Source organism: Tsukamurella sp. PLM1, from assembly GCF_023168325.1.
Taxonomy (GTDB): Bacteria; Actinomycetota; Actinomycetes; order Mycobacteriales; family Mycobacteriaceae; genus Tsukamurella.
In genome coordinates this window covers 3,074,263-3,187,367 of sequence record NZ_AP025688.1, presented here as the reverse complement: position 1 = coordinate 3,187,367, position 113,105 = coordinate 3,074,263, and the positions used below count along the sequence as shown (strand labels likewise).

Below are 113,105 nucleotides of genomic sequence, written 5' to 3'. Positions count from 1 at the left end.
CGCACGTCTTCGTCCGCGGTGTGGCCGCGCTCGACGACGGCAACCTCACCGGCGAGCTCGCGGGCGGCGCGCTGCGATTGACCGACGAAGGGGTCCTGTAACCGTGACCGAATACTCCGGCCTGCTCGATGATCTGGCCGCCGACCGGGCGCTCACCGTGGTGCGCGCGCCCGAGCTGCCCGATGCCGCGGCGCTCTGCCGCGCCCTCGCCGACGGTGGGATCCGCACCGTCGAGCTCACGTTCACCACGCCCGGCGTGCTCGGGCACCTCGAGCGGGCGGCCGCCGTCGAGGGGACGAACCTGGGCGTGGGCACCGTCCGTACCGCGGCGCAGGCGCGCGACGCGGTGAACGCGGGCGCGCGGTTCCTCGTGACGCCCGACGTGAACGAGGAGGTCGCGCAGGCGGCGCGCGACCTCGGTACCCCGATCTTCCTCGGCGCGCTCACGCCCACCGAGGTGGCGCGCGCCGCGACCCTCGGATCGGTGGCCGTGAAGATCTTCCCCGCCCGTGCGTTCGGTCCCGGGTACCTCAAGGACCTGCACGGCCCCTTCCCCGGTCTGCCGCTGCTGCCGTCGGGCGGCGTCAGCGAGGCCAACGCCAGCGAGTTCCTGGGTGCCGGCGCGATCGCCGTCTGCGCCGGCACGTCCGTCGTGCCCCCGCCACCGTCGCCGCCGGCGACTGGGCCGACATCACCACCCGCGCCGCACGATTCGTCGCCGCGCTCTAGTCCTTCCAGAATCAGGAGAACCACCCATGTCCTCGGCCATCGATTGGCTGCAGCACGACACCGGCGGGTTGTTGACCCTCGCTGCGGTGTCCATCGCCGTGCTGCTACTGCTCATCATCAAGGTCAAGCTCGAGCCCTTCATCGCGCTGATCCTGGTGTCCGTCGGCCTCGCGCTCATCGCGGGTGTCTCGGTGGAGAAGCTCGTCGGCTCGCCGCAGAAGGGGGCCGCCCAATCGATCCTGGAAACAGGGTTCGGCGGCATCCTCGGCCACATCGCGCCGATCATCGGCCTCGGCACGGTGCTCGGCGCCATTCTGGAACGCTCCGGCGGCGCCGACGTGCTCACCAGCTGGCTGCTGCGGATCTTCGGCCCCAAGGGCGCCCCGCTCGCGATGGGCGTCACCGGTCTGATCCTGGGCATCCCGGTGTTCTTCGACATCGGCATCTTCATCCTGGCGCCGCTGGTCTACGTCACGGCCAAGCGCGGAGGCAAGTCGCTGGTGCTGTACGCGATGCCGATGCTCGCCGGCCTGTCCATGACCCACGCGTTCCTCCCGCCCCACCCCGGGCCCGTCGCCGCCGCCGGCCTGCTGCACACCTCGCTCGGCTGGATCATCATCATGGGCCTGATCTGTGGCATCCCGGCCTGGTTCGTCTCCGGCGTGGTCTGGGGCTCGTTCATCGGCAAGCGCGTCCAGGTCGACGTCCCGGAGGAGTTCGTCCCCGAGGAGGCGCACGCGAGCAAGGACCAGCCGTCGCTGGGTCTGATCGCCTTCATCATCGCGGTGCCCATGCTGCTCATCCTGGGCGGCACGTTCGGCTCGGTCACCCTCGATCCGGGCACGAAGCCGTACTCGGTCCTGGTGTTCCTCGGCACGCCCGCGATCGCGCTGACGATCGCCGTGGTGGTCGCCTTCTACCTGCTGGGCATCCGACGCGGGATCACCGCGACGCAGCTCGCGGAGATGACGGGTGCGGCACTCAAGCCGATCGGCATGATCCTGCTGGTGGTCGGCGCGGGCGCCCTGTTCGGCGCGGTGCTCAAGGCCACCGGCGTGGGCACGGCGCTCACGCACTCGATGTCGGACCTCGGTCTGCCTCTGATCGTGTCGGCGTACCTGGTCAGCTGTGCGCTGCGCATCGCCCAGGGCTCGGCGACGGTGGCCATCACCGCGACCGCCGGCATCATCGGCGAGACGGTCGCTGCGGGCGGTTACTCGCAGGCGCAGATCGCGCTGATCGTGATCGCCATCTCGGCCGGCTCGATCATCCTCAGTCACGTCAACGACGGCGGCTTCTGGATCGTCGCGAAGTACTTCAACATGACGGTCAAGCAGACCCTCATGACGTGGTCGGTGCTCGAGACGATCCTCTCGGTGGTGGGCTTCGCGATGGTCCTCATCGTCTGGGCGATCGTCTGACGGTTCCCGCGCGCGCGGGCGGTTCCGGCGATACGTTGGACGCCTGCGCCGCGCGACCCGCGGCGTGCTCCCGGAGTAGATGAGGTGAACGTCAACATGGCTCATGCGCGCGCCGGCCAACCGGCCCTCCCCGAGGACCTGATCGATGTGGAAGCCGTTCGCGCGGCGTACTATTCGACCGTCCCCGACCCCGATGACCCGGACCAGCGGGTCGCGTTCGGCACGTCGGGTCATCGGGGCACCTCGCTGAACGGCAGCTTCAACGAGAACCACATCGCCGCCACCACGCAGGCCATCGTCGAGTACCGCGCGTCCCAGGGCGTGCGGGGCCGCTGTACCTGGCCAAGGACACCCACCTGCTGTCCGGCCCGCGTGGGAGACGGCCGTCGAGGTACTGGCCGCCAACGGCGTCGAGACGCTCATCGACCACGACGACCGGTACACGCCGACCCCGGCGCTGAGTCACGCGATCCTCACCTTCAATCGGGCGCACTCCGGTGTGGAGGCCGACGGGATCGTGGTCACCCCGTCGCACAACCCACCGGCGGACGGCGGCTTCAAGTACAACCCGCCCACCGGCGGCCCCGCGGATACCGACGCGACGAGCGTGATCGCGGCACGGGCCAACGAGATCCTCGAGGGCGGCCTGCGCGACGTGCGGCGCATCCCGGCGCAGGCGCTGGCGTCGGACTCCGTGCAGCGCTTCGACTTCCTCGACTCGTACGTGGGAGACCTGCCGTCGGTGCTGCACCTGGACAAGATCCGCGACGCGGGCGTGCGCATCGGCGCGGATCCGTTGGGCGGCGCGGCCGTCGGCTACTGGGGCGCCATCGGCGACCGGTACAACCTCGACCTCACCGTGGTCAATCCGACGGTGGACCCCCAGTTCGCGTTCATGACGCTGGACACCGACGGCAAGATCCGGATGGACTGCAGCTCCCCGAACGCGATGGCATCGCTCATCGCGAACAAGGACCAGTACGACATCGCGACCGGCAACGACGCGGACTCCGACCGGCACGGCATCGTCACCCCCGACGGCGGGCTGATGAACCCGAACCACTTCCTCGCCGTCGCGATCGACTACCTGTTCGCGTCGCGGAACGGCTGGCGCGACGACGCCGCGGTGGGCAAGACCCTCGTGAGCTCGTCGATGATCGACCGGGTGGTGGCCGAGCAGGGCCGGAAGTTGCTGGAGGTCCCCGTCGGGTTCAAATGGTTCGTGCCCGGCCTGCTGGACGGCAGCGTGGGTTTCGGCGGCGAGGAGTCGGCCGGCGCGTCGTTCCTGCGGCACGACGGGTCGGTGTGGACCACCGACAAGGACGGCATCATCCTGGCGCTGCTGGCCTCGGAGATCCTGGCTGTGACCGGCAAGACGCCGTCGCAGCACTTCGCCGTCCTCGGCGCCGAGTACGGCGTGCCCGCCTACGCCCGCACCGACGCGCCCGCCGGGCGCGAGCAGAAGGCCGTCCTGGCCAAGCTCTCGCCCGAGCAGGTGACCGCCGACGAGCTGGCGGGGGAGCCCATCACCGCCAAGCTCACGCGCGCGCCGGGCAACGGCGCGCCGATCGGCGGGCTCAAGGTGACGACCGAGAGCTCGTGGTTCGCCGCGCGGCCGTCGGGCACCGAGGACGTGTACAAGATCTACGCCGAGTCGTTCAAGGGGGCCGAGCATCTCGCGCGGGTACAGGCGGAGGCCAAGGCCCTCGTCGACGGTGTTCTGGGCGGCTGAGCGCAACCGTCACGCCCTCTGACCTGGGGATCTGCCGGTTCCCGCTATTGTGGTCCGCGTGAGCAAGGGTAAGAGCGCCAAGTACGTTCCCGTGAAGCAGTCCAACACCATGACCTACGTGCTGGGCGGCATCGCCGTCATCGTGGTCATCGTGGTCGTCATCGGCGGCGTGCTGCTGATGAGCAAGAAGGAGGGAACGCCCGCCGATCAGGTGACGACGAAGTTGAACGACGCGACGCCGGCGTTCGTGCTGGGCCGGTCCGACGCGCCGAACACGCTGGACTTCTTCGAGGATCCGATGTGCCCCGCCTGCGGCACCATGGAGCGCACCTATGGCGAGCAGATCACCAAGGGCATCGAGGACGGCAAGATCAAGGTGCGCTACCACCTGGTGTCGTTCCTGAACCGGCAGAGCGCGTCGGGCGACTTCTCCGACCGCGCCGGCGGTGCGCTGCTGGCCATCGCCAAGTCGTCGCTGCCCGACGAGCAGAAGCAGAAGGCGTGGCTGGGCGCCCACACCGCGCTGTTCGCGAACCAGCCCGAGGAGGGCGGCTCGACCGACCACTCCAACGCCGACCTTGCCCGCATCCTGGGTGAGGGCGCCAAGGCCAAGGGCGCCGAGCTCCCCGCCGACACCACCACCGCGATCACCGAGGGTAAGTTCACCGTGGAGTCCGCGCAGAACGCCGGATCGGCGAGCACACTGATGCAGTCGATCGGCGCCACCGGCACGCCGACTGTGGTGCACAACGGCGAGCTGATCACGGTCCAGGGCGACTGGCTGGCCCCGATCCTCGGCTGATTCGGCCCTGACCAGCCGATTTGGCGCGTGCGAGCTGTCTCCTGTAATGTTCTCCGGGCGGGAAACCGCAGGTGAACAACGTGATACGGGGCTATGGCGCAGCTGGTAGCGCACCACACTGGCAGTGTGGGGGTCAGGGTTCGAGTCCCCTTAGCTCCACAACGAAAGCCCAGGTCAGAGTAAGTATCTGACCTGGGTTTCGTCGTATCCAGAACCGCGAAGTGGCCGGCAAGCGAAGTGGCCGGCAAGCGAAGTGGCCGGCAAGCGGCCAAGGGAGGGTGAGGCGCGGCTAGAGCGCGCGCTCCGGATGACCGGGAAGTGTCGCCGCGATCTGCGCCAGACCGTTGTCGTAGACCCGGGAGCGACGTCCGCGTGTGGTGCCGTCACTGAACTACGGGCGTGACAGAAGCGGGAGCGCCTGGCCGTCGGGGAATCGGCTGGGACGATCACGAGCACGTGTGCGCCATGGAGGACGGCGAGCCAGTCCTGCCGCGCACCTACCGTGGTTCCAGGAGCTCGTACACCTCCGAGTCGGGTCTCAACGCGCTCTGGGATACCAGCGGTACCTCCCTTCGCATGGGGACAGGGCCTAGGGTGAAGGGGTGGCCACGACCGATCTGCGCACTGAGATCAAGGAATTCCTGAGGTCGCGGCGCGCGCGGATCACGCCGGAACGTGCCGGACTGCCTGTCTACGGTGGCAACCGCCGGGTCAAAGGTCTGCGCCGCGAAGAGGTAGCGCTACTGGCAGGGGTATCGGTCGATTACTACGCGAGCATGGAACGTGGGGGACTCTCCGGCGCCTCCGACGGGGTGCTCGACGCGTTGGGCTCTGCGCTGCAACTTGACGAAGCAGAGCGCGATCACTTGTTCCGTCTTGCCCGGCGCTCCAGAACACCCCGTGGACCACGTACCCATCCCCGTCGTGGCGCTGCGTCCGGCGCTTCTTCAGGTACTCGACGCCATCACCGATGCACCGGCATGGATTTGCAACGCCCGCTACGACGTGTTGGCCATGAACCACACTGCCCGCGCGTTGTATTCGCCGATGTTGGCTGACACGCGACGGCCCGCGAACACCGCGCGGTTCGTGTATCTAGATCCCGAGGCGGCGAAGGAGTTCTTCGTAGACTACGACCTAGTTGCGCGTGATGTGGCCGCAAAGCTACGCATGGCAGTCGGTCGCAACCCGCACGATGAGGAGCTGATCGCCCTAGTCGGTGAGTTATCAACGCGCAGTGAGCTGTTTCGACAGCGCTGGTCATCTCAGGACGTTCGGCGCCATAGGCCCGGACGCAAACGGCTGCACCATCCGGTAGTCGGCCAGCTCGACTTGGACGTCGAGTCGATGGAGTTGACCGCTGAACCGGGCCTGCTCTTGACGATCTACACCGCGCCCGCTGGAACGACGACCGCGGACGGTCTGGGGCTATTGGCGTCGTGGGCGGCTTGCCAGGAGAGCCTGGCGACCGAGGTGTGAAGCACCCACCGAACTCCACAAGCCATTTCCAGTAGTCGGGGCGCTGAACCGTCGGTGCCGTCGGCCCACCCGGCAATCCCCGTGCCGACGCTAGGTTCCTGTTGCGGTCGTGGCGATCCCGCCGTCGATGGGGATGATGGTGCCCGTCACGTACGACCCGGCCCGGCTAGCGAGGAACACGGCGATACCCGCCATGTCGTCGTCACGGCCGATCCGGCGCAGCGGGGTCTTCTCCGCGATTGTGTCGCCGATGGCGTCAATCGTGGCCGCCATCATCTGCGACGGGAACACTCCTGGGGCTACCGCATTCACCGTGACGTGCTGTGGACCCAGCTCCCTGGCAAGCACCCTGGTGAGTTGATGGATTGCCGCCTTGCTACTGGCGTACGAGTAGTTGGGCGCCTGGGCGACGTGGATGCCCCCGGCAATACTGCCGATGTTGATGATCCGCGCGGGATCATCGGCGGTGCCCGTCCGGCGCAGTGCGGGCAGCAATGCCTGTACCAGCCAGAACGGCGACTTGAGGTTGAGATCGATCACCGTGTCCCACGCCTCGGCGGGGAACGTCTCTAGCGGCTCGCGCCACATCACTCCCGCGTTATTGACGAGGATGTCCAGGCGTTCCGAGTCTGCCGTGACTAGATCGGCGAGGCGCTGACATTCGTCGTACCTGGACAGGTCTGCGGGGATTGCTTGAACGTCGCCGAATTCGGATAGCAGACGCTGTGCCTCCGCGCACGCGTCTGCCGTGCGCGAGCTGACGACGACGCGGGCGCCCGCCTGCAGGAGGCCGCGCGCGATCATCATCCCTATACCCTTGGTGCCGCCGGTGACGAATGCGTACTTTCCGGTCAAGTCGAAAAGATCGGAGCTTGACCCGGTTTCCCGGACAGTTGGTGTGACAGGAGTCAGGCTACGCCTGAGAGACCGTGGAGGGCCTCGTGGTACTCGTTCTCGAAGTCGATCGGCGAGAGGTAGCCGATGCTCGAGTGCCGCCGGCGTGGGTTGTACCAGGCTTCGACCCATTCGAAGATCGCCGACGCGAGTTGCTCGGGCGAGTCCCACTCTTCGGTGTCGAGGAGCTCGCGCTGCATGGTCGACCAGAATGATTCCATCATGGTGTTGTCCACCGATGAGGCGACCCTACCCATCGACCCGAGGAGCCCCGCTCGGCGCAGACGATCACCGAAAACCCATGAGGTGAACTGACTTCCACGATCGGAGTGGACAATCGTCTCACCGTCGGGTTGCCGTCGCCACAGGGCGTACTGCAGGGCGTCGACGACCAGCTCGGTGCGCATGTGATCGGCGATCGACAAACCGACCAGGCGGCGGGAAAAGGTGTCGAGGACGCCGCAGCAGTAGATCTTCCCAGCCCTGGTGGGATGCTCGGTGACGTCCGTGCACCACAGCTCATCCGGTGCGTCGGCGGTGAACTGCCGCTGCACCAGATCTTCGAAGACAGCGGCAGCACGCTTGTGCCGCTTCATTTTCCGTGACCCTCCGATCCCACTGATGCCCAGCAGTCGCATCAGCCGGGCGACCCGCTTACGCCCGACCTTCTCACCACCGGCCAAGCGCAGGTCTGCGTGCACCCGCGGAGAGCCGTAACACCCCCGCGACCGGGCATGGACATCGAGGATCGTGTCCGCCAGGTGTGCATCAGATTCGTCCCGGGCCGAGGCCGGCCGGTCGCGCCACTCGTAGAAGCCGGACCGCGACACCCTGAGCGCCTCGCAAGCCACCGCGACGTCGAAACCGTCTGCGGCCAGTTCGTGGACCAGCGAGAACATCATTTTGGGAGGATGTCCTCCCGCGCGAAGTACGCCGACGCGCGCTTGAGGATCTCCACCTCCTGCTCCGTGCGCTTCTTATCGCGGCGCAGCTGGGCGAGCTCCGCCCGCTCCGTGGTGGACAGGCCTTCCTTGCGGCCGGCATCGACATCGTCGATGCTCATCCACCTGCGCAGACACGACTCGGAGATCCCGAGATCCTTCGCGATCTGGATGACAGACGCCCCCGGCTCACGGGTCAGATCAACCGCGCGGCGGCGGAACTCCTCAGGATGCGGCTTCGGCATGACATGGACTCCTCTCCTGCAGCAGCAACGCTACAGATCAGGTGTCCGGGAAACCGGGTCAAGCTCCATCCGAGTGTGTGCTGGATTGGTTGCCTGCCATTGGTATTCGTCCGTTCTTCGTGGGTGCACGTGATGAAATGGTCACGCGTACGGTGCAACTGAGCAAGATGAGCGAGGCCCTGCGGTCCCACGCGGTTGCTATGAAATGCTGACGACGCCGACCTTCGGGATACCTCGGTCGAACCCTGGCGCACTGTCCGCGCACCTCGTGGATCCACGGATTTCGCCCTCGCTCACCTACGGCAGCCGACTCGAATAGGTTGCCAGGAATCCCTGGACGTCTGGCAGTGCCTGGCGGTACATGTACTGCCAGCCCCTGTCAGGCCCACAATCGAGAAACCCCCTCCGATCCGGAGGGGGTCTCTGCTGCTGTCATCGGCGTGGTGCGCCGGCGTGCGCGGTGTTATCGAGATCGCGACGGATCGCTCAGCAGCGTGTCCCGCAGCTGGCGCTTGAGGATCTTGCCGGACGGGTTGCGAGGGATCGCGGTGGCGACGACCAGCTCGTGCGGAATCTTGTAGCGCGCGATCCGGGGGCGAGGAACTCCTCGAGCGCGTTCAGTGTGAGCGTCCTGCCGTCTGCAACGGTGACGATAGCGACGATGCTCTCGCCGTACTCGTGATGCGGTCGACCGACGACCGCGGCGTCCACGACGTCCGGGTGCGCCGCGATCGCACCTTCGACCTCGACCGAATAGACGTTGCGGCCGCCCGTGATGATCATGTCTTTGAGCCGGTCCACGATGGTCATGTACCCGTCCGCGTCGAGGCGGCAGACGTCACCGGTGTGAAGCCACCCGTCCACGATCGTGTCCGCAGTCGCCTGGGGCTTGCCCCAGTATCGCTTCATGACGGTCTCGCCGCGCAGCAGCAACTCGCCGACTCCCCCGGGGGCGACAGGTTCTCCGTCGATATCGACGAGGCGGCACTCCATGCCCATCATCCCCTGGCGGCCGCTCGCGTCGGGCCGGCTGCGGACCTGGGCACTGTCGCAGAAGATGCCGCTCGGCCCAGCCTCGGTCTGGCCGCACAGCTGGATCAGGTCGACACCGGGAAGGGTCGCGACGAGCTCTTCGACAGCGCTTGGCGGCATCGGTGCCGCGCCGAACATGCCTGTGCGCCATGCGGACAGGTCCCGCCGACGGAGATCGGGCTGCCGGAGGAGGAACTGATACATCGTCGGGACGCCGAAGAACATCGTGATCCTGTGCTGTTCCAGGTCGTCGAGCACTTTGGCAGGGTCGAACCCGGCGTGAACGACATGGGTCGCGCCGACCAGGGTGCCGGGTATCAGCATGAGGCACAGTTCGGCGGCATGGTAGAGCGGCGCGACGTGCAACATGCGGTCCGCGTCGCGGATGCCGCAGGTGCCGAGCATCGTGACCGCCGTCCACATCGCCCGGTGATGGTCGAACAACGCTCCCTTGGGGTTTCCTGTGGTTCCTGAGGTGTACAGGATCTGGGCATCGTCCGACTCGGCTACGTCGTCATCGACGGCTGTGTGCTCTCGGACAGCCGCGGCAGCGATCAGATCGTCGTGGTCCGGGTTCGGACCGAGTGCGACGACCTGCACGTCGTCGGGCAGGCCCCCGTCGACCACTGCGCTGACCACTGAGGCCAGGGCGGGGTCGTGGATCAGCAACCGCGCACCGGAGTCGCGCACGATGTACGCCACCTCGGGTGCCGACGACGCGGGATTGATCGGAACGAAGACGGCGCCGATGCGGTGTACCGCGTAGAAGGCCACGATGAATCGGTCGGAGCTCGGTGCGAGCAGTGCGATCCGGTCTCCTTTCCTCAGTCCGCGCGCCGTCAGCTCTGCGGCGACCTTGTCGACGACGGTGTCGAGTTCCGCATAGGAGTAGCTGGTGTCGCCGAACAACACGGCGATGCGATCCGGCACGCGGGCCGCGGTGTCGCGAAGGGTGGAAGCGATCGTGGGCATCGGGTGTGCCTCCGTAGTGTGATGGACGTCTCTCTTCATCAGATTAAGTGAAGATGTACAAGTGTGCAAGCATCACTTCGATTGCGAAAATCTAGCGAAAACGATCGAGATCTGCTCTACTAAGTGAATCGCCAATAGTTAAGGAGAAGCGATGTCTCATCGTGTCATGGTCGCCGGTGTGGGAATGATCCCGTTCACCACGCCGCGGAACTCCGCGACGTACGACGTCATGGGAGAGCAGGCGGTTACGGCCGCTCTCGCCGATGCCGGAATCGACTTCGGGACGGTCCAGCAGGCCTACGTCGGGTACGTGTACGGCGACTCCACCGCCGGGCAGGCGGCCCTGTATCGGGTCGGTACCAATGGGATTCCGATCGTCAATGTCAACAACAACTGTTCGACGGGGTCGTCGGCTCTGTTCCTGGCGCGCCAGGCGATCGAGCACGGGATCGCCGATGTGGTCCTGGCGCTGGGATTCGAGCAGATGCAGCGCGGGGCCCTCGCGATGACGTATGCGGATCGACCGTCGCCGTTCGATGCGTTCAACGAAGTCGTACACGGGATTCAGGGCGAGAGCGATGCGCCCTTCGCCCCGCAGTTCTTCGGCGGCGCCGGCCGGGAGTACGCCGAACGGTACGGAGTCGATCCGGCTCTGTTCGCCGAGGTTGCGGTCAAGGCTCGCCGGCATGCGGCCAACAACCCCAACGCAGTGTTCCGGGACCCGGTGACCGCCGAGGAGGTTCTTGCGTCGCCGCAGATCTACGGTCCACTGACCCGGTTGCAGTGCTGCCCACCGACGTGCGGCGCCGCAGCCGCGGTACTCGTGAGTGAGGAGTACGCGCGCAAGCACTCGTTGAACAGCGGAGTCGTCGTTGCGGCACAGGCCATGACGACCGACACGGACTCGACCTTCGGCGAAGGTTCGATGATGAAGATCGTCGGCTACGACATGAGCAGAGAGGCCGCACGGCAGGTCTACGAAGCAGCGGGCGTAGGCCCTCGAGACGTCGACGTCGTTGAACTTCACGACTGCTTCACCACGAACGAGGTGCTCGCGTACGAGGCGTTGGGACTGACTGACGAGGGCACCGCCGAGAAGTTCATCGCCGATGGCGACAACACCTATGGGGGGCGCGTCGTCACCAACCCCTCCGGTGGGCTCCTGTCGAAGGGGCATCCGCTCGGCGCGACAGGGTTGGCGCAGTGCGCCGAACTGGTCTGGCAGCTCCGCGGCACAGCTGGCCCTCGTCAGGTCGAGGGCGCGGCGGTCGCCCTCCAGCACAACATCGGTCTCGGCGGTGCAGCCGTCGTCACCCTCTACCAGAAGGAGAACGGAGTCCGATGACCATCGCTCCCGACGTGGTCGGCACCCGGTTGCCGTCCACGGAACTGACGATCGACCCCGGCAGGCTGCGGCTGTTCGCCAAAGCCATCGGCGAGACCGATCCCGTCTTCACCGACCTGGCCACCGCGCGAGCTGCAGGGCATCCCAGCCTCCCCGTGCCCCCGACCTTCCTGTTCGCCATCGAACTCGAACAACCCGAACCGTTCGACTGGCTCGCCGCCATCGGCGTCGATCTTCGGCGCGTTCTGCACGGCGAGCAACGTTTCGAGTACCACTCGGTCGCCCACGCGGGTGACGTTCTCACGGCGCACCCGAGCATCGCCGACGTCTACACGAAGAAGGGCGGCGCGCTCGAGTTCATCGTCAAGCAGACGTCCATTACGCGCGCGAACGGGGAGAACGTTGCGGACCTGACGTCCGTGATCGTCGTCCGCAACCCGGAGGTGGCACGATGATGCGGCTGGAACAGATCAGCGCGGGCACCGACCTGCCCGCCCTCGACATCACCCCGATCACTCGAACCACGCTCGCGCTGTTCGCCGGCGCGTCGGGCGATCACAACCCGATTCACATCGACATCGACTTCGCCAGGTCGGCAGGCAGCGACGACGTCTTCGCGCACGGGATGCTCTCGATGGCGTACCTCGGACGGCTGCTCACGGCGTGGTTCCCCGTCGAATCCATCCGCACCTTCGATGTGCGCTTCGGTGCGATCACCCCAGTTGCGGCCCGGGCCACTGCCTCGGGGACGATCGCGGCGATCGAGGCGGTCGACGGCGAACGCCGTGCGCAACTCGACCTCGCAGTCACCCTGGCAGACGGCACCGTCACCCTCACCGGCCACGCGGTGGTCGCCTTCGGAAAGGACGAATAGACATGGGAAAGCTCGACGGCAAAGTCGCCCTCATCACTGGATCGGGCCGCGGAATCGGTCGTGAGATCGCGCTCAAGCTCGCCGCTGACGGCGCCTCGATCGTGGTGAACGATCTCGACCCCGACCCAGCGGCCGAGACGGTCGCCGCCATCGAGGCCGTCGGCGCCCGGGCGGTCGCCGTTCCCGGCAGCGTGACCGCTGCCGGGTTCGCCGAGGGCTTCGTGGGCGCGGCGGTCGACGAATTCGGCGGTCTGGACATCGTGGTCAACAACGCCGGCTACACCTGGGATTCGGTCATCCAGAAGATGACCGACGAACAGTGGGACGCCATTGTGGACGTGCATCTCACCGCGCCGTTCCGCATCCTGCGCGCCGCGCAACCGATCATCGCGGAACAGGTCAAGCGCGCCCGCGCCGCCGGCGAACCGGTGCCGTGCCGGAAGGTCGTCAACGTCTCATCCATCGCGGGGCTGGGAGGGAACGCGGGGCAGGCGAACTACGCCGCGGCGAAGGCCGGTGTGACGGGCCTGACCAAGACGCTCGCCAAGGAATGGGGGCGCTACAACGTCACCGTGAACACCGTCGCGTTCGGCCTGATCAAGACGCGCCTGACCGAGGCGCCGGCAGGCAGCGGTGGGACGATCGACGTGGCGGGCAACGAGATCAAGGTCGGGGTGAATCCGGACCTGCTCACGACCATGGAGCAGATGATCCCGCTCGGCCGGGGCGGGACACCCGCGGAGGCCGCCGGTGCGGTCTATCTCCTGTGCATTCCCGAGTCCGACTACGTCAGCGCGCAGACCCTCGTCTGTGGCGGAGGGTTCACCATCTGATGGTCACGGTGGACACCGCCGACGGCATCGCGACGATCATCCTCGATCGGCCCGAGCGCCTCAACGCGCTCACGACGGAGTCGATGGACGAGCTGCGCGCGGCGTTCGAACGGGCAGCGACGTCCGACTCGGTCACCGCGGTGGTGCTCACGGGGCGTGGCCGCGGGTTCTGCAGTGGACTCGACCTGGTCGATCTGGACACCACCATCGACGATCTCGGCAAGCACGTCGAGCAACTCATGCACACGAATCTGAATCCTCTCTGCGAGACGATCCTCCACTCGCCCGTACCGGTCGTCGCAGCGGTCAACGGGCCGTGCGTCGGCGGCGGTCTGGGCTTGGCGTTGTCCGCCGATGTCGTCATCGCGGCGGAATCGGCGTACTTCCTGGTCCCGCAGGTCGCGGCCCTCGGCATCGTCCCCGATGCGGGAGCGACGTGGCTCCTACCACGTCTGGTGGGGCGTGCCCGCGCCCTCGGGATGAGCTTGACCGGCGAGCGGATCACCGCTGAAACCGCGGAACGATGGGGCCTTCTGTGGCGGTGCGTTCCCGATGCGGACCTGCTCGCCGAGGCACACGCGCTGGCCGCGCGGATCGCGAGGGCACCCGCCGCCGCGATCGCAACGCGCGCGCTGGTCGATGAAGCCACCTCCGGGACCATCTCGTCATTGCTGCGAGCGGAAGCGAGGACGCAGCGGGCGTTGTTCCGGGAGCCGATCGTGAGGGAGAACATCATGGGGTTCGCCGCGCGGTGAACTAGGCGACGTCTCGGGTGCGGGGCCGGGGCACCGCTCGGGGGTGGATTACCCTGGGGGCCGTCCCGCCTCGCTCCGCGAGGAAGAGGGCAAGGAGGTTCCAGTGAGCGCCCCTGCACCCGGCACACGCCCGGCGAACCGTCGCGAGATCGTGGTGGCCGCGGCGTCCGAGCTGTTCCACGATCGCGGCTACTCCAATGTGTCGATGAAGGACATCGCCGATGCGGTCGCGGTGGGACCATCCTCGCTGTATCGGCATTTCCGTAACAAGAACGACCTCTTGGAGGCCGTGATCGCGGACGATCTGGCGGCGGTGCTGGGCGCCGTCGACGCCGCCTCGGATCGATCCGGCGATCTCATCGTCGCCCGGCCGCGTCACAGCTCGAGCATCGAGCTGTCGGGGTGCTCTGGCACAGGGAGGTACGGCACCTTTCGACGTCCGCCAATCGGACGATCAGGTCCCAGATTCAGTCGATCACCGCAGTGATTGCCGCAGAGCTCGCACGGCGCCGGCCGGAGTTGTCGTCGCAGCAGGTCCGGTTTCTGACCGCTGCACTGCTCGGCGTTGCGACCAGCGTGTCCTTCCACTCCGTCGAGGTGCCGCCGGACCTGCTCGCCGAGCTCCTACGCGCGGCCGTCGAGGTTTCGCTGCCCTCGCTGGAGCGACGCGAACTCAAGGCCGGGGACGAGGCGAGCGCTTGGGCGCCATCGCGCCGAGAGGCGATCGTCGCCGCTGCCACCGGGTTGTTCGCCGACCGTGGCTATGCCGACGTGTCGATCGACGACATCGGCGCTGCCGTGGGGATCGCCGGCCCGAGTGTCTACAACCATTTCGATACGAAGTCGGAGATCCTCATCCTCGCGATGGACCGCGGGAATGAAATGCTCCTAGCCGACATGCACCGGACGTTCCGCCGCTCCGCGAGCGCGGCTGATGCACTGGAGCACCTGGTAGCGGGCTACCGCACCTTCGCGCTCGAGAACAGTGACCTCATCCGCTTACTCAACACCGAGACCGATCAACTCCCTCCAGAAGAGAGAGCGCGAATCCGTGCGACGCAGCGCAGCTACATCGCGGAGTGGACTCGGATCGTCCTTCAGGCGGGCGCCGCCCCCGATGAGGAGCAAGCACGTATTCGGGTTCAAGCTGTTCTCGCCGTGATCAACGATATCGCCAGTACGCCCAGCCTGCGCGCTCTCGACGGCCTGGATTCCGCAACAGACGCCGTTTGCACGGTGCTCCTTCTCGACGGTGAGCGAGCGCGACAGTCACCCGACTAGGGTCCACGACTGCCGCGACGATGAAGATTTCGGCGCCGCCCCGCCCAGCGGGCACGGCGCCGTTCGCACTGTCGGTGTTCGACAACGTGCACAAGGGAGAGGGCGTCGTCGAAGACCTGTGCCGCGCGCCGGCGCCATCCAGGCGCACCGTCAGGCCCCCGCGGCGGAACGCGAACGCGGCGCGTACCCCGAACGGTTCGTGAACGGCACGGGCGTCGTGGTCGCGGCCCGATTGGACGAACCGCACCGGGCCATTCGCCCACGCGCGGGCCCGTTCCCGGCCCACAATACGAGGCACTTGTCGAACGTACGGAGGTCGTCGCCGCATGCAGTCCTGGTCCGAGATCGTCGCCGATCTCAGTCGGAACTGGCCGGTGTACGTCTCCATGCCGATCATCGCCGCGCTCATCGGCTGGGGAACCAAGCTGGTGGCCATCCGGATGATGTTCCGGCCGCAGAGGTTCAGGGAATCGGCAAGCTCGGGTGGCAGGGCATCATCCCGCGCCGCGCACCGCAGATGGTGGAGGTGCTCTGCGAGACGATCACGGGCAGGTTGGTGACGGCTCGGGAGATCGCCGAGAAGATCGACGGTGCCGAGGTCGCGGCCCTGATCGAACGCCCGGTGCGCGCCGAGGTGGGGCGGATCGTGCGCGAAATCATGCCCGAGTACCAGCCCACCCTGTGGCACCTGCTCCCGCCGGTCGCGCAGGACCTGGTGGTCGAACGGGTGCAGGACGCGTCGCCCGACGTGGTGGTGCGGATCACCGAGGCCATCGCCGAGAACATCGACGACCTCTTCGACCTGCAGGAGATGGTGACGGCCGAGTTCCTCGCGGACCCGGACACACTGGAATCGATGTTCCTGGACGTGGGGCGTCGCGAGTTCGCGTTCATCCGGCGCAGCGGGCTGGTCTTCGGCTTCTGCATCGGCCTGGTGCAGCTCGCGGTGTGGGCGCTGTTCCGCAATCCTTACGTGATGCCGCTGTTCGGCCTGTTCACGGGCTGGTTCACCGACTGGGCGGCGCTGCGGCTGATCTTCAACCCCAAGGAGCCGAAGCGCTACCTGGGCGTGATCACCTGGCAGGGGCTGTTCCTCAAGCACCGCATTCCGGTCTCACAGGAGTACGGCACCCTCATCGCGACGCGGGTGCTCACCTCGGACCGGCTGATGCGCGGCGTGTTCACGGCCCGAAGTCGCAGCAAGTGGTGACGGTGGTCGCCGACGTGGTCGAGGACGCCCTGCGTGATCACCTGGGCGACCTGGAGACCTTCACGGGCCTCGACCTGGACTCGCTGCCGATCCTCAAGGAACTCGGGATCGCCGACCTGCCGGGATTGGGCGTCCTCCGGTCGGATACGGGCGAACTGCCCGTCTCGAGCCTGCTTTCGGTGGTGTCGGAAGTGCTCAACGGCCCGGCGCGCGGCGTCAGCGGCCTCGGACTGGACCTTGCGCGGGTCACGCCGATGTGCAACGCCGTGGCCTCCGATCTGGTCGCGGTGCTGCCGGACCTGCTCACCGGCGCCGAGGACTACCTGACCCGCGTCATGGAGATCCAGCCGATCATGGCGGAGAAGATGGCGGCCATGACGCCGGAGGAGTTCGAGAGCGTGCTGCGGCCGGCCTTCCAGGCCGACGAGCGCACGTTGATCATGGTCGGCGCGATTCTTGGCTTCCTGGTGGGCGAGCTCCAGGTGCTGATGGTGGAGCATCTCACGCATTAGGATGTGATTTAGGTCACAACGCATTGCGTAATGATTACGCGGCGCATAATGTCTTTCTTACGCAAACGCGTAACAACGAAATGAAAGAGGAGCACATCATGGCTGACACCAAGAAGAAGAACAAGGCGATCACCGAGCCGTCGATCAGCAACTTCCTGTCGGGCGTCGTGGGCAACACCAAGGACCTCGTCGACAACCTGATCGAGACCGCGTCGGAGGGTGAGAAGAAGGCTCGCAAGGGCGCGCAGAAGATCGCCAAGAAGGACGTCAAGCTGCTGCGCAAGCAGACCGAGGCCCTCAACGACCAGGTGAAGAAGCTCTCGAAGGTCACCAAGGCCAAGTGACCGGAGTTCATCTCCACACTGTCACTCGCGGCTCACCCGGGAAGCGCCACGCGGCGCGTCTCGGGTGATTCTGCGTTGAGCGGGCGAGAAGTAGGCTCGACAACAGCGTCACCCTACGAGGAGGGGTCATGACCGACGACGAACCGTATCTGATTAAGCGGTACTCCAACCGGAAGCTGTACGACTCGGTCCGGCGCCGCTTCACCACGCTCGACGAGATCGCCGCGCTGCTCGATTCCGGTGTGCGCGTGCTGGTCCGCGACCACGAGGTGGGCACCGACCGCACCGACGAGGTGCTCGCCCAGGTGCTGCGGCGGCAGGCGCAGAGCTCGCCGCGCAGCTCGAGCCTCCTGGCCGATCTGCTCCGCGCGCCCGCCGACGTCGCGCAGACGGTGGTCACGGGCATCAAGGAGGGCGCCGGTCAGGAAGCCGACGGTGCCGCCCCCGGCAAGGGCGACAAGCCCAAGTCCGGCAAGTCCGCGAAGTCCAAGGCGACGCCGCACAAGGGCGCGGGCGCGACGAAGAAGGCCGGCGCGAAGAAGCCGAAGGATCCCGACGCCGAGGGCGATCGCCGCGATGAGGAGATCCGCGAACTACGCGAGCAGGTCAGCCAGCTCACCGAGGCCGTGACGCTCCTGCTCAAGGAGAAGACGGGCGAGTAGCCCGCGCGGACGCGAGCATCGCCGCCGCCACCGCGGTCCACACCACCGGGGCGACCCACGCGTCGGCGCGGCCGACGGAGGCCATCCAGTTCAACTCCGCGGCTTCGCCGAGCCGGAGCGTGGCCTGCCCGTACATGCCGATCGGGAACACGATCGACCACAGCGCGAGGCGGAAGAGCGGCACGCCGGAGATCGGCGCCACTGCCAGACGGTGAGCGCCAGCAGCAGGGGTGCCAGCCAGGTGGCGAACGCCCACAGGCACAGGCAGACCGCGAGCACGAACTCCGGTGCGATGATCCGCTGATCGGCGGGCAGCGCGGCCAACTCCGAACCCGCCAGGATCGAGATCGCGGCCGAGCCGAAGAACACCCAGTACGGCGCCACCTCGTGGCCGGGCGGTAGCGGCGAGAGCATCATTCGCGCCGCGACCAGTGCGGCGACGAGCACGAGCTGCGCGAGTCCCAGCCCCCACCACAGGGTGGCGACGGTGTTCAGTCCGTGTCCGGGCGCGAGCGGGGCCAACAGCCCCGCGACCACGGCGACGGACTGCGTCGCGACGCCCCACAGGAACCAGGTGCCGTCGGCGCCGCCCAACGGGTCGGGCGAGGCGGCGGTGCTGTTGTCGATCACCCGTTGCGCCGGTACCAGGTAGCCGAGCGCGAGCCACGTCGCGAGCGCCACCGCCGCGACGGCCGCTGCCGGCACCGTCGCGCCGCGGAGCGCGAGGTACCCCGCCAGCACCGACGCGCCGGCGGGCACCGTCAGCGCCGTGAACCGGGCGGCGGCGATCTCGGCCCGGATGGTCGACGGGGTGTGCACGCGCACGAGTGCCGCGCCCGTCAGCGCGAGGAACGCGGCCGCGGCGATGCCGAAGAGGACGTCCGCGGGTCGCGTCGCGCCGACGGAGTGCAGCAGCGTGGCCACGATCCCGGTGGCCATGACGAACGCGAACCTGCCCAGTGCGTGGCCGGGCGGCGGGTTCAGCAGGCGGGAGACGGGTCCGTTGCGCACCCGATGATTGTCTCCCACCGCCGAACCCGATCGGTGGCAGGATCGAACCATGACAGACGACGCCATCCACGACCGCATCGACGCCCTGATCGCGGAGGAGCGCTCGCTCCGGGAGCGGCTCGGCGCCGGCGAGATCAGCGAGAGCGATGAGCACGCGCGGTTGCGGGTGCTCGAGACCCAGTTGGACCAGGCGTGGGACCTGCTGCGCCAGCGCCGGGCCAAGCGCGAGTTCGGCGAGAACCCCGACGGCGCCGCCACCCGGTCGGCGAGCACCGTCGAGGACTACCGCAACTGACGCTCCGGCCCGTCAGCGGATCGGCGCCGGAATCCGGTGTCGGACGCGCAGCGCGACGCGCACGGGTGCTCACACTCCGGACAGGTGTTCCCGCAGCCGGTCGAGGAACGGCGACTGCGCCTTCACCAGCTTCTCCGCAGCCTCCTCGGGGCCGAACCAGCCGGCACGGTCGATCTCGGGGAAGCTCAGCATCCGGCCCGAACCGCGCGGCCACTCGAGCTCGAACTCGTTGGAGTGGATCGCCGTCGCGTCGAAGTCGCCCTCGCGGGCGAAGACCGCGACCGTCTTCCCGCCGGACTGCCGGACGGAGCCGAGTGGCACCGTCGGGCCGGGAGGCGCGGGGAGCCCAGCTCCTCCGCGAACTCGCGCTCCGCGGCGACCAGCGGTTCCTCGTCGGTGTACAGGCCCTTCGGGATCGACCAGGCGTGGGCGTCCTTGCGGCTCCAGAAGGGGCCGCCCATGTGCCCGAGCAGCACCTCGACGGCGCCGCCGGGGCGGCGGCGGTACAGCAGGAGCCCGGCACTGGTCGTGGTCACGCCTCGGAGCGTAGCGCTGCTGGCAGCGTGAGTGCAGGTCACACATCTGGTCCAACCAGTTGACCAGAGGGGTCTGCCGTGCCATGCTGCTCGCCATGGACATCACCCCCATCGCCAGGACCTCGGTCTCGGACGAGGTGCTCGCGCGCATCGTCGACGAGATCCTGTCCGGGCGGCTCGCGCCGGGCGACGCGTTGCCGGGCGAGCGTGACCTCGCCGAGCGCTTCGGCGTGAACCGGCACGCCGTCCGCGAGGCGCTCAAGGGCGTGCGTCAGGCCGGCCTCGTGCACATCGCGCAGGGCGGGAAGACCCGTGTGCTCAACTGGCGCGAGAGCGCCGGCCTCGACGTGCTCAGCGCGGTGGCCGCGGCGGGTGTGGTTCCGCCGCTCCTGTTGCTCCGCGACGTCACGCAGATGCGGCGCATCGTCGCGGCCGACGCCGCGCGCCTGTGCGCCGAGCGCGCGTCCGATGCCCAGCGAACCGCTGTTTCCGAGCTGGCGCAGGGCTATCCGGACGGCGGGTTCGCCGCCGACACGGCGTTCTGGACCGCCGTCATCGACGGCGCCGGCAACCTCGCCTACCGGCTCGCCCTCAACACGCTCCTCGCCGGCATGCGGGGCGTGGGGGAACAGGTCTTCCGGTCGCTCGGGCTCGACGGTGAGCTGCTGGACCGGCAGGCGCACCTCGATCTCGCCCGGCACATCGCCGACGGTGACGGCGACGCCGCCCACGACCTGACCTCCGCCCTGCTCGGCGGCATCGTCGCCACCCTGGACGGCCTCGCGTCCGACGCCGTCACGAATCCGTAGAAAGACCGGGTACCACCGTGTTCGACCTCATCCAAGCCGCCATCCCGGTGTTCGTGCTCTGCCTCGTGCTCGAGTACCTCTCGTTCCGGTTCCTCCCGGACGACGACGAACTGGGCTACGACCTGCGCGACTCCCGCACGAGCCTCACGATGGGCATCGGGAACGTGATCATCAACCTGGGCTGGAAGCTCGTGGTGCTCGCGGCCCTGGCGGGTGCGTACCTCATGGCACCCGTGCACCTCCCGGCCACGAACCCGCTCACCTGGGTGCTGCTGTTCGTGGCTGACGATCTGGCCTATTACTGGTACCACCGCACGCATCACACGATCCGGGTGCTGTGGGCGAGCCACGTGGTGCACCACTCGAGCCGGTACTACAACCTGTCCACCGCGCTGCGGCAGACCTGGACCCCGTTCACCGCGCTGCCGTACTGGATCCCGTTGGCGCTCATCGGCATCCCGCCGTGGATGATCCTGCTGCAACAGTCGGTGAGCCTGCTCTACCAGTTCTTCATCCACACCGAGCGGGTCGGGACGCTGTGGCGTCCCGTCGAGTTCGTGATGAACACGCCGTCGCACCACCGCGTGCACCACGGTTCCAACGCCGAGTACCTGGACCGCAACTACGGTGGGATCCTCATCGTGTGGGACCGGCTGTTCGGGACGTTCGAGCCCGAGGGAGCGCGGGTGCGGTTCGGGCTGACGAAGAACATCGATACCCACAATCCGCTGAAGGTGGCCACCCACGAGTACGCCGCGATCTGGCGGGACGTGCGCGCCGCCCGCGGCTGGCTTGAGCGCTGGGGCTACGTGGCGAAGGGGCCGGGCTGGTCCCCGGTCCGGCGGGCGTCCCCGCCGAGGCCGTCGCCGACTGACGCCGGGAGAGCACGGCGTTCGCGACACCGGCGCCCAGCACGACGAGGGCGGCGACCAGCGGTGCGCACTGCGCGACCGCGGTGCCGGCGCTCTCGGCCAGCGCGCCGTTCACGGCGGACGCCAGCGACTGGCCCAGGATCAAGCCGCTGCCCAGGATCGTCATGACGGTGGCGGAACGGCCGAGCGGGCTGCGCTCGGCACCGAGGCTGAACTCGGTCACCAGCGTCGGCCCCACGCCGATGCCGGCGATCGCGAGGCCGGCGATGAGCACCGGCAGAGACGGCGCGGCGGCGATCAGGACGGCGCCGAACACGAGCACCGTCGCGAAGCTCACCCACCGCGCGGCGATGCTGAACCGCTCGGGCAGCAGTGCCGAGCCCAGGGCGAGGGCGGCCGAGCCGACGCCCATGACGCCGTAGAACAGGCCGGCCGATTCCGTGTTGCCCGAGTCGCGCATGAAGGCGGTGAGGCCGGTGAGGGTCGAGCCGAAGAACAGGCCCATGCCGAAGACGCCGACGATCACGGTGAACAGCAGGGGATTCGCCAGCTCGCGCGCCGGCGCCTGGACGACGGTGCCGTCGCCGTGCCGCTCGGTGGTGCGCCCGCTGGGGTGCAGGGCGAAGGCCGAGACGAAGAGCGCGGTGAGTACCGCCGCGCCGATCATCGGGGCGGCGGGCGACATCGTGGTCGCCAGCAGGCCGACGATGACGGGCCCGAAGACGAAGATCATCTCGTCGGCGGCCGATTCGTAGGCCATGACCGACAGTAGGGTGCGCACCCGGCGGCCCTCGGGCAGCTTCGTGGTGATCATGGTGACCAGGCGGCTGCGCGACATCGGACCCACCTGCGGTGCGCTCGCGCCGACCAGCGCGGCCGAGGCGAGCACGGCCCAGCCGGGCAGCGGGCTGAACACGACCCACGTCATGAGCAGCAGCGCGAGGCTGTTCGCGATCCCGGCCACGAGCACCGCGCGGCGCTGGCCGAACCGGTCCGCCGCGGCGCCGACGAGCGGACCAACGAGTGCCGAGCCGATTCCGACCATCGCGGAGCTCAGGCCGCCGAAGGCCAACGAATCACGGCCGGCCACCACCAGGGTGAGCACGCCGACCACCATCATGGCGAACGGGAGTCGTGCGACGAAGGCCACCGGGAAGTAGTTGCGCCCCGCGACCGAGAGCAGAGTCGGTGCGGGGAGGAGGATTTACGAGGGTGCGTCTCGTGGGGCATGGTGGCGGTCACCGTCGTAGGGCCTTTCCGCGGCGCTGCGGCCGCCATCGTTTCGACGTGCCGCCTTGGGTGCCCGGAGGGTCGTGCCAGGTAGATACACGGAGCTCGTGCCGCGGGTGCGCGGCCGAATCATCCTATCAATTCAGCGCTCGGATCGCTGCCCGGCGAGACGCGGATCACCTCGAGCGGAACCGTGCTGGTGTGGTGGAACCCCATGGCGTCGTAGAGCCGCTGTGCCGGGTTGTCGTCGGAGGTGTGCAGGAACGGGAGGTCGCCGCGCTCGCGGATGCCGTGGGCGACCGCGCGGATCAGCCGGGACGCGAGGCCCCGCCCCCGGGCCTCGGGCGCGGTGCACACTGCGCTGATCTCGGTCCACCCCTGCGGGTGCATGCGCTCCTCGGCCATGGCGATGAGAGCCCCGTCGGCATCCCGGATGCCCAGGTACGTGCCCAGTTCGACGGTGCGCGGCAGGAACGGCCCGGGCTTCGTCCGCTCGACGAGGGCGGTCATCTCGGGAACGTCGGCGGCGGTGAGGCGCACGGCCTCCGGCTCGGGCGCGGTCTCCACCGTGCTGCCGTCGTACTGCACGAGGCCGATCGTCTCGACCACGGTCCACCCCGCGGGGAGCGGCGTCGCGCGGTCGCGCAGCAGCACGATCCGGTCCGCGCCGGCCAGGCGGGCGACGTCGGCGTAATCCTCGCCGGTGAGCTCGCGCGGGTGTCCGTAGAACACGGAGACGTCCGGGTGGTACCGCTGGATCCTGCCCGCGGACAGCCGGAACCGCGCGTGCGGGCCCGAGAGGGCGGCGTTGACGGGGTCGGCGAGGACGGTGCGCTCGGTCACGAGCCGATCATGGCAGATCCGTGCGAAGTCAGAGCCCGGCGGCGGTGTCCGCGAGGCGTGGCAGGACCACGTCGCGCCAGCCCGGGCTCATGCGGTCGAAGGCGGCTGCCATGCGCTTGTCGTCCAGATCGAACCCGCTGTGCTCCAGGAAGACGCGTGCCGCGCCCTTCGGCGCGCAACGTCCAGGCCAGCGTCCACTCGGTCGTGAAGGTGTAGACGAAGCGTTCCGGGGCTGTCGATTCGAGGACACGGCACGGCTGCGGGCCGAATCCCGGCATGTCCAGGGTGAACTCGTGGCCCACCCCGGGCCCGATGTCGCCCGCGGCCCACCAGCGGGCCACCAGCTCGGGTTCCGTGAGCGCCCGCCACACGGTGGCGGGCGGCGCGGCGACGAACTGATCCAGGGTGATGACGGCCATTCACAACTCCTCTGCGACCACGGCGAGCGCGGACAGTCGTGCGCGCCAGAACTTCTCGAACGGGTGCAACCACTCGCCGAGGTCGGCCAGAGGTTCGGCCGTGAGCCGGTAGATCCGGCGACGGCCGGCCGGGGAGTCGGCGACGAGCCCCGCATCGCGCAACACCTTGAGGTGCTCCGCCACGGCGGGGCGGCTCAGGGTGAACCGCTCGCTGAGCTCGCCCGCGGCGAGCGGACCCGCGGCGAGTATCCGGAGCAGTTCGCGGCGAACAGGATTGGCGAGCGCGAGGAAGACGCGATCGGTGTTCTCCGTCTCGGTGGTCACGCCGTCGAGGATATGTCGGAGATCTCCGACGTGTCAACTTTCTCCGACACGTCCGGGTTCGCGGCCCGCCCCAACCGTCGCTCAATGAGTGGATTCGGCTCTGATCCTCTCACTCCGCCGCCTACGATGGGCGGCTATGGACCTCAAGGGCATCGTCACCACGCCGCTGCGCGTCGCGTTCTCGACCGCTGACGCCGCGATTTCGGCGATCGAGGGCGGCGTGGCCGTCACTCGATTCGCCGTGCAGAACGTGGACTCGGAGGTGAGCAACGCGCTGCACGTGGAGGCGGGTATGTCCTCCGCCACGCCGATGCAGCTGCTGCAGCGGCTCGCCGCCCTGCTCGAGCCCGACCGCCCCGTCGGCATCATCCTCTCGCGCGGCGGGCCGCTCGACCGCGTGCTCAAGCAGGGCGGCGTGGTGGACCGGCTGACCGAGCCCGGCGGCATGCTGGAGAAGCTCACGGCACCCGGCGGCCTGTTGGACCAGGCCACCAAGGAGGACAGCCCGGTCACGCGGCTCACCGAGGAGGGCGGCCCGCTGGACCGGCTGACCCGCCCCGGCGGCGTCGTCGATCAGATCACCGAGTCCGAGGGCGTGCTCGAGCGGCTGACCTCCGAGGGCGGCGTGATCGACAAGCTCACCGCGCCGGACGGCGTGCTCGAGAAGCTCATGTCCAAGGACGGCGTGCTGGACAAGCTCACCGAGAAGGGCGGTGTGCTCGACAAGCTGGCCGCCAAGGACGGTGTGCTCGACAAGCTGACCGGCCAGGACGGCTTGATCGACAAGCTCACCGAGCCCGACGGTGTGATCGACCGCGCCATCGCGCCCGGTGGCCTCGTCGACCAGTTGCTGGGCCAGGAGGGAGCCATCGAGCGGGCCATCGCACCGGGCGGCACGCTGGACGCCGTCTCACAACTGCCGGACGTCGTGGCCGAGCTCAACGAGGCCGTCGCCCTGATGACCGCCGCCGTGAATCCGATGAGCGACCTCGTCAACCGCCTGCCCAAGCGCATCCTCAAGGGCCGTGAGGGTCGGGAGTCCAGGCGCGGTTCCGCCTCGTACGACGGTGCGCCGTCGCCCGGCGTCGCGGCGCCCGAGGCTGACGATCCCGCCACTCCGGCCCAGTAACGCCGAGGCGAACCCGGGGCCACGACGAGGCGAACGCGGGGGTTCACGGCGGGCGCGCTCGTGAATCTCCGCGTAACCCTTGCCCAATTCGGGCGCGCGGCCCTTCCGTGTCGCGCCGGCGCCGACCTATTTTCGGCACATGAAGATCACAGTGCTGGGTACGGGCTACCTGGGAGCCACGCATGCGGCGTGCATGGCGGAGCTGGGCCACGAGGTGCTCGGCGTCGACGTCGACCTCGGCAAGATCGCGGCGCTCTCCGAGGGCAAGGTGCCGTTCCACGAGCCGGGGCTCCCCGCCGTGCTCAAGCGGAACATCGAGGCGGGCCGGCTGCGCTTCACGGACTCGTACGAGGAGGCCGGGGCGTTCGGCGACGTGCACTTCATCGCGGTGGGCACCCCGCAGCGCAAGGGCGAGTTCGCCGCCGACCTCACGTACGTGAACTCCGTGGTCGATTCGCTCGTGCCGCACCTGCGGCGCGACGCCGTGATCCTGGGCAAGTCGACGGTGCCCGTCGGCACCACCGACCTGCTGCGCGCCCGCGCCGCCGAGCTGACGCCGGCCGGCGTCACCGTCGAATTCGCCTGGAACCCCGAGTTCCTGCGCGAGGGCCACGCCGTCAAGGACACCCTCGAGCCCGATCGCCTCGTGATCGGCGTCGAACCCGGCGGCCGCGCCGAGGAGGCCGCCCGCGAGCTGTACGCGGAGATCCTCGCCCGGGACACCTCGTTCTTCATCACCGACACCGCGACCGCGGAGCTGGTGAAGATCTCCGCGAACGCCTTCCTGGCTACCAAGATCTCGTTCATCAACGCGGTCGCGGAGGTGTGCGAGGCGGCGGGCGCCGACGTGGTGGCGCTCGCCGACGCGATCGGCGTGGACTCCCGCATCGGCCGCAAGTTCCTCGGTGCCGGCATCGGCTTCGGCGGCGGCTGCCTGCCCAAGGACATCCGCGCCTTCATGGCCCGCTCGGGCGAGCTGGGCGCCGGCCACATGCACGGCCTGCTGCGCGAGGTGGATGCGATCAACATGAGCCGCCGCACCCGCATGGTGGACCTGGCCCGGGAGGCGTGCGGCGGGTCCCTGCTGGGTGCGAAGGTCGCGGTGCTCGGCGCCGCCTTCAAGCCCGATTCGGACGACGTGCGCGACTCGCCGGCCCTGAACATCGCCGGCCAGATCCAGCTGCAGGGCGCGGCCGTGACGGTCTACGACCCCGAGGCGATGGACAACTCGCGCCGGGTGTTCCCCACGCTGGACTACGCCACCACCGCGCTCGAGGCCTGCGAGGGCGCCGACGTGGTGCTGGTGCTCACCGAGTGGACGCAGTTCCGCGAGCTGGACCCCGCCGTGGTCGGCGCCGTCGTGCGGAATCCGGTGCTGCTCGACGGCCGCAACTGCATGCCCACCGCCGAGTGGGTCGCCGCGGGTTGGGTCTGCTGCGCCTGACCTGCAGCTGGACAGCTTGAGTGCACATGCGTACACTCAAACTTCATGAATGCAGTCGAGGAGCGCCGTCGCGCAGAGGTCCGTGCTCTCGCTGAGCTGGGCTGTAGCGAGATAGCGGGGACCGCCGGTGGGGTGCATCGCGTGCACCGGGCGATCTCCGACCGGGTGTTCCGGTGCGTCGGCCACGGTGTCGGGCCGCTCGCGCTGCCGGTGCAGGCCCTGCACGACGGCATCACCGACGGGGTCTACGCGACGATCGGCACCGTCGCACAGACCGTCGGGCGGGTCGCGTCGGTCGGTGCGGACTGGCCCGGGGACCGGCCACCGTCGGAGACGCCCCGCGGGGCCGCCCTGATCGGCGCGGTCCTCGGGCTGATCGGAGACGACCTCGAGGACCAGGGCTCGCCGCTGGCCGCGGACCCGGTCACCGTCCGGGTCGACGGTGCCGTCGTCCACGTGGGCGAGGGGCCGGTTCCGCCCGGCCGGCTGGATTCGGCCGACGTGTTCGACGGTGCGACCGGCCGGGTCGTCGTGCTCCTGCACGGGCTCACCGAGACCGAGTACGCGTGGGGCGCGGGCGGACTGGAGGCCGACGACTACGGCGTGCGACTCGCGGTGGACCTTGGCGCCACACCGGTGTACGTGCGGTACAACAGCGGCCGGCACATCAGCGACACCGGCCGGGACGTGGCCGAGCTGCTCGAGCGGCTCGCCGCGGTGTGGCCGGTCCCCGTCACCGACCTCACCCTCATCGGGCACTCGATGGGCGGGCTGGTGGCCCGCAGCGCGGCGCATCAGGCGGTGGAGCGCGCGATGGCGTGGCCGGGCGCGGTCACGGCCACCGTCAGCCTGGGCACCCCGCACCTGGGAGCCCCGCTGGAACAGGCCGCGCACTACGGCAGTGCCGCGCTCGTGCGCGTGCCGGAGACCGCGCCGTTCGGGCGGCTGCTGCGGCGCCGCAGCGCGGGGATCCGGACCCTGCGCGGCGGCTCCCTCGTGGACGGGGACTGGCGCGGGCGCGACGCGGACGCGCTGGGACGGGCGGCCGCGGCGGAGGTGCCGTTGCACCCGGGCGCCGACCACTACTTCGTCACGGCCACGTTCACCCGCGACGCCCGGCATCCGCTGGGCCGGCTCCTGGGTGACGGGCTCGTCCTGCCCGCGAGCGCCGCCGGGCGCGGAACGGCGCGCCGAGTCGGCTTCGCGGAGGAGGGCGGGATGCACCTCGGCGGAGCCCATCACTTCACCCTGCTCCGCTCGGACGCCGTCTACGAGCGGATCCTGGGCTGGCTGGATCAGTCTCGCGAGCGCGCCGGGGTCACGGGCGAGTAGTCGGAGGCATCGCCCTTGAGCGCCACGCCCTCCCGGCCGTCGACGCCGACGGGCAGGTCGCCCGCCAGGGTCACGCGGCGCAGCACTCGCGGGTGATCGCCGTAGTCGTTGACGCCGAAGTGCTGCGTGGAACGATTGTCCCAGATCGCCACGTCGCCCGGCCGCCACGCCCAGCGGACGGTGTTGTCCGGGTTCTCGATCCGACGCTGCAGCAGCGCGAGGATCGGCGCCGAGTCCTGCGTGCTCAGGCCGGCGAACGACTTCACGAAGTGGCCCAGCAGTAGGGAGCGGCGTCCCGTTTCGGGGTGGACCCGCACCACCGGATGCTCGGCCTCGAACAGGATGCGGATGAACTCCTCGTGGTACTCGGCACGCTGGTAGGTGGCGTTGTGCCCGGCGTAGTCGTAGTCGTTCGTGTGGATCGCGCGCAGGTTCTCGGCGAGCGCCTTGAGCGGCTCCGGTAGCCGGTCGTAGGCGCGGGTGGTCGACGCCCACACGGTGTTCCCACCGTGCGGCGGCAGTACGACGGGCCGCAGGATCGACGCCTTCGGCACGCGGTCGACGAACGACACGTCGGTGTGCCAGCTGTTGGCCGCGCCCTCGATCGGGAGCAGGTCCGAGTCCGAGCGCACCGTCGGGTGCGGGGCGGTGGGTACGCCCAGGCGCCGCGCGAGGGCGTGCTGGCCGGCGTCGTCGAGGTGGTGCTGGTCGCGGAAGAAGATCACCTCGTGCTCGGCCAGCAGGTCCAGCACCCGGTCGGCGGTCGCGTCGTCGAGGTCGCCGCCCAGCCGGACCCCGTGCACGATCGCGCCGATGTGCTCGCCCAGCTCGGTCACGGTGATCTCGCTGGTGGTGGTGGGCTCGAGTATCGCGGTCATGGGGGCCTTCCTCGTCGGGCGTCGTGCCTCCAGAACACTCCTCGCGGGCCCCGCGCACCAGGGTTGCGCTCAGCGCGGGCGCAATGCGGCGGCGGATAGACTGGCGGCCGTCATGGGCAAGATCGTGCTGTTCTACGTGTTCGCCCCGCTCGCCGATCCGGACGCGATCCGGTTGTGGCAGCGGGCGCTGTGTGAGGCGAACGGCCTCCGCGGCCGGATCCTGGTGTCCCGGCACGGGATCAATGTCACCGTCGGTGGCGAGATCCGCGCGGTCAAGCGGTACCTGCGCGCCACCAGGGAGTACCCGGCGTTCGCCCGCGTCGACGTCAAGTGGTCCGACGGCGCCGCGGAGGACTTCCCGAAGCTGTCGGTGAAGGTGCGCGACGAGATCGTCACGTTCGGCGTCCCCGACGAGATCGAGGTCGACGGTGGCGGCGTGCGCGGGGAGGTGCACCTGACCCCCGACGAGGTGCACGCGCTCGTGGCCGAGAAGCCGGACGCGGTGTTCTTCGACGGGCGGAACGCGATCGAAGCGGAGATCGGCCGGTTCGCCGGCGCGGTGGTGACTCCGGCGAAGACGACCCGTGATTTCGTGACGTTGCTGGATTCGGGGAGTACGACCACCTCAAGGACCGGCCCGTGATCACCTACTGCACGGGCGGCGTGCGCTGCGAGGTGCTCAGCGCGCTGATGCGCCGGCGTGGCTTCGGCGAGGTCTACCAGCTGGACGGCGGGATCGCCCGGTACGGCGAGCGGTTCGGCGACCGCGGGCTCTGGGAGGGCTCGATGTACGTCTTCGACCGCCGGATGAGCGTGGACTTCTCGGGCTCCGCCGCGCGGATCGGGCGGTGCCGCGAGTGCGGTGCACCGACCTCGCGCGTCGCGAACCTCGCGCCGCCGCACGACCGCGACCTCGCGGTGCTGTGTGAGGCGTGCGCGCCGTGAGCCGCCGGGGCCCGGTGCCGGTGGTCGTCGTCGCCGGGTATCTGGGGGCGGGGAAGTCGACGCTGCTCAACCACCTGCTGTCCGGCGCGGATGGAGCGCGGATCGGCGTGGTGGTCAACGACTTCGGCGCGGTGAACATCGACGCGCTGCTGGTGGCCGGGGCCGGCGGGCAAGGGCCGGTGCAGACGGTGTCGCTCAGCAACGGGTGCGTGTGCTGCACCGTCGACGACGACGAACTCGAGGACGTCCTCGGCGCGCTCGCGGCCCGCGACCTCGACCTGATCGTCGTCGAGGCGTCGGGCCTCGCCGAGCCGGCGGCGATGGTGCGGCGCGTGGTGCTCGCGCCCGACCCGGGCTTCGACTACGGCGGCCTGGTGTACGTCGCCGATGCGGCGCATCTCGCCGCAACGATGGAGCGACATCCCTCGTTGCGCCACCACCTCGCCCTCGCGGACCTGGTGGTGCTCAACAAGATCGACCTCAGCGAGGATCCCGACGGGGCCCGGGCGCTGGTGCGGGAGCAGGCACCGTCGGCGCCCGTGATCGCGACCGTCGAGGCGGTCGTGCCCCTGGAACTGCTCATCGACGCCGACGTGCTCGCCCGGCGGGCCGCGGACCGCGCCGGCACGGCCCGGCAGCTCACGCTGGACGAGGCGCTGCGCGAGCACGACCACGACCAGCATCACGCGCACCCGCACCTGCACGACGGCTACGCGGCCGTGGACGTCTCGACGGGGCCGCTCGACGCGCGGGCCGCGGCCGCGCTCCTGACGGATCCGCCCCGCGGCGTGTTCCGCGTCAAGGGCTTCGTGACCGCGGCCGACGGAACGCGCCTGACGGTGCACACGGTGGGCCGGTACGTGCGCACCGCGCCGGAGCGGGCGCGACGGGGCGGTGCCGCCACCGTGCTCGTCTTCCTCGGCGTGGGGATCGACGAGGCCGAGGTCCGGCGCCGCGTCGACGCCGCGATCGCGGACCCCGAGGCCGCACCGGATCCGCAGTCGATCCTGTCGCTGCTGCGCTTCTCCGAAGCGGCGCAGTCGGATTCGACGATCCTCGAGAACTGAGCACCGGCTCCGAAGATAACGAATCGGTAACGATCGGGTTCGGGATTTCTCTCAAGTCTCAATTGATGGTTGACTGTTTCTCGTGTGACTGATGTGACGAAAGTTGCACAAGAGACGTTGGAAGGAGAGCGGCACCACTTCCCCGGTGCCCAGCTGCCCATGATCAAGACCCGTCCCCTCGGGGGCTCCGCCCCGGGCACCCCCGCCTTGCCCTCTTCGCAGGCTCGCTCGCGACCGCGACCGTCGCGCTGTTCGCAGCGCCCGGCCCGGCCGCAGCGGACCCCGCCCCCGCCGCCCCCACCAAGCCCCTCGACGGCAAGACCGTGTTCCTCGACGCCGGATCATCCATCGCCTCCGCCGCGGAGCAGGCCCGCAAGGTCGCCGACGGCCGCGGCGGTGAAGTCGCGTGTGCGAACCCCGTGGCCGTCGCCTCCAACGGCACCGCCGACCACAGCGTCAACTTCGCCGTGGCCAAGATGGTCGAGGCCGCGCTCCAGAGCCAGGGCGCCAAGGTCATCATGTCCCGCGCGAACGACGCCGGCTTCGGCGGATGCGTCACCGACCGCGCCGCCGCCGCCAACAAGTCCGGCGCCGACCTCGCCCTGAGCATCAACACCGCCGTCCAGGAGGCCGCGCAGCGCGGGTTCCTGCTCGAGACCCCGCTGCCGGTGCCACCGATCCCAAGGTGACGGCGCAGCAGGCCGTCAGCGCCCCGGCTGCGACCGTGGTGCGGGACGCGACCCGGGCGGGCGGCTTCGTCCCGGCCCAGTACCTGGGCGGCCAGGACGGGATCGCCAAGACCACCAACGCTTTCGCGTCGCTGGTCAACATCCCGCTCGTGTACGCCAACCTCGGCAACTTCGCGAACGCCGACGATGCGGCGGCTCTCACCTCGCGCGCCGGGCAGACGCGGTACGCGTCCGCGCTCGCCAACGGTGTGATCCAGCAGCTGACCGGCAAGGTGACACCGGCCGCGGCCGTGGCCGAGCCCGTCGCCGCGCAGCCCGTGGCCCCGCAGGTCGACCCGGTGGTCCCGGCCACCCCGGCGGCACCCGCGACCCCGGCAGCCCCCGCGGCTCCGGCCGCGACGGCCCCGCGGCGACGGCGCCGACCGCTCCCGCTCAGACCCCGATCGTCCCGGCCGTCCCGGGCGCCGCCGCGCCCGCCGCGACGGCACCCGCGACCCCGTCGACGGGTACCGGGGCCTCGCCCATCGTGGCGGGCGTCCCGATGCTGCAGGGCGGTGCCACCCCCGGCAGCACCACCGCTCCACAGGCGACGGCCCCCGCGGCCACCGCACAGCAGGGCACCTCGGTGAACATCCCGGGCGTGGGCCAGGTCTCGCTGCCGCAGCTACCGCAGATCACGATCCCCGGCGCGAACGGGCAGACCCAGTCGCTCGGCGTGAACACGCTGTTCGAGATGGGGCCGAAGGCCACCGAGTTCCTGAGCAGCTCGCAGGGGCAGCAGCTGGTGACGACGCTGCTCTCGAGCCCGCAGGCGTTCAACTCGCTGCAGAGCGCGCAGGGGCCGGCCGCAGCCCAGGAGATCCTCAAGGCGATCCTGAGCGCCGGCGCGATCCTGCCGAAGTAGCCACCCGCACCGCACCGACTTCCGCCGGGGACGTCACGCCCCGGCGGGAAGCGGTAGCGCGGACCGATCTGGCAAGCTGGTTGATATGGCACTCCGCAATATCGTCCGGCTCGTCCACATGGCCACGCCGGTCGAGGACCTGAAGGGGAAGAAGGTCCTCGTCACCGGCGCGGCCAGCGGGATCGGCCGCGCTACCGCGAATCTTCGCGGCGCACGGCGCCGAGCTGGTGTTGACCGACATCAACGCCGAACAGCTCGACGCCACCGTCCGTCACATCGAGGCCCTGGGCGCGAACGTCATCGCGGCCAGGGCCTTCGACGTGTCCGACTACGACGAGGTGGTGGCGTTCGGCGAAGAGGTCCACGCGCTGACCGGATCGCTGGACGTGGTGATGAACGTCGCCGGGATCGCGGTGTGGGGCACCGTCGAGAACCTCACGCACGAGCAGTGGCGCACCACCGTGGACGTGAACCTCATGGGGCCGATCCACGTGATCGAGACCTTCGTCCCGCCGATGATCGCCGCCGGACGCGGTGGCCAGCTGGTGAACGTCTCGTCCACCGCCGGGCTCATCGCACTGCCCTGGCACGCCGCGTACTCCGCCGCGAAGTTCGGCCTCGTCGGCGTGTCAGAGGTGCTCCGCTACGACCTGCGCCGGCACGGCATCGGCGTCTCGGTCGTGGTTCCGGGCGCCGTCGAGACGGGCCTGGTCAAGACCGTGCAGATCAACGGCGTGGACCGGTCGAACCCCAAGGTGAACAAGGGGATCGACGCGTTTCCGAAGGTCACCGCCGAGAAGGCGGCGCGTGCGATCATCGACGGGGTCCTGCATAACCGGTTCATCGTGTACACGTCGTTCGACACGCGGTTCGGCTACTTCTGGAAGCGGAAGTTCGCGCTGCCCTACGAGATCGCGATGCGCATCGCGAACGACCGGTTCGCCTACCTCGCGAAGATCTCAGCGCGCGGTCAGTAGCTCCACGTGCTCGACCCAGACGGCCTCGAGCGTCTCTTCGGAGACGCCGGAGTCCAGCTGGTGCAGCACCCATCCGGGGCTGAGCGTGGCCATTGGGGTGGCCGCCCACACGCCGGCGTTCTCGGCGTACCCGGCCTCGACGAGCATGGCCCGCACCGTCGTGGTGGAGACGCGCCACGGGGGCGAGCCGTAGGGGTCGCGTGCCGCCTGCTCGGCGCCGAGCAGCAGGTCGCCGTGGCGGGAGATGAGGTGCATGCGGGCCTTGCCGTACTCGGTGAGGCGGTGCACCGGATCCCCTCCGGGGCCGAGCGGTGGCGGCCCGAACATGAACCGCTGCTGCAGTTCCACCTCGTCCGCGTCGAGGAGGGACTGCAGGAGGCCGCGCGCGAGCCGAACCTGCGGAAGACGGTGCCCTTTCCCACGCCGGCCTCCTGGGCCACCGCGTCCATGCTCACCGCGTCCACGCCGCGCTCGGCGAACAGCTTCTGCGCGGCGGCGATGAGGAGCTCACGATTGCGCGCGGCATCGCGCCGCGGTTCGGCGGCGGGCTGCGCGAGGGGGAGGGTGTGGCCGGTCATCGGATCGAGCCTACCCGGCCGGATTCGGACTCACGATGAGTCCTGGGAAGAAATTCGGACCGAAGTCCGTTATCTTGTCCAGTGCGGTTCGGCAGGGCCGCCATGAACGACAGAGGAAACGGATTCGGATATGTCTGACATCACTGTGCTGGCCGTGGTCGGGTCGCTGCGCACCAGCTCGCTCAACCACGAGCTCGCCGAGGTCGCCGTCGCGAACGCGCCGGCGGGCGTCCGGGTCGAGATCGCCGAGGGGATCGGAGAGGTGCCCTTCTACAACGAGGACATCGACGGTGACGAGGCACCGGTCACCGCTGCCGCGCTTCGCGAGAAGATCGCCGGCGCCGATGCCGTGTTGCTGCTCGCCCCGCCGAACAACGGCACCCTCAGCGCCGTGCTCAAGAACGTCATCGACTGGGGCTCACGCCCCTACGGCGCGAGCGCGCTGTCCGGCAAGCGGGTCGCGCTGGCCGGCGTCGGGCACCGTCTGGACACCACGCTGGCGGACGCCGAGCGCGCGGTCACCATCGCCGGTGGCGAGGTTCCCGAGGGGCTCGTCGAGGAGTTCCCGATCGCGGGCCTCGACGGCCAGTCCGTGCGCGAGCACGCCGCCGTCGCGCAGCGCGCCGGGGATCTGCTGGAGCGGCTCGTGGCACCGGTCCGCTGACCGGTTCCGGCGCGGTTTCGGCGGTGCCCGGCGTGTCGGCTGGGCGTGTCGTGGATCCTCGGCGTGTCCTGGGGATTCACGATGAAAACGCCCTTCCGGCCGTCTTTCGACCTGGTAATTCCACGAATGTTGTTCGCAAGTGGTTGTGTCGCTTCCAGGCGGGTACCACTAGGTGTAGTGTTCACTCCACTGCGCGAGCGGACGGCCCGGAAGGCGTCCGGGAGGCATCGAGGCGCCGCTGGAGGGTCTGAACGCCGACCGAGTTCACGCAGGCAAACGTGGCGAAGAACTTGTCAGTCGCCAGGTCCATACTGGGAGTCCGGGGTCGCCAACGGACTCGAGTCGAACGAAGGGGAGCCGTCCATGAGCCAGGTCGAGATCACCGTCTACACGAAGCCCGCGTGCGTGCAGTGCAACGCCACCTACAAGGCTCTGGACAAGGCCGGTCTCGAGTACCGCGTGGTGGACATCACGGAGGACTCGGATGCGCGGGACTACGTGATGGCCCTGGGCTACCTGCAGGCCCCCGTCGTCGTCGCGGGCGACGTGCACTGGTCCGGCTTCCGGCCGGACCGGGTCAAGGCGCTCGTCGGCGTGGCCGCCACGGCGTAGTAGCGATGGCCCCGCTCGTCGTCTACTTCTCATCGGTGTCGGAGAACACGCACCGATTCGTGAAGAAGCTGGGCCTGCGCGCGGTGCGCATCCCGGTGACGCGAGCGGAGGAAACGCTCACCGTCGATGAGCCGTTCGTCCTGATCACCCCCACGTACGGCGGGGGCAAGCAGGCCACCGCGGTCTCCGGCGGGGGATACGTCCCCAAGCAGGTGATCCGCTTCCTCAACGACCAGCACAACCGCTCCCTGATCCGCGCAGTCATCGCGGCGGGGAACACCAACTTCGGCGAAGAGTTCTGCTACGCGGGAGACGTCATATCCCGCAAATGCCGGGTCCCGTACCTGTACCGCTTCGAGCTGATGGGCACCACCGAGGACGTGCAGCGCGTCCGGTCCGGGCTCGTCGACTTCTTCTCCCGCAACGACAGCAAGGAAAGCGCGTGACCGCTACACAGGAAGACCTCGTCCCCTCGGCCAGCCAGTCGGGCGTCCACACGGGGCCCGGCCACAGCGAGCTGGATTTCCACGCCCTGAACGCGATGCTGAACCTGTACGACCGGGACGGACGCATCCAGTTCGACAAGGACCGCGAGGCCGCGCGGCAGTACTTCCTGCAGCACGTCAACCAGAACACGGTCTTCTTCCACAATCTGGACGAGAAGCTCGACTACTTGGTCGAAGAGAACTACTACGAGCCCGAGGTGCTGGACAAGTACAGCCGCGAGTTCGTCAAGAGCCTGTTCGACGGTGCCTACGCGAAGAAGTTCCGGTTCCCCACCTTCCTCGGCGCGTTCAAGTACTACACCTCGTACACGCTCAAGACGTTCGACGGTAAGCGCTACCTCGAGCGGTTTGAGGACCGCGTGTGCATGGTCGCGTTGACGCTCGCCGACGGCGACGAGAAGCTGGCCGTCTCGCTCGTGGACGAGATCATCGCCGGTCGCTTCCAGCCGGCCACCCCCACCTTCCTCAACTCGGGCAAGAAGCAGCGCGGAGAGCCGGTGTCGTGCTTCCTGCTGCGCATCGAGGACAACATGGAGTCGATCGGCCGGTCGATCAACTCCGCCCTGCAGCTGTCCAAGCGCGGCGGCGGAGTGGCCCTGCTGCTCAGCAACATCCGTGAGCACGGCGCACCGATCAAGAAGATCGAGAACCAGAGCTCGGGCGTCATCCCCATCATGAAGCTGCTCGAGGACTCGTTCAGCTACGCCAACCAGCTCGGCGCCCGGCAGGAAGCGGGCGCGGTGTACCTGCACGCGCACCACCCCGACATCTACCGCTTCCTGGACACCAAGCGTGAGAACGCGGACGAGAAGATCCGCATCAAGACGCTGTCGCTGGGCGTGGTCATTCCGGACATCACGTTCGAGCTCGCCAAGAACAACGACGACATGTACCTGTTCTCCCCGTACGACGTCGAGCGGGTGTACGGCGTGCCGTTCGCCGACGTGAACGTGAGCGAGAAGTACCACGAGATGGTCGACGACTCGCGGATCCGCAAGACCAAGATCAACGCCCGCGAGTTCTTCCAGACCCTCGCCGAGCTGCAGTTCGAGTCCGGCTACCCGTACATCATGTACGAGGACACCGTGAACCGCGCCAACCCCATCGCAGGCAAGATCACGCACTCCAACCTGTGCAGCGAGATCCTGCAGGTGTCGACTCCGTCGACCTACAACGACGACCTGTCGTACGCCGAGGTGGGCAAGGACATCTCCTGCAACCTGGGCTCGCTGAACATCGCGAAGACGATGGACAGCCCCGACTTCGGCGCCACGATCGAGACCGCGATCCGCGGCCTGACCGCCGTGTCCGATCAGACGGACATCAGCTCCGTGCCGTCGATCGAGAAGGGCAACAACCTCTCCCACGCCATCGGCCTCGGGCAGATGAACCTGCACGGCTACCTGGCCCGCGAGCGCGTCTTCTACGGCTCGGAGGAGGGTGTCGACTTCACCAACATCTACTTCTACACCGTGGTCTACCACGCGATCCGCGCGTCGAATCGCATTGCGCGCGAACGGGGCCAGTCGTTCGGCGGATTCGCGGAGAGCAAGTACGCGAGCGGCGAGTTCTTCGACAAGTACACCGATCAGGCGTGGAAGCCCGCCACTGCCAAGGTGGCCCAGCTGTTCGCCGATGCGGAGATCCACGTTCCGACCCAGGACGACTGGCGCGCACTCAAGTCCGATGTGCAGCAGTACGGGCTGTACAACCAGAACCTGCAGGCAGTGCCGCCCACCGGCTCGATCAGCTACATCAACCACTCCACGAGCTCGATCCACCCCGTCGCGGCGAAGGTCGAGATCCGCAAGGAGGGCAAGATCGGCCGCGTGTACTACCCGGCGCCGTACATGGACAACGACAACCTGGAGTACTACCAGGACGCGTACGAGATCGGCTACGAGAAGATCATCGACACGTACGCGGCCGCCACGCAGCACGTGGACCAGGGCCTGTCACTGACGCTGTTCTTCAAGGACACCGCCACCACCCGCGACGTGAACCGCGCGCAGATCTACGCCTGGCGCAAGGGCATCAAGACGCTGTACTACATCCGCCTGCGCCAGATGGCCCTCGAGGGGACCGAGGTGGAGGGCTGCGTCAGCTGCATGTTGTGACCGAAGCGAACTAAATGCCGGCCAGGGATTCCTGGCCGGCATTTTTCGGTTCCGGAATCGGTCGCGGACCTCTAGCACTCGGGCACGGAGAGTGCTAGAACTGATGGTGCACAGTTGATGAGTCGCCCGTCAGAGCGGCGGGCGGCCTGGAGTTCACGGGAGGTGTTTGCTGTGCTGAGGTTCGATCCATTCTCCGAGTTGGATGTCGTGGCCCGGGGCCTGCTCTCCGCCGGCCGGGAAACCGGATCGCCGCGATCGCCGCGGTTCATGCCGATGGATCTCTACCAGGTGGACGACCACTACGTCCTCACCGCCGACCTGCCGGGCGCGGACCCCGGCTCGATCGACGTCGACGTCGAGAACGGCGTTCTCACTCTCACCGGCCGGCGCACGGCCATGTCCGATTCCGGGGTCCGGTGGCTGACCAGCGAGCGGTTCTCCGGCGTCTATCGTCGGCAGTTGGCCCTGGGCGACAGTATCGACACTGCGGGAATCGCCGCGCGCTACGACAACGGTGTTCTCACAGTGACGATTCCTATCGCCGAGCGCGCGAAACCCAGGCGGATCGTCGTGGAGCAGAGCTCCGACGAACCGCAGTGCGAGCAGCTCGCAGTCGAGTCGAGCGCGTCCGACGACGAATCCCGCATCGATGTAGCCGGTTGACCGGGCGCGGCGGCGGGGCCAGGGCCTTCGCCGGCCTCGCCACCGCACCGCCAGCACGAACGGAGAAAGCGCATGCTGTACCGCAGCGACGACCGTCTCCACGGTATGGGAGACGGAGTGCCTCAAGCCGATCCAGCAGATGTCGCCGAGCAGGTGCGCACGGTCGACCTCGACACACTGATCGACGACTATCCGTGGGTGCGTCGCGACGAAGTGCTGATCATCGACGGCCGGCGCTTCTTCGTCTAGTCGTCGGTTCATCGCCGCAGACCGCACCGCGAGGGTCGGGGGTTCCTTGACGGGCTGGTCGGAGCCCCCGACCCGACTCCCTTGTGTTTCCGCCTGTTTCGACCGGCCCCTTGGAGTCCATGAGGACGAACACGTGAGAAATCTGCATCGACTCACCGCGACCATCGACATCACGCGCCCGCTGCCCACCGAGGACGGCGCCCGCGTCGTCGGGAGGGTGGAAGTGGTCACTGAATGCACCCCGTCCGGACGGGCCACCATGCGCTGCCGCACCGTCGGTGACGAGACGTGGCACCCGGTCGCGGGAGGCAGTGCCGACTTGGCCGATCGGGCCGATCTGCCGTTCCATCACTCGGCGACGTTGTCGCGATTGACGACTCACCCGCCTGCGGCCGACGCCGACCCCGAGGCCGTCGCGTTCTACTTCTGTGACGATCTCGACGCGCCGCCGCGCGTGGCGTAGGGGCCGCCGAGGTCGCGGGGAAGGTGCGGCGGCCGCGGAGGTGAGTCGCAGCGATGCGCGTGAGGTGCTAACCGGTTCGCAGGCTCGGTGGCCGATCGAATCCCAGCAATCCGCCCGCGCGACGTGATGGACGGCCTAGGTTGGTGGCGTCCACACATCTTCGTCCGCAAGGCGGTTGGACTATGAACTTCCTCGACCGGGTCATCAACAAGGCCCAGGCGACCATCCCGATGGAGAGGCAGGTCCAGGGCCTGCACCTCTTCCAGAAGGCCAAGAAACTGGCTCTGGGTGACCGGCAGCCCGACTTCGTCGAGCAGGAGATCCCCGACGTCGACGCGGTGGCGCTGACCGAGATCGACATGAGCAATCCGTTCATGTGGCGGCAGGGCCAGTGGCGCCCCTACTTCGAGCGCCTGCGCAACGAGGCGCCGGTCCACTTCCGGGCGTCGAGCGAATTCGGGCCGTACTGGTCGGTCACGCGGTACGACGACATCGTCACGGTGGACCGCGACTTCGAGACCTACTCGGCCGAGCCGCAGATCGTCATCGGCGTACCGCCGGAAGGCCTGGACATCGAGATGTTCATCGCGATGGACCCGCCACGCCACGACGTGCAGCGCGGAGCGGTGCAGGGAGTCGTCGCACCGCAGAACCTCGAGGAGATGCAGGGCCTGATCCGGTCGCGCGTCCAAGAGGTCCTCGACGACCTGCCGGTGAACGAACCCTTCGACTGGGTGGACAGGGTCAGCATCGAGCTGACGTCCCGGATGCTCGCCACCCTGCTCGACTTCCCCTATGCGGAACGGCGCAAGCTCGTGCGCTGGACCGAGCTGGCAGGTGCCAGCGCCGCAGCCACCGGCGGCGACGTCGACATGGACGAGATGTACAGGGGCGTCGCCGAGATGGCGAAGAGCTTCAGCGACCTGTGGCACGACAAGGCGGCGCGCCTCAAGGCGGGCGAAAAGCCGGGATACGACCTGATCACCTTGATGCAGATGTCTGAGGACACCAAGGACCTGATCAACCGGCCGATGGAGTTCCTCGGCAATCTGATCCTGCTCGTCGTGGGCGGCAACGACACCACCCGCAACTCGATGTCGGGCGGCGTGTACGCACTGAACCTGTTCCCGGACCAGTTCGACCGGCTCAAAGCCGATCACAGCCTGATCCCGAAGTTCGTCCACGAGAACATCCGCTGGCAGACGCCGCTGGCCTACATGCGGCGCATCGCCAAGAAGGACACCGTCCTTAACGGTCAGTTCATCCGCAAGGGCGACAAGGTCGTCATGTGGTACGCGTCGGCGAACCGGGACGAGCGCACCTTCGAGAATCCGGACGAATTCATCATCGACCGGCACAACGCCCGCCACCATCTCTCGTTCGGTATCGGCGTGCACCGCTGCATGGGCAGTCGGGTGGCGGAACTCCAGCTGCGGATCCTCTGGGAGGAACTGCTCGCGCGGTTCGAGGACATCGAAGTGGTCGAGGAGCCGGAATACCTCCAGTCGAACTTCGTCCGCGGCTACACGAAGATGATGGTCACGTTGACGCCGATCGGGCAGAAGGCCCGCCCCCGCGGCGAACGGGCCGTGCAGCCCGCCGCGGCACGGACTCCCGCTCGTCCACCGATTCGTCGCTCCCGCGAAGAGACCATCACCACCGAGACCGAGGTCGAGGTACAGGTAGCGAGCCGGCGCGAGGTGGCGGACGGGGTCGTCGAGCTCACCCTCAGCGCCCCTGCGGGTGCACCGCTCCCGGCGTGGACTGCCGGGGCCCATATCGACCTTCTACTGGAGCCGTCGCTGACGCGGCAGTACTCGCTGTGCGGCAGCGCCTCGGACGAGTCGTCGTGGAAGATCGGCGTCCTTCGCGACCCGGACAGCCGAGGTGGCTCGGCGTACGTCCACGAGAAGCTGACGGAGGGTGCGACGGTCCGCGTGCGAGGTCCGCGCAATCATTTCCCCTTGGTCGCCTCCACGAACTACCGATTCGTCGCGGGCGGCATCGGGATCACCCCGATTCTCCCGATGATCGAGGCCGCCGAGGCGCGCGGGGCGCAGTGGAGCCTGCTCTACTGCGGCCGCTCACGCGAGTCGATGGCGTTCCTGGACCGATTCGAGGACTCCGACCGGGTCACGATCTGGCCGAGCAGCGAGAACGGCCGGATCGACCTGGCGGCCGAGCTCGGGAAGCCTACGCCGGACACCGTGGTCTACTGTTGCGGCCCGGGCGCCTTCCTCGACGCCGTGGAGGAGGCGTGCGCGCCGTGGCCCGAGGGCAGCCTGCACATAGAGCGCTTCGCGGCCAAGGAGGTCGCGGCATCCGAGGATGCGCTCGACTCGTTCGAAGTCGTGTGCTCGCGCTCGGGAGTGACCGTGACCGTCCCGGAAGGCACCACGATCTTCGACGCGGTCGAGAAGGCCGGCGTCGACGTCCTCGGATCCTGCATGGAAGGGATCTGTGGCACCTGTGAGGCCGACGTGCTCGAGGGCACACCCGAGCACCGTGACTCGATCCTGTCCAAGGCGGAAAGGGAGCGCGGCGAAACGATCATGCTCTGCGTTTCCCGCTCCCTGTCGAAGAAGCTGGTGCTGGACGTATGAACGACATCGCTCGGAACCAACCCACCGCCGACTATCCGAGGGACTGCTGGTACGTCGTCGCCACCACCGCCGAGGTCGGATACGGATTCACTGCGCGGCGCGTCCTCGATACACCGGTCGTGCTCTACCGCCTTTCCGACGGCGCGATCGCCGCGCTGGAGGACCGCTGCGCGCACCGGCCCTACCCGCTCTCGGCGGGACGCCGCGAGGACGACTACATCGTGTGCGGCTACCACGGCTGCACCTACGACGCGACGGGACGCTGGGTGAGCGTGCCGTCTCAGGACAACCCGCCCCCGTCCGCGCGGGTGCGAGCCTTCCCTGTCGTCGAGCGCGGACCCTTCGTCTGGATCTGGGCGGGAACGCCCGGCGGTGAGCGGCTGCGGCCACCGCCGGCGACGCCGTGGTTGCACGATGACGGCTGGGCGAGTGTCGGGGAACGGCGCGAGGTGGCCGCCAACCTCCAGTTGCTCCACGAGCACTACCTCGACCTGACCAACGTCTTCGCAATGCATCCGGAGATGGTGCCGCCCGGCATCGAGGCGCTGCCCCCGCTGGAGGACGTCGAGGTCTCCGAGCTTTCAGTGTCATACAGGCGCGAACTGCCCGAGGCGCCGCTGGCTCCGTGGGAGGCCACTGTCACCGGGCTGGACCATACCAACCCGTCCGCATCGTTCGGCCGGACGGAGACGGGCACGTTCGTGACGCCGGGCCTGCACAAGCAGACCTACACCATCATCGGTGCGACCGGTCCGGAGCTGGAACTCGTGCGGACGCACGGTTTCACGCCCCAGTCCTCCGGAGTCACCGATGTCTTCCTGCAGATCTCGTGGCGGGGCCCGTCGGTCTCGCCCGACATCGGCGAGCGGTTGATCGAGGTCTTCCACGCGATGGCCGACCGGGACATCGCCGTCCTCGAGACCGTGCAGCAGTGCCTCGACCAGGACCCGATCCCGCGGCGTTACGTCAACGTCAAGGCGGACCGGGCGGCCGTGCGCGCGCGTCGGATCCTGATGGCGATGGTGGAAGACGAGCAGGGGATCTAGGCCGGGCAGCGGCGCACGGGTGCGGGACGCCCAATCGCTCGCCATGGAGGTTAGCATGGCCTAATATCGTCGGATGGTCATGGAAGCGATGGGTAGTCGACGCGGGGTCAGCCGGCGGCGGTTCTTCGGCGGCGCGGCCGCCCTTGGTGGGGCCGCGCTGCTCGCCGCGTGCGGCGACGGCCCGACGGAGGGGCGGCACCGTCGGGCTCCGGCAGCGTGATCGGCGCGCAGAAGCGCGTGGTGGCGCTGTCGACCGGGCATCTCGACCACTGCCTGGCCCTGGGCGTGGTCCCCGTCGGTCTGGCGGTCGCGGTGTCGGAGTCGACCGATAGCAGAGGCGTGCCCGAGTATCTCAGGAAGGCGTTCGGGGACCGGTACGACCTCGACGCGATCCAGGTGGTGGGGCAGCGGATGAGCCCCGACCTCGAGAAGGTGGCCGGCCTGAAGCCCGATCTGATCCTGTCCAACAATCGGGCGGAGAAGAGCCTCGCGGAGCAACTCGCGAAGATCGCGCCCACCGTCCGCACCAACGGTGGCTCCGAGCGGTTCAAGGACGATCTCGCCATCGTCGCGGACGCGCTGGGCAAGTCCGGCGAGGGCGCGGGCGTGCTGGCCGCGTACGAGGGGCGCGCTAAGGCGTGGGGAGCGTCGCGCGGAACTTCGAGACGGTCTCGCTCGTGCGCGGGAAGGGGACCAGTACCTGTACTTCGGCACGCTCGCGCTGGCGAGCATCGTGGCGACCGACGCCGGCCTGACCCGGCCTGCCACGCAGCGGTTCTCGGACACTGCGAGCCGTCCCCTGTCGCTGGAACAGGTGGCGCTGCTCGACGCGGACTGGTTGTTCTACTCGTTCCCCGGATCGTCGGGCGACTTCACCGAGGCGGCGCTGTGGCGGGACCTGCCGGTGGTCTCGCGGGGACGCGCCTTCGAGGTGGACGTCGACCCGTGGTTCCTCAACGCCTCCACCGTGGCCGCCGACCGCGTCCTCGCCGACATGCAGCGACTCATGGCGGCCTGAGACGAGACCGGTACGCGGCGCTAGGGACGGGGGACGTTCGAGGCTGATCGCGCGCGCCGCATGTCGGCGACGCCGTCGTCGGAGCAGAAACCGGTGCCGCTCGACTTGAGACAGAGCAGGCCGAGCAGGCGCATCTCGTCGTCGACCACCGCGAGCCGCCGGATCCCGGTGGCGAGCATGTCTTTCCGCAATCGCTCCGCGGGGACGTCCGGCGCGACGGTGCGGCCGTCCAGCTCCGCCAGCGCCAACGCGGGGGAGTCGCCGGCCAGGGCCGGATCCGAAAGATCGCCCCGGTCGAGCGTCCCGATCACCCGGCCGTCGCGGATCAGCAGGAGCAGGTGCAGCTTGGGGGCGGCCTCGAGAGCGGCCCGCGCGGCACCGATGGTGACGTCCGCGGGGTGCACCGTCGGACGACGCAGCATCACGTCGTTCACCGTTGCGTCGGCCGTCACCTGCTCAGTATGGGACAGGTCGGCGATCCGCAGCAAGGCGACCCGTCGGGGCGCGCCGGCACATCGACCGCGTCACCTGGGCGCGTAGCCGTCCCTGTCGCGGGAACAGAAGTCGCACGGATCGCCGTGCTCGCTGCCGCAGTCCGCGAAGCCGGACACCGGGCCGACGCTACTGCAGGCGGAATCGCAGCGAGGCGATCACGTCGTCGAGGGCATCGGTGAGGACGTGCACGCGGTCCGCAGGGCCGGGCGCGGCGAGCGCGCGATGACGGTCCGCGTCCGGCAACGGCAGCGCCCGGGCCAGGTAGTAGCTGCGCTCCACCGGGTTCTCCGGGAGCTTCAGCTTCGGCCATGCGCGGGGCCGAACCCCTGGGCCCGCGCCAGTCGCGCGGCCAGGCGCTCGATCTCGTCGCGTTTGCCCAGCAGCGGGATCAGGTCGACGGCGGGCTGGACGTCGTCGGGCCAGATCTCCACGTCGGCGCGCGGATACGGATCGTCGGGCAGCCACTGCACGACGCGCAACCGGTCCGTCCCCAGGCACGTGAGGGTGTAGCCACCGTCGGGCTTGCGGACGTACCGATCGATCACGGCGACCGTCCCCACGTCCGTGCGCACATCGCCGCCGCCGACCTCGCTGCCGCGCTCGATCAGCACCACCCCGAACCGTCCGTCGGCGGCGAGGCAGTGCTCGATCATCGCGCGGTAGCGGGGCTCGAAGATGCGCAGCGGTAGTTCCTCTCCGGGCAGCAGCACCGCTCCGAGTGGGAACATCGGCAGTTCGGTCACCGCTCCAGCATGCATAAGCGCCGAGTGCTTCACGATGTCGGGTCTGTGTGAGGCACAGGTGTCGTGGCGCACTCGTGACGGCACAGAACCCGACATCGCGAGCGGCCCCGGTACTCTGGGGTGATGCACACTCATGGAAGGGGCGCCGCGCCTCACACCGTCTGATGGCCGAGTTGCGGGTGAAGTCCCGCTCCGAACTGCGCCGTGCACGGCGGCGTCAGGGTCACTCCTGCTGGGACCACCTCATCGTCGCCCCGCTCTGGGCGCAGCACGGTGCGAACCTCGGGACTCTGCTCCGTACCTGCGACGCGGTCGGCGCCTGCATGGCGGTCCCGTCGCACGACTGGGTGAAGAATGCACTGCGCAAGGGCAATACGCTGCCCGGGCCCAGCTGCATCCACCGCGTCGGCAATCCGCAGAACTGGCTCCTCAAGCAGCGCGAGCGCGGCTCGCACATCATCGGGGTGGAGCTGGCCGAAGGCGCGACGCGCCTCGGCGACCTGCCGCCCGCGCGGGGGCGCACCGTCGTGGTCCTCGGGCACGAGTTCTCCGGGATCCCCAGTGACACCCTGCACCTGCTCGACGAGGCGGTCGAAATCCCGATGATCGGGCGGGGTGCGAGCCTCAACGTCGCGGTCGCGGGGTCGCTCGTGCTGTATCGCCTCGCGGGACTGGCGTGAATTCGTAGTCTCGAGTCCATGACGAAGCAGCTCTGGCTCGAGTCCATCGCCGCCGACGGCGCCCGGATCGCCGCGATCGACCCCACCCACCTAGGTCTTCCCGTTCCCAGCTGCCCGGGCTGGACGGTGCGCGACGGCGTCGTCCACACCGCCGGCGCGCACCGCTGGGCCACCGCCTTCCTGCAGGCCGGGCCGGAATCGACGGAGCGCTTCATCCCCGACGTTTCCGACGCGCCCGACGGCGACGCCGTCCTCGGCTGGTACGCGGGCGTCAACGCCGCGCTGCTCGACGAGCTCCGCCGGCACGAGCCCGACGCGCCCGCGCGCGCCTTCATCGGCCGCACCGTCGCCGCGTTCTGGATGCGTCGCATGACGCAGGAGGTGTCGATCCACCGCTGGGACCTGCAGAACTCGCTGCCCGGCGGCGCCGAGCCGCTCCCCGCGTGGACCGCCGCCGACGGCGTCACCGAGCTCACGCAGATGCAGATCCCGCTCATCGTCGGCAGGAAGGGGCTGCCCGACGCGCTGGCGGGGAAGGTCATCGTGATCGCGGCGACCGACACCGGCGACACGTGGACGTTGCGGCTGCGTGCGGACGGGATCGACGTCCTCGACGGGCGGGTGCCGGCGGACCTGACGGTGCGCGGCGCGGCGTCGGACCTGGATCTCGTGCTGTGGCGCCGGGCGGAACCGGGCACCGTCGACCTGGAGGGTGACGCCGGCGTGCTGACCGGACTGCTGGACGTGGTGATCATCTGAGCCGACACGCCGAACTGGCGCAATGGACTAAATCTTGCGCCTCATGGACTTGTCTGACCCAAGGGGTAGTGTCGGAGGCGTCGAAATACAGCTCCGCGAAAACCGAGGTGTCATGTCTGAAACCGCCGCTCACAGTCCCGCCGACGGAGCTCCGCTCAAGCTGGTCAGCCGGGTGTCGGCGATCAACTGGAACCGGGTGCAGGACGAGAAGGACGCCGAGGTCTGGGACCGGTTGACGGGCAACTTCTGGCTGCCCGAGAAGGTGCCGGTCAGCAACGACATCCCGTCGTGGGGCACGCTCACCGAGCACGAGAAGCAGCTCACCATGCGGGTCTTCACGGGCCTCACGCTGCTCGACACGATCCAGGGCACCGTCGGCGCGGTCTCGCTGATCCCCGACGCGATCACCCCGCACGAGGAGGCGGTGTACACCAACATCGCGTTCATGGAGTCGGTGCACGCGAAGAGCTACAGCTCCATCTTCTCGACGCTGTGCAGCACGCGCGAGATCGACGACGCGTTCCGCTGGTCGGAGGAGAACGAGCACCTGCAGCGCAAGGCGTCCATCGTCATGGACTACTACCGCGGCGACGACCCGCTCAAGCGCAAGGTCGCCTCGACGCTGCTCGAGTCGTTCCTGTTCTACAGCGGCTTCTACCTGCCGATGTACTGGTCGTCGCGGGCCAAGCTCACCAACACGGCCGACATGATCCGCCTGATCATCCGCGACGAGGCCGTGCACGGCTACTACATCGGCTACAAGTACCAGCGCGGGCTCGAGACGCTGCCCGAGGCGCGGCGCCAGGAGCTCAAGGACTACACGTTCGAGCTGCTCTTCGAGCTGTACTCGAACGAGGAGGACTACACCGAGTCGCTGTACGACGAGGTGGGGCTCACCGAGGACGTCAAGAAGTTCCTGCGCTACAACGCCAACAAGGCGCTGATGAACCTGGGCTACGAGGCGATGTTCCCCAAGGACGCCACCGACGTGAACCCCGCGATCCTCTCCGCGCTGTCGCCCAACGCCGACGAGAACCACGACTTCTTCTCCGGCTCCGGCTCGTCGTACGTGATCGGCAAGGCCGTCAACACGGAGGACGAGGACTGGGACTTCTGATCCCGTTCGAAGCGTGGCAGCGCCCCACCGTCCTTGCTCTCCTGCAGATGATCATGGGGCCGCTGCTGTTCGTCGCGATGGGCGTCGTCCTGGTCGCGGCCGTCGGGGAATGTGGGCCTGACCCACCGCGATTGAACGACGTTCTGGAGAGGGAAACCGCAGGTCGGATTCTCCAGAACGTCGTTCAATCGGCGAGGGGGAGGTCGTCGCGGTCGGCCCACTCGACGAGCGTGTCGAGGGTGAACGCCTCGTCGTCGATGGATGCATGCAGGTCGCCGAGATCCGCGAAGCGCGCCGGGAGGGTGCGGATCGTGAAGTCGTCGGGGTGCACGTCGGGCACCTCGTCCCACGTGATCGGGGCGGACGCGGTGGCGATCGGCGTGCCGCGCAGCGAGTACGCGCACGCGATGGTGTGGTCGCGCGCGTTCTGATTGTAGTCGAGGAAGACCGCCGACGGGTCGCGGTCCTTGCGCCACCACACCGTCGTGACGTCGGACGGTGCCCGGCGCTCCACCTCCCGGGCGAAGGCGAGGGCGCACCGTCGGACCTCCGAGAACGTCCAGCGGGGCTCGATCCGCACGTACACGTGCAGCCCGGAGCCGCCCGAGGTCTTGGGGAAGCCGCGGATGCCCAGCTCGTCCAGAACCTCGTGCACCACCGCGGCCACGGACTGCACGCGCGACCACGAGCAGTCGGGCATCGGGTCGAGGTCGATGCGCCACTCGTCGGGGTGCTCCAGGTCGCCGGCGCGGCAGTTCCACGGGTGGAACTCGACCGTCGACATCTGGGCGGCCCAGATCACCGAGCCGAGTTCGGTCACCACCACCTCGTCGGCGGTACGGCCGAACCGCGGGAAGTAGATCTCCACGGTCTCCAGCCAGTCGGGCGCACCCGCGGGGATCCGCTTCTGGTGCACCTTCGCGCCGTCGACGCCCTTGGGGTAGCGGTGCAGCATCGTCGGGCGGTCGCGCAGTGCCCGGACGATGCCGGGTCCCACGGACTCGTAGTACCGCACGACGTCGAGCTTCGTCGCGCCGACCTGCGGGAAGTAGACCCGGTCCGGGCTGGACACGCGGACCACCCGCTCACCGACGGTGAGTTCGATCGGCGCGCCGTGCTCGGAGGAGGCCACGGCGACGAGGTTACGCGCCGAGGATCCTGCTCAGGGAACGCTTGCGCTTACCGGTGGGACGGGCCTTGACGATCCCGGCCACGACGTCCTCGGCGAACCTCTCCACCGTCTCCTGGGAGTCGGTCTTGTTGGTGCCGATGAAGCCGTTGGGGCCGCGCTTGATCCAGCCCGTGACGTACACGCCGGGCAGGGGCGCACCGTCGTCCCCGAGGACGCGGCCGGCCTCGTTCGGCAGCACCGCGCGGCGCTCGTCGAAGGGGAGGCCCGGCACCGGGACACCGCGGTAGCCGACCGAGGTGAACACCATGCCGACGGGGAGGTCGATCGCCTCGCCGGTGACGGTGTGCTTCGCGTGCAGGACGAGGCCGTCGTCGGTGGCCTCGATCGACTCGGGGGTGGTGAGGAACCGCAGGCGGATGCGGCGGGGCGCGTCGGACTGGGTCTCCAGCGACTCGAGCAGCGCGAGCTTGTGCCCGACGAGCTCGGAGTCGCTGCCCGCGACGATGGTCTCGGCGACGTCCGGGTCCGGGTGGACGATGACGGTGCGCTCGTCCGCGAGGCCCAGCGCCTCGGGCAGAGTGAAGGCGGCGTGCTCCGGGCCGCGGCGCGCCACGATCACGACCTCCTCGACCTTCGACTCGCGCAGGGCGGCCAGGGCCGCGGGAGAGATGGTGGTGCCCTCGAGCTCCTTCGGCTCGGCCGTGAGAATGCGGGCCGCGTCCAGCGCGACGTTGCCGTTGCCGATGACGACGATGCGGTCGTGCGTGAAATCCACGGCGTCGCCCCGGTGCTCGGGGTGGCCGTTGTACCAGGCGACGAAGTCGGTGGCGCTGCGCACGCCCGGCAGGTCCTCGCCGGTGATGCCCAGCTTCTTGTCGGTGCTGGCGCCCACGGCGACGACGATCGCGTCGTGCCGCTTCCGCAGCTCCTCGAGGGAGACGTCCCGACCCACCTCGGTGTTCAGGTGGATCCGGAAGTTCGGATCGGCCGCGACCTTGTCGAACAGGCCCGAGACCTTGCGGGTCCGGGTGTGATCGGGTGCGACGCCGAATCGGGCCAGACCGTACGGCGTGGACAGCTTCTCGTACACGTCGACGGTGACGCCCGGGTAGCGGAGCAGCTCGTCGGCCGCGTACATCGCGGCCGGGCCGCTGCCGATCACGCCCACGCTGACGACGGTCCCGTCGGCGATCGGCAGCACCTTCGGCGGCACCGTGTGGGCCATCGGCGGGCGGCTGCGTTCCTGGGGGTTCGGGCCGCCGAGGCTCGAGTTCGCCGGGTCGGCGGCTGCGAGAGAGCGGTTGAGCTCGATGTAGACCTTGTGCTCCTCGGGCAGGCGATGCGCCGGGCCGATGGCGTCGACGGGGCACGCGGTCACGCAGGCACCGCAGTCGACGCAGGTGGTGGGATCCACGTAGAGCATCTCGGCCGTTGCGAAGCCCGGCTCGTCGGGCGTCGGGTGGATGCAGTTGACGGGCACGCGAACGTGCACGACGCGTCGCTGCAGCAGGACTGGGTGATCACGTGGGGCATCGAGGAGGCTCCTCCGGGGTGTTCGTATCCGGGCCCCGGATACGGGTCCGGCTCGGCGGGTGACCGCCGAGCCGGATCATCGGGGTTGTTCGAGACTACTGCGCGGCGTACGAGGGCTCGCTGCGGAACCGCGAGGTGCGGCCGTGGATGCCCAGGGCGCGCCACAGCAGGCGGGAGATCGGGTTCATCAGGTCGGTGCGCTCGGCGAGCAGGCGCACGTCGCCGAAGATCTCCTGGCGCATGGCCTTCGACTCGGGTGATCGCCAGAAGATGTCCTTCTTCACCGACCGCGGGATGTCGAAGGTGTCCCAGAACTGCTTCGGCGGAACCATGATGGCGCCCAGCAGGACGCGCATGACCAGCGGCATCGCCAGCGACAGCAGGAACCGGGGAATCGGGCCGCGGGTGGGCACCTTGTGCTCGAGCAGCTGGTGCGCGAACGAGATGTGGCGGGCCTCCTCAGCCACGTGGATCTGCATCACCGAGGTCATCGCCGGGTGCTGCGTGTCCGCGGAGCGCAGGAACTGCTTCTGCAGGTGGTCGATCGGCTCCTCGCCGGCCAGCACGCCCATGTAGAAGATGTTCGGGAACGTGGTGGCCGCGAGCGGGATGATCGGCGAGAGGCGGCGGAACCACCAGGCGCCACCGGGCACGTCCATGCCCACGCGGTTGACGAACTCCTGGAACATCAGCGTGTGCTGGCACTCCTCCTTCGCCTCGTGCGTGGCGTAGCGGAACTCGGGGGAGTTGTTCGGCTGGACCGCGGTGTACTGCATGATCCCGCGGATCAGGATCGACTCGAACTGCAGGCCGACCTTGGCCACGTTGGCCTGGCGCCACATGCCGATCTCGATCTGCTTGGCCAGCGGCTGCGCCTGGTACCAGGGGTGGCGACCGATCGGATCGAAGCGGGGGTTGCACACCCAGCGCGGGTCGTCGGGGACGATCGCGAGCTCGGGCGAGTCCCAGTCGATGTCGACGTAGGGGTCGAAGTTCCGGCGCACCGATGCCTCGGAGAGGTCGTGCAGTGTCTGCTCGTACTCGGCCTGGCCGGGGAAGGAGCGACCGCGCATGCGCGCCATGTGCGTCATCCGCGGCATGTTCATCAGGGCCATGATGGTTCCTTTCGTGGCACACCGTCCGGCTCGTTCCTGCGATGTCCCTCAGTGTCCTGTGGGAAATCCCACAGGTATCTCTGCAGGTAGAAGCCGTGTGTGAGATTCAACCGCCTTCAGGCTATCACTTGAAACAAGCATGAATGAAGGGTCTTCCGGGCCGAATTCGTGCACAGGTGTACACCGAGCTCTGGGCCTGCGGTTTTCCGTGGTGAATGTGAGGGGCGTCACCGTCGAAGCGACGCGGCGGCGACCGTCAGGACGTCGACTTGATGGTGTTCGCGACGTCGTGCACGACGATCCCGGCCGCGACGGGGCCGCCCGCCGAGAACCAGGCCGCGTCCTCGACCAGGAACTGGCGCTTCGCCGTGACCGCGCGCAGGTCCTTCCAGGCGGTCGAGGTCATCACCGACATGCCGGACGCGCGTCCCTTGTCGCCCTCGTAGCCCACGTAGATCAGGTCCGCCTCGGCCGCGGAGTAGTCGGCGTCGGGCATCTCGACGGGCTCGGGCTTGCGTTGCGCCTCCGGGCGCACCACGTCGAGATCCGCGAGGACCTGTGCTGCGAGGCCGCGGGTCCCCTCGGCCAGCGACTTCCCGTCCGCGGTGAACCGGACCAGCGAGACCACGGTGTGGATCGCGTCGATCTTGACGGACTTGTCCGCCACGTCGCGCTGGTAGCGGTCGATCACCGCGCGGCCCTCTGCGGGCATCCGCACCGCGTCGGCCAGGGCGAGGAAGCTACGCCGCCAGTCGCCCGACGGTGCCGGGACGACCACCGTCCGGCCGGCGCGGCGGTTCGCGTCGGCGGACGCGGCGGTGCCCACGGACACTTCGGCGCGGGCATCGTCACCCAGCTGCGGGACTTTCGCGAGCGTCGCGCCCAGGTACGACGGTGCCGCGCCGCCGACCGCCTTGACCCGGTTCTGCAGGCCGAGGGCGCACAGTCCGTCGAGCAGGTCGGGATCGGCGACGACGATGGAGGCGGGCGCGGGGCCGCCGGTGACAGGGGCCGCGCAGGCCTCGTCGGCCTTGCGATCGAGGCCGATGATGTTCGCGGAGGCCAGGCGCGTCGTCGTGGTGGCGATCGACGCGAAGGGCTGCTGGATGGGCTCCTGCCCGCCGCACGCGGACAGCAGGGTGCCGACGAGCGCTACGGTCGCGATCGCCGCGCCCGCCGAAGAACTTCCGACCCTGTTCACTTCCGCCGCCCTCACCTGTAGTCCCGACCGTGCGCCACGCTAGCAGCCGGGCGTGGAAGGACCGGCTCGGCGACGCGAGTACGACGCAGAGTAGGACCGCGGGGACAAGCGCGGGGGCGAGGGGCTACGCTTAGCCCACAAGCGTGGCGTCCGCCGTGAGCGAACGTGGTCGGTGACCGTCGCGCGAGAGACCTGAATGAAGAGGCGAGAGCCGGTTTCGACAGCCGCGGAACCGGTGCGCCACAGGGCAGGAGGAATAGTGACCGCGCAAGCGCATCGTCCGGTGGTCGAAGTGACCGCTGCACGTCCGTACCCGCAGCGGACCGGGCCCAAGGGGTCGTTCATCTACAAGCTGGTGACGACGACCGACCACAAGACGCTCGGCATCATGTACATCGTCACGTGCTTCGCGTTCTTCCTCATCGGTGGCCTGATGGCGCTGCTGATGCGCGCCGAGCTCGCCGAGCCCGGCCTGCAGTTCCTCTCCACCGAGCAGTTCAACCAGCTGTTCACCATGCACGGCACGGTGATGTTGCTGCTGTACGCGACCCCGATCGTGATCGGCTTCGCCAACTTCGTGCTGCCGCTGCAGATCGGCGCGCCCGACGTGGCGTTCCCGCGCCTGAACGCGTTCGGCTACTGGCTGTTCGTGTTCGGCGCGATCATGGTGATCGCCGGTTTCATCACGCCCGGTGGCGCCGCCGACTTCGGCTGGACCGCGTACACCCCCTTGACCGACGCCCTGCACTCGCCCGGCCCCGGCGCCGACCTGTGGATCATGGGCCTCGGCGTGGGTGGTCTCGGCACCATCCTCGGCGCCGTCAACATGGTCACCACGGTGATCTGCATGCGCGCCCCCGGCATGACGATGTTCCGCATGCCGATCTTCACCTGGAACATCCTGGTGACCTCGCTGCTGATCCTGCTGGCCTTCCCGCTGCTGACCGCCGCGCTCATGGGGCTCGAGGTGGACCGTCAGTTCGGCGCCCACATCTACGACCCCGCCAACGGCGGTGTGATCCTGTGGCAGCACCTGTTCTGGTTCTTCGGTCACCCCGAGGTGTACATCATCGCGCTGCCGTTCTTCGGCATCGTGTCCGAGATCTTCCCGGTGTTCAGCCGCAAGCCGATCTTCGGCTACAGCGGCCTGGTCCTGGCCACGCTCGCCATCGCGGCCCTGTCCGTGGCGGTGTGGGCGCACCACATGTACGCCACCGGCGCCGTACTGCTGCCGTTCTTCAGCTTCATGACGTTCCTGATCGCGGTGCCCACGGGTGTGAAGTTCTTCAACTGGATCCTCACCATGTGGAGAGGACACATAACGTTCGAGTCGCCGATGCTGTTCTCGATCGGCTTCATCGTGACGTTCCTCTTCGGTGGCCTGACCGGTGTCCTGCTCGCGTCGCCGCCGCTCGACTTCGCGGTGTCCGACACCTACTTCGTGGTCGCGCACTTCCACTACGTGCTCTTCGGCACCATCGTGTTCGCCACCTACGCGGGCATCTACTTCTGGTTCCCGAAGATGACCGGCCGCCTGCTGGACGAGGGGCTGGGCCGCTGGCACTTCTGGCTCACCTTCATCGGCTTCCACATGACGTTCCTGGTCCAGCACTGGGTGGGCGCCGAGGGCATGCCGCGTCGATACGCGGACTACCTCGCGACCGACGGCTTCACCACGCTGAACCGGATCTCGACGGTGGGCGCCTTCATCCTGGGCGCCTCGACCCTGCCGTTCGTGTGGAACGTGTTCAAGAGCTACCGCTTCGGCGAGGTCGTCACGGTCGACGATCCGTGGGGCTTCGGCAACAGCCTCGAGTGGGCCACCAGCTGCCCGCCCCCGCGGCACAACTTCACCGAGCTGCCCCGGATCCGTTCGGAGCGCCCCGCGTTCGAGCTGCACTACCCGCACATGGTCGAGCGCATGCGCGCCGAGGCCCACTCCGGGCCGGGCCAGGGCCACTAGGGCCCACGATCTCCGCACGAACGGCGTCTCCTGCACCGGGAGGCGCCGTTCGGCGTTCCGCCTGCGCGCACTACGCTTTCACCGTGCACGATGCGACCTCGGACCCCACGATCCTCATCACCGTCACGGGCGGCGACAAGCCCGGCGTCAGCTCGGTCCTCTTCGGCGTCCTGGCCCGCAACGAGGTCAGCATCCTCGACGTCGAGCAGACCGTCATCCGCGGGCGCCTGACGCTCGGTGTCCTCGCGGCCGTCGACGGCGATCCCGAGCACGTCCAGGAGCTCGTCGAGCAGGCGATGGCCACCGTCGGGATGGACGTGGCCGTGGAGATCTCGAGCGAGCAGCCGCCGCGTCCGCCGGTGCCCACGCACGCCGTCGTGCTGCTGGGAGCGCCCGTCACCGCGCGGGCGTTGTCGGCGGTCGCCGCCACCCTTGCCGACGGCGGCGTGAACATCGAATCCATCGCGGGCGTCGCCGACTACCCGGTCACTGCACTCGAACTGCTCGTGACCGTCCCGGACGCCGCGGGCGAGGCCGGCTTCCGCGCCGCGCTGGCGACCGTCGCCAAGGCGCAGGGCGTCGACATCGCGACGTCCCGCGCCGGGATCGCCCGCCGCTCCAAGCGACTGATCTGCTTCGACGTGGACTCCACCCTGGTCCGTGGCGAGGTCATCGAGATGCTGGCCGCCCGGGCGGGCAAGGAGGCCGAGGTCGCCGCGGTCACGGAGGCGGCGATGCGCGGGGAGCTCGACTTCGAGCAGTCCCTGCACGCCCGAGTCCAGAACCTCGCGGGGCTGCCGGCGACGGTGATCGACGAGGTGGCCGGAGAGCTGCAGCTGACGCCCGGCGCCCGCACCACGATCCGCACCCTCAAGCGGCTCGGCTACCGCTGCGGCGTCGTCTCGGGCGGCTTCACAGCCGTCATCGAGCCGCTCGCCGCCGAGCTCGAACTCGACTTCGTGCGCGCCAACACCCTCGAGGTGACCGACGGTGCGCTGACCGGTCGCGTGATCGGCGAGGTCGTCGACCGGCCGGGTAAGGCCCGCGCGCTCCGCGAGTTCGCGGACGCCTTCGGTGTGCCCGTCGAGCAGACCGTGGCGGTCGGCGACGGCGCCAACGACATCGACATGCTCTCGGCGGCCGGCCTGGGGGTGGCGTTCAACGCCAAGCCCGCCCTGCGCGAGGTCGCGGACACCGCGTTGTCGCACCCCTATCTGGACGCGGTGCTGTTCGTCCTGGGCGTGACCCGGGACGAGATCGAGGCCGCCGATGCCGTCGACGGGCAGCTGCGTCGCGTCCCGCTGGAGAACTGAGCTCTCAGGCCTCCTGGAAGGCCAGCACCGTCGGGCCCGAGACCCTGACCCGCGCGCGCGACGCGTAGAACGCGGTGCCCTCCGCGGGCTCGCCGGTGGGCCGCGACGTGTCGACGATCAGCTCCCAGCCGTGCGTGCACGACTCGGGGCCGCCGAGCGTGATCTCGGCGTCGCCGCCGGCGTGCCAGATGATGAGCGCGTCCTTGTCGGGCACCGCCCGGTCGTGGCCGGGCGCGCGGACGTCGGAACCGTCGACCCAGGCCTGGAGTGTCCGGACCTCGGGCGACTGCCACGCGTCGCCGGGCATCTCGGCGCCGTCGGCGGCGAACCACGCGAGATCGGGCTCGCCGTCCCGAGTGGCGCGACCGTCGAAGAACTCGTGCTGGCGCAGCACCGGCGCGGCGCGCCGGACCATGGCCACCCGCGCGACGAACGCGGTGAGGTCGGCGTCTGCGGCGTCCCAGTCGACGGCGAAGGCGTCGGCTGCGCGGGTTCCCTCCGGCACGCAGTAGGCGTTGTTGTTGCCGTACTGCGTGTGCCCGATCTCGTCGCCGCCCAGCAGCATCGGCGTGCCCGTCGACAGCAGCAGCGTGGCGAGCAGGGCACGGACGTGCGCGGCGCGCGCCGCGAGGATCGCGGGATCGGTGGTGCCGCCCTCGAAGCCGTGGTTCACCGACCGGTTGTTGTCGGTGCCGTCGCGGTTCTTCTCGCCGTTGGCCTCGTTGTGCTTGCGCTCGTAGCTGACCAGGTCGCGGGCGGTGAAGCCGTCGTGGGCCGTGACGAAGTTGATCGATGAGAACGGCGAGCGGCCCTGAGCGCCGAACAGGTCCTGGCTGCCGGACACCCGCGAGGCAAGATCGCCGACCGTGCCGGCACCGGCGAAGAAGGTTCGCACCGTGTCGCGGTAGCGGTCGTTCCACTCCGCCCAGACCGGCGGGAAGCCTCCCACTCGGTACCCTCGCCGGTGGCGTCCCACGGCTCGGCGATGAGTTTGCGGGTGGCGAGCAGCGGGTCGGCGGCGATCGCCGACAGCAGCGGCGCCCGGTGGTCGAACGGGATCACCGGGCCCTGGGCCCCGTCGCCGTGCGCCCGCGGCCGAGCACGCTGGCCAGGTCGAACCGGAAGCCGTCGACACCGAACTCGCCGGCGAAGTACCGCAGACTGTCGAGCACCATGCGCAGCGCCGCGGGCGACGCGCAGTCGATGGTGTTGCCGCACCCCGTGTAGTCGAGGTCCTCGCCGTTCTCCAGCAGGTAGTAGCCGGGGGCGTCGAGGCCGCGCCACGACAGCGACGGGCCGGCCACCGACTCCTCGGCGGTGTGGTTGTAGACCACGTCCATGAGCACCTCGAGGCCGGCCGAGTGCAGCGCCGAGACCATCTCCGAGAACTCCTCGACCTCGTGACCGGGGCGCGCGGCGTACCGCGGGTCCGGGGCGAAGTAGGCCCCCGTCGAGTAGCCCCAGTGGTTGCGCATGCCCCGCGCGCGCACGCCCGGCTCGGTGAGGCAGGCCTGCACGGGCAGTAGCTCCACCGCGGTCACGCCGATGCGCCGCAGGTGCTCGAGGATCGCCGGCTGGGCGAGGCCGAGGTACGTGCCGCGCAGCTCCTCGGGCACGCCGGGGTGCCGGGCCGTGTACGAGCCCACGTGCACCTCGCAGATCACCGTGCGGTCCCACGGGACTCCGGGGCCGGGCTCGGGCGCGGGCGGGGCGCCCGTGACCACGCTCAGGGGGATGTCGGGGAGCGAATCGATGTCCGACGGTCCGCCGTCCTCGCCGTACGGCAGGAGGGCGGCGCCGTCGGCGGCATCGCCGGGGAAGCCACCGTCGAGCCTGCGGGCGTACGGGTCGATGAGCGCCTTGTACTCGTTGAAGCGCAGCCCCGCCCCGGGGTCCCACGGGCCCGCCGCGCGGAGGCAGTAGCGCGTCCCCTCGCCGATCCCGGGCACGAAGCCGTGGTGCACCCCCGCCGTCCGGGCGGGCAACAGGAGGCGCCGCTCCTGGCGCGTGCCGTCCTCGGCAACATCGACGAGGCACACCCAGACGTCGGTGGCGCGGGGAGCGTGGACGGCGAAGTTCACGCCGCCGGGCTGCGGGACGGCGCCGAGGGGGGTGTACGCGCCGGGGGACGGGGTGGGGTGGTCTGTGGACACGGTGACCATCCTGCCAACCGCGACCTGACCCGTGCGGCAGGATGGTGATGTGTCCGATCCCGCCGCCACTTCCGCGCCCGCTCCCGCACCGGGCTCCGCCCCCGCCGACATCGCCGAACCCGACCAGGATCTGCTCGTCGACTTCCACGACGTCGTGCTGCGGCGCGACGGCCGCACCCTCGTCGGGCCGATCGACTGGCGGGTGGAACTGGACGAGCGGTGGGTGGTCATCGGCCCGAACGGCGCCGGCAAGACCTCGCTCATGCGGCTCGCGTCGGCGCAGGTGTTTCCGACCGCGGGTACCGCGCACATCCTGGGGGAGGTCCTGGGGAAGACGGTGGTGCAGGACCTCACGGCCCGGATCGGGGTGAGCACCGCGGCGCTGGCCTCACGGATCCCCGACGACGAGCTGGTGACCGACCTCGTGGTGTCGGCGGGGTACGCCGTGCTCGGGCGCTGGCGGGAGCGGTACGACGAGGTGGACATCAGCCGCGCCGTGGACGTCCTGGAGTCGATGGGCGCCGAGCACCTGGCGAACCGCCGCTTCGGCACGCTGTCCGAGGGCGAGCGCAAGCGCGTGCTCATTGCCCGCGCCCTGATGACCGACCCGGAACTGATGCTGCTCGACGAGCCGGCCGCCGGGCTGGACCTGGGCGGCCGCGAGGAACTGGTCGCCCGGCTCGACACGCTCGCCCATGATCCGGACGCCCCCGCGACGGTGCTGGTGACCCACCACGTGGAGGAGATCCCGCCGGGGTTCACCCACGCCTTGCTCCTCAAGGAGGGCGGCGTCGTGGCGCAGGGCCTGATCGGCGACGTGCTCACCGCGGAGGTGCTGTCGGAGACGTTCAGCCAGCGCATCCTGCTGGACGAGGTGGACGGGCGGTTCTTCGCCCGGCGCGCCGCGCGCCCCGGGCGGCGGAGGTTGCAGGCATGAGCGGGGGACAGGGCGCCGGGCACCGGCGCGATCTCGCCGACGTCCCGATCAGGCTCGCCGCCACGGTCCTGCTGCTGCGGACGGCACCGTCCGGCCTGGAGGTCTTCGTGCAGACCCGCGCGAGTGGGATGGAGTTCGCGCCCGGCGTCACGGTGTTCCCGGGCGGCGGTATCGAGCCGTCGGACGAGGGGGACCTGACGGTGACCGCCGCGCGCGAGACGCTCGAGGAGTGCGGCGTGCGGGTGGACCCCGACGCGCTGGTGCCGCTCTCGCGGTGGGTGACCCTGCCCGGGCGGCCGCGGCGCTACGACACGATGTTCTACCTCGCCGCGCTGCCCGCCGGGCAGGAGGCGGACCTGCGGACCACCGAGGCCGTCTCCGCGGGCTGGCGGACGCCGCAGGCCGTGATCGACGAGTGGCTCGCGGGCCGCAACAAACTGATGGCGCCCACCTACTCGCAGCTCTTCCAGCTGCTGCCGTTCGAGACCACGGAGGACGCGCTGGGCTGGGCCGCCGAGGCGGCGGACCTGACCCCGGTGGCGATCGTCGACGGCATGACGCGTGAGGACCGACGGTTCCCCGGCTGGGCCGAGTACGCCGAGGGGTCGACGATCTACTGAGCGTCCGGCCGCGGATACGTGGACGTCCAACTAAATTGTCGAACACCCGGTAACCTCTCGGGCATGACTGAATTCGTGACCCTGGAGACCAGCGACGAGCACCCCGGCATCGGCACGATCCGGCTGAACCGGCCGCCGATGAACGCGATCAACGCGCGGGTCCAGGACGAGCTCATCGCCCTCGCCGCCGAGGTGAACGAGCGCGACGACATCAAGGCCGTCGTCGTGTACGGCGGTCCCAAGGTGTTCGCCGCCGGCGCCGACATCAAGGAGATGCAGGCGATGGGCTACACGGACATGAGCGAGGCCATCGCACTGCTCCAGGGCGGCCTGTCGGCGATCGCGTCGATCACCAAGCCGACCGTCGCCGCGATCACCGGGTACGCCCTCGGTGGCGGCCTCGAGGTGGCACTGGGCGCCGACCGCCGGATCGTCGGCGACAACGCCAAGGTGGGGGTCCCGGAGATCCTGCTCGGCGTGATCCCCGGCGGCGGCGGCACGCAGCGCCTGGCCCGGCTCGTGGGCCCGTCGAAGGCCAAGGACATGGTGTTCACCGGGCGGTTCGTGGGCGCCGAGGAGGCCCTGGAGATCGGGCTCGTCGATGAGGTCGTCGCCCCCGACGAGGTCTACAACGCCGCCCTGAAGTGGGCCGGCCAGTTCGCGGGTGCCGCCTCGCAGGCGCTGCGTGCGGCGAAGCAGGCGATCGACCAGGGGCTGGACGCCGACCTGAACACCGGCCTCGCCATCGAGCGGCACCTGTTCGCCGGGCTGTTCGCCACCGAGGACCGCACGATCGGCATGACCTCGTTCATCGAGAACGGTCCGGGCAAGGCGAAGTTCACAGGCAAGTAGTCCGGTCGGCCGGAGTCGGCCGGTCGCGGCAGAACGTGTTCTCATCACGCGGGTTGGGCCTGGACCTGACTGGGCGGTAACCTGGCGGGAACATCATCTCGAAAGGCCCGAATGACCGACCAGCAGCCGGCCCCCAACCCGCACGCCACGGCGGACGAGGTTGCGGCCGCATTCTCCGACACGAAGCTCGCCCAGGTGCTCTACCACGACTGGGAGGCCGAGACCTACGACGAGAAGTGGCACATCAGCTTCGACGAGCGGTGCATCGACTACGCCCGTGACCGGTTCGAGGCGGCGACGCACGGCGACAACGAGAAGCCCTACGGGCGCGCCCTGGAGCTGGGCTGCGGCACCGGCTTCTTCCTGCTCAACCTCATGTCGGCGGGGGTCGCGGAGACCGGCTCGGTCACCGACCTCTCGCCCGGCATGGTGAAGGTCGCGCTGCGCAACGGCGAGGCGCTCGGTCACACCGTCGACGGCCGGGTCGCCGACGCCGAGACCATCCCGTACGAGGACGACACGTTCGACCTGGTCGTCGGGCATGCGGTGCTGCACCACATCCCGGACGTCGAGCAGTCGCTGCGCGAGGTGCTGCGGGTGCTCAAGCCCGGTGGCCGGTTCGTGTTCGCCGGCGAGCCCACCACGATCGGCGACTTCTACGCCCGCTGGCTCGGACGCATCACCTGGGGCGTCACCACCAACGTGACGAAGCTGCCGTTCCTCGCCGACTGGCGCCGCCCGCAGGCGGAGCTCGACGAGTCGTCGCGGGCGGCCGCGCTCGAGGCCGTCGTGGACATCCACACGTTCGACCCGGACGAGATGGAGGCCATGGCCGCCCGCGCCGGCGCCGTCGACGTCCAGGCGAGCACCGACGAGTTCACCGCCGCCTTCCTCGGCTGGCCGGTCCGCACCTTCGAGGCGGCCGTGCCGCCCGAGAAACTGGGCTTCGGCTGGGCCGGGTTCGCGTTCGGCGGCTGGAAGAAGCTGTCGGCGCTCGACGAGAACCTGCTGCGTCGCGTCGTGCCGCGCAAGTTCTTCTACAACCTCGCGATCACGGGTACCAAGCCCCGGTAGTGGACGCGGCGGGGCTGTCCTACCTCCGGTCGGACGAGGGCGCCGCCGCGGTCGCGGCGGCGGACCGTCTGGCCCTGACCGACGCGTCCCTGCTGGCCGACGTGTCGACGGTGCGGAGCCTCGCCGGTCCGCACGCCCCCGTGGTCATCGAACAGGTCCGGGCCCGCCGCCGCGCTGCCGCCAAGCTGGGCGAGGTGACCGGCTGGCTGCTCACCGACGAGGCCGTGCAGCAGGCCACCCCCGCCGCCGTCGCGGAGCACCGCGCGCGCCGGCTCGCCTGGCTCTCGGTGCACGACGTCACCTGCTCCATCGGTGCGGAACTGCGCGCCCTCGTGCAGGTGTGCCCCCGGGTGGTCGGCAGCGACATCGACCCGGTCCGCGCGCGGATGGCCGCCCACAACGTGCCGCGCGCCCTCGTCTACGTCGCCGACGCGCTGACCCCCACCACCACGGCCGACGTCGTGATCGCCGACCCCGCGCGCCGGTCCGGCGGCAGGCGCATCGTCGACCCGGAGCAGATGTCGCCCGCGCTCTCGGCATTGCGCGCCGCGTACGCGGGCCGGTCGCTCGCGGTCAAGACCGCGCCGGGCATCGACTACGACGGGCTGCGGCGCGACGGCTTCGACGGGGAGGTCGAGATCGTCTCGCTCGACGGCGGCGTCCGCGAGGCCTGCCTGTGGTCCGGTCCCGTCGCGGTCCCCGGGCTCACCCGGGCGACTGTGTTACGCAGTGGCGATACGGGATTCGAGGTGGTTTCCAGCGCCCCGCACGACGTCGACCCCGGCCCGGCAGGGCGCTTCCTGCTCGAGCCCGACGGTGCCGTCATCCGCGCCGGGCTGGTGCGGCACTACGCGGCGCGGCACGACCTCTGGCAGCTCGACCCGCACATCGCGTACCTGACCGGCGACGTCGTGCCGGACGGGGTGCGCGGGTTCGAGGTTCTCGACGAGTTCCGGTTCACGGAGAAGGTGCTGCGTGCCGAGCTCCGCGCCCGCGATGTCGGCACCGTCGAGATCCTCACCCGCGGGGCGGGCGTCGACCCGGACGTGCTGCGTAAGCGGCTCAAACTGCAGGGCTCGCAGGCGATGACGGTGGTGATCACCCGGATCGGCCGGGAGGTCACCGCGTTCCTCACCCGCCCGACGCGGTGATCAGGCGGTCTTCGCTCTCCTGGGCCTCCTCGTCGAGCAGTCGGTTCCCGCGGCAGCCGGAGGCGCGGATGACACCATGGAGCGCATGCAGGAAGCGCGGCGGTCGGATGTCGAGATGTTCCACGTCATGGACGTGCTGGCGGCGGCGGCGCGGCGCCGCGAGACCCACGGCGACGTGATCTCGCTGGCCGCGGGGCAGCCGAGTGCGGGGGCGCCGAAGCCGGTGCTCGCCGCGGCGCACGCCGCGCTGGACGCCGGGCCGCTCGGCTACACCGAGGCGATGGGGATCGCGCCGCTGCGGGAGACCATTGCCGCGCACTACGGCCGTGCGTACGGGCTGGACGTCGCGCCGGGCGCGGTGGCGATCACGACGGGGTCGTCGGGCGCGTTCACGCTCGTGTTCCTCGCGGCCTTCGACCCGGGGGACACCGTCGTCATGGCCCGGCCCGGGTATCCCGCCTACCGGAACACCCTGAAGGCCCTCGGCTGCCGGGTGGTCGAGCTCGACTGCGGCCCGGACTCGCGGTTCCAGCCGACCGTCGCCATGCTGGACGCGCTGCCGGAGCCGCCGAAGGGGCTCATCGTCGCGAGCCCGGCGAACCCGACGGGGACCATCCTGGCACCGTCCGACCTCGCCGACCTGGCGCGCTGGTGCGCGGCGCACGGCACGCTGCTCATCTCGGACGAGATCTACCACGGCGTGAGCTACGGCCGGCCGACGTCGTGCGCGTGGGAGACCTCCCGCGAGCAGGTGGTGATGGGCTCGGTGTCGAAGTACTTCGCCATGACCGGCTGGCGGCTCGGCTGGATGCTGCTGCCCGAGTACCTGCAGCGGCCCGTCGAGCGACTCACGGCGAACATGACGATCTGCCCGCCCGCGATCAGCCAGTACGCCGCGATCGCCGCCTTCACCGACGAGGCCCGGGCCGAGCTCGACGCGCATGTGGCCGGGTACGCGCGCAACCGCGAGATCGTGCTCGCCGGGCTCACGGACCTCGGCGTGACCCGCGTCGCTCCGCCCGACGGTGCCTTCTACGCCTACGCCGACATCGGTCACCTCACCGACGACTCGTTGTCCTGGTGCGCACGCGTTCTCGACGAGACCGGCGTGGCGATCACCCCGGGCCTGGACTTCGACACGGCCCGGGGCAACCGCACCGTCCGCCTCAGCTTCGCCGGCGCGAGCGCCGAGATCGAGGAAGCGCTGCACCGGTTGGCGCCCGTCTTCAGGCGGTGAGACTTCAGACGGTGAGAGCGCGGCGGAAGGCCGCGATCGCGAGGTCGAATCCGGCCTGTGCGCCGTGGGTCTCGCGCAGGGCGTTGAGCATCATGAAGTCGTGGATGACCCCGCCGATACGCACGGCGGTCACCTCGTTTCCGCTTCGCGGAGCTTCGCGGCGTAGGCCTCGCCGCCGTCGCGCAGCACGTCGGCCTCGGCGGTGATGACGGTGGCGGGCGGCAGGTCCCGAAGCTGCTCGACGGTGGCATTCAGCGGTGAGGCGAAGATCTCGGCGCGCTGCGCCTCGTCGTTCGTGTACTGGTCCCAGAACCACTGCATGGCGTCGCGGCGCAGGAAGTAGCCCTCGGCGAACTCGTGGTACGAGCCGGTCTCGAAGTCCGCGTCCACCACGGGGTACAGCAGGACCTGAGCGGCCAGCGACACGTCGCCGCGGGCCTTGGCCTGGAGGGCGAGCACGGCCGCCATGTCGCCGCCGACGGAATCGCCGGAGACCGCGATGCGGGTGCCGTCGAGGTTCTTCTCCGCGCCCGAGCTCACGACCCACTGCGCGACGGCGTAGTTCTGCTCGATCGCGATCGGGTACCGCGCCTCGGGGGAGAGGTCGTACTCCGGGAAGACCACGGCCGCACCGGTGCCGACGGCGAACTCGCGGACCAGGCGGTCGTGCGTGTGGGCGTTGCCGAAGACCCAGCCCGCGCCGTGGACGTAGAGGATGACGGGCAGGACGCCGGTGGCGCCCTTCGGGCGGACGATGCGGGTGCGCACCTCGCCGGTGGGGCCGCCGGGCACGGTGATCCACTCCTCGTCGACCTCGGGGAAGGTGACGCCGTCGCCCGACTGGACCTCATCGACGGTCTTCCGGCCGTCGACGGGGCCGAGGTCGAACAGGTAGGGCGGATTCGCGGTGGCGTCGGAGAAGGCCTGGGCGGCGGGCTCGAGGATGGTCTTGCTCATGATCTGCTCCTTGTCGGCTTCGCGGAGAACGTTCGTTCTCTCGCTGGGTGTTAGAGTAGGGGAACGATCGTTCTCTCGTCAAGGGGTATGTGGAAGATGGATGCGGATCAGCAGCGCGTCGCCGTGCTGGAGGCGGCGGAGAAGCTGTTCTACGGCAAGGGGATCCAGGCTGTCGGGATGGACGAGATCCGCGCCGCCGCCGGCGTCTCCCTCAAGGCGATCTACAAGCTCTTCCCGTCGAAGGATGCGCTCGTCGCCGAGGTGCTGACGATCCGTGACCGGCGCTGGACCGACGGGCTGCACAAGTACGTGGACCGGGCCGGCGGGCCGGAGGAGCGGGTCCTCGCGGTTTTCGACTGGCTCGACGAGATGTTCGCCGAGAACGACTTCCGCGGCTGCTCGTTCATCAACAGCTACGGCGAGCTCGGCGCCACATCATCGACCGTCGCCGACGCCGCCGTGCGCAACAAGGCCTGCTACCAGGACGAACTCGCGGCACTCGTCGCAGAGGCGGGCCTGCCGGAGCGCGTCGCGGTCCAGATCGGGCTGCTCACCGAGGGGGCGCTCACCACCGCCGCCATCCTCGGCCCGGACGGCGTCGTCGACGGTGCGCGGCAGGCCGCCCGGGTGCTCATGGGGGCACAGAGGTCGGTTACTTCGGCGCAGTGAGAACGAACGGGCCGTCCTCGGTGATGGCGACGGTGTGTTCGCTGTGCGCGGCACGGGAACCGTCGGCGGACCGCAGGGTCCAGCCGTCGGGGTCGAAGACGATCTTGTCGGTCGTGGCGCAGAACCACGGCTCCAGCGCGAGCGTCGTGCCGGTCTGCAGGAGCATGCCCTTGCGCGCCTTCCCGGCGTTGGGTACGTGCGGGTCCTCGTGCATCGTCCGGCCCAGGCCGTGCCCGCCGAACTGCGTGTTCACCGGGTAGCCGTACTGCTTGGCCACGGCGCCGATCGCAGCGGAGACCGTGCCCAGCCTCGTGCCGGGGCGCATGTGGTCGATGGCGGCGTCGAGCGCCTCGCGGGTCGCCCGGATGAGCCGGGTGTCCTCGGGGCGGGGCGTGCCCACGCTGACCGACCGGGCGGCGTCGGCGACCCAGCCGTCGATCGACACCGCGATGTCGACGGTCAGCAGGTCGCCGTCGGCGAACACGTGGTCGGGCGGCAGCCCGTGCAGGCAGGCGTCGTTGATGGAGATGCACGTGACGTTGCGGAACGGTCCGCTGCCGAACGACGGGGCGTAGTCCCAGTAGCACGAGACGGCACCGCGGTCGGCGATCATCTTCCGCGCGCGGTGTTCGAGCTCCATCGCGTTCATGCCGACCTCTGCCATGCCGGTCAGCTCCTCGAGCAGCTCGGCGATGAAAATACCGGTCGTGCGCATCTTCGCGATCTCGGCAGGGGTCTTGAGCTCCATCACGGGCGAGATTCTACGCGGTCAGATGGCCACCATCCTGGTCGCGGCCGAGGCGGTGCGCCGGCCGCGGATGGCGATCAGCTCGCGGGCGTGCGCGTCGAGGGCCACGTCGCCGGGCAGGCGCGGCGTCCACCGTCGCACAGCCGTGGCGTCGCCGCCGGCGTCGAGCGCCGCCAGCACGTGCAGGGCGTGCGCCGCGGGCTGCGGGGTGTGCTCGTGCGGCCAGCACGTCGCGAGGTGCACGGAGACGTGCATCGTCTGCCGGCCCGTGTGCAATAGGCGCGCCGAGACCTCGATGACCTGCCCGATCTGCACGGGGCGGTAGAAGCGCACGCCGCCGACGTAGACGGTGACGGCTTCGCCGCCGCTCCAGCCCGCCGCGCACAGGTAGGCGGCGTCGTCCATCCAGCCCATCACCCGCCCGCCGTGGGCCTTGCCGCCCCAGTTGATGTCCGTGGGAGCGGCGAGGAAGCGGGTGGTGCGCCGCTCCGCCTCGGTCGGCAGCGAGTAGTCCGCCCCGCTCATCGCCGCGGCGATCCGCTGCCGAACGTCGGTGCGGACCTCGGCCTCCTCGGCGGCGCGGACGTCCTCGGCGAGGACCGGCTGCCACTGCCGCACGGGTTTCGGCTTCCCGGCCTCGTCCACCGCGACGAAGACGAGCAGACATGTGCTGGCGACGGTGAACGTCCCCACCCGCGGATCGGCGGAGGCGACCTCGCACTGGATGTGCATGCTGCTGCGGCCGGTGTGGACCAGCGTGGCGCGCACCTCGACGACGTCGCCCGACGCGATATCGCGGCCGAAGCCGATGTTGCCGACGTAGGCGGTCACCGAGTAGCCGCCCGACCAGGCGGCGGCGCACGCGTACGCCGCCTTGTCGATCCACTCGAGGATGCGGCCGCCCCGGACGCCGCCGCCGAGGGTGGCGACGTCGGTGGGGGCGGCCAGGAACCGCAGGGTGATCCGGCGATCGGTGATGGGCACGGGCGGGCTCCTTTGCAGGCGGTGAGCGGATCGCACCATCGTGGCGGGGGCCGCGAACGCACTGCGGACCGGGGAGCGCGATGAGGACTCGGTGATCGGGAGGTAACCGGGCCGGTCATCCGGGCGTAACACCGCCCCGCGCGGAGACCGCGCGGCGCGTCACTCCTTGGCGACGCTGTCGCCGATCCGGCGACCGGAGGTGAAGGCGAAGACGGTGCCGTCCTGGCCGACGGTGACGAGCTCACCGTCGGGACCGATCGACACGCCGGACGACGACTCGACGGAGTCCGGGAGGGCGAACGTCCGCAGCGTGGTGCCGGTGTCGGTGCGGAATTCGAGCAGCTGCGACTGGACCCGCGCCCACGAGCGGACCACCGCGTAGCCGATGCCGCCGCGGATCTGGGTGACGGGCGAGATCATCGCGACGTCGGTGCGCTTGAACACCTCCGTGGCCTTGTCGCCCTCGTCGCGAAGCGCGACGAACGAGGCGCGCTGCAGCCCGGGAGCGGCGGGGATGATGATCCCGTCCGGCGAGACCGACGGCGGGACCGCCGTCTCGTAGCCCAGGTCGTACGTCCACTTCGTCTTACCGGTCTCGGCGTCGAGGGCCGCGAGTTCGCCCGAGCGCAGGTTCACGTACAGCGTCGACCGGTCGTCGGACAGCGCGGGCGAGCCGACCGCACCGTCGGCGATGTCCGTGCGCTCCCACGCGTACCGCAGGTCGTGGCGGGTGCCGCCGTTCTTGTCGTACGCCACCGCCATCACCTTCGACGGTGCCGCGCCCGGCCCGGTGCCCCCGCCCACGATCACGTAGGCGCGCTCGGCCTCGGTGTCGACCGCCGGTGGGCCGGAGACCGGGCACGCGGGGCCGTTCTTCGCGCAGTCGCCGAGGCCGGCGCCGTTGTAGTCCGCGGAGATCTTCGGCAGCAGGCCGATCGCGGCGCCCGCGGCGACCCCGTCGTGTGAGTCGACCAGGACCATCTGGCCGAGGTGGGTCACGGCGAGCACCGTGTTGTCGCCCGCGAGTTTGATCCACAGTGGCGCACCCGCGGTGGGTAGCGCCAGCGCACCTGGTTGTCGGGGTTGAAGCTGTAGAGCCAGCCGGGGATGCCGAGATAGGAGTACTCGAACTGATCGACGACGGGGGCCTGCAGGTCGGCGCCGGGCGCATCGCGCCGGCAGTACTTCTTGCGGCCCACGGTGAGCTCGAGCGTGAACGTGGTGCAGCCCGTCTCGGTGGCGGCGGTGACGGCGACGGTGCCCCGGTTGGTGATCGCGGGCTGCGCCAGGTTGGTGCCGACGAGCGCCCGGTTCCAGGCCGGGACCAACGACGGTGCCGCGTCCCGGTCCGAATACGAGTTGTTGCGCGAATCGCCGTACATGCCGGGCCAGGCCGCGGAATCGTCGGCGTACACCCAGGTGTCGTCGGGGGAGCACGAGACCAGGACCGCAGCGGCAGCCATCGTCGCGCCCAGTGTGAGCGCGCGCCTACCCAACCGCATGTGTCTCCTCGCCTCGTCGCGTTATCGCCCCACAGAGTATCGCGGCGACCTTCCGGGACCCGCGGGGCGCACCGCCGGATAGGCTCACCGACATGACGAGCATGTGGAACGCCCCGTACCGGTCGCGCTGGCGTCACGCGCGCCAGGCCGACGTGCAGGCGCGTTTCCTCACCCTCGCGTCGCTGCGCTGGGTCCTGAAGAACAAGGCGTACACGCCCTGGTACCTGGTGCGGTACCTCCGGCTCGCCAAGTTCCGGCTGGCGAACCCGCACATCGTGCTCAAGGGGATGGTGTTCCTCGGCAAGAACGTCGAGATCCACGCGACGCCCGGGCTCGGGCGCATGGAGATCGGCCGCTGGGTGCACATCGGCGACTCCAACAAGATCCGCTGCCACGAGGGCTCGCTGCGCATCAGCGACAAGTCGGTGTTCGGCCGCGACAACGTGGTCAACTGCTACCTCGACATCGAGTTCGGGCCGGCGTCGCTGGTCGCCGACTGGTGCTACATCTGCGACTTCGACCACAAGATGGACGACATCAACGTCCCCATCAAGGACCAGGGGATCGTCAAGGGGCCGGTGCGCATCGGCGGCGACACCTGGGTCGGCACGAAGGTCACCGTCACCCGCAACACCCTGATCGGGCACGGCACCGTCCTCGGCGCGCACGCCGTGGTCCGCGGCGAGATCCCGCCGTACTCGATCGCGGTCGGCTCGCCCGCGCGCGTGGTGAAGAACCGCAAGGACATGTGGGAGGCGTCCGTCGCCGAGCGCGCCGAGCTCGAGCGGGCGCTGGCCGACATCGAGCGCAAGAAGGCCGAGGCCCGCGGACTGCCCGCGGAATGATCACGCGCTGTGCCCGGCCGCGGATCCGAGGACGATCTAAACTCGTCAGTGGGCCGTGCAACCCTGCAGTGACGTCGCAAGGCGAGGGGGAGACCATGACGATGCCGGTGATGAGCGATCACCTGTACACCTTCGACGAGTGGCGTGAGCTTCCCGAGGACGAGCGACTGAAGATCGAGGTCGTCGAAGGGGTTCGCACCGTGTCACCCAGGGGATACGCCTTTCATCAGCGCGCGCTGCACCGGCTGCTCGCCCGGTTGGAGGAGGATCTACCGCGCCGATGGTCGCCGCTCGCCGAGGTTGACGTCGTGCTGAGCAAGAAGCCGCTCACCGTGCGGATCCCCGACATCGTGGTCGCCGATTCCGCCGTCGTCGATGCGAATCCCCCGCGGTTGTTCGGCGCCGACGTCCGGTTGGCGGTCGAAGTGCTTTCGGAAGGCACCCGGCGGGTCGATCGGGTGATGAAGTTCGCCGAGTACGCCGAGGCGGGCATCGCGCAGTACTGGATCATCGACCTCGATCCGCCCATCTCACTTCGGGCCTTCACCCTGGTGGACGGGATGTACGAGCTCGACGGGGAGTTCTCGGGCATCCAGGTGCTGCATGTCGCAGGGCACCCGGTCAGGCTGGATCTGACGGCGCTGACCGCGCGCTGACCGCCCGGGCGGTCGGGTTCACAGCTCGTAGAACGGTCGCGCGTAGTGGAATTCGCCGCGCAGGTCCGGTGTGTACGCGCCCAGCGTGCACACCATGAACGAGTCTCCGGACCACTCCGCGACGTCGGGTGTCACGCCGAGGTCCGCGCCCGGGACGAAGCCGAATCGCGGGTAGTAGCCGCTGTGCCCGAGCAGCGCGACGAGCCGCTCGCCGAGGGCATCGGCCGCGCCGAGCGAGGCCAGCATGAGGGCCGAACCGGCGCCCCGCGCGTGCAGGTCCGACCGGACGCCCAGCGGCCCCAGGGCGAGGACGGGCACCTCGCCGACGGTCGCGCGGGTGAGGCAGACGTGGCCGATCACGGCGCCGTCGTCGTCTTCGGCGACGAAGGACAGCTCGTCGATCCACGCGCCACTGCGGCGCAACGCCGCGATCAGGGCGACCTCGACCGGCTCCGTCCGGCCCGGCGGCGTCATCGGCGCGAACGCGCTCCGATGCACACCCGCGACCGCCGCGTGGTCCTCCGGAGTCTCGTTCCGGATCAGCACGCTCAGCCCTCCGCGGCGTCCACCACCGCCCGGAGGCGGGGCGAGACGGGGGCGAAGACGTCGAGGACACCGATCGCGCGGAGCTGCGGTACGGCGTCGGCCAGCGCGGCGACGAGCTCGCCGGCCTCAGGCGAGCCCTCCGGCGCGGCCTCCAGGGCCTGTGCGTTCCGCACGAACGCGGCCACCGTCCCCTTGCGCAGCGGAACGCCGCCGAAATCGGCGGAGTTCTGGTCGTCGGGCAGGACGTCTTCCGGTCGCGTCGTCATGCCCCGACGATGCCACGGGTCGCCGGTGTCGGCACCTCACACCGGGTTCGTCGGGTCCCGTTCGGGGAGCGGACGTTCGTCGATCACGCGGCGGCCCAACGGGTTCCGGGGCGCCGCTTCGCAGCCAGGTACACCTGGACGGTCTCGCGGGCAACGGCCTCCCAGGTCAGCTCCTCGACTTCGACCCGCGCCGCGGCGGCCCGACGGTGCGCGGCGGCCGGGTCGTCGAGCACGCCACGGATCGCGGCCGTCAGCCCCGGCACGTCGGCGGGTTCGACCGACTCCCCGGTCTCGCCGGACCGGATGAAGTCGGCGAGGCCGCCCGCGGTCGTCGCGATCACCGGAATCCCGGTGGCGGCGCCCTCGAGCGCGACGATCCCGAACGGCTCGTACCGCGACGGGATCACCAGCGCGTCGGCCGAGTGCAACTGCGCGACCAGCTCCTCGTGGTCGAGTGCGCCCGTGAACTCCACGGCGCGCAGGACCCGGTGCTCGCGGGCGACGTCGCGCAGCCACGCCGCCTGCGTGCCGTCCCCGGCCACCGTCAGCGTGGTCCCGGGGTGCGTGCGGCGCACCCGGGCCAGCGCGGCGACCAGGTCCTGCACCCCCTTCTCGTACTCCAGCCGGCCGACGTACAGCAGGCGGGGGCGCCCCGTCGGGCCCCGGACCGGACCGCCGCGGACCGGTCCCGGAAGGGCCACAGCGACGAGTCGATGCCGTTCGCGATCACGTGCAGCTGCGCGAGGCCGGGCCCGAACAGGCGATTGACCTCGTCGGACATCGAGCGCGAGCACGTGATCACGGCGTCGGCCTCGTTGGCAAGCCACATCTCGGTGGAGTGCACCTGCCGATTGACGGGACCGGACACCCAACCGCTGTGCCGCCCGGCCTCGGTGGCGTGGACGGTCGCGACGAGCGGCGCGTCGAAGGCCTCGGCGAGCCCGACGGCGGCGTGCGCGGCGAGCCAGTCGTGCGCGTGCACCACGTCGGGCACCCACGGCCGGCCCACGGAGCCCGCCCCGTGCAGGGCGTCCTCGCCCGCGGTCGGGTTGAACCCGGCCAGGCGCAGCCCCGCCCGCAGCATGGAGTGCCCCATCGAGAGCACCCACGGCATCATGTCCGTGCCGAAGTCGAGGGCCAGCGGGTCCTCGGCGGCCATGATCACGCGGATGCCGTCGACGCTCGCGTCGGTGGTCGGGTGGGTCCGCGGGTCGGTGCCGGTGGGCTGCCGCGAGAGCACGACGACCTCGTGACCCTGGTCCCGCAGCTGCAGCGCCAGGTGGTGTACGTGCCGGCCGAGCCCGCCGACCACGACCGGAGGGTATTCCCAGGAGACGAGGAGTACGCGCATGTCAGTGGCCTCCCAGCGGCGCGGGGAGGCGCCGTGCGTCGAGCCCGGGAAGGGGTCGTCGGCCCGCTTCCACGCCCGCGCCAGCGCGACGGCCCGGCCCTCGTCGCCGCGCTCGGCGGCCTCGGCGATCTCGCGGAGTGCGTGCGCGTGCTTGTAGGCGCGGTCACGCGCGTATCCGGCGGCGGTGTCCTTGGAGACCATGAACGGCCAGTCCGACTGCAGGCACATCAGCCCCTCCTGCAGGACCTGGTCGGACACCACGTCGCGGACCCGTCCGCGGCGCTTGTCCAGGACGCGCAGCACCGTCGTGGTGATCTCGTCGTTGAGGTCCACGAACTCGCGTACCTGCGGGCCGTCCCAGACGTGCCAGTCCTTGCCCGAGCCCCAGGAGCTCGCGGGGATCTCCCGGGCGGCGCCCACGTAGCCGGCCTCGGCGGCGGAGCGCAGCGTGCCCACCCGGACGCCCGCCTCGGGCAGGGCGCGCAGGACCCGCTCGAGCCAGATAGGGCCCTCGTACCACCAGTGGCCGAACAGCTCCGTGTCGAAGGCCGCGACCACCAGGGCGTCCCGGCCGATCCGTGCGCTCTCCGACCGCACCCGTGCGACCACGGTGTCCACGAAGTCCGCGACGTGCTTGTCGATCGCGGCGTCGGCGCGCGCGGGTCGTACGGCGCCTTGTCCGCCTCGGCGACCTTCTTGCCGGTGACGCGGCTCGGCTTGAGGCCGGTCGCGTGGTCGTGCGCGTAGAAGTCGCGGTACGCGGCGTGGCCGGGGTAGCCGGACCTGGGCGACCACACCCGGTAGCTGACGGGCAGGTCCCGGCCGAAGGCGAGCACCGTCGAATCCCCGACCGGGCGGGCCAGCGCGGTATCGCCACCGAGGGTGGGTCCGTCGACCATGAAGTGCGTGACGCCGGCGGCCTCGTACCCGGTCTCCATGCCGGGCTTGTAGGCGCACTCGGGTGCCCAGATGCCGGTGCGCGCGGGCGATCCCAGTCGGGCCCGCCCGTACGCGAGGCCCTCCCGCAGCGACAGCTCGCGCAGACGCGGGTCGAGCAGGGGCTGGAACGGGTGCGCGAGTGGCCCTCCCAGTAGTTCGACGGTGCCGGCGTCGGCCGGCGGCGCAGCACGGGGTGCCGCCGTGGCGCCACCGGGTCTCGAACCGCTCGAGTGCGTGTGCGGCGTTGCGGTGCTCGCGCGCGCCGAGCTCCGCCGCGGCCCGCCGGCCGGAGAGCGCCGCCTCGTGGGCCCGGAGCTGCCAGTTGCCGAGGTAGTGGTGCATGGCTTCGAGGCAGTACGGATCGTCGAGCTGGGCCGCGAGGACGGGGGTCACGCCGAGCGTGAGCTGATCGGTACGGCCCTCGGCCGTAAGGGTTTCCAGTACCTCGGTCACGCGCAGGTACGACGCCGCCCAGGACTGGTAGAGCCATTCCTCGCCCACGGGCCACGCGCCGTGGTGCGCGAGCCACGGCAGGTGGGAGTGCAGGACGAACGCGAGCATGCCCGGCTCGCGCCGCGAGGCCGACGGTGCGCTCACGCGTCCGGCTTCTTCGCGTAGAAGAACAGGTCCAGGCTGTCGGGAGCGTCGGCGCGCAGGTCGAAGTCCGTCGCCGCGACAGCGGCGACGTCGTTCGACAGTTGCTCGGGCCAGGGCTCGCCGGCCAAGGAACGTTCGATCTGGGCGTCGATGAACGAGCCTCCGTGGGTTCGATCCAGTTCGGCGAGGCGCGGCCCGTGGAACACGCCCAGCTTCTCGGTCACCGTCAGGCCCGCGTCCTTGAGCAGCTCGGTCAGCTCGGCCGAGTTGAGCTCGCGCGTGTGGAACGGATTGAGCGGGGTGTCGCGGCCGGGGGAGAAGGTGACGCGATTGGGGGTGGAGATCGCCAGCTCGCCACCGGGGCGCAGGATGCGCGCCACCTCGCGGAGGAACTGCGGCTGGTCCCATAGGTGCTCGATCACCTGGAAGTTCACGACGGCGTCCACCGACGCGTCCTCGAGCGGCAGCTCGGCCAGGTTGCCGTGCAGCATCGTCACGTCCGGGTACGCGGCGCGCACGTGCGCGACGGCGGACTCGTCGTAGTCGAGAGCCGTCACCCGCGCGCCGGCCTCGGCCAGCATGGCGGCGCCGTAGCCCTCACCGCTTCCCGCCTCGAACACGGTCGTGCCGGCGTAGCGGTCGGCGATCGCCAGGTAGGCGATCTCGTGCCGGCGGAACCAGTAGTTCTCCTCGGGGATGCCGGGGACGGTTCGCTCACCGGTCAGGGGCAGCGGATCACACATTCTTGTCAGCCTAGTCTCCGGCGGCGGGTGGGCCAGCCCACATGGACAGTTACCCCACGGTAACTTACTCTGGCGTTAAACAGTGTCGTGAGGCGGTGCTAAGTTCGTGGCAAAGCCTGCGCTGGGGCGGTGATTCGCGCCTCGCCACGGCAGTGTGAGAATGTGCCCTACAGGTATGTCCTACGAGTAATCCAGATCCAGGAGGTCGACGAAGACCAATGACGAACGTAGTCGTACTGATCAAGCAGGTCCCTGACACGGGTTCCGAGCGCAAGCTGGCCGATGACTTCAGCCTCGACCGGTCGATCGACCCGGTGCTGGACGAGATCAACGAGCGTGCGGTCGAGGAGGCCCTCCAGATCAAGGAGGCCCACGGCGGCGAGGTCACGGTGCTGACCGTCGGCCCGTCGAGCTCCACGGACGCGATCCGCAAGGCGCTGTCGATGGGCGCCGACAAGGCCGTCCACGTCCAGGACGATGCGCTGCACGGCTCCGACGCCATCCAGACCGCGTGGGTCATCGCGCGCGCCCTTGGCACCATCGAGGGCGTCGAGCTGGTCATCGCCGGCAACGAGGCCACCGACGGCCGCGTCGGCGCCGTGCCGGCCATCCTGGCCGAGTACCTGGGTCTGCCGCAGCTCACGCACCTGCGCAAGCTCACCGTCGACGGTGACTCGCTCAAGGGTGAGCGCGAGACGGACGAGGGCATCTTCGAGCTCGAGGCGTCGCTCCCGGCCATCGTGTCGGTGAACGAGAAGATCAACGAGCCGCGCTTCCCGTCCTTCAAGGGCATCATGGCCGCGAAGAAGAAGGAGATCTCCGTGCTCTCCCTCGCGGAGATCGGCGTGGAGCTCGACGAGGTCGGCGGCGCGAACGCCGGCACCAGCGTCTCGGGCGTCACCCCGAAGCCGGCCAAGGAAGCGGGCGAGAAGGTCGTCGACGAGGGCGACGGCGGCACCAAGGTGGCGCAGTTCCTCATCGGCCAGAAGATCATCTAAGACCCCTCGAACCCCACTCTTAAGGAGAGAAGCCGTTATGGCAGACGTACTCGTCCTCGTCGAGCAGGTCGACGGGAAGCTGAAGAAGGTCACGGCTGAGCTGCTGACCGCCGCCAAGGCACTGGGTGAGCCCGCCGCCGTCGTCGTGGGCGCCCCCGGCACCACCGACGCGATCGCCGATCAGCTCAAGGCCGCCGGCGCCGCCAAGATCTACCGCGCGGAGTCGGCCGACGCCGACGCCTTCCTGATCACCCCCAAGGTCGGCGTTCTCGCCGAGCTGGCGGAGAACCAGGGCGCCGCTGCGGTCCTCACCGCCGCGACCTTCGAGGGTAAGGAAGTCGCCGGTCGCCTCGCCGCGCGCCTGGGCTCGGGCCTGGTCGCCGACGCGATCGCGTTCGGCCCCGGTGGCGCCGCCACGCACTCGATCTTCGGTGGCTCGTTCACCGTCGACGTCACCGCGGGTGGCGAGACCCCCGTCGTCTCGCTGCGCCCCGGCGCCATCGAGGCCGACGGTGCCGCCGGCGCCGGTGAGATCGTGGACGTCGCGGTCCCGGCCGAGGCCGAGAACGCGGTGAAGATCACCTCGCGCAACCCGATCCAGGGCGGCAGCCGCCCGGAGCTCACCGAGGCCTCGATCGTCGTCTCCGGCGGTCGTGGTGTGGGCTCGGCGGAGAAGTTCGCCGTGGTCGAGGCGCTCGCCGACTCGCTCGGCGCAGCCGTGGGCGCCTCGCGCGCCGCCGTCGACTCGGGCTACTACCCGGGCCAGTTCCAGGTCGGCCAGACCGGCAAGACCGTGTCGCCGCAGCTGTACATCGCCCTGGGTATCTCGGGCGCCATCCAGCACCGCGCCGGCATGCAGACCTCGAAGACCATCGTGGCCGTCAACAAGGACGAAGAGGCCCCGATCTTCGAGATCGCCGACTACGGCATTGTGGGCGACCTGTTCGACGTCGCTCCGCAGCTGACCGAGGCGGTCAAGGCGCACAAGGGCTGACGGGCCACCGCTAGCACCGCACGCGACGAGCCCCGCCCGGATCCTTCGGGCGGGGCTCGGTCGTATCCGCTTCACCCCGCGCTCGTCCGATCCTGCGGCGTCGCGCGCCGTCGTGGTGGTGCATTCGGAGAACCGCCCGTCTAGGGTCGATCGCGTGCACAGTGTGCTGATCGTCGATGATCAACGGCTGATCCGGGACGGTCTGAGGATGCTCCTCACGGCCGCCCCGGACTTCAGCGTCGCCGGCGAGGCGACCAACGGCGACGAGGCGGCACGCGCCTACCTCGAGCTCGCTCCCGACGTCGTGCTCATGGATCTGCGCATGCCGGGGACCGACGGGGTGCACGGCATCGAGCGGATCGTCGCGGCCGATCCGTCGGCGCGGATCGTCGTGCTGACCACGTTCGACGACGATGAGCACATGTATCCCGCGCTCGCGGCGGGCGCGGCGGGGTTCCTGGTCAAGGACATCGCTCCGGAGGCGCTGCTCGACGGCTTGCGGCGCACCGTCGCCGGCGAGGTCGCCATGTCGCCCGGGCCCGCGCGCAGGGTGCTCGGCGACGCACTGCGCGCCCGGTCCGCGGCGCCGGTGCCCGCGGCGGAGCCGGCGGTGCCGCTCACGGCTCGGGAGCACGACGTGCTCGCCCTCGTCGCCGAGGGGCTGGGCAACGCTGCGATCGCGAGCCGGCTGCACGTCGCCGAATCGACGGTGAAGGCGCACATCGCGAACCTGCGGCAGAAGACGGGCGCGGGTTCGCGGGTCGAGTTGGCGCGCTTCGCGTCCGGGCGGTGAGACCCGGCTACGGGCGTTCGGTGGGCACCCGGAGGAGACGACCCACCGGTCGCCGTCGGGGCCGGCGGTGATGCTCCCACCCGCGAGGTCGGCGCGCTCGGCCATCCCCGTCAATCCGTAGCCGTGTCCGCGGTTCCGGTGTGCGGGTAGCGGACTCGTCACCACCGCCGACCACGCTCGGTCGGTGCGGCGCACGTCGACGGCGACGGCGGCGTTCCGGGGCGCGTGCTTCATGACGTTGGTCAGAGCCTCCTGGACGACGCGCACGAGGGTGAGCGCGTCGATCGCGGCGGGAGGCGAGTCGCCGAGATCGATCCGGGCGTCCACGTCGAAACCGGCGTCGCGGGTGCGGTCCACGGCGCGCCGGATCTCGCTCTCGGCGTCGTCGATCGTCCGGTCGTCCACCGGTTCCCGTTCCCGCATCGCGGCCAACAGGCGTCGGATGTCGGCGAGCGAATCAGTGGCCGTCTCGTGGATGTCGGCGAGAACCTCGTCGAGCCCGGGATCGATGCCGGCGTACACGGTGCGCGCCACGCCCACCCGGAGCGAGATGGCCGACATGTGATGCGCCACCAGGTCGTGCAGTTCCCGGGCCAGCGCCGCGCGCTCGTCCCGCCGGGCGTGCAGCGCCTCGCGTTCCAGCTCGCGCCGCTCGCGTTCCGCCTGGGTGAACCGCTCCCGCACGTACAACCCGCCCAGGACCGGCAGGCCGACGAAGCTGATCGTCTCGGCGAGGATCCGCGCCGGCGTGTGCTGCTCGTCGTCGAGCACGGACCCGGTGATGTAGCTCGCGGCCCAGACCGCGGCCGCTGCGGCGACCGCCCACCGCGGTCTCTGCGAGGCGGCGAGTTCGGCGAGGGCGAGGGCCGCGAGGTACGGGACCAGACCCGCGGGCCCCCAGGCCTCCACCGAGAGCAGCCACCCGCAGAGCAGGGACAGCGTGAGCGAGACCGCGAACGGAGCGCGGTTGCCGAGGGCGAAGAGTGCTGCGGCGAGCATCGATCCGGCGATGTATTCCGGCGAGGCGTGGAACCGTCCGGGGTACACGCTCACCGCGAGGAGGACGGGCACCACCACGAGGGGAGCGATCCGCACACCGACGGTCCAGCTGGTGCGTGACATGGCAGCACCGTACGGCACCGTCCGGCCTCGCGAAAAGCCATGACCTGCACGCTTAGCCGTTCCGTCATGGATTGTCAACCCCCTCCCGGATGGTCCGGGCGGGCGAAACCACGTCCGCAGGGCGGAGTCGCCGGGCTCCGCCGCCGACGAGGTTGAAGGCATGATCAACGACGTCACCGAGCGGCCGCGCGCCGTCGGCCCATCGCGCCGCACCTTCCTCAACGCCCTCGTCGCCGCACCGCTCGTGGGGGCCGCGCTCGCCGGGTGCCGCCCCGGACCGGCGGCGTCGGCGCCCGTCCTCCCCGGCGGCCGGCGCGCGCTGCCGATCCCACCGCTCGCGAGATCGGTGGTCGGCGCGGACGGGGTGCGGCGTTTCGACCTCACCGCGCAGGCAGGGTCCTCGGAGATCGTCGCCGGGCGCAGGAGCGCCACATGGGGATTCAACGGGAACATCCTCGGTCCGACCCTGCGCGCCCGGGACGGCGAGAAGGTCGCGATCACGGTCCGCAACCGTCTCGCGGAGGCGACGAGCGTGCACTGGCACGGTATGCACGTCCCGGCCCGCGCCGATGGCGGTCCGCACCAGATGATCGAGCCGAACGGCACCTGGACGGCGGAATGGACGGTGCGACAACGGGCCTCGACGCTCTGGTATCACCCGCACCCCCACGGCGTCACCGAGAAGCACGTCTACCGCGGGCTCTCCGGATTCTTCCTGCTCGACGACGATGCGCAGGACGCGCTCGGCCTGCCGTCCGAGTACGGCGTCGACGACATCCCCGTCGTGGTGCAGGACCGCAAGTTCACGCCCGACGGTGCGCTCGACGAGACCGGTGCCGGCGAGGCCGGGCTGATCGGCCCGACGGTGATCACGAACGGCGTTGCCGGAGCGAGCCTCCTCGTGCGCCGCAGCCGGATTCGGCTGCGCCTGCTCAACGGTGCGTCGGCGCGGTGCTTCGAGTTCGGGTTCGCCGACGGGCGGCGGTTCGAGATGATCGCCTCCGACGGCGGCCTGCTCGCGGCGCCGGTGCTGCTGAACCGGCTGATGCTCAGCCCCGGCGAGCGTGCCGAGATCGTCGTACCGATCACCGCCGGCGAGTGCGTCATGCTCCGCTCGTACCCGACGACGGTGCGCGGCAGGATGTCCGGCGACATCGCCCGCGAGTACGGGCAGGACGACACCCTGGACGTACTCGAGCTCGTCGGTGCCGGCGCGCTCGAGGCCGGCGCCGGGGCCGTGCCGCGCGCGCTCGCCGCGATCGCGCCGCTGGCCCCGGGGGCCACGAGCGCGTCGCCGTCCACGCGCACCTTCGAGCTGCAGTGGTACATGATCAACGGCGAGCGGATGGACATGAGTCGCATCGATCTCGCGCCCACGGTCGACACGACCGAGGTGTGGACGGTGCGCAACAAGGACAACTGGCCGCACAACTTCCACATCCACGACGTGCAGTTCCAGGTGGTCTCCGTCAACGGAGCGCCGCCGCCCGCGCCGTTGCGCGGGTGGAAGGACACGGTCTACCTCGCGCCGGGCGACCGCTGCGTGCTCGCGATGCGGTTCACGGACTACACGGATCTCACGATGCCGTACATGTACCACTGCCACCTGCTCCTGCACGAGGACCGCGGCATGATGGGCCAGTTCGTCGTCGCGGGCCAGGGCAGGCCGCGCCGGCGCGCCTGGAGATGGCCGACATGCCGGGGATGGACACGCCGGGGACCGGGACGCCCGGATCCGCGTCCCCGTCCGCCGGTCCGCGCTCGACGCCGCACGGCGGCCACTGATCGCAGGGTCAGGACAGCGCGGTCAGCGCGAGGTCGAACAGCTCGCCCAGCTCCGCCGGGGTTGGGACGTCCCCGAACAGCAGCCAGCGGTACACGGCGGGCCCGAACAGCAGATCGCGCACCTGCTCGTCGGCGATGTCGGGGCGGATCGCCCCGGCGTCGCGCGCCCGGCTGATCACCCCCGCGAGCGTCTCGCCGCGCGGTGCGAGGTAGTGCTCGTGGAGCTGTCGGCGCAGCTCGGGCCGCTGCGCGCCCGCCGCGTGCACCGCGAGTACCGCGCGCGCGGCGGGGAGCCGGTGATGCCGTCGAGGAAGGCGGTGGCCAGGGCGCGCAGGTCGCCGACGGGGTCGCCGGTCGACGGTGTCGTCAGGTCCGGGACAGTCGCGATGAGGGCGCCGACGACGAGGGCGTCCTTGTCCGGCCAGCGGCGGTAGATCGTGGGGCGGCCCACCCCGGCGCGCTGGGCGACGCCGCCGATGGTGAGGCCCTGGTACCCGGCCTCGTCGAGTTCGGCGAGGGTCGCGTCGACGATCGCACGCTCGGCCGCCGCGCTGCGCGGTCTTCCGGGGCTGGACGTGGGCATGGGACGAGTATAGTTTCGTTACATGACGGAACGTAAAGCTGGTGTCGGTTCAGCCGTCTCGCTCGGGCTTCTCGGGGCGTGGGCGGTGCACGACGCGGAGGAGTGGTTCACGATGGGGCCGTGGTCGCGGCGGCGCGGCGTGCCGCGCCCGGTGGAATCCCGGACCGGGTGGCGCACACCGCCATCGCGGTGATGGGCGGCATGGTCGCGTGGGGCGCCGTCGACGGTGCCCGCACGGGCGGCAGGTCGCGGTTCTACCAGACCCTGGTGCTCGCGTACGGCCTGCACGGCTTCTCGCACCTCGGAAGCTCCGTGGTGTTCCGCGGCTACTCACCGGGGGTGCTCACCGTGCCGATCACGGTGTTCCCGTACTGGTGGTGGGCCTCGCGCGAGCTCGAGCGCGCGGGCGTGCGCCGTCCGGCCCGCGAGCTGCTTCCGCAGGCCGGCGGACTGTTCGCGGGCGCGCTCGTCGCGTGTTTCGGTGCGGCCTTCGCACTCGACGGTGCGCTCCGGGCCCGAGCCCGCGCCCGGGAACGCGCTCGCCGCAGTCGGCATGCGCACGGCCGGCAAATGTGTCCCGGCTCCTGTAGGGAGCCGCTCTCCCGGCCCGAGATGATGTCCCCTTAGCTGCAGCTGTGGGGACGCCGAATTGCGCCTGGGACACCGGCTCCCTCTGGGGAGCCGGGAAGCGGCGCGGGTTGAGCCCGACTGCGCCGGCCCCACGATGGAGGGGCAGCCACGGAATCGAATAATCCGAACGTTGTTCACAGGTAGTGATCGCAAATCCGGCGATCCGGTGGTTCCGGGCGTTGTCAGGTGCGCTCGTACGTCGCGCCGTCGGAGACGAATTCGGGGTGTCCGTAACTCGCCAGGCGTCGGCGGACCAGGTGGGTCAGGTACTTGTCGAGGCCGTCGCGCACCAGTGGGATGCGGACGCCGATCTCGGCGCCGATGGTCCGGCCCGCGATGAACGGGGCGGTGAGTGCCACGAGCGTCACGTCCTGGGCGGTGAAGTCGACGCCCATTCGGGCCGCCTTGGACGGCTTCCCGCCGCAGAAGGCGATCGCGAAGGAGGTCTTGCTCCAAGCTTTCTCGACGCGGCTCGCGGCGAGGTCGAACAGGGTCCGCTCGGGTCGCAGGTAGGCGTCCATCGATGAGCGGACGAGTTCGCCGCAGGTCGCGTCGTCGAAGTCGTCGCGCAGCAGCGCGGACCGGGCGTTGAACACGTCGACGATGTCGCGCGGCGTGGTCGGCAACAGTTCCTCGGGCAACCCGAGCAGGAAGCAGCGGTACCGGTTGAACTCGACGATCGCGCGGTCGGCACCGTCGAACCCGCGGCCGGTGCGCAGCGCCCTGACCGCCAGGAGGTAGCTACCGACGGTGCCCGCCGGCATCTGGTCGACCTGGGGGATCGGGATGCCGTACACCTCGCGGTCCCAGGCGCCCGGCCGCGTGAGCGCGTGGTACCGGACCATCGAGTGCATGAGCCGCACCATCGCCGCGGCCTCGAACCCCTCCCCGTAGCGGTCGAGCGCGCCGGGCAGCGTGGTGACGGCGAAGAAGTTCGCGGTCTCGTTGATCCGGCGGGCGGCGCGTTTGCCGGACAGGGCGCCGGTGAGGGCCATCGGCAGCGCGGCGTAGGTGTTGAGGAACGTCGCGAGGAACACCCCGCGCGTGATGAACGGTGAGGTCAGCGCGGATCCGACGCGGGCGAGACGGGCGCCCTCCTCGACCAGCTCCACGTCCAGCCAGTCCGGCGCGTCCTCCATCGCGGCGAGGAGCGCACGCAACTCGTGCGGCGCGTCGGGGACCGCGTCGACGCCATCGCGGCACGCCTGCTTCAGCATCGCCACCAGCGTTCGCGTGCCGTACTGCGGCTCCAGGCAGGCGTAGGGGTCGGCCACCACGTCGCCGAGCAGCGTGGTCGTGGCGATGAGTTCCACGAGTCGCTCGTCGCGCAGCGTCGCGGCGCGGTCCCCGATCGCGGGGTGCAGCGTCGACCGGTCCCGCGGGTCGGCGGTGTGCCGGTACGGGGGATCGTCGAAATCGACGGTGCCGTACAGGCCGGGCTGCAGCACGGCCTGCGATCGCACGCGCTCGGCCAGCGCGGGGAAATGGAGCGTCATCGTGCCCTCCTGCTCTCCACCTTGTCAGATCCGTGCGCCGCCGTCACCGTCCGCGCATCAGGACAACGGAGTCACCAGCGGGTCGCGCTGCCGGTCGGTCTCGCGCTTGTCCACGAACATCAGCGCGATGGCGGAGAGGACCGCGGCCACGAGCCCGGCGGCGAACCCGTTGCCGTACAGGTTCAGGCCGGCGGTCAGGCCGCCCGCGACCTGGGCGACGGACAGGTGCAGGAACCCGGCGAGCAGGCCCCAGTGCCACCCGAAGCGGCCCGCCAGCGGCGCAAGCGCGGTGCCGAACAGCAGCGGCCAGATGACGCCGGGATCGGTCAGCCCGAAGGATTTGACCAGCGCGGCGAGCACCACGCCGAGCATCACCGGGACAGCGTTCAGCACGTGCTTGCCGCACGCGCCGAACCCGATCATGCTGAGGACGCCGCCCACCGCGGGGCCGGTCACGTCGGCGCCGATCGCGAGCAGGAACCCGGTCCCCACCACACCCAGCGCGGCCATGTTGAGCAGCGTCGCCCCGGCACCGTCGGAGGCGACGAAGTCGGCCGGCGCCTGGCCGGTGCGCCGGTTCAGTGCGTGCAGCCCGCGCCACGGGCGGGGGTCGAACACGAAGGCCGCCACGACGATCGACGCCACGACCAGCCCGGTCAGGATCAACAGCGCGGCGTCGTGGCCGACCGTCCACTGCATGGGCGGCGGCGCCGCCAGCCCGTAGGACTGGCACACCGCGATCACCACCGCGCCCAGCACGCCCGCCACGAATCCCATGTTGTAGAGGGTGAAGCCGTTGTGTGCGCGGAACAGCTGCCGGGCGACCGTGGGGATGACGAAACCGATCAGCACGCCGACGGCGAATCCGAGCGGCAGGGACAGCGGGCGGGCGAGGGCGCTGTTGAACGCGATCTCCGATCCCACCGGAGCGAGCGCCGTAGCGAAGATCGCCGTGGTCAGGTAATCCCGTAGCGGCTCGCGCCGGTAGATCGCGTACAGCGCGACCCCGATCAGGATCGGCCACACGTTGAGCAGCGACTTCCCGAACAGCGCGAAGCCCAGCAGCATGTACAGGCAGCCGACCGCGGCGCCGTCGACCTTCGCGCCGGTGACGGCGTACGCGAGGCAGGCCAGCAGCGTGAGCACGCCGGCGTTCACGAACGCCGCGCCCACCCCGCCCACCCCGGTGAAGTCGCTGATCAGCATGTCCTGCGCGGTGAGGATGCGGCGGAGTCCGCGCGCCACCTCGGCCGGGGCGTCCATGACGAGGCCGAAGGCGACGAATCCGAGGGCGGTGAGGGCGATCAGGGCGAGCAGCGCCCGATCCCGCTGTGCAGGTGCGATCACCCCGGAAACGGTACTGCGCGTGCAACGGACCGGACGTCGGGATCCGGTGGACCGTCCGGGCACGGCCTGCAGGACGACGCCGTCGGATACGGTGGCGGGATGTCTTCGAACATCGAATCTCCCGCGACCGACGTCCCGCTCAAGGCCGCGGCCACCGTCGTCCTGATCCGCGACGGCGTCGACGGGATCGAGGTGTTCCTCCAGCGCAGGGTCCAGCAGATGGCGTTCGCGGGCGGGATGACGGTGTTCCCCGGCGGCGGCGTCGACGCACGCGACGGCGATGCCGACATCGCCTGGCAGGGCCCCGGCGCCGCGTGGTGGGCGGACCGGTTCGGGGCCTCCGAGCGGCAGGCGCGCGAGCTGGTCTGCGCGGCCGTCCGGGAGACCTACGAGGAGTGCGGGGTCCTCCTCGCGACCGGTCCCGACGGTGCCGCCCCCGACGTCGCAGCGCCTGCCGCCGCCCGCGCCCGGCTCGAGCGGCGCGAGGTGAACCTGGCCGAGTTCCTCCGTGCGGAGGGGCTCGTCCTGCGCGCCGATCTGCTGCGGCCGTTGGCCCACTGGATCACCCCGGTGGGCGAGACGCGCCGCTACGACACTCGGTTCTTCCTGGCCGCGCTCCCGTACGGGCAGGAGGCCGACGACCGCACCAGCGAGGTCGAGGAAGCCGGCTGGTGCACCGCGGCGCAGGCGCTGGCGGACTGGTCCGCCGGGCGGTGCTTCCTGCTGCCGCCCACGTGGTCGCAGCTGCGCGCGGTGGCGGAGGCGGGCACCGTCGCCGAACTCCTAGCGGCCGAGCGGACCATCTCGCCCGTGCAGCCCGAACTCCCGCCGGGCGGTTCCATCGGCGCGCTGCGCTTCGGCGACGCGGCGGAGTACGCGGCCTCGATGCCCGCGAACCTCGTGCCGCCGAAGCTCTAGTACCGTCCCGTAGCCCGCTATTCACCTGAGTTGGAGAAGGGTTCACCGACCCGCTCGGGCGGGGTTCACCGACAGGTCGCCTGACGGGCCCACTGTGAGGCCATGAGTACACCGGGAACCCTGGTCACCGGCCGCACGCCGGCTTCGGAGACGCTGATCGACGGTGCCGACTACGCAGTCGTCCTCACGACCCGCGCCGAGGACGTCGACACGGTGCAGCGGCTGCGCTACGAGGTGTTCGGTTCCGAACCCGGCTTCGAGGCGTCCATGGCCCAGGTCACCGACGGCCGCGACGCCGATCACTTCGATGAGTTCTGCGACCATCTCGTGATCCGGCACAAGCCCACCGGCGAGATCGTCGGCTGCTACCGGATCCTCCCGCCGCCCGGTGCCATCGCGGCCGGCGGCCTGTACCTCGCGACGGAGTTCGAACTGGGCGCCCTCGACGGCATCCGGCCCGAGACCCTGGAGATGGGCCGCGCGTGCGTCCGCGCCGACCACCGCACGGGCGGCGTCCTGTGCCTGATGTGGGCCGGCCTCCTCGCCTACAGCGATCTGCGCGGGATCCGGTACGCGATGGGCGCCGTCAGCGTGCCCCTGCAGTACGACGGCTACGGGCGCGGCGCCACCGTCCGGGCCGTCCGCGAGCTCGTGGACGCCAAGCACCGCGCGCAGTGGACGGTGACCCCGTATCGGGACGTCGAGCCGATCACGGCGCCGGCGGCCCGCGCCCACCTTCCCGCCGCTGGTCACCGGCTACCTGCGGATGAACGCCGAGATCATGGGCGCGCCCAGCTACGATCCCGTGTTCGACGTTGCGGACTTCCCGATGATCATCGACCGCACCAGGTTCAACGTCCGCTACCTCGAACGCCTGCAGCAGGCGGCGGGGAGCCTCTAGGCCATGATCCCGCTCGCGACGCTCCCGCGGCACGGCTGGCAGCAGCAGTCCCACTGCGACGGCGGGTGTTCCGCCGGCGAGCCGCGGGAGGCGGCGCGGTGGCTGCGGATCGTGCGCTGGGCGGCGCTGATCACGGTGCTGCTGTGCGGACTGATCGCCCTGATCGCGGCGTACCCCTTCGGCGGCCGCGCCCGGCGCGTGGTCATCCGCGGCGGGGCCCGGGCGATGCTGTTCGCGCTGGGCGTGCGCGTGGAACCGGTGGGCAACGTGCCGCTGCGGGCGCTGGTCGTCGCGAACCACCAGTCGCTGCTGGACATCGTCGCCATCGCATCGATCGCGCCCGCCGCCTTCGTCGCCAAGGCCGACATCTTCGACGCGCGGGGCGTCGCCGTCGTCATGCGCGCTTTCGGCGCGATCCCGCTGCGCCGCGAGCGCCTGAGCGAGCTGCCGGGCACCGTCGAGCACGTACGCGGGCTGCTGCTCCGCGGCAGCACCGTGGCGGTGTTCCCCGAGGGCACGACCTTCTGCGGATTCCACCGCGGCGACTTCCGGCCGGCGTTCTTCCAGGCCGCCATCGACGCCGACGTCGACGTGGTGCCGGTGTCGCTGCGCTACTCGATGCGGCTGCCCGGCCCGGCGCGGGGCGCGCGGCAGAGCGCGGTCGCGGCGTACGTGGGCACCGACACCGAGATCGACACGCTGTCCCGGGTGGTCGCGGCGCGCGGCGTCGCCGTCCGCGTCCACGCCACCGAGGCGATCGCCGCCGGACAGTGGGCCGCTTCCGGACGCCGCGCCCTCGCCGCCCGGGCCGAGGCGGCCGTGTTCGCCGACGCCGGCCAGCCGGAGGTCGCCGCAGTCCTGCCCGCCGCGGCCTGACGCCGGGCGGCGGGACCGGCCCGGGCAGCGCCCGGCGTATCCTGGGTGCGCGATGACTCCCGACCGCGAGAACCCCGTCTACCTCGACCACGCCGCGGACACCCCGATGGTGCCCGAGGCGCTGGCCGCGATGGCTCAGGCCTCCGCCCGCCCCGGCAACGCCGCGTCGCTGCACGGTTCCGGCCGCCGGGCCCGGCGTCGGCTCGAGGAGGCGCGCGAGTCGCTCGCGCGGGACCTCGGCGCCCGCCCGTCCGAGGTGGTGTTCACCGGCGGCGGCACCGAGTCGGTCAACCTTGCGGTCAAGGGGATCTTCTGGGCCCGCCGCGCGGCGGATCCGCAGGCGGTCACGGTGATCACCTCGTCCGTCGAGCACCACGCGGTGCTCGACGCGGTCCAGTGGCTGGGCGAGCACGAGGGCGCCCGCGTCGTGTTCCTCCCCGTCGACGAGGCGGGCCGCGTGGCCCCGGCGGACCTGCGGGCCGCGCTCGACGAGGCGGCGGGCACCGTCGCGCTGGTGACGGTGATGTGGGCCAACAACGAGGTGGGCACTCTGCAGCCGATCGCGGAGTTGGTCGCCGAATGCGCGCGCGCCGGCGTGCCGATGCACTCGGACGCCATCCAGGCCGCGGGGCACCTGCCGGTCGACTTCGACGGCAGCGGCCTGGCGGCGCTGTCCGTGGCCGCTCACAAGTTCGGTGGTCCGCAGGGCGTCGGTGCGCTGCTGATCGGCCGCACGGTCGGCTGCACCCCGCTCGCCCACGGCGGCGGGCACGAGCGCGACCTGCGTTCCGGAACGCCCAACGTCGCCGGCGCCGCGGGCATGGCCGCGGCGCTCGAGGTGGCCGTGGGGCGCATGGACGCCGAGGCCGACCGCCTGACCGCGCTCCGGGACCGACTCCTCGCGGGCGTGTCCGCGATCGACGGTGCGCGGGGCAACGGCGGTGCCGCGCACGGCGTCCCGGCGCTACCGGGGATCGTGCACGTCTCGTTCTCCGGCTGCGAGGGCGATTCGCTGCTCATGCTGCTCGATGCGCGCGGCATCGAGGCGGCGACGGGCTCGGCGTGCAACGCCGGCGTCGCGCGCCCGAGCCACGTGCTGCAGGCGATGGGCACGCCCGCTGCCGCGGCGCGCGGGTCCCTGCGCTTCTCCTTCGGCCCGCAGACCACCGACGCCGATGTGGACGCGGTGCTCGGGGCACTCGGACAGGTCGTGGAGCGCGCTCGGGCGGCCGGGCTCGCATCCTCGGGGTCCGCTGATGCGCGTGTTGGCCGCGATGAGCGGCGGGGTCGATTCCGCGGTCGCCGCGGCGCGCGCGGTGGAGGCCGGGCACGACGTGGTCGGCGTGCACCTCGCGCTGTCCGAGGCGCCGGGCACGCTCCGCACCGGATCGCGCGGTTGCTGCTCCAAGGAAGACGCGGGCGATGCGCGCCGCGCCGCAGATGTGCTCGGGATCCCCTTCTACGTCTGGGATTTCGCCGAGCGCTTCCGGGAGGACGTGATCGACGATTTCGTGGCCGCCTACGCCGCCGGCGAGACCCCGAACCCGTGCCTGCGCTGCAACGAGAAGATCAAGTTCTCGGCGCTCGCCGAGCGGGCCTACGCGCTGGGCTTCGACGCCGTCGCCACCGGGCACTACGCGCGCCTCGAGAACGGCGAGCTGCGCCGCGCCGTCGACGCCGACAAGGACCAGTCCTACGTGCTGGCGGTGCTCACCGCCGAGCAGCTGAGCCGGGCGCTGTTCCCGGTCGGCGACACGCCCAAGCCCGCCATCCGCGAGGAGGCGGCCCGGCGCGGCCTCGCGGTCGCCGATAAGCCGGACAGCCACGACATCTGCTTCATCCCGTCGGGCGATACGCAGGCCTTCCTCGGCGCGCGGATCGGCGTGCGCCCCGGCGCCGTCGTCGACGCCGCGACCGGCGAGCGGCTCGGCGAGCACGCCGGCGTGCACGAGTTCACCATCGGGCAGCGCAAGGGCCTCGGCCTGCCCGGTCCGGGACCCGACGGTGCGCCGCGGTACGTCACCGCGATCGACGCCGAGTCCGGAGAGGTCCGCGTGGGGCGCGGCGAGCAGCTCGATGTCACGCGCATCGTGGCCGACGATGTCGTCTGGACGTCCGGCACGGCACCGTCGGGCCCCGTCGAGGCGATGGTCGAGGTCCGCGCCCACGGCGGCGGCCCCGGTCACCGTCCACGCCGACGGCGACCGGCTGGTCATCGACCTGCACGAGCCGTTGCGGGGCGTCGCGCCCGGGCAGGCGGCGGTCCTGTACGCGCCGGACGCCGAGCTCGGCGATCTCGTCCTGGGGTCGGGCACGATCCGCTCGACGGCCGCAGCGACTGCGGATGTCTGAGGTCCTCGCGCCGCTCGTCGGCGGGGTCACCGGGATCGGCTCCGTCCCGGGACGGACCCGCGCGAGGCGGCCGCCACCGTCGTGGGCGAGCTCGAGGTGCCCTTCCTGCCCGAGCTCCCGGGCCGGGGGATCGGAGCCGACATGATCGGCCGCGGCGCCGGCCTCCTCGTCGACATCGGGTTCGACGTGTCCACCACCGGCTACCGGATCGGCGTTCCCGGCGGGCGCGTCGCGCGGCTGGCCGCCGACCACCTCGAGCGTGATCTGGACGCATTCGAGGAGGCGTACGAGATCGCCCGCCGCCGCGGATCGGGCCTGGTCAAGACGCAGGTCGCCGGCCCGCTGACGCTCGCGGCCGGCCTGGAGCTGCCGAACGGGCACCGGGTGGCCCGCGATCGCGGAGCGATGCGCGACGTAGCCGCCTCGCTGGCGGAGGGCCTGGCGCGGCACGTCGCGGACCTGCGCCGACGCACGGGCGCGGAGGTGGTCCTGCAGCTCGACGAGCCGTCGCTGTGGTCGGTCGTGCACGGCACCGTCCCCGCTCTCACCAAGCTCGACCCGATCCGCGCCGTGCCCGCGCCGGAGGCGGCGGAGCTGCTCGCGTCCGTGGTCGAGGCGGTCGACGCCCCGGTCCTGCTGCACCTCTGCGGCCCCATCGACTGGGACGTGGTGCGGCGCGTCCCCGTCGACGGTGCGCTGCTGGACGTCGCGACGCTCGGCGTGCGCGACTACGAGGGGTTCGGGGAGTTCGCCGAGTCGAGCACGGTCGTCGGGCTCGGGCTGGTCCCGGCGATCCGCTTTCCCGATCCCGCCGCCCGGGCCGCGGCGGCCGTCCGGCTCTACGACGAGATCGGGCTCCCGCGGCGGGATCTGGCCCGCGCCACGGTGACGCCGGCGTGCGGCGCACCGTCGATCCCCGGCGACCGGGTCCGGCCACTCCTGGACGCCTGCAAGGACGTCGCGTCGCGCCTCGCGGAGGCCTCGGCCGAGTAGCGCGTTCCGCTCTCGGCGACATCCCTCGCTCGCCCCTCGACACCGACGTGCGAGCGGAGTAATCATGTAATCATGTAATCAAGGCCGATCGAGGAGGTCTCTCATGATGGCAGGACGAGGGCCGCGTGGCGCGGCGCCGGACGCGAAGGACGCGGGCGAATGGTTCGCGGGCAGGTTGCCGGAGGGCTGGTTCGACGGTCCGCCGTCGGTCACGGTCGACCGGGAGGAGATCGTCGTGGTCGGCGCGCTGCCGTCCGGCGACGAGGAGTCGGTCGCGCAGCGCGAGGGCCGCGCGGCCCGGTTCCGGGAGGAGACGCGCGAGCAGCGGATGCGGATCGCCGACGAGGCGCAGGATCGGTACCGGCGGCGCGTCTCCTGGGGCGTGAGGGCCGGCGACGAGACGATCCTCTACACGCACCAGGCGATTCCTGTGATGACGCGGCTGCGCCAGCCGGAGCGGCTGGTGCTCGACACGCTGGTCGACGCCGGCGTGGCGCGGTCGCGAGCCGACGCGCTGGCCTGGTGCGTGGGGCTCGTCGGCGAGCACGCCGACGAGTGGCTCGGAAAGCTCCGGCAGGCGATGGCGGACGTCGACGACCTGCGGGAGCAGGGCCCGCAGCTGTGACGGGGGCTCAGCCCCGATCGAGCACGGCGATCGCGCGCTTCGGCGCGATCCGCCGGTAGCTCGCGTCGATCAACTCGCGCACCTCGTCCCAGTCGAGCTCGCCGATCGTCAGGTCCAGGCCGAGCCAGCCCGCGGATGCCATGTACGCGGGTAGGAAGAAGCGCTCGTCCTGTTCGAGTGCGGCGCGCTCGGCGGGGTCGGCGATGAACAGCACGCTGGTGTTGCGCTGCTCGTGCGGCCGGGTGGCCGTCTTCTTCGTGCCGCCGCCGTAGACGGCGAACATCTTGCCGCAGCGGAACGTCGGGCGGCCGTGCGCGATCTTCTCGGTGGCCTCGGGGAACGCGAGCGCGATCTCCCGGACCCGGGCGAGCGCGGGGTCGTCGTCGGAGAACATGATCGGATGGCCCATGCCGTGGACTGTAGGGCCGATCGCCCGCGCGCGTCGATGGAACGTGTTCTACTCGAGGGGTGAGTGCGCAGTCAGTCAGGATCGGCATCGTCCAGTTCACCTCGGATCGCGGGGTGCCGCCGCACCGGCTCGCGCCGCTCATCGAGGACGCGGGATTCGCGTCCTACTTCGTCCCCGAGCACGGCCACATCCCCACCCGGCGCGATGCCGCGCATCCCGGTACGGGCACCGCCGAGCTGCCCGACGAGCGGTACCTGCGCACCCTGGATCCGTGGACCGCCTTGGCCGCCGCGGCCGCGGTGACGGAGCGGATCGAACTGGCCACCGCGGTCGCGCTGCCGGTGCAGGCGGACCCGATAACCCTGGCCAAGACGATCGCCACCGTCGACCACCTGTCCGGCGGCCGCGTCACCCTGGGCGCCGGATTCGGCTGGAACCTGGACGAACTCGCCGATCACGGCGTGCCGGCGGGACGCCGCCGCACGATGCTGCGCGAGTACCTGGAGGCGATGCGGGCCCTGTGGCACGACGAGGAGGCCGCCTACGACGGCGAGTTCGTCTCCTTCGAGGCCCAGCTGGGCCTGGCCGAAGCCGACCGGCGACGTGCCGGTCCTGATCGGCGCCGGCGGCACCGAGAAGAACTTCGCGTGGATCGCCCGCAACGCCGACGGCTGGATCACGACCCCGCAGGACCGCGGGATCACCGACGCCGCAGTGCGGCTCGCCGAGGTCTGGCGCGAGCACGGGAGGCCGGGGTCGCCCCGCATCGTGGCCCTCGACGGCCGGCCCGACGGTGCCCGCCTGGCCCGGTGGGGCGAGGCGGGCGTCACCGATGTGCTGTACCCGGTGGACGATTCGAGCGAGGCTGCCGCCGCGGCCTACCTCGAGAAGCTCGTCACCGCAGTGGATCCAGACCGGCGGTGAGCGCGGGCGGGTGCCCGGTGGTGATCTGCTCGGCGAGCAATTCGCCCGTGAGCGGGCCCAGCGTCAGGCCCCACATCCCGTGCCCGCCGCCGACGTACACGCCGGGGGTGGCGGTGCCGCCGATGAGCGGCAGCCCGTCGGCCGACAGGGGCCGCGAACCCACCCACTGCTCGTCGATGCCGGACCAGTCGACGCCGCGGAGCAGCGGCCGGACCGCGTCGTTGGTCACCCGGATCCGCTTGGGGTCGAGCGGCCTGTCGGGGTCCGCGAACTCCATGATCCCCGCCACCCGGACGCGCGGGCGGCCGTCGGCACCGTCGGGCCGGGGAGTGATGGCCGCGCGGGAGGCGGGGAAGTACGTGGCCCCCGCAGCGGCTCGTCCACCGGGACGGAGCAGCTGTACCCGCGCCCGGCGAACAACGGGATCCGCACGCCGTGCGGGTCGCCAGCTTCGGCAGCCAGGCGCCGGACGCGAGCACCGCGGCGTCGGTGAGCTCGTCGAATCCGGTTCCCGTCACCCGGACCCGCACGCCGTCGGCGCGGACGGAGGTCACCTCCACGCCGGTGCGCAATTCCCCGCCGGCGGCGATCACCGCCTCCGCGAGGGCCGCCACGTAGGCGCCCGGGTCGAGGTAGCGCTGGCCGCGCAGGCGCAGGGCGAGCGCGACGTTCGCGCTCAGGTGCGGTTCGTACTCCCGGGCCGACGCGGGATCGAGCAGGGTGAAATCGATCTGTTGGCCGGCGGCGGACACGCGGGCCAGCTCGTCGAGGATCCCGACCGCGTCGTGGACCGAGGCGAAGCCGATGGTCATGTCGTGCGCGTGGACCTGCGCCTTCACCCCCGCGGCGATCTGTCGCTCGAACGAATCGAAGATGTGCGCGTTGAGCTTCGAGTACAGCCGCATGGACGACGCCCACTTGCCCGGCGTGCAGTTGCGTGCGAACGCCGCCATGAACCGCGCCACCGCGGGATCGGCCGACGGCGGCAGCGCCACCGGGGACGACGGCGAGAGCAGCGCGCGCGGCCCTGCTTGAGCAGCGCCGGCTCGGGCAGCGGGATCGTGAACGCGGGGCTGAGCCACCCGGCGTTGCCCCACGACGCGCCCGCAGCGGGGCCGGTGCGGTCGATGACGGTCACCTCGACACCCTGCTGTTGCAGGCTGAAAGCGGTGGAGAGGCCGACGATTCCGGCCCCGACGACGATGGCCTTGTGGGCCGTGCGGGAAGTGGTCATGTACCGACTATGGGCCACCGCGGGCGCGGCTGTGCGCGATTCGCCCGAACCGTCCGACGCGGGGCTACCCTCGACCGTATGGCTGACGGCACAGATGATTTCGGTGGTCCGGCGGTCCCGGTGTTGCGGATGTTCGACCGTGCCGCGACCGTCGCGTTCTACACGGATTACCTGGGCTTCGCGCTGGAGTGGGAGCACCGCTTCGCGCCCGAGCTGCCGGCGTACGAGCAGGTGCGGCGCGGCGGCGTGGTGCTGCACCTGTCCGAGCACTACGGAGACGGCAGCCCCAACACCGTCGTGTGGATCCCGGTGCGCGACGCGGCGGCCCTGCAGGCGGAGCTGGCGGCGCACCGTCATCCCCGGTCCCGGCCCGGGATCGACCCGGACGCGCCCGGCGGCCCGACGGTGACCGTCATCGATCCGTCCGGCAACGAGCTGAGGTTCGCGCAGGTGGACCCGTGACCGGCACGCGCCGCGGCGGTCGTTCCTGTCGGTGCCCTCGACTAATCTGGCACGCATGTCGAAGGAGCTGACGGAGGACGACCGCCGTGCGTGGCAGGAGCTCGCGGAGGAGGTGCGCGGGCACCAGTTCCGCTATTACGTCCAGGACGCACCCGTGCTCTCCGACGGTGAGTTCGACGCGCTGCTGCGCCGCCTCCAGGAGATGGAGGCGGCGTTCCCCGAGCTGGCGGTGGCCGATTCGCCCACCAAGCTGGTCGGCGGCGGGTTCTCCACGGAGTTCACCGCGGTGGACCATCTCGAGCGGATGATGAGCCTCGACAACGTCTTCGACGAGGGGGAGCTGCGCGAGTGGATCGCGCGGGTGAACAAGGACGTCGGCTCGGAGGTCACTTTCCTCACCGAGCTCAAGATCGACGGCGTCGCGCTCAACCTGGTGTACGAGAACGGCGCGCTGGTGCGCGGCGCCACCCGCGGTGACGGGCGGACCGGCGAGGACGTCACGCTCAACGCGCGCACCCTGCGGGACGTGCCGCACGTGCTGGCACCGTCGGACGAGTTCCCGATCCCCGCGCTGCTCGAGGTGCGCGGGGAGGTGTTCTTCCGGCTCTCCGATTTCGAGGAGCTCAACGCGGGACTGGTCGCGGAGGGCAAGCCGCCGTTCGCGAACCCCGCAACTCCGCGGCCGGGTCGCTGCGGCAGAAGAACCCGCAGGTCACGTCCCGGCGCAAGCTCGGCATGATCTGCCACGGTCTCGGCCGGATCGAGGGGGAATGGGCACCGTCGTCCCTGCACGACGCGTACCGCGCCCTCGCGGCGTGGGGCCTGCCCGTCTCCGCGCACACCAAGCAGGTGGTCGGCGCCGACGCCGTGGTCGACCGCGTCTTCTACTGGGGCGAGCACCGGCACGACCCGGAGCATGAGATCGACGGCCTGGTGGTCAAGGTCGATCAGATCTCCCTGCAGCGGCGCCGGGCGCCACCTCGCGCGCGCCGCGCTGGGCGATCGCCTACAAGTACCCGCCGGAGGAGGTGACCACCAAGCTGCTCGACATCCGGGTCAACGTGGGCCGCACCGGCCGGGTCACCCCGTACGCCTACATGGCTCCGGTCACCGTCGCCGGGTCCACGGTGGAGTTCGCCACGCTGCACAACGCATCCGAGGTCGAGCGCAAGGGCGTGCTCATCGGCGACACCGTGACCATTCGCAAAGCCGGGGACGTGATCCCGGAGGTCCTCGGCCCCGTCGTCGATCTGCGCGACGGCTCCGAGCGCGCGTTCGTCATGCCGGTGACGTGCCCCGAGTGCGGCGCGACCCTTGCGCCGTCGAAGGAGGGCGACGCCGACATCCGGTGTCCCAACACGGAAGCCTGCCCCGCGCAGCTCCGCGAGCGGCTCTTCTATCTGGCCGGGCGCACCTGCTTCGACATCGAGGGGCTCGGCTACGAGGCCGCCTCGGCGCTCACCGCATCGGAGGTGCTGCACAACGAGGGCGACGTCTTCTCCCTCACCGCGGATTCGCTCGCCCAGGTCCCGCTGTTCACCAATGACGACGGTGCGCTGTCGGCGAACGCGCAGCGGCTGCTCACCAACCTCGAAGTGGCGAAGAACAAGCCGCTGTGGCGCGTGCTCGTGGGCCTGTCCATCCGGCACGTCGGGCCGTCGGCGGCGCGGGCGCTCGCGCAGGAGTTCGGCAGCCTCGACGCGATCGCCGAGGCCGATGTCGACCGCCTGGCCGAGGTCGACGGGGTGGGCCGCACGATCGCCGAGGCGGTGATCGACTGGTTCACCGTTCAGTGGCACCGTGAGATCGTCGAGAAATGGCGCGCCGCCGGCGTCCGCCTCGAGGACGAGCGGGACGCGTCGGTGCAGCGCACGCTCGAGGGGCTGTCCATCGTGGTCACCGGGTCGCTGCAGAACTACTCGCGGGACGAGGCCAAGGAGGCCATCCTGGTGCGCGGCGGCAAGGCCGCGGGCAGCGTCTCGAAGAAAACGGCCTTCGTCGTGATCGGCGACGCGCCCGGCTCCAAGGCCGACAAGGCGGAGCAGTTGGGCGTGCCGATCCTCGACGAGGACGGCTTCACCACGCTTCTCACGGAGGGGCCGGACGCGGTGCGGCCGCCGGCGGTCGAGGAGCCCGCGCCGGAGGCGGAATGAGCGCCGGGGGATGAGCGCCTCGCCCGCGGTGGGTCGTGCCCTCGACATTCTGCTGCTCCTGGCCGGGAAGCCGGGCCCGGTGTCGGCGGCCGTTCTGGCGCGGGAACTCGACCTGCCGCGGTCGTCGGTCTATCACATCCTCACGGTCCTGCAGGACCGCGGTTTCGTCGTGCACCTGCCCGAGCAGCAGGGCTACGGCCTCGGCGTCACGGCCTTCGAGATCGGCTCCGCGTACCTGCGGCACGCCCCGCTGGAGCGGCTCGCGCAGCCGATCCTGCACCGCCTCGCGATCCAGCTGGGGCAGGCCGTGCACCTCGGCGTGCTGCACGGCAACGAGACGCTGTACCTGCTCAAGGAGCGGCCGTCGTCGGGGCCGGCCGCAGAGGTCTCGCTCATCACCGACGTGGGGGTGCGGCTGCCGGCGCACCTCACCGCCAACGGCCGCGCCATCCTCGCCGCCCTGCCGGACGCGCAGGTGGCGGCCTTGTACACCCGCTCCTCGGCGCTGGTGAGCCGCACCGGCCGCGGCCCACGCGCGCTCGCGGAGCTGCGCCGCCTCCTCGCGGAGACCAGGGAGCGGGGCTGGGCAGACGAGGTGGAGGACGTGACGGTGGGGCTGCGGTCGGTGGGGGCGGCGGTGTTCGATCACGGCGGGCGTCCGGTGGCCGCGTTGTCGACCACGTGGCGACGTCACCTGGCCCTGCCCGAGCCCGGCACCGTCGGGCAGATCCTGCGCGACGGTGCTACCCGGCTCACGTCCCGGATCTCCGGTCGCGCACCGGAGTAGCCGCGACTACGCGTCGAAGACGCCCTCGAGCCGGTACCGCGTACCCGGGTGCAGGAGCCGGGCGACGGAGACGACTCGATCGCGGGACCACGTGCGGCGCCGGATCATCAGGCCCGCCTCGTGCTCGCCGAGCTGCAGGAGGCGGCGCTGCTCCGCGGTCGGTGTGACCGCCTCGACGACGTGCTCGCCGCGCATCAGCGGGGCGATCTCCATGAGGTAGTCGTGCGGCGTGCGCCGTGTGAAGTCCTGGCCGAGGTAGTCGGGCGCCTCCGCCGCGACGACGAGCCGGTCCTCGAGCTGGATCGCGCGGTCGTCCTCGTAGTGCACCAGCACCGAGTGGAAGACCGCGGCACCCTCCGGGACGTCCAGATCCGACGCCGCGCGAGCATCGGCGGATTCCGCTGTCAGAGTGCGTACTTCGGCGCGATGCCGGTGGCCGCGCGCGGCCACCTCGTCGGCGATGGAGTGCACCTCGAAGAGTGCGGAGCTGGCCTTGGGCTTCGCCACGAAGGAGCCGACGCCGGCGGTGCGCACCACCAGGCCCTCGGCGGTGAGCTCGCGCAGCGCGCGATTGACCGTCATCCGCGACAGGCCGAGCGAGGTGGCCAACTGCGTCTCCGCGGGGAGCTGCTGCCCCTCGGTCCAGCGGCCGCTGGCGATCTGCTCGACGACGAGTTCCTTGAGCCGGCGGTACGCGGGGCCGGGCAGTCGCTGCGCGCGGTAGAGCGACGCCACCTCCGTGTCCGCAATCGTCACCGTCGAACCTCCTCGGTGAGCACACTACCCGGCGGACCGCCGCGGAGATCGCGTCTCGGATCCGAGACATGTGCGAGACGCGCCTGGCCGGGGGAGGTCCGCGCCGTGTGTCATGGATCACGACAGCACTTCCGTCCCCTCGAGAGGACTCGCCCCATGACCCACGACTTCTCCGCCGGCGCCCGCCCCGTGCGCGCCCCGCACGGCCTCGAGCTCGCCTGCCGCGGTTGGCAGCAGGAGGGCGCGATGCGCATGCTCATGAACAACCTCGACCCCGAGGTGGCGGAGCGCCCGGATGATCTCGTGGTCTACGGCGGCACCGGCCGCGCCGCCCGCAGTTGGGCCGCCTTCGACGCCATCGTGCGCACGCTGAAGACGCTCGCCGACGACGAGACCCTGCTCGTCCAGTCCGGCAAGCCCGTCGGCGTGTTCCGCACCAACGAGTGGGCGCCGCGCGTGCTGCTCGCCAACTCGAACCTGGTGGGCGACTGGGCGAACTGGGAGCACTTCCGCCACCTCGAGGCCGAGGGCCTGATGATGTACGGCCAGATGACCGCGGGCTCGTGGATCTACATCGGCAGCCAGGGCATTCTTCAGGGCACCTACGAGACCTTCGGCGCCGTCGCGAAGAAGCGTTTCGGCGGCACGCTCGCCGGCACCATCACCCTGACCGCCGGCGTCGGCGGCATGGGCGGCGCGCAGCCCTCGCGGTCACCATGAACGACGGTGTCGCGATCTGCGTCGACGTCGACGAGTCGCGCATCGACCGCCGCATCGCGCACGGCTACCTCGACACCAAGGCCGCCACCCTCGACGAGGCGCTGGAGCTGGCGATCGCCAAGCGCGACGCCCGCGAACCGCTCTCGATCGGCCTGGTGGGCAATGCCGCCGAGGTCTTCCCGGAGCTGCTGGAGCGCAAGGCCCCGATCGACATCGTCACCGACCAGACCTCGGCGCACGACCCGCTGTCCTACCTGCCCGTCGGCATCGCCGTCGAGGACTGGCAGAAGATGGCCGAGAAGGACGCCGTGTACTTCACCGAGGAGGCGCAGAAGTCGATGGCCGCGCATGTGAAGGCCATGGTCGAGTTCCAGGACGCGGGCGCCGAGGTCTTCGACTACGGCAACTCGATCCGCGACGAGGCCCGCAAGGGCGGCTACGAGCGGGCCTTCGAGTTCCCCGGCTTCGTGCCCGCCTACATCCGCCCGCTGTTCGAGGAGGGCCTCGGACCGTTCCGCTGGGCCGCGCTCTCCGGCGACCCGGAGGACATCGCCAAGACCGACAGGGCGATCCTCGAGCTCTTCCCCGAGAACGAGCACCTCAAGCGGTGGATCACGATGGCCGGCGAGAAGGTGCACTTCGAGGGCCTGCCCGCGCGCATCTGCTGGCTCGGCTACGGCGAGCGGCACCGCGCGGGCCTGAAGTTCAACGAGATGGTGGCGAACGGCGAGATCGGCCCGCTGGCGATCGGCCGCGACCACCTCGACTCCGGCTCCGTCGCCTCGCCCTACCGCGAGACCGAGGCGATGGCCGACGGCACCGACGCCGTGGCCGACTGGCCGCTGCTCAACGCGCTGGTCAACACCTCGTCCGGCGCGTCGTGGGTGTCCATCCACCACGGCGGCGGCGTCGGCATGGGCCGCTCGATCCACGCCGGTCAGGTGTGCATCGCCGACGGCACCGAGCTCGCCGCGCAGAAGCTGGAGCGCGTGCTCACCAACGACCCGGGCATGGGCGTGATCCGTCACGCCGACGCCGGCTACGAGTACGCGAACCAGGTCGCCCGCGAGCGCGGCGTCCGCATCCCCATGCAGGAGAACTGATGTCGGCCGGCTGGACCCTGATCGACGGCATCGGCTCGCTCGTCACCAACGATCCCGAGGCGGGGGAGGGGCGGCTCGGGCTGATCCGCGACGCGGCCGTCGTCATCGGCGACGGTGCCGTCCAGTGGGTCGGCCCGTCGGCCCGCGTGCCCGACGGTGCCGCCGGCACGCGCATCGACGTCGAGGGGCGCGCGGTGCTCCCGGGATTCGTGGACAGTCACTCGCACACCGTCTTCGGCGGCGACCGGGCGGAGGAGTTCGCGGCCCGGATGACCGGTGCCGCGTACGGCGCCGGCGGCATCCGGACCACGATCGCCGCGACCCGTGCCGCCTCCGACGAGGCGCTGTCGGCCAACGCCGCCCGGCTCGCGGCCGAGGCGCGGGCGCAGGGCACGACCACGCTGGAGATCAAGACCGGGTACGGCCAGACGGTGCGCGACGAGTCCCGCAGCCTGGACGTGGCGGCGGGCGTCTCCGACGAGGTGACGCTGCTCGCCGCGCACGTCGCGCCGCCCGAATACGCGGGGCGGCAGGACGATTACGTCGCGATGGTCGTCGATGAGATGATCCCGGCGTGCGCGCCGCGGGCGACGTGGATCGACGTCTTCTGCGAGGAGGGCGCCTTCACGGAGGAGCAGTCCCGCGCGGTGCTCACGGCCGGCATGGCCGCGGGCCTCGTGCCGCGCGTGCACGGCAACCAGCTCTCCTACGGTGCGGGCGTGCGCCTCGCCGTGGAGTTGGGCGCCGCCTCGGTCGACCACGTCACCTACACCACCGACGCCGACGTCGAGGCCCTCGCGGGCGGGAGCACCGTCGCCACGCTGCTGCCGGGCGCCGACTTCAGCACCCGCAACAAGTACCCCGACGCGCGGGCGCTGCTCGACGCTGGCGTCACCGTGGCCCGGCGGCCGACTGCAACCCCGGCACGAGCTACACCACCAGCATCCCGTTCTGCATCGCGCTCGCGGTGCGGGAGATGCACATGAGTCCCGACGAGGCGGTGTGGGCCGCCACGGCGGGCGGAGCGGCTGCGTTGCGGCGCACCGACATCGGCGCGCTGCGCGTCGGCATGCGCGCGGACCTGACGGTGCTCGAGGCCCCGTCGCACCTGCACCTGGCGTACCGGCCGGGCGTGCCGCTGGTCTCGCGCGTGTTCACAGCCGGGGTGCAGCGATGACGGACCGGGCACCGTCGGCCTGGACGGGACGCGACGACGGGCCCGGCCCGGAGCACCTCCGCTGGTACTCGGCGATGGCCTCCGGCCCGGTCGCCGGTGCGACGGCACTCATCGGCTTCGCGAGCGATGCCGGGGTGGTGCGCAACCTCGGCCGGCCGGGCGCCGCAGCGGGGCCGGCAGCCCTGCGGGGTGCACTCGGGACTCTCGCGCTCGCAGGCGATCTCGACGTCACGGACCTCGGCGACGTGGTGGTGACGGGCGACGGCGACCTCGAGACGGGGCAGGAGCGCCTCGGCGCGGCGGTCACGTCCGTGCTCGACGACGGTGGTCTGCCCGTGGTGCTGGGGGAGGCCACGAGGTGGCCTACGGCAGCTACCTGGGCATCGCGAACTCCCGCGTGGTCGCCGACGGTGCGCGCTTCGGTGTGCTGAACCTGGACGCGCACTTCGATCTTCGTGCCGCGCCGCGCCCCAGTTCCGGGACCCCGTTCCGGCAGATGGCCCTCGCCGAGGACGCCGCGGGGCGGCGCCTCGACTACGCCGTCGTGGGGATCTCGCAGCCGGGCAACACCCGCGCGCTCTTCGACGAGGCCGAGCGCTGGGGCGTGCGGTACCTGCTCGACGACGAGTGCGGCGTGCTGTCGATGTCCGCGGTCGAGCGGTTCGTGCAGGACTTCCTTGCCGGCGTCGACGCGCTGTACCTCACCATCGATCTCGACGTGCTGCCCGCCGCCGTCGCGCCCGGCGTCTCCGCGCCCGCGGGCCTGGGCGTACCGCTCGAGGTGATCTCGCGGGTGTGCGACATCGTCGCGGCCAGCGGCAAGCTGCGAATGCTCGACGTTGCGGAGCTCAATCCGTCGCTCGACGTCGACAACCGCACCGCCCGCACCGCCGCGCGCCTCATCCACCGCATCGTCACCCGCCGCTGAGCGCTGGCGGTGCAGCTCGGACGGCGAAGAGGTGTTCTCCGAATAGCTATGCGTCCCGTGCATAGCTCGAAGACTGCAGGTCAGAGGTAATTCTGATGAGCGGGGTCATGCGCCCGGCGCATGACCCCGCCTCGAACTCGCCCGCCGCTCGCGCACCGGAGGACCGCCAGGCGAGTCGTGTGGAGTTCTCAACAGAGGGCAGGGTATGCGTTTCGCGCATTGCTCTCAGTCGTGAAACAGTCGTCTACCTGCTGAAACAGGGGTATGCGCCCAACGCATTGCCTCCGCGCGACTACATGTCCGCGGGAAAGCCCGCGCGGACCTCTCCGTTCGCACCCGCGGGACGCACACGCATGCGCCCCGCGGCAACGGCGCATCAGCCGAGCTCGCCCGCGACCTGCTCCGCGGCGGCCACCAGCGCACCGGACGCGGCGAGCTCGACCACGGCCTCGATCTCGGGCGCCAGGAAGCGGTCGGTGCCGGGGCCCTCGACGCGGCTGCGGATGAGGTCGCGGACCGCGCCGGTCGCGGCGGCCGGCTGCAGCGGCGCGCGCAGGTCGATCGCGCGCGCCGCGGTGAGCGCCTCGATCGCCAGCACTCGGGTGAGGCCGTCGATCGCGCGGCGCAGCTTGCGCGCCCCGGACCAGCCCATCGAGACGTGGTCCTCCTGCATCGCCGAGGAGGGGATCGAGTCCACCGACGACGGTGCCGCGAGCCGCTTGAGCTCGGACACGATCGCGGCCTGCGTGTACTGGGCGATCATGTGGCCCGAATCGACGCCCGGGTCGTCCGCGAGGAACGGGTTGAGGCCGTGGTTGCGGGCCTTGTCCAGGAACCGGTCCGTGCGCCGCTCGCTCATGGAGGCGACGTCCGCGGCGACGATGGCGAGGAAGTCGAGCACGTACGCCACGGGCGCGCCGTGGAAGTTGCCGTTCGACTCGACACGCCCGTCGAGCGTGATGACGGGGTTGTCCACGGCGGCGGCGAGCTCGTACCCGGCCACGGTCTCTGCGTGAACGACGGTGTCGCGCGCGGCGCCGGTGACGATCGGGGCGCAGCGCAGCGAATAGGCGTCCTGCACCACGGTGGTGTCCTCGCGGTGGCTCGCGACGATCGGCGAACCGTCCAGCAGGCGGGTCATGTTCGCGGCGGCGACGGCCTGCCCGGGCTGCGGGCGCAGCGCCTGCAGGTCCGCGGCGAACACGCGGTTCGTGCCCATCAGGCCCTCGACGCTCATCGCCGCGGTCACATCGGCGAGCTTGAGCAGGCCGCGCAGATCGTGGCACGCCATCACGAGCATGCCGAGCATCCCGTCGGTGCCGTTGATGAGGGCGAGGCCCTCCTTCTCCTCCAGCACGACGGGCTCGATGCCGGCGGCGGCCAGGGCCTCCGCGGCAGGGGCGAGCGCACCGTCGGCCGTGCGGACCGTGCCCTCACCGATCACGGCGAGCGCGCAGTGCGCCAGTGGCGCGAGATCGCCCGAGCAGCCCAGGCTCCCGTACTCGTGCACGACCGGCGTGATGCCGGCGGTGAGCAGCCCGGCGTAGGCCTGCGCGACCTCGGGGCGGACGCCGGTGCGGCCGGTGGCCAGCGTCGACAGGCGCAACAGCATGAGGCCGCGGATCACCTCGCGCTCGACCTCGGGCCCGGAGCCGGCCGCGTGCGAGCGGATCAGGCTGCGCTGCAACTGCTTGCGCAGCTCCGTCGGGATGTGCCGCGTGGCGAGCGCACCGAAGCCGGTGGACACGCCGTACACGGGCTCGGGGCTGTCGGCGAGGGCGCGGATGTGCGCGCGGGTCGCGGCCATGGCGTCCAGCGACTCCTGCGACAGTGCCACGGCGGCGCCCTCGCGGGCGACGCGCAGCACGTCCTCGGGGCTGACGGGGCCGATGCCGACGGTGACGGTGGTCATCAGATCTTCTCCAGTTCGATCTTCGGGGTGCGAGGGAGGAAGCGGAACGCGACGGCCAGGACGACCAGCCAGACGGCTCCGACGTAGAGGGCCACCCGGGTGTCCGAGTGGAAGCCGAGGAGGACGGTGACGAATACCAGGAAGGCCATCGTGATCAGCTGGCCGCACGGCCACAGCGGAACCGGGAACTTCAGTCCGGCCTCCTGCTCGGGCGTCATCGAGCGACGCGACTTGAACTGCGCGGCCAGGATCATCAGCCACACGAAGATGGTGGCGAAGGTGGCGATCGAGGCGATCACCGCGAACACGTTCTCGGGGATCAGCCAGTTCAACACGACGCCCACGAGGAGCGCGCCGGCCATGATGACGACGGTCAAGTAGGGGACTCCGTTCCGCGAGACCTTGGTCAGGGCCTGCGGTGCCTGTCCGCGCTCGGCCATGCCGTACAGCATGCGGCCCGCGCCGAACACATCGCTGTTGATCGCGGAAAGTGCCGCGGTGATCACGACGACGTTGAGCACGGCCGCCGCCGGCCCGACGCCCAGCGCCTCGAAGATCTGCACGAACGGGCTGCGGTCCTTGCTGATCTCGTTCCACGGGATGATCGCCATGATCACCGCGAGGGTGAGCACGTAGAACAGCAGGATCCGGACCGGGACCGTGTTCACGGCGCGGGGAATCGTCTTCTCGGGGTCCTGGCCTCGCCGGCGGTGATGCCGATGATCTCGCTGCCGCCGAACGCGAAGATGACGATGGCGAAACAGCCGAGGAATCCGCCGATCCCGGTGGCGAAGAAGCCGTCGTGCGACCAGAGGTTGGACACGCCCTGCGCGGTGTCGTGCAGTCCGAAGCCGAACATCAGGACCGCGACACCGCCCGCGATCATCGCGATGATCGCCGCGATTTTGACCAGAGTGAACCAGAACTCGAGCTCGCCGAAAGTCTTGACGCCCACCAGGTTCACGGCGGCGATGAAGAAGATGATCGACAGCACCCAGATCCACCGCGGCACGTCGGGGAACCAGAAGCCCATGTACACGCCGAAGGCGGTGCGTCGGCGAGCGCGACCACGATCATCTCGAAGATGTAGGTCCACCCCGTCATGAAGCCGGCGAGCGGTCCGAGGTTCGCGGAGGCGAATTCGCCGAACGATCCGGCGACGGGGTTACGGACCGCGAGCTCGCCGAGCGCGCGGAGCAACACGTAGATCGCGGCGCCGCCGATGAGGTAGGCGACGAGGACCGCGGGACCGGCGGACTGAATGGCCTGCGACGAGCCGTAGAACAGCCCGGTGCCGATCGCGGAGCCCAGCGCGATGAACCGGATGTGGCGCGCAGTCAGGCCGCGGACCAGAGTGGAGCCGAGATCGCTCACGGGGACTCCTTGAACGGGTGGGGGGACAATGTGTGGCGAATCACACCCGCATATGTATATCGCTGTCTATACAAATGCGCAAGGCGGCGTCCGATCGAATGCGGCGAAGCGGGAGCTAGCGGACGAGCACCGTCGCCACGATGCCCGCGAGGTAGCCGAGGCGGGCCACCTCGGACGGGCGGAAGTCCGGGCCGCCGGGGCGCCCCACGAGCACGACCTTGCCGATGGCGCCGAGCGGCGCGGCTGCGAGCTTGGTGTCCATGTCCTGCCACGCCTGAGGCACCCAGTCGGCCTCCGCATCGAGGTCGACGGGGCCACTCAGCGGCAGGAAGTCCGTGTGCACCGGCGGCGTCTCCGGCAGGCCCGACGAGCCGAACACGGGCCACGCGGTGTCCGGCGCGTTCGACAGCACGGCGCACCACCCCACGCGCAGGACGCGCGGAATCTGATCGACCAGCATCTGCAGTTGGTCGTGCCCCGCGGCGGCGACGTGGTCGATCAGCTCCAGCTCGCGATGGGTATCCAGCACGTCCGCGTACGGGCGGATCGCATCCACCGTGATCCCGTCCAGGGCCTCGGCGGCGGTGATCAGAGTGTCGGGAAGCGACTGCGGGCCGAGGTCGACCACGATGTCGTCCACCGCGAAACCGTCACCGCGCTCCACGACGTCCAGCGAGAGGATGTCGGCGCCCACCGAGCCGAGGGCCACGGCCAGCGAGCCAAGGCTACCGGGACGGTCGGTGAGGCGGACACGAAGTAGGTAGGACACCTGACGATTGTGGCATCCGGTCCCGGGCACCGCAGGTCGGTGTGGCCGGGCGCGGCGGGTCGGCAAGATCACACCTGCTCGGGTTGGTGCCGGATGCGGGTGGCCCCGACACTGTGGGTATGCCCACCGACACCCATGCGGAGGCGCCCGAGGCCCACAAGGCCGCGCTCACCTCCGTCGCCCGCCGCATCGCGCCCGGCCGCGAACACGACTTCATCGCCTGGACCGATGCGGGCATCGCGCTCGCCCGGACGTACCCCGGCTTCCTCGGCGGCGGCTGGGTCCGATCCGTCGACGAGCCCGACGTGTACTTCGTGATCTACCGCTTCGCCTCGGACGACGAGCTCGCCGGCTGGCAGCGCTCGCGGGTGCGCAAGCACTGGCTGGAGCGCTGCGCGGGCCTCGCGGTCGAGACCGCGACGCACCGTCTGTCCGGGATCGAGGGCTGGTTCGGCCCGCAGTCCGACGGTGCCGGCGTCACCGCCTCGCCGGTGGTCGCGGTCCCGCCGCGGTGGAAACAGGCCGTGGCCATCTGGCTGGGCTTCTTCCCCCTGTCGCTGCTGATCAACTTCCTGGTGCTGCCCCACCTGCCCCTGCCGTCGGACGGCTGGGGGCTCGTGGCCCGCACCCTGATCGCCACGCTCATCAACACCCCGCTCATGGTCTTCCTGGTGCTGCCGTGGGTGACCGCGCGCATCAAGCCGTGGCTGGAGCGCCGCTGACCGCCTGCGCGTCCAGCGAGCGGTTCGCCGTGGACAGCGACGGTGAACCGCCCGGGATGGTGTTCGGGAACCCAATCCTTGGTTCGCGCCCACACGCGGTAGGTGCCGCGCTCCGTGACCTCGACCGTCGTGGTGGCATCGGCGACCGGTGTACCCAGGCCGTGCGCGAGCAGGTAGGACTGCCGGTCATGCAGCGGTCCGCGCGTCGGTCACCTGCGCGGCCACGCGCTTGTTGTAGGCGTCGAAGGCGGTGTAGGCGCGGTAGTAGGTGAACATCTGCAGGCCCCAGGCCGCGAGGGCGAGGGTGTAGAAGAGCGGGCGGTCCAGCATGTCCGCCTCGGGAATCGGGAAGAAGTCGTAGGTGATCGCGATGAACGAGCCGCACGCCGTCGCCACGCCGGCCCAGATCGCATGCTTCTGCTCGCCGATCTGCCACAGGCGCGCGCAGAAGTAGATCAGGAAGCACGCGGTGAGCAGGTTGGCGGCGAGCAGGAAGATCTCCGCCGCGAGTTTGAACGAGGACTCCTGGTAGCCGACGAAGACGAGCCCGCCGACCCCGGCCACCGCGAACGCCCCGATCTCCACGGCGAGCGACGGCTTGTAGCGGTGTGTCACCTGCAGCAGGCCGAGGACCAGGATGAGCGTGATGCCGAACGACCGCGAGAACGCATCCAGGAACGCTGCGGCCGTGTACATCGGGCTGTCGTGGCCGGCCTTGATCGCGGCGAACACCATGAAGTTGGTGCACGACGTCGCGACGACGATCCATTCGAGGCCGAGGAGGTAGTTGTGGTGTCTCCGGAGGAACTTGATGCCGTACGTGTAACCGACGGCGATCGCCCAGACGACGGCGATCATGAACAGGATCTCGATCATGGTGACTCTCCTTGGATTAATGAGGGATGGGCGCGGGCCGGGCTGCTACGAGGCCGGGCAGTTGTCGGCGACGATGGAATGCGCCTCGGCGACGATGGTCCGGATCACGGTGGCGCAGTCCGTGACCTCGTCGATGAGCCCCTGGCCTGGCTCGCCCACCACATGCCGCCCTCGACGTCGCCGTCGCCGTACACGTTCGCGCGGGCCCTCGCGCCGTTCGCGAGGTGCGCGACGTCGTCGAACGTCGCGTCGGCGCGACTGCTGATCTCGGCGATGGCTTCGGACACCGAGTTCTTGGCCACCCGCGCGGTATTACGGAACTCGCGGAACACGATCCGCGTATCCAGCTCGCTGTTCGCGACGATCCGCTGCTTGACGTTCGGATGGATCGGCGCCTCGTCGGTCGCCATGAACCGCGTGCCCATGTTGACCGCGTCCGCGCCCAGAGCGAGCGCGGCGACCAGTCCGGCGCCGGTGGCGATGCCGCCGCTCGCGATGAGCGGGATGTCGATCGCCTTGGCGGCCGCCGGAATGAGCACGAGGCCCGGGACGTCGTCGTCGCCGGGATGGCCGGCGCACTCGAATCCGTCGATGCTGACGGCGTCCACGCCGAGCTCGGCGGCCTTGCGGGCGTGCCGCACGCTCACGGCCTTGTGGATCACCTTGACGCCGGCCGCATGGAACGACGGTAGGTGCGGGGCGGGATTGCCGCCCGCCGTCTCCACCACGGTGATGCCGTTGTCGATGATGACGTCGCGGTACTCGTCGTAGGGAACCGGATTGATCGTCGGGAGGATGGTGAGGTTGACGCCGAACGGCTTGTCCGTGATCTCGCGGCACCGTGCGATCTCCGGGCCAGGGCCTGCGGAGTGGGCTGGGTGAGCGCGGTCAGGAATCCGAGTGCGCCGGCATCGGCGACGGCGCCGATGAGGTCGGCCGTTCCGACGGCAGTCATACCGCCGCAGACGAGGGGATGCTCGATGCCGAAGGTCTCGGTGAAGCGGGTGGTGAACATCAGCGGGTCCGATCTGTGAGTGCGGAGACTCGATCGAGGGCGCGGTCAGCGAGCCACCCGGCGTACAGCGCGGGGCCGCTGACCACGCTGGGCCAGAAGCGCTTACGGCCGTGCCAGATCGCCTCGAGGTCCGCGTGGCGTGGCGCGCCGCCGACATGGTCGGCCAGGAGGTGGCCGACGTACTGGGCCTGGGCGAAGCCGTGACCGTTGCAGGCCTGGGCGTACAGGACGTTGTCCGAGGCCTCGCCGGCCGCGGGCATCCACGTTCCGCTCATGGAGATCCACCCGCCCCACACGCGTTGGAATCCGACGTCGCGCAGGCCGGGGAACCGCTCGCGGAAGCCGCGGACCAGATCCTCGGCGACAGCCGGCGAGGGGGCGCGTTCAGGTAGGGGTTGTGCCCGGCCTCGACTCGACGGGTGCCGAAGACGATCGTGCCGCGCGGCGTCACCCGGTGGTTCTCGAGGATCATGTGCAGCGAGACCATGGGCGCACGGCTGGTCCAGCCGATCGCGTCGAGGCGCTCGGGCGCGATCGGCTCGGTCTCGAGCAGGCACGTGTACGTGGGGGTCGCGAGGTTCTTCGGGGCGATCGAGAACGCACCGTTGTCGGCATTGGTCATCAGGAGTGCACGCTGTGCGTGGACGGTTCCGCCGGGCGTCTCGACGGTGACGCCGTCCCCGGTGTCCGTGACGTCCCGGGCGGGCGTGTACTCGTACACGCGAACCCCGGCGGCGATGGTCGCCTCCCGGAGCCCGAGGACGAACTCGCCGGGGTTGAGGGTGCCGCCCACCCGTTCGCGCACCCCGCCGAGGAAACCCTGGGGGAGCCCCGCTTCGCGGCCGTCGACGAACTCGGCCGCCGCCCCGTTCTTCTGGAGTACCTTCGCGATCCGGCGCGCCCGGCGGAGCTGGCCGTTGGTCACGGCGGCCATCACGATGCCGGTCTTGACGTGCCCGCAGTCGATGGCGTGCTTCTCGATGGTCTCCTCGGCGAAATGCACGGCGTTCTCCGCGTACCGGTACAGCGCACGCAGGCGGTCCGGCTTGACGAGGAGGCCGAGCATCTCGGGATCGGCGGCGATCGAGTTGGTGATGTAGCCGGCGTTGCGGCCGCTGGCGCCCGCGCCCAGGGTACGGGCTTCGAGGAGCACCACATCGGCGCCCTTCTCCGCCAGGCGGATCGCGGCGGCCATGCCGCCTCCACCACCGCCGATCACGACGACGTCGCAGCGCACGTCGCCGGTGAGACGGGCTTCGACGGTGGTCGGCGGTGCGGCCCACCCGGTGTCGTACAGGACCTTCACCGCGCCGCCTCCTTGGGGAGCACGCCGGTACCGCGGGCGCGGACGGCCACGATCGGCGGATCGAGCACCCGGGAACGGCCGGTGTCGCCGTCGGCACGGCACATCACGCGCAGCTCGAAGTCGATGGTCCGGCTGCGGGTGCCCTTCTCCGCGAGCACGGCCTGCGCCTCGACGATGTCGCCGCCGCGGATCGGGGCGAGGAACTCGACCGAGGAGTAGCCGGCGAACAGGCCCTCGTGGCCGTCCACCTCGATCCCCAGGTCGGTACCGGCGTCGCCGAACAGCTTGAGTGCGAAGGCACCGTCGACGAGATTGCCGGCGTAGTGCGCGTCGGAGAAGGCGACGTACCGCCGGTGGACGACGGTCGGGTGGTCGGTGGTCATGGTGGGCTCCTGTCGATGCGGCGTGGGGCTTGATGCGCCGTGGGCGGTCAGGCGGTGAGATCGGCGACGATGCGGGTCACATCCCCGGACTTCATCGCCTCGAAGCCCTCGTTGATCTCGGAGAACGGGATGACCTTCGTGACCATCTCATCGAGCTGCAGGCGGCCCTGCAGGTACAGGCGGGCGAACTGGGCGATGTCCTCCCGCGCCTGCCCGGAGCCCATGTAGGAGCCGATGAGCTTCTTCTCGCCGAAGAAGAAGTCCGCCGCGGGGATCTGCAGGTCCGTGCCGTCGGGGGCGATGCCGACCAGGGTGGCGGTGCCGGTCGCGCGGAGTGCTGCGAACGCCGTCTGCGCGGTGCGCGCCGAGCCGACCGCCTCGAAGGCGTAGTCCACGCCGTCGCCGAGGATCTCGCGGATGGCTGCGGGCACGTCGGCGGCGCCGTTCACGACGTGGGTGGCGCCGTAGGTCCGGGAGGCCTCGAGCCGCGCGTCGTCGAGGTCGACGGCGATGATCGCGGAGGCGCCGGCGAGGCGGGCGCCCTGGATGATCGCGGATCCGACACCGCCGCAGCCGATCACGGCCACGGTCGAGCCCGGACGGATCTGCGCGCCGCGGAAGACGGCGCCGACACCGGTGATGATGCAGCACGAGAGGAGACAGCCCACGTGCAGGCCGACCTCGTCGGGCATCTTCACCAGGGTGTTCTCGCGCATCAGGATGTGCTTGGAGAAGGCGCCCACGCTGCCGAGCCGATCGACCACCGTGCCGTCGGGCAGGGTGAACGCGGGACGCCGCCGCACGCGGATCTCCGCCTGCCGCTGGCACTGCGTCGAGTGCCCGGCGGCGCAGTTGCGGCACTTGCCGCACGAGGGTGAGTGCCCCGACGACGCGGTCGCCCGGCACGAAGTCGGTGACCGCCGAGCCCACGGCCTCGATGACGCCGGCCACTTCGTGGCCGACGACCACGGGCAGGTCCGCGCCCACGGTGCCCGTCATGTAGTGCAGGTCGCTGTGGCACAGGCCGACGTGGGTGACGGCGAGCCGCACCTCGTGGGGCTCCGGATCGTCGACGTGGATGTCGGTGAGGACGAGCGGGGTGTTGATGGCGGTGAGGACGGCTGCTTGCGTGGTGATCATCGTCGTGGGTCCTTCGTCGGGAGGTGGTCAGCGGGTGGTGGTCGTGGCGGCCGGCTTCTTGTTCGCCCAGAAGCCGTCGATCCCCGCGGTGAAGGCGCCCGAGTCCCAGGCCTCCTGGGCGGCCTCGTCCTCGCGGGCGAACGCGGCCTCGATGTCCTCGGGCCGCGGGCGCAGCAGCCGCAGGTGCAGCGCTGTGGTCCTCGGATCGGAGTTCCACTCGCGGGCGAGCCCGGCGGCGCGGCCGGTGAGTTCCTCGGCAGGCACGATCTCGTCGAGCAGCCCGATCCGCAGTGCGTCGTCGGCGTCGATCCGCTGCGAGCCCAGGACGATCCGCATCGCGTGGTTGCGTACGAGGCGGGTCATGAGGAAGCTCGAGGCGTTGGAGATGATGATGCCGCGGTGGTTCTCGGGCTGGTAGTACTGCGCCGCCGGGGAGCCGATCCGCCCGTCGCAGCACAGCGTGATCTCGGAGGCTCCGCCCACCGCGATCCCGTTGACGGCCGCGATCACGGGCACCCGGGTCTCGAGAATCGCGCGCGTGATGTCGTGGAAGGTGGCGAAGGCCTCCTGGATCTCGGCGTAGGTGGTCGGCACCGCCGCGAGATCCTCGCCGGCGGAGAACGCGCGGCCCGTGCCGGTCAGCACGATGCCGCGGACCAGGTCGCCGGTGCCGAAGCGCCGGATCTCCTGCGCGAGCAGCACGCGGGTGGCCACGTTCATCACGTTGAGCTTCTCGGGGCGGTTGAGGGTGAGGACGGCGACGTCGTCGTCGACGCGGACGTCCAGATGGGTCTCGGTCATGGCTCTCTCACTTCCCCTGCGCGCCGGCGCGCGCCGGCTGCAGGTCGTAGACGGTTCCGGGGTTCTCGGCCGCGCGGGCCTGGAGAGTGGGCTTGGCGATCCGCTCCGACGGGGTGCGCGGGAAGTCGCTGACGAACTCGACGTAGCGGGGCACCTTGAACCGCGCGAGCTGGGCGGGCACCGTCGACGATGCGCTCCGCGGTGGTGCGGTCCGGGGCGGTCCCGGGCGCGAGCTGGACGAAGGCCTTGACCTCCTCGCCGAACAGTTCGTCGGGCTCGGCGACGACCGCCGCCGCCACCACGGTCGCGTCGCGCTCCAGCGCCCGCTCGACCTCGCTGCTGGCGATGTTCTCGCCGCCGCGGCGCACCATGTCCTTGATCCGGCCGACGATGCGGTAGCCGCCGTCCTCGTGGACCGCGACGTCGCCGGTGTGCAGCCAGCCGTCGCGGATCGTCTCCGCGGTGGCCTCCGGGCGATTCCAGTAGCCGAGCATCATGGGAGTGCCGGAGGTGATCAGCTCGCCGGGCGTCCCGTCGGGCACGTCGCGCCCTTCGGGGTCGACGATGCGTACCCGCT

Annotated in this window: 96 protein-coding genes, 1 tRNA gene and 30 pseudogenes (2 of these 127 only partly in view); 76 read left to right on the top strand and 51 right to left on the bottom strand. The window is 70.4% G+C overall.

Features of this window, described 5'->3' with window-relative positions:
• The 7 genes and pseudogenes from MTP03_RS16365 to MTP03_RS16335 all read left to right on the top strand — a co-directional run.
• On the top strand, positions 1–101 hold the final stretch of the coding sequence (locus MTP03_RS16365) for an amidohydrolase family protein (protein ID WP_248489135.1). Its footprint begins 1,501 nt before the window's first position; 101 of the gene's 1,602 nt are visible here — the last part of the coding sequence; its start codon lies off the left edge, out of view; the stop codon is at positions 99–101.
• 2 nt (positions 102–103) lie between these two features.
• Positions 104–729: pseudogene (locus MTP03_RS16360) on the top strand (bifunctional 4-hydroxy-2-oxoglutarate aldolase/2-dehydro-3-deoxy-phosphogluconate aldolase).
• A gap of 26 nt (positions 730–755) precedes the next feature.
• Entirely contained in the window at positions 756–2,150 is a 1,395-nt protein-coding gene (locus tag MTP03_RS16355) for a GntP family permease (protein WP_248489134.1), read from the top strand.
• Between the two features lie 96 nt (positions 2,151–2,246).
• A pseudogene (gene pgm / locus MTP03_RS16350) lies at positions 2,247–3,882 on the top strand (phosphoglucomutase (alpha-D-glucose-1,6-bisphosphate-dependent)).
• A gap of 58 nt (positions 3,883–3,940) precedes the next feature.
• The gene (locus MTP03_RS16345) at positions 3,941–4,684 is read left to right on the top strand and encodes a thioredoxin domain-containing protein (protein WP_248489133.1); all 744 of its coding nucleotides are present in this window, start codon (positions 3,941–3,943) and stop codon (positions 4,682–4,684) included.
• Positions 4,685–4,771: 87 nt separating this feature from the next.
• A tRNA-Ala gene (locus MTP03_RS16340) sits at positions 4,772–4,843 on the top strand.
• 443 nt (positions 4,844–5,286) lie between these two features.
• Positions 5,287–6,163, top strand: a pseudogene (locus MTP03_RS16335) (helix-turn-helix transcriptional regulator).
• A gap of 90 nt (positions 6,164–6,253) precedes the next feature.
• Here the strand turns inward: MTP03_RS16335 and MTP03_RS16330 are convergent.
• The 4 genes from MTP03_RS16330 to MTP03_RS16315 form a co-directional block, all read right to left on the bottom strand.
• Entirely contained in the window at positions 6,254–7,075 is an 822-nt protein-coding gene (locus MTP03_RS16330) for an SDR family oxidoreductase (protein ID WP_248492253.1), read from the bottom strand.
• The gene (locus MTP03_RS16325) at positions 7,072–7,959 is read right to left on the bottom strand and encodes an IS3 family transposase (protein WP_248489132.1); all 888 of its coding nucleotides are present in this window, start codon (positions 7,957–7,959) and stop codon (positions 7,072–7,074) included. Before MTP03_RS16325 ends, MTP03_RS16330 begins: the two co-directional genes overlap by 4 nt.
• A complete protein-coding gene (locus MTP03_RS16320) occupies positions 7,956–8,243 on the bottom strand; it encodes a transposase (RefSeq protein WP_248489131.1) in 288 nt (95 codons plus the stop codon). Before MTP03_RS16320 ends, MTP03_RS16325 begins: the two co-directional genes overlap by 4 nt.
• Positions 8,244–8,729: 486 nt before the next feature.
• The gene (locus MTP03_RS16315; protein ID WP_248489130.1) at positions 8,730–10,316 is read right to left on the bottom strand and encodes a class I adenylate-forming enzyme family protein; all 1,587 of its coding nucleotides are present in this window, start codon (positions 10,314–10,316) and stop codon (positions 8,730–8,732) included.
• 82 nt (positions 10,317–10,398) lie between these two features.
• On the opposite strand from MTP03_RS16315, the gene MTP03_RS16310 reads away from it, so the two are divergent.
• The 11 genes and pseudogenes from MTP03_RS16310 to MTP03_RS16260 all read left to right on the top strand — a co-directional run bounded on the left by MTP03_RS16310 (position 10,399) and on the right by MTP03_RS16260 (position 18,063).
• A complete protein-coding gene (locus MTP03_RS16310; protein ID WP_248489129.1) occupies positions 10,399–11,592 on the top strand; it encodes a lipid-transfer protein in 1,194 nt (397 codons plus the stop codon).
• On the top strand, positions 11,589–12,047 hold the full coding sequence (locus tag MTP03_RS16305; protein WP_248489128.1) for a MaoC family dehydratase N-terminal domain-containing protein: 459 nt from the start codon (positions 11,589–11,591) through the stop codon (positions 12,045–12,047). Before MTP03_RS16310 ends, MTP03_RS16305 begins: the two co-directional genes overlap by 4 nt.
• The gene (locus MTP03_RS16300) at positions 12,044–12,466 is read left to right on the top strand and encodes a MaoC/PaaZ C-terminal domain-containing protein (protein ID WP_248489127.1); all 423 of its coding nucleotides are present in this window, start codon (positions 12,044–12,046) and stop codon (positions 12,464–12,466) included. Before MTP03_RS16305 ends, MTP03_RS16300 begins: the two co-directional genes overlap by 4 nt.
• A gap of 2 nt (positions 12,467–12,468) precedes the next feature.
• Complete coding sequence (locus MTP03_RS16295) at positions 12,469–13,299, top strand: SDR family NAD(P)-dependent oxidoreductase (RefSeq protein ID WP_248489126.1); 831 nt, start codon at positions 12,469–12,471, stop codon at positions 13,297–13,299.
• Entirely contained in the window at positions 13,299–14,054 is a 756-nt protein-coding gene (locus tag MTP03_RS16290) for an enoyl-CoA hydratase/isomerase family protein (RefSeq protein ID WP_248489125.1), read from the top strand. The genes MTP03_RS16295 and MTP03_RS16290 overlap by 1 nt, the downstream gene beginning before the upstream one ends.
• Positions 14,055–14,157: 103 nt before the next feature.
• Positions 14,158–14,541, top strand: a complete 384-nt coding sequence (locus tag MTP03_RS16285) for a TetR/AcrR family transcriptional regulator (protein ID WP_248489124.1) — start codon at positions 14,158–14,160, stop codon at positions 14,539–14,541.
• On the top strand, positions 14,538–15,335 hold the full coding sequence (locus MTP03_RS16280; protein ID WP_248489123.1) for a TetR/AcrR family transcriptional regulator: 798 nt from the start codon (positions 14,538–14,540) through the stop codon (positions 15,333–15,335). Before MTP03_RS16285 ends, MTP03_RS16280 begins: the two co-directional genes overlap by 4 nt.
• Positions 15,336–15,852: 517 nt before the next feature.
• Positions 15,853–16,545, top strand: coding sequence for a DUF445 domain-containing protein (locus tag MTP03_RS16275; protein WP_248489122.1), 693 nt, complete (start codon positions 15,853–15,855; stop codon positions 16,543–16,545).
• A 374-nt stretch (positions 16,546–16,919) separates the two neighbouring features.
• Positions 16,920–17,057: pseudogene (locus tag MTP03_RS23955) on the top strand (DUF445 domain-containing protein); the annotation flags it as partial.
• A gap of 98 nt (positions 17,058–17,155) precedes the next feature.
• Positions 17,156–17,401 (top strand): hypothetical protein, encoded by a 246-nt coding sequence (locus MTP03_RS16265; RefSeq protein WP_248489120.1) that lies wholly within the window; start codon positions 17,156–17,158, stop codon positions 17,399–17,401.
• Between the two features lie 128 nt (positions 17,402–17,529).
• Positions 17,530–18,063 (top strand): polyhydroxyalkanoate synthesis regulator DNA-binding domain-containing protein, encoded by a 534-nt coding sequence (locus tag MTP03_RS16260; RefSeq protein ID WP_248489119.1) that lies wholly within the window; start codon positions 17,530–17,532, stop codon positions 18,061–18,063.
• Here MTP03_RS16260 and MTP03_RS23950 read toward each other — a convergent pair.
• Together MTP03_RS23950 and MTP03_RS16255 are read right to left on the bottom strand one after the other, a co-directional pair.
• Positions 18,041–18,199 carry a hypothetical protein gene (locus tag MTP03_RS23950; protein WP_371820786.1) on the bottom strand — a complete coding sequence of 53 codons (159 nt, stop codon included), beginning with the start codon at positions 18,197–18,199 and terminating at the stop codon, positions 18,041–18,043. The genes MTP03_RS16260 and MTP03_RS23950 overlap by 23 nt on opposite strands.
• Positions 18,154–19,074: a hypothetical protein gene (locus tag MTP03_RS16255; RefSeq protein ID WP_248489118.1), complete on the bottom strand. Its 921-nt coding sequence runs from the start codon at positions 19,072–19,074 to the stop codon at positions 18,154–18,156. Before MTP03_RS16255 ends, MTP03_RS23950 begins: the two co-directional genes overlap by 46 nt.
• A gap of 49 nt (positions 19,075–19,123) precedes the next feature.
• On the opposite strand from MTP03_RS16255, the gene MTP03_RS16250 reads away from it, so the two are divergent.
• The gene (locus tag MTP03_RS16250) at positions 19,124–19,369 is read left to right on the top strand and encodes a DUF2630 family protein (RefSeq protein ID WP_248489117.1); all 246 of its coding nucleotides are present in this window, start codon (positions 19,124–19,126) and stop codon (positions 19,367–19,369) included.
• A gap of 69 nt (positions 19,370–19,438) precedes the next feature.
• Here MTP03_RS16250 and MTP03_RS16245 read toward each other — a convergent pair.
• Positions 19,439–19,905, bottom strand: a pseudogene (locus MTP03_RS16245) (NUDIX domain-containing protein).
• Positions 19,906–20,000: 95 nt separating this feature from the next.
• On the opposite strand from MTP03_RS16245, the gene MTP03_RS16240 reads away from it, so the two are divergent.
• Both MTP03_RS16240 and MTP03_RS16235 read left to right on the top strand, forming a co-directional pair.
• On the top strand, positions 20,001–20,714 hold the full coding sequence (locus tag MTP03_RS16240; RefSeq protein WP_248489116.1) for a FadR/GntR family transcriptional regulator: 714 nt from the start codon (positions 20,001–20,003) through the stop codon (positions 20,712–20,714).
• A 149-nt stretch (positions 20,715–20,863) separates the two neighbouring features.
• Positions 20,864–21,319: pseudogene (locus MTP03_RS16235) on the top strand (sterol desaturase family protein); the annotation flags it as partial.
• Positions 21,320–21,350: 31 nt separating this feature from the next.
• Here MTP03_RS16235 and MTP03_RS16230 read toward each other — a convergent pair.
• The 4 genes and pseudogenes from MTP03_RS16230 to MTP03_RS16215 form a co-directional block, all read right to left on the bottom strand.
• Complete coding sequence (locus MTP03_RS16230; protein WP_248489115.1) at positions 21,351–22,736, bottom strand: MFS transporter; 1,386 nt, start codon at positions 22,734–22,736, stop codon at positions 21,351–21,353.
• A gap of 209 nt (positions 22,737–22,945) precedes the next feature.
• On the bottom strand, positions 22,946–23,659 hold the full coding sequence (locus tag MTP03_RS16225) for a GNAT family N-acetyltransferase (protein ID WP_248489114.1): 714 nt from the start codon (positions 23,657–23,659) through the stop codon (positions 22,946–22,948).
• A 28-nt stretch (positions 23,660–23,687) separates the two neighbouring features.
• Positions 23,688–24,078, bottom strand: a pseudogene (locus MTP03_RS16220) (SRPBCC domain-containing protein).
• The gene (locus MTP03_RS16215; RefSeq protein WP_248489113.1) at positions 24,079–24,402 is read right to left on the bottom strand and encodes a helix-turn-helix transcriptional regulator; all 324 of its coding nucleotides are present in this window, start codon (positions 24,400–24,402) and stop codon (positions 24,079–24,081) included.
• A gap of 136 nt (positions 24,403–24,538) precedes the next feature.
• On the opposite strand from MTP03_RS16215, the gene MTP03_RS16210 reads away from it, so the two are divergent.
• The 3 genes from MTP03_RS16210 (at position 24,539) to MTP03_RS16200 (ending at position 28,307) form a co-directional block, all read left to right on the top strand.
• The gene (locus tag MTP03_RS16210; protein ID WP_248489112.1) at positions 24,539–25,531 is read left to right on the top strand and encodes a hypothetical protein; all 993 of its coding nucleotides are present in this window, start codon (positions 24,539–24,541) and stop codon (positions 25,529–25,531) included.
• A gap of 139 nt (positions 25,532–25,670) precedes the next feature.
• Positions 25,671–26,975 carry a UDP-glucose/GDP-mannose dehydrogenase family protein gene (locus MTP03_RS16205; protein ID WP_248489111.1) on the top strand — a complete coding sequence of 435 codons (1,305 nt, stop codon included), beginning with the start codon at positions 25,671–25,673 and terminating at the stop codon, positions 26,973–26,975.
• A 45-nt stretch (positions 26,976–27,020) separates the two neighbouring features.
• Positions 27,021–28,307, top strand: coding sequence for a triacylglycerol lipase (locus tag MTP03_RS16200; RefSeq protein ID WP_248489110.1), 1,287 nt, complete (start codon positions 27,021–27,023; stop codon positions 28,305–28,307).
• On the opposite strand, the gene MTP03_RS16195 is transcribed toward MTP03_RS16200, so the two are convergent.
• On the bottom strand, positions 28,271–29,185 hold the full coding sequence (locus MTP03_RS16195) for a TauD/TfdA family dioxygenase (RefSeq protein WP_248489109.1): 915 nt from the start codon (positions 29,183–29,185) through the stop codon (positions 28,271–28,273). The genes MTP03_RS16200 and MTP03_RS16195 overlap by 37 nt on opposite strands.
• 112 nt (positions 29,186–29,297) lie before the next feature.
• Between MTP03_RS16195 and MTP03_RS16190 the strand changes: the two are divergent.
• The 5 genes and pseudogenes from MTP03_RS16190 (at position 29,298) to MTP03_RS16170 (ending at position 33,767) form a co-directional block, all read left to right on the top strand.
• Positions 29,298–30,130: pseudogene (locus MTP03_RS16190) on the top strand (rhodanese-related sulfurtransferase).
• Positions 30,127–31,197 (top strand): GTP-binding protein, encoded by a 1,071-nt coding sequence (locus tag MTP03_RS16185; protein WP_248489108.1) that lies wholly within the window; start codon positions 30,127–30,129, stop codon positions 31,195–31,197. Before MTP03_RS16190 ends, MTP03_RS16185 begins: the two are co-directional and overlap by 4 nt.
• 323 nt (positions 31,198–31,520) lie before the next feature.
• Positions 31,521–31,886 carry an N-acetylmuramoyl-L-alanine amidase gene (locus MTP03_RS16180; protein WP_248489107.1) on the top strand — a complete coding sequence of 122 codons (366 nt, stop codon included), beginning with the start codon at positions 31,521–31,523 and terminating at the stop codon, positions 31,884–31,886.
• A gap of 526 nt (positions 31,887–32,412) precedes the next feature.
• A complete protein-coding gene (locus tag MTP03_RS16175) occupies positions 32,413–32,790 on the top strand; it encodes a hypothetical protein (RefSeq protein WP_248489106.1) in 378 nt (125 codons plus the stop codon).
• A gap of 85 nt (positions 32,791–32,875) precedes the next feature.
• Positions 32,876–33,767 (top strand): annotated as a pseudogene (locus MTP03_RS16170) (SDR family oxidoreductase).
• On the opposite strand, the gene MTP03_RS23945 reads toward MTP03_RS16170, so the two are convergent.
• Positions 33,750–34,115 carry a hypothetical protein gene (locus MTP03_RS23945; protein ID WP_371821014.1) on the bottom strand — a complete coding sequence of 122 codons (366 nt, stop codon included), beginning with the start codon at positions 34,113–34,115 and terminating at the stop codon, positions 33,750–33,752. The pseudogene MTP03_RS16170 and the gene MTP03_RS23945 sit on opposite strands and share 18 nt — an antisense overlap.
• A 360-nt stretch (positions 34,116–34,475) precedes the next feature.
• Between MTP03_RS23945 and MTP03_RS16160 the strand changes: the two genes are divergently transcribed.
• The 12 genes and pseudogenes from MTP03_RS16160 to MTP03_RS16110 all read left to right on the top strand — a co-directional run bounded on the left by MTP03_RS16160 (position 34,476) and on the right by MTP03_RS16110 (position 44,286).
• Positions 34,476–35,009 (top strand): NADPH-dependent FMN reductase, encoded by a 534-nt coding sequence (locus tag MTP03_RS16160; RefSeq protein WP_248489105.1) that lies wholly within the window; start codon positions 34,476–34,478, stop codon positions 35,007–35,009.
• A 363-nt stretch (positions 35,010–35,372) separates the two neighbouring features.
• On the top strand, positions 35,373–35,621 hold the full coding sequence (gene nrdH, locus MTP03_RS16155; RefSeq protein ID WP_248489104.1) for a glutaredoxin-like protein NrdH: 249 nt from the start codon (positions 35,373–35,375) through the stop codon (positions 35,619–35,621).
• 5 nt (positions 35,622–35,626) lie between these two features.
• Positions 35,627–36,067: a class Ib ribonucleoside-diphosphate reductase assembly flavoprotein NrdI gene (gene nrdI / locus MTP03_RS16150; RefSeq protein WP_248489103.1), complete on the top strand. Its 441-nt coding sequence runs from the start codon at positions 35,627–35,629 to the stop codon at positions 36,065–36,067.
• A gap of 95 nt (positions 36,068–36,162) precedes the next feature.
• Positions 36,163–38,244 (top strand): class 1b ribonucleoside-diphosphate reductase subunit alpha, encoded by a 2,082-nt coding sequence (gene nrdE / locus MTP03_RS16145; RefSeq protein ID WP_248492247.1) that lies wholly within the window; start codon positions 36,163–36,165, stop codon positions 38,242–38,244.
• A 171-nt stretch (positions 38,245–38,415) separates the two neighbouring features.
• Positions 38,416–38,907 (top strand): Hsp20/alpha crystallin family protein, encoded by a 492-nt coding sequence (locus MTP03_RS16140; protein WP_248492243.1) that lies wholly within the window; start codon positions 38,416–38,418, stop codon positions 38,905–38,907.
• Positions 38,908–38,979: 72 nt separating this feature from the next.
• On the top strand, positions 38,980–39,156 hold the full coding sequence (locus MTP03_RS16135) for a hypothetical protein (RefSeq protein WP_248489102.1): 177 nt from the start codon (positions 38,980–38,982) through the stop codon (positions 39,154–39,156).
• A gap of 133 nt (positions 39,157–39,289) precedes the next feature.
• Entirely contained in the window at positions 39,290–39,619 is a 330-nt protein-coding gene (locus MTP03_RS16130; protein WP_248489101.1) for a hypothetical protein, read from the top strand.
• A 182-nt stretch (positions 39,620–39,801) separates the two neighbouring features.
• On the top strand, positions 39,802–42,222 hold the full coding sequence (locus MTP03_RS16125; protein ID WP_248489100.1) for a cytochrome P450/oxidoreductase: 2,421 nt from the start codon (positions 39,802–39,804) through the stop codon (positions 42,220–42,222).
• On the top strand, positions 42,219–43,268 hold the full coding sequence (locus MTP03_RS16120) for an aromatic ring-hydroxylating dioxygenase subunit alpha (protein ID WP_248489099.1): 1,050 nt from the start codon (positions 42,219–42,221) through the stop codon (positions 43,266–43,268). The genes MTP03_RS16125 and MTP03_RS16120 overlap by 4 nt, the downstream gene beginning before the upstream one ends.
• 73 nt (positions 43,269–43,341) lie before the next feature.
• Positions 43,342–43,488, top strand: a complete 147-nt coding sequence (locus MTP03_RS16115) for a hypothetical protein (protein WP_248489098.1) — start codon at positions 43,342–43,344, stop codon at positions 43,486–43,488.
• Positions 43,437–43,847: pseudogene (locus tag MTP03_RS23940) on the top strand (ABC transporter substrate-binding protein); the annotation flags it as partial. The gene MTP03_RS16115 and the pseudogene MTP03_RS23940, both read left to right, overlap by 52 nt.
• A 154-nt stretch (positions 43,848–44,001) precedes the next feature.
• Complete coding sequence (locus tag MTP03_RS16110) at positions 44,002–44,286, top strand: hypothetical protein (protein ID WP_248489097.1); 285 nt, start codon at positions 44,002–44,004, stop codon at positions 44,284–44,286.
• Positions 44,287–44,306: 20 nt separating this feature from the next.
• On the opposite strand, the gene MTP03_RS16105 is transcribed toward MTP03_RS16110, so the two are convergent.
• From MTP03_RS16105 to MTP03_RS16095, 3 genes are all read right to left on the bottom strand, one after another.
• Entirely contained in the window at positions 44,307–44,738 is a 432-nt protein-coding gene (locus MTP03_RS16105) for a CBS domain-containing protein (RefSeq protein ID WP_248489096.1), read from the bottom strand.
• Positions 44,739–44,907: 169 nt separating this feature from the next.
• A complete protein-coding gene (locus MTP03_RS16100; protein WP_248489095.1) occupies positions 44,908–45,060 on the bottom strand; it encodes a hypothetical protein in 153 nt (50 codons plus the stop codon).
• Positions 45,061–45,077: 17 nt separating this feature from the next.
• On the bottom strand, positions 45,078–45,524 hold the full coding sequence (locus MTP03_RS16095; RefSeq protein WP_371820785.1) for an LON peptidase substrate-binding domain-containing protein: 447 nt from the start codon (positions 45,522–45,524) through the stop codon (positions 45,078–45,080).
• 164 nt (positions 45,525–45,688) lie between these two features.
• On the opposite strand from MTP03_RS16095, the gene MTP03_RS16090 reads away from it, so the two are divergent.
• The 3 genes from MTP03_RS16090 to nrdF all read left to right on the top strand — a co-directional run bounded on the left by MTP03_RS16090 (position 45,689) and on the right by nrdF (position 48,080).
• Positions 45,689–46,204 carry a TrmH family RNA methyltransferase gene (locus MTP03_RS16090; protein ID WP_248489094.1) on the top strand — a complete coding sequence of 172 codons (516 nt, stop codon included), beginning with the start codon at positions 45,689–45,691 and terminating at the stop codon, positions 46,202–46,204.
• An 18-nt stretch (positions 46,205–46,222) separates the two neighbouring features.
• Complete coding sequence (locus MTP03_RS16085) at positions 46,223–46,963, top strand: maleylpyruvate isomerase family mycothiol-dependent enzyme (protein ID WP_248489093.1); 741 nt, start codon at positions 46,223–46,225, stop codon at positions 46,961–46,963.
• Positions 46,964–47,075: 112 nt separating this feature from the next.
• Positions 47,076–48,080: a class 1b ribonucleoside-diphosphate reductase subunit beta gene (gene nrdF, locus MTP03_RS16080; protein WP_248489092.1), complete on the top strand. Its 1,005-nt coding sequence runs from the start codon at positions 47,076–47,078 to the stop codon at positions 48,078–48,080.
• Positions 48,081–48,264: 184 nt separating this feature from the next.
• Here nrdF and ligD read toward each other — a convergent pair whose 3' ends face one another.
• The 4 genes from ligD to MTP03_RS16060 all read right to left on the bottom strand — a co-directional run bounded on the left by ligD (position 48,265) and on the right by MTP03_RS16060 (position 53,061).
• Positions 48,265–49,212 carry a non-homologous end-joining DNA ligase gene (gene ligD / locus MTP03_RS16075; RefSeq protein ID WP_248489091.1) on the bottom strand — a complete coding sequence of 316 codons (948 nt, stop codon included), beginning with the start codon at positions 49,210–49,212 and terminating at the stop codon, positions 48,265–48,267.
• A gap of 10 nt (positions 49,213–49,222) precedes the next feature.
• On the bottom strand, positions 49,223–50,704 hold the full coding sequence (locus MTP03_RS16070) for an FAD-dependent oxidoreductase (RefSeq protein ID WP_371820784.1): 1,482 nt from the start codon (positions 50,702–50,704) through the stop codon (positions 49,223–49,225).
• 136 nt (positions 50,705–50,840) lie between these two features.
• Positions 50,841–51,836, bottom strand: a complete 996-nt coding sequence (locus MTP03_RS16065) for a diiron oxygenase (protein ID WP_248492242.1) — start codon at positions 51,834–51,836, stop codon at positions 50,841–50,843.
• Between the two features lie 280 nt (positions 51,837–52,116).
• Complete coding sequence (locus tag MTP03_RS16060; protein WP_248489090.1) at positions 52,117–53,061, bottom strand: ABC transporter substrate-binding protein; 945 nt, start codon at positions 53,059–53,061, stop codon at positions 52,117–52,119.
• Between the two features lie 292 nt (positions 53,062–53,353).
• Between MTP03_RS16060 and ctaD the strand changes: the two genes are divergently transcribed.
• Together ctaD and serB are read left to right on the top strand one after the other, a co-directional pair.
• A complete protein-coding gene (gene ctaD / locus MTP03_RS16055; RefSeq protein ID WP_248489089.1) occupies positions 53,354–55,024 on the top strand; it encodes a cytochrome c oxidase subunit I in 1,671 nt (556 codons plus the stop codon).
• Between the two features lie 83 nt (positions 55,025–55,107).
• Positions 55,108–56,337 (top strand): phosphoserine phosphatase SerB, encoded by a 1,230-nt coding sequence (gene serB, locus MTP03_RS16050; protein WP_248489088.1) that lies wholly within the window; start codon positions 55,108–55,110, stop codon positions 56,335–56,337.
• Positions 56,338–56,341: 4 nt separating this feature from the next.
• On the opposite strand, the pseudogene glgX reads toward serB, so the two are convergent.
• Positions 56,342–58,499: pseudogene (glgX, locus tag MTP03_RS23935) on the bottom strand (glycogen debranching protein GlgX).
• 100 nt (positions 58,500–58,599) lie between these two features.
• On the opposite strand from glgX, the gene MTP03_RS16035 reads away from it, so the two are divergent.
• The 6 genes from MTP03_RS16035 to MTP03_RS16010 all read left to right on the top strand — a co-directional run bounded on the left by MTP03_RS16035 (position 58,600) and on the right by MTP03_RS16010 (position 64,361).
• Positions 58,600–59,427: an ABC transporter ATP-binding protein gene (locus MTP03_RS16035; RefSeq protein WP_248492238.1), complete on the top strand. Its 828-nt coding sequence runs from the start codon at positions 58,600–58,602 to the stop codon at positions 59,425–59,427.
• A complete protein-coding gene (locus tag MTP03_RS16030) occupies positions 59,424–60,047 on the top strand; it encodes an NUDIX domain-containing protein (RefSeq protein WP_248489085.1) in 624 nt (207 codons plus the stop codon). Before MTP03_RS16035 ends, MTP03_RS16030 begins: the two co-directional genes overlap by 4 nt.
• A gap of 63 nt (positions 60,048–60,110) precedes the next feature.
• A complete protein-coding gene (locus MTP03_RS16025; RefSeq protein ID WP_248489084.1) occupies positions 60,111–60,899 on the top strand; it encodes an enoyl-CoA hydratase/isomerase family protein in 789 nt (262 codons plus the stop codon).
• A 111-nt stretch (positions 60,900–61,010) separates the two neighbouring features.
• Positions 61,011–61,973 carry a class I SAM-dependent methyltransferase gene (locus tag MTP03_RS16020; protein ID WP_248489083.1) on the top strand — a complete coding sequence of 321 codons (963 nt, stop codon included), beginning with the start codon at positions 61,011–61,013 and terminating at the stop codon, positions 61,971–61,973.
• On the top strand, positions 61,973–63,124 hold the full coding sequence (locus MTP03_RS16015) for a class I SAM-dependent methyltransferase (RefSeq protein ID WP_248489082.1): 1,152 nt from the start codon (positions 61,973–61,975) through the stop codon (positions 63,122–63,124). The genes MTP03_RS16020 and MTP03_RS16015 overlap by 1 nt, the downstream gene beginning before the upstream one ends.
• Positions 63,125–63,200: 76 nt before the next feature.
• The gene (locus tag MTP03_RS16010) at positions 63,201–64,361 is read left to right on the top strand and encodes a pyridoxal phosphate-dependent aminotransferase (RefSeq protein WP_248489081.1); all 1,161 of its coding nucleotides are present in this window, start codon (positions 63,201–63,203) and stop codon (positions 64,359–64,361) included.
• 4 nt (positions 64,362–64,365) lie between these two features.
• Here the strand turns inward: MTP03_RS16010 and MTP03_RS16005 are convergent.
• A pseudogene (locus MTP03_RS16005) lies at positions 64,366–65,318 on the bottom strand (alpha/beta hydrolase).
• An 87-nt stretch (positions 65,319–65,405) separates the two neighbouring features.
• Between MTP03_RS16005 and MTP03_RS16000 the strand changes: the two are divergent.
• Positions 65,406–65,987: a TetR/AcrR family transcriptional regulator gene (locus MTP03_RS16000; protein ID WP_371820783.1), complete on the top strand. Its 582-nt coding sequence runs from the start codon at positions 65,406–65,408 to the stop codon at positions 65,985–65,987.
• Here the strand turns inward: MTP03_RS16000 and map are convergent.
• The 4 genes from map to MTP03_RS15980 form a co-directional block, all read right to left on the bottom strand.
• Complete coding sequence (gene map / locus MTP03_RS15995; RefSeq protein WP_248489080.1) at positions 65,971–66,738, bottom strand: type I methionyl aminopeptidase; 768 nt, start codon at positions 66,736–66,738, stop codon at positions 65,971–65,973. The two genes, MTP03_RS16000 and map, sit on opposite strands and share 17 nt — an antisense overlap.
• 18 nt (positions 66,739–66,756) lie before the next feature.
• Positions 66,757–67,758: an acyl-CoA thioesterase gene (locus tag MTP03_RS15990; RefSeq protein ID WP_371820782.1), complete on the bottom strand. Its 1,002-nt coding sequence runs from the start codon at positions 67,756–67,758 to the stop codon at positions 66,757–66,759.
• A gap of 120 nt (positions 67,759–67,878) precedes the next feature.
• Entirely contained in the window at positions 67,879–68,718 is an 840-nt protein-coding gene (locus MTP03_RS15985) for a PQQ-binding-like beta-propeller repeat protein (RefSeq protein WP_248489078.1), read from the bottom strand.
• Positions 68,715–69,221: a hypothetical protein gene (locus MTP03_RS15980; RefSeq protein ID WP_248489077.1), complete on the bottom strand. Its 507-nt coding sequence runs from the start codon at positions 69,219–69,221 to the stop codon at positions 68,715–68,717. The genes MTP03_RS15985 and MTP03_RS15980 overlap by 4 nt, the downstream gene beginning before the upstream one ends.
• Positions 69,222–69,313: 92 nt before the next feature.
• On the opposite strand from MTP03_RS15980, the gene MTP03_RS15975 reads away from it, so the two are divergent.
• Together MTP03_RS15975 and MTP03_RS15970 are read left to right on the top strand one after the other, a co-directional pair.
• Entirely contained in the window at positions 69,314–70,066 is a 753-nt protein-coding gene (locus MTP03_RS15975) for an acyltransferase (protein WP_248489076.1), read from the top strand.
• Positions 70,063–70,722 carry a Uma2 family endonuclease gene (locus MTP03_RS15970; protein ID WP_248489075.1) on the top strand — a complete coding sequence of 220 codons (660 nt, stop codon included), beginning with the start codon at positions 70,063–70,065 and terminating at the stop codon, positions 70,720–70,722. The genes MTP03_RS15975 and MTP03_RS15970 overlap by 4 nt, the downstream gene beginning before the upstream one ends.
• Positions 70,723–70,740: 18 nt before the next feature.
• Here the strand turns inward: MTP03_RS15970 and MTP03_RS15965 are convergent, their stop codons facing one another.
• From MTP03_RS15965 to MTP03_RS15945, 5 genes and pseudogenes are all read right to left on the bottom strand, one after another.
• The gene (locus MTP03_RS15965; protein WP_248489074.1) at positions 70,741–71,268 is read right to left on the bottom strand and encodes a GNAT family N-acetyltransferase; all 528 of its coding nucleotides are present in this window, start codon (positions 71,266–71,268) and stop codon (positions 70,741–70,743) included.
• Between the two features lie 2 nt (positions 71,269–71,270).
• Positions 71,271–71,534: a hypothetical protein gene (locus MTP03_RS15960; protein ID WP_248489073.1), complete on the bottom strand. Its 264-nt coding sequence runs from the start codon at positions 71,532–71,534 to the stop codon at positions 71,271–71,273.
• 36 nt (positions 71,535–71,570) lie between these two features.
• Positions 71,571–72,885, bottom strand: a pseudogene (locus tag MTP03_RS15955) (glycosyltransferase family 4 protein).
• A gap of 1 nt (position 72,886) precedes the next feature.
• Positions 72,887–74,385: pseudogene (locus tag MTP03_RS15950) on the bottom strand (1,4-alpha-glucan branching protein domain-containing protein).
• A 32-nt stretch (positions 74,386–74,417) separates the two neighbouring features.
• Positions 74,418–75,164, bottom strand: coding sequence for a bifunctional 2-polyprenyl-6-hydroxyphenol methylase/3-demethylubiquinol 3-O-methyltransferase UbiG (locus MTP03_RS15945; RefSeq protein ID WP_248489072.1), 747 nt, complete (start codon positions 75,162–75,164; stop codon positions 74,418–74,420).
• Positions 75,165–75,382: 218 nt separating this feature from the next.
• On the opposite strand from MTP03_RS15945, the gene MTP03_RS15940 reads away from it, so the two are divergent.
• The 3 genes from MTP03_RS15940 to MTP03_RS15930 all read left to right on the top strand — a co-directional run bounded on the left by MTP03_RS15940 (position 75,383) and on the right by MTP03_RS15930 (position 77,949).
• Positions 75,383–76,162, top strand: a complete 780-nt coding sequence (locus MTP03_RS15940; protein WP_248489071.1) for an electron transfer flavoprotein subunit beta/FixA family protein — start codon at positions 75,383–75,385, stop codon at positions 76,160–76,162.
• Positions 76,163–76,199: 37 nt separating this feature from the next.
• Entirely contained in the window at positions 76,200–77,156 is a 957-nt protein-coding gene (locus MTP03_RS15935; protein ID WP_248489070.1) for an electron transfer flavoprotein subunit alpha/FixB family protein, read from the top strand.
• A 208-nt stretch (positions 77,157–77,364) separates the two neighbouring features.
• A complete protein-coding gene (locus MTP03_RS15930) occupies positions 77,365–77,949 on the top strand; it encodes a response regulator (protein WP_371820983.1) in 585 nt (194 codons plus the stop codon).
• Between the two features lie 471 nt (positions 77,950–78,420).
• Here the strand turns inward: MTP03_RS15930 and MTP03_RS15925 are convergent.
• Positions 78,421–78,510 (bottom strand): annotated as a pseudogene (locus MTP03_RS15925) (hypothetical protein); the annotation flags it as partial.
• Positions 78,511–79,231: 721 nt separating this feature from the next.
• Between MTP03_RS15925 and MTP03_RS15920 the strand changes: the two are divergent.
• On the top strand, positions 79,232–81,031 hold the full coding sequence (locus MTP03_RS15920) for a multicopper oxidase family protein (RefSeq protein ID WP_371820781.1): 1,800 nt from the start codon (positions 79,232–79,234) through the stop codon (positions 81,029–81,031).
• Here MTP03_RS15920 and MTP03_RS23930 read toward each other — a convergent pair.
• Both MTP03_RS23930 and MTP03_RS23925 read right to left on the bottom strand, forming a co-directional pair.
• A pseudogene (locus MTP03_RS23930) lies at positions 80,946–81,122 on the bottom strand (TetR-like C-terminal domain-containing protein); the annotation flags it as partial. The gene MTP03_RS15920 and the pseudogene MTP03_RS23930 overlap by 86 nt on opposite strands.
• A 194-nt stretch (positions 81,123–81,316) precedes the next feature.
• Positions 81,317–81,439, bottom strand: a pseudogene (locus MTP03_RS23925) (TetR family transcriptional regulator); the annotation flags it as partial.
• A 120-nt stretch (positions 81,440–81,559) separates the two neighbouring features.
• Between MTP03_RS23925 and MTP03_RS15905 the strand changes: the two are divergent.
• Positions 81,560–82,066, top strand: coding sequence for an HXXEE domain-containing protein (locus MTP03_RS15905; RefSeq protein WP_248489067.1), 507 nt, complete (start codon positions 81,560–81,562; stop codon positions 82,064–82,066).
• Between the two features lie 185 nt (positions 82,067–82,251).
• On the opposite strand, the gene MTP03_RS15900 is transcribed toward MTP03_RS15905, so the two are convergent.
• Both MTP03_RS15900 and MTP03_RS15895 read right to left on the bottom strand, forming a co-directional pair.
• Positions 82,252–83,565, bottom strand: coding sequence for an oxygenase MpaB family protein (locus MTP03_RS15900; protein WP_248489066.1), 1,314 nt, complete (start codon positions 83,563–83,565; stop codon positions 82,252–82,254).
• A gap of 57 nt (positions 83,566–83,622) precedes the next feature.
• Complete coding sequence (locus MTP03_RS15895; RefSeq protein WP_248489065.1) at positions 83,623–84,912, bottom strand: DUF1576 domain-containing protein; 1,290 nt, start codon at positions 84,910–84,912, stop codon at positions 83,623–83,625.
• Between the two features lie 99 nt (positions 84,913–85,011).
• Between MTP03_RS15895 and MTP03_RS15890 the strand changes: the two genes are divergently transcribed.
• The 8 genes and pseudogenes from MTP03_RS15890 (at position 85,012) to MTP03_RS15860 (ending at position 91,577) form a co-directional block, all read left to right on the top strand.
• Positions 85,012–85,830 (top strand): NUDIX hydrolase, encoded by an 819-nt coding sequence (locus MTP03_RS15890; protein ID WP_248489064.1) that lies wholly within the window; start codon positions 85,012–85,014, stop codon positions 85,828–85,830.
• A 102-nt stretch (positions 85,831–85,932) separates the two neighbouring features.
• Positions 85,933–86,304: pseudogene (locus MTP03_RS23920) on the top strand (GNAT family N-acetyltransferase); the annotation flags it as partial.
• Positions 86,305–86,596: 292 nt separating this feature from the next.
• A complete protein-coding gene (locus MTP03_RS23915) occupies positions 86,597–86,731 on the top strand; it encodes a hypothetical protein (RefSeq protein ID WP_371820780.1) in 135 nt (44 codons plus the stop codon).
• A 3-nt stretch (positions 86,732–86,734) separates the two neighbouring features.
• Positions 86,735–87,607 carry a 1-acyl-sn-glycerol-3-phosphate acyltransferase gene (locus MTP03_RS15880; protein ID WP_248489063.1) on the top strand — a complete coding sequence of 291 codons (873 nt, stop codon included), beginning with the start codon at positions 86,735–86,737 and terminating at the stop codon, positions 87,605–87,607.
• 52 nt (positions 87,608–87,659) lie between these two features.
• A pseudogene (locus tag MTP03_RS15875) lies at positions 87,660–88,859 on the top strand (cysteine desulfurase family protein); the annotation flags it as partial.
• A gap of 4 nt (positions 88,860–88,863) precedes the next feature.
• Positions 88,864–89,959 (top strand): annotated as a pseudogene (gene mnmA / locus MTP03_RS15870) (tRNA 2-thiouridine(34) synthase MnmA).
• A gap of 81 nt (positions 89,960–90,040) precedes the next feature.
• Positions 90,041–90,952 (top strand): hypothetical protein, encoded by a 912-nt coding sequence (locus MTP03_RS15865; RefSeq protein ID WP_248489062.1) that lies wholly within the window; start codon positions 90,041–90,043, stop codon positions 90,950–90,952.
• Between the two features lie 103 nt (positions 90,953–91,055).
• Entirely contained in the window at positions 91,056–91,577 is a 522-nt protein-coding gene (locus MTP03_RS15860) for a hypothetical protein (RefSeq protein ID WP_248489061.1), read from the top strand.
• Positions 91,578–91,584: 7 nt separating this feature from the next.
• Here the strand turns inward: MTP03_RS15860 and MTP03_RS15855 are convergent, their stop codons facing one another.
• On the bottom strand, positions 91,585–91,986 hold the full coding sequence (locus MTP03_RS15855; RefSeq protein ID WP_248489060.1) for an MmcQ/YjbR family DNA-binding protein: 402 nt from the start codon (positions 91,984–91,986) through the stop codon (positions 91,585–91,587).
• 80 nt (positions 91,987–92,066) lie between these two features.
• On the opposite strand from MTP03_RS15855, the pseudogene MTP03_RS15850 reads away from it, so the two are divergent.
• A pseudogene (locus MTP03_RS15850) lies at positions 92,067–92,910 on the top strand (TIGR03619 family F420-dependent LLM class oxidoreductase).
• Here MTP03_RS15850 and MTP03_RS23910 read toward each other — a convergent pair.
• The 3 genes and pseudogenes from MTP03_RS23910 to MTP03_RS23900 form a co-directional block, all read right to left on the bottom strand.
• Complete coding sequence (locus MTP03_RS23910) at positions 92,882–93,244, bottom strand: NAD(P)/FAD-dependent oxidoreductase (RefSeq protein ID WP_371820982.1); 363 nt, start codon at positions 93,242–93,244, stop codon at positions 92,882–92,884. The pseudogene MTP03_RS15850 and the gene MTP03_RS23910 overlap by 29 nt on opposite strands.
• Positions 93,245–93,407: 163 nt before the next feature.
• Positions 93,408–93,815: pseudogene (locus MTP03_RS23905) on the bottom strand (FAD-dependent oxidoreductase); the annotation flags it as partial.
• Positions 93,746–94,144 (bottom strand): FAD-dependent oxidoreductase, encoded by a 399-nt coding sequence (locus tag MTP03_RS23900; RefSeq protein ID WP_371820779.1) that lies wholly within the window; start codon positions 94,142–94,144, stop codon positions 93,746–93,748. The gene MTP03_RS23900 and the pseudogene MTP03_RS23905, both read right to left, overlap by 70 nt.
• Before the next feature lie 78 nt (positions 94,145–94,222).
• Between MTP03_RS23900 and MTP03_RS15840 the strand changes: the two genes are divergently transcribed.
• The 3 genes and pseudogenes from MTP03_RS15840 to MTP03_RS15830 all read left to right on the top strand — a co-directional run bounded on the left by MTP03_RS15840 (position 94,223) and on the right by MTP03_RS15830 (position 97,546).
• A complete protein-coding gene (locus MTP03_RS15840; protein ID WP_248489059.1) occupies positions 94,223–94,606 on the top strand; it encodes a glyoxalase superfamily protein in 384 nt (127 codons plus the stop codon).
• A gap of 55 nt (positions 94,607–94,661) precedes the next feature.
• Positions 94,662–96,759: pseudogene (ligA, locus tag MTP03_RS15835) on the top strand (NAD-dependent DNA ligase LigA).
• Between the two features lie 10 nt (positions 96,760–96,769).
• Entirely contained in the window at positions 96,770–97,546 is a 777-nt protein-coding gene (locus MTP03_RS15830) for an IclR family transcriptional regulator (RefSeq protein ID WP_248489058.1), read from the top strand.
• A 6-nt stretch (positions 97,547–97,552) separates the two neighbouring features.
• Here MTP03_RS15830 and hutC read toward each other — a convergent pair whose 3' ends face one another.
• Positions 97,553–98,302 carry a histidine utilization repressor gene (gene hutC / locus MTP03_RS15825; protein WP_068521621.1) on the bottom strand — a complete coding sequence of 250 codons (750 nt, stop codon included), beginning with the start codon at positions 98,300–98,302 and terminating at the stop codon, positions 97,553–97,555.
• Between the two features lie 156 nt (positions 98,303–98,458).
• Here hutC and hutU point away from each other — a divergent pair.
• The 3 pseudogenes from hutU (at position 98,459) to hutG (ending at position 102,230) form a co-directional block, all read left to right on the top strand.
• Positions 98,459–100,125: pseudogene (hutU, locus tag MTP03_RS15820) on the top strand (urocanate hydratase).
• Positions 100,125–101,302 (top strand): annotated as a pseudogene (gene hutI / locus MTP03_RS15815) (imidazolonepropionase). Before hutU ends, hutI begins: the two co-directional pseudogenes overlap by 1 nt.
• Positions 101,299–102,230 (top strand): annotated as a pseudogene (gene hutG, locus MTP03_RS15810) (formimidoylglutamase). The pseudogenes hutI and hutG overlap by 4 nt, the downstream one beginning before the upstream one ends.
• A 376-nt stretch (positions 102,231–102,606) precedes the next feature.
• Here hutG and hutH read toward each other — a convergent pair.
• The 3 genes and pseudogenes from hutH to MTP03_RS15795 all read right to left on the bottom strand — a co-directional run bounded on the left by hutH (position 102,607) and on the right by MTP03_RS15795 (position 106,285).
• Complete coding sequence (gene hutH, locus MTP03_RS15805; protein WP_248489057.1) at positions 102,607–104,142, bottom strand: histidine ammonia-lyase; 1,536 nt, start codon at positions 104,140–104,142, stop codon at positions 102,607–102,609.
• Positions 104,142–105,516: pseudogene (locus tag MTP03_RS15800) on the bottom strand (amino acid permease). Before MTP03_RS15800 ends, hutH begins: the two are co-directional and overlap by 1 nt.
• A 115-nt stretch (positions 105,517–105,631) precedes the next feature.
• Positions 105,632–106,285 carry an amino acid-binding protein gene (locus MTP03_RS15795; protein ID WP_248489056.1) on the bottom strand — a complete coding sequence of 218 codons (654 nt, stop codon included), beginning with the start codon at positions 106,283–106,285 and terminating at the stop codon, positions 105,632–105,634.
• Between the two features lie 119 nt (positions 106,286–106,404).
• Here MTP03_RS15795 and MTP03_RS15790 point away from each other — a divergent pair, with 119 nt between their 5' ends.
• On the top strand, positions 106,405–107,007 hold the full coding sequence (locus MTP03_RS15790) for an antibiotic biosynthesis monooxygenase (protein WP_248489055.1): 603 nt from the start codon (positions 106,405–106,407) through the stop codon (positions 107,005–107,007).
• 186 nt (positions 107,008–107,193) lie between these two features.
• On the opposite strand, the gene MTP03_RS15785 is transcribed toward MTP03_RS15790, so the two are convergent.
• The 7 genes and pseudogenes from MTP03_RS15785 to MTP03_RS15755 form a co-directional block, all read right to left on the bottom strand.
• Entirely contained in the window at positions 107,194–107,883 is a 690-nt protein-coding gene (locus MTP03_RS15785) for a transporter (protein WP_248489054.1), read from the bottom strand.
• Between the two features lie 45 nt (positions 107,884–107,928).
• Positions 107,929–108,898 (bottom strand): annotated as a pseudogene (locus tag MTP03_RS15780) (NAD(P)H-dependent flavin oxidoreductase).
• Positions 108,898–110,204 (bottom strand): annotated as a pseudogene (locus MTP03_RS15775) (NAD(P)/FAD-dependent oxidoreductase). Before MTP03_RS15775 ends, MTP03_RS15780 begins: the two co-directional pseudogenes overlap by 1 nt.
• Entirely contained in the window at positions 110,201–110,587 is a 387-nt protein-coding gene (locus MTP03_RS15770; RefSeq protein ID WP_248489053.1) for a hotdog domain-containing protein, read from the bottom strand. Before MTP03_RS15770 ends, MTP03_RS15775 begins: the two are co-directional and overlap by 4 nt.
• Before the next feature lie 47 nt (positions 110,588–110,634).
• Positions 110,635–111,727, bottom strand: a pseudogene (locus tag MTP03_RS15765) (Zn-dependent alcohol dehydrogenase).
• 27 nt (positions 111,728–111,754) lie between these two features.
• Positions 111,755–112,528 carry an enoyl-CoA hydratase/isomerase family protein gene (locus tag MTP03_RS15760; protein WP_248489052.1) on the bottom strand — a complete coding sequence of 258 codons (774 nt, stop codon included), beginning with the start codon at positions 112,526–112,528 and terminating at the stop codon, positions 111,755–111,757.
• Positions 112,525–113,105, bottom strand: the 3' end of a protein-coding gene (locus tag MTP03_RS15755; RefSeq protein ID WP_248489051.1) for a class I adenylate-forming enzyme family protein. 1,000 nt of this gene lie beyond the right edge of the window; 581 of the gene's 1,581 nt are visible here — the last part of the coding sequence; the start codon falls outside the window, past its right edge; the stop codon is at positions 112,525–112,527. The genes MTP03_RS15760 and MTP03_RS15755 overlap by 4 nt, the downstream gene beginning before the upstream one ends.

Coding starts and splice junctions, on each gene's coding strand:
- MTP03_RS16355 (WP_248489134.1), top strand. CDS start 756: ATGTCCTCGGCCATCGATTGGCTGCAGCACGACACCGGCGGGTTGTTG.
- MTP03_RS16325 (WP_248489132.1), bottom strand. CDS start 7,959: ATGATGTTCTCGCTGGTCCACGAACTGGCCGCAGACGGTTTCGACGTC.
- MTP03_RS16320 (WP_248489131.1), bottom strand. CDS start 8,243: ATGCCGAAGCCGCATCCTGAGGAGTTCCGCCGCCGCGCGGTTGATCTG.
- MTP03_RS16310 (WP_248489129.1), top strand. CDS start 10,399: ATGTCTCATCGTGTCATGGTCGCCGGTGTGGGAATGATCCCGTTCACC.
- MTP03_RS16305 (WP_248489128.1), top strand. CDS start 11,589: ATGACCATCGCTCCCGACGTGGTCGGCACCCGGTTGCCGTCCACGGAA.
- MTP03_RS16300 (WP_248489127.1), top strand. CDS start 12,044: ATGATGCGGCTGGAACAGATCAGCGCGGGCACCGACCTGCCCGCCCTC.
- MTP03_RS16295 (WP_248489126.1), top strand. CDS start 12,469: ATGGGAAAGCTCGACGGCAAAGTCGCCCTCATCACTGGATCGGGCCGC.
- MTP03_RS16290 (WP_248489125.1), top strand. CDS start 13,299: ATGGTCACGGTGGACACCGCCGACGGCATCGCGACGATCATCCTCGAT.
- MTP03_RS16275 (WP_248489122.1), top strand. CDS start 15,853: ATGGTGGAGGTGCTCTGCGAGACGATCACGGGCAGGTTGGTGACGGCT.
- MTP03_RS16265 (WP_248489120.1), top strand. CDS start 17,156: ATGGCTGACACCAAGAAGAAGAACAAGGCGATCACCGAGCCGTCGATC.
- MTP03_RS16260 (WP_248489119.1), top strand. CDS start 17,530: ATGACCGACGACGAACCGTATCTGATTAAGCGGTACTCCAACCGGAAG.
- MTP03_RS23950 (WP_371820786.1), bottom strand. CDS start 18,199: ATGTACGGGCAGGCCACGCTCCGGCTCGGCGAAGCCGCGGAGTTGAAC.
- MTP03_RS16250 (WP_248489117.1), top strand. CDS start 19,124: ATGACAGACGACGCCATCCACGACCGCATCGACGCCCTGATCGCGGAG.
- MTP03_RS16240 (WP_248489116.1), top strand. CDS start 20,001: ATGGACATCACCCCCATCGCCAGGACCTCGGTCTCGGACGAGGTGCTC.
- MTP03_RS16210 (WP_248489112.1), top strand. CDS start 24,539: ATGGACCTCAAGGGCATCGTCACCACGCCGCTGCGCGTCGCGTTCTCG.
- MTP03_RS16205 (WP_248489111.1), top strand. CDS start 25,671: ATGAAGATCACAGTGCTGGGTACGGGCTACCTGGGAGCCACGCATGCG.
- MTP03_RS16200 (WP_248489110.1), top strand. CDS start 27,021: ATGAATGCAGTCGAGGAGCGCCGTCGCGCAGAGGTCCGTGCTCTCGCT.
- MTP03_RS16195 (WP_248489109.1), bottom strand. CDS start 29,185: ATGACCGCGATACTCGAGCCCACCACCACCAGCGAGATCACCGTGACC.
- MTP03_RS16160 (WP_248489105.1), top strand. CDS start 34,476: ATGTCTGACATCACTGTGCTGGCCGTGGTCGGGTCGCTGCGCACCAGC.
- nrdH (WP_248489104.1), top strand. CDS start 35,373: ATGAGCCAGGTCGAGATCACCGTCTACACGAAGCCCGCGTGCGTGCAG.
- nrdI (WP_248489103.1), top strand. CDS start 35,627: ATGGCCCCGCTCGTCGTCTACTTCTCATCGGTGTCGGAGAACACGCAC.
- nrdE (WP_248492247.1), top strand. CDS start 36,163: ATGCTGAACCTGTACGACCGGGACGGACGCATCCAGTTCGACAAGGAC.
- MTP03_RS16135 (WP_248489102.1), top strand. CDS start 38,980: ATGCTGTACCGCAGCGACGACCGTCTCCACGGTATGGGAGACGGAGTG.
- MTP03_RS16125 (WP_248489100.1), top strand. CDS start 39,802: ATGAACTTCCTCGACCGGGTCATCAACAAGGCCCAGGCGACCATCCCG.
- MTP03_RS16120 (WP_248489099.1), top strand. CDS start 42,219: ATGAACGACATCGCTCGGAACCAACCCACCGCCGACTATCCGAGGGAC.
- MTP03_RS16115 (WP_248489098.1), top strand. CDS start 43,342: ATGGTCATGGAAGCGATGGGTAGTCGACGCGGGGTCAGCCGGCGGCGG.
- MTP03_RS16090 (WP_248489094.1), top strand. CDS start 45,689: ATGGCCGAGTTGCGGGTGAAGTCCCGCTCCGAACTGCGCCGTGCACGG.
- MTP03_RS16085 (WP_248489093.1), top strand. CDS start 46,223: ATGACGAAGCAGCTCTGGCTCGAGTCCATCGCCGCCGACGGCGCCCGG.
- nrdF (WP_248489092.1), top strand. CDS start 47,076: ATGTCTGAAACCGCCGCTCACAGTCCCGCCGACGGAGCTCCGCTCAAG.
- MTP03_RS16065 (WP_248492242.1), bottom strand. CDS start 51,836: ATGACGCACATGGCGCGCATGCGCGGTCGCTCCTTCCCCGGCCAGGCC.
- MTP03_RS16030 (WP_248489085.1), top strand. CDS start 59,424: ATGAGCGGGGGACAGGGCGCCGGGCACCGGCGCGATCTCGCCGACGTC.
- MTP03_RS16025 (WP_248489084.1), top strand. CDS start 60,111: ATGACTGAATTCGTGACCCTGGAGACCAGCGACGAGCACCCCGGCATC.
- MTP03_RS16020 (WP_248489083.1), top strand. CDS start 61,011: ATGACCGACCAGCAGCCGGCCCCCAACCCGCACGCCACGGCGGACGAG.
- MTP03_RS16010 (WP_248489081.1), top strand. CDS start 63,201: ATGGAGCGCATGCAGGAAGCGCGGCGGTCGGATGTCGAGATGTTCCAC.
- MTP03_RS16000 (WP_371820783.1), top strand. CDS start 65,406: ATGTGGAAGATGGATGCGGATCAGCAGCGCGTCGCCGTGCTGGAGGCG.
- MTP03_RS15990 (WP_371820782.1), bottom strand. CDS start 67,758: ATGGTGCGATCCGCTCACCGCCTGCAAAGGAGCCCGCCCGTGCCCATC.
- MTP03_RS15980 (WP_248489077.1), bottom strand. CDS start 69,221: ATGCGGTTGGGTAGGCGCGCGCTCACACTGGGCGCGACGATGGCTGCC.
- MTP03_RS15975 (WP_248489076.1), top strand. CDS start 69,314: ATGACGAGCATGTGGAACGCCCCGTACCGGTCGCGCTGGCGTCACGCG.
- MTP03_RS15970 (WP_248489075.1), top strand. CDS start 70,063: ATGATCACGCGCTGTGCCCGGCCGCGGATCCGAGGACGATCTAAACTC.
- MTP03_RS15960 (WP_248489073.1), bottom strand. CDS start 71,534: ATGACGACGCGACCGGAAGACGTCCTGCCCGACGACCAGAACTCCGCC.
- MTP03_RS15945 (WP_248489072.1), bottom strand. CDS start 75,164: ATGTGTGATCCGCTGCCCCTGACCGGTGAGCGAACCGTCCCCGGCATC.
- MTP03_RS15940 (WP_248489071.1), top strand. CDS start 75,383: ATGACGAACGTAGTCGTACTGATCAAGCAGGTCCCTGACACGGGTTCC.
- MTP03_RS15935 (WP_248489070.1), top strand. CDS start 76,200: ATGGCAGACGTACTCGTCCTCGTCGAGCAGGTCGACGGGAAGCTGAAG.
- MTP03_RS15930 (WP_371820983.1), top strand. CDS start 77,365: ATGCTCCTCACGGCCGCCCCGGACTTCAGCGTCGCCGGCGAGGCGACC.
- MTP03_RS15920 (WP_371820781.1), top strand. CDS start 79,232: ATGATCAACGACGTCACCGAGCGGCCGCGCGCCGTCGGCCCATCGCGC.
- MTP03_RS15900 (WP_248489066.1), bottom strand. CDS start 83,565: ATGACGCTCCATTTCCCCGCGCTGGCCGAGCGCGTGCGATCGCAGGCC.
- MTP03_RS15890 (WP_248489064.1), top strand. CDS start 85,012: ATGTCTTCGAACATCGAATCTCCCGCGACCGACGTCCCGCTCAAGGCC.
- MTP03_RS23915 (WP_371820780.1), top strand. CDS start 86,597: ATGAACGCCGAGATCATGGGCGCGCCCAGCTACGATCCCGTGTTCGAC.
- MTP03_RS15880 (WP_248489063.1), top strand. CDS start 86,735: ATGATCCCGCTCGCGACGCTCCCGCGGCACGGCTGGCAGCAGCAGTCC.
- MTP03_RS15860 (WP_248489061.1), top strand. CDS start 91,056: ATGATGGCAGGACGAGGGCCGCGTGGCGCGGCGCCGGACGCGAAGGAC.
- MTP03_RS15855 (WP_248489060.1), bottom strand. CDS start 91,986: ATGGGCCATCCGATCATGTTCTCCGACGACGACCCCGCGCTCGCCCGG.
- MTP03_RS23900 (WP_371820779.1), bottom strand. CDS start 94,144: ATGACCACTTCCCGCACGGCCCACAAGGCCATCGTCGTCGGGGCCGGA.
- MTP03_RS15840 (WP_248489059.1), top strand. CDS start 94,223: ATGGCTGACGGCACAGATGATTTCGGTGGTCCGGCGGTCCCGGTGTTG.
- MTP03_RS15830 (WP_248489058.1), top strand. CDS start 96,770: ATGAGCGCCTCGCCCGCGGTGGGTCGTGCCCTCGACATTCTGCTGCTC.
- hutH (WP_248489057.1), bottom strand. CDS start 104,142: ATGACCACCGTCACCGTCGGCATCGGCCCCGTCAGCCCCGAGGACGTG.
- MTP03_RS15790 (WP_248489055.1), top strand. CDS start 106,405: ATGCCCACCGACACCCATGCGGAGGCGCCCGAGGCCCACAAGGCCGCG.
- MTP03_RS15785 (WP_248489054.1), bottom strand. CDS start 107,883: ATGATCGAGATCCTGTTCATGATCGCCGTCGTCTGGGCGATCGCCGTC.
- MTP03_RS15770 (WP_248489053.1), bottom strand. CDS start 110,587: ATGACCACCGACCACCCGACCGTCGTCCACCGGCGGTACGTCGCCTTC.
- MTP03_RS15760 (WP_248489052.1), bottom strand. CDS start 112,528: ATGACCGAGACCCATCTGGACGTCCGCGTCGACGACGACGTCGCCGTC.